The organism is Nostoc edaphicum CCNP1411, from assembly GCF_014023275.1.
GTDB classification, from domain to species: Bacteria; Cyanobacteriota; Cyanobacteriia; order Cyanobacteriales; family Nostocaceae; genus Nostoc; species Nostoc edaphicum_A.
This window is the reverse complement of record NZ_CP054698.1, coordinates 807,399-922,741: the sequence shown is the minus strand read 5'-3', so window position 1 is coordinate 922,741 and position 115,343 is coordinate 807,399. Positions and strand designations below refer to the sequence as shown.

The following is a 115,343-nucleotide window of genomic DNA, read 5'->3' as shown; positions in this document are numbered from 1 at the left end:
TTGATATGCTTCTCTAAATTCTTCATTCCATTTATCTGTTTTAAACAAATAACCATCATGACAGGTAAAACAATACTTCTGTTTAAGGTTCCGATTAAATTCACTCACAAAACTGTAGGCGTGTAAATGCACAAAATCATAATTATTATTATTAATGTATTCTATGACTTCGTTAACATCTTTCTCGTTTATGATATCGGCTTGATGTCCAATTTTTTCTAAAAAGTTTTTGTATTCATTTATCACAGTTAAAACAGAATGTGATAGGGGAGGTTTAGGAATATAACCCCAAGCGACAAGAGCAATTTTCATAAATAAATAATTTAATTTCTCCTCACACTTTTAAATTTACTTTTCAGCCAAAATACAAGTTGCGACAGGATAATCTGGATGATAAGCGTCTAGTTCTTCAGATGTTAGTTCTTCTACGGCTATTCCGTGATAACTAGCTATGACAGTGGTAGGATTGCCATAGACATACAACTTCTGTTGTGAAAAGTTTCTAAACATCCAGGCGAAAGCATCAGGTAAAGGACGCCAATAATCAACAGGAGTAGCATGAACTCTAATCGCACTTGGAACCATCGCAAAACATTTACCACCGGGTTTTAGCCAAGTGTAAATGTTTTCCACTACCACCCAGGGAGCATAACAGTGTTCTAAGACGTTAAAAATTATCACTGAATCAAGAGATTCTGGTTTGATAACGGATACATCGTGAGCATCCCCAACTATATCTATTCCTGGGCCTGCTTCTAAGTTGAGAATTTGATATGATGCGCCTTGATTAATTTTATAAAAATCTTTATCTTTTGGTGTTCCTCCTATTTCTAAGATATTACCCCCGATTTGGGTTTGAATTTCTTCAAGAAATTTGCTCAGATAGTATCTATCAACGGGTTTACCTCTTGTCAATCCAAATGCTTGACAAATGGGAACTGCTTTTTTCAAGTCACCCCAATCTATTGAACCTGTCGCAGGAGATAGGAAACCAAGATTTTCTAGGTGTTCTACTAATTTACGAAAGTCTTCTATATTTTCAATAGATTCTAGGTCATCTTCTAATTTATATTGAGAAAATAATTGTGGCAGGACTTGGTAAGTTTCTCTACTTAATGAACCAAGTTCAAATTGCATTTCCTTTTCGATAAAACTCCGAAAGCCTTTACCAAAAATCGTCAGGCTGCCATCTGCTAAAAAAACTATAGCATCTTGAAGAAGTTGTTCGTATTCATCTAATTCCTGAATTACCTTCTCTGGTATGGAAGCGTATTTAACTTTTTGAAATATTTGGTAAGCATTCTCTAGTGAATGTTCGTGAACGAATATTTCTAGTATTGTCAGCCACGATTTTGATATAACAATTTCTGCTGTTCGCTGACTCCAAGCAAAAATTGCATATAACTGTGAATCTTCAATTTTTAAGAATACGTTAGGTACATATTGTTTGGGCATACAAGTAAATCACTCAAAAAATTTTAATAAGGAGGATGACTTAGGCATTATAAGCTATTTTGGAATCTATCTATACTGACAGTTCATAGATTATGCAAAGAAGATTTACTCTTTCTCTACACTAAATCTAGTACAGGTTGGTGGGGTAGATTCACATTTAGTAAAAGCCCTGCGTTGCTTGCCGCCATAGGCATCGCCTTATTTTCTCCCGCGCCTAGATGTCTCTAGTTACCGCAGGGCAGTATTAGGGACGATTACCTTTTGCTGGCATTGGACTTGATCTCAGTATTAACTATTGAACCATAGTGTGTTACTGTTAATCCTGCAATTACGTAATTTAATTGGTAAAGCTAACAAAACTAGTACATAATGAATCTTTGGAGAAAAAGAAATAATGACAAAAACTAATGAAGTTGTTCCAAATATCTCATTGTCTAGTTGGGACTATATTTCACCCGATCTTGAGGTAGTTCATCCTGATTCATCTTTCCCCAATATGATTATTGGAGACATAAATAATTGCTATTGGTCTTATTTACGTCGAGAGATTCCCCATAACTGGTATGTGGACAAAGATGAGCCATTTATAGGGTTCCTGAATCGAGATGAGACGCATATTTTATATAACACAGCACTCAAATTTGCTGGGAAAAAAGCTTTAGAAATTGGTTGTTTGCGGGGTTGGTCTGCGTGTCATCTGGCATTAGGTGGAGTGGAATTAGATGTAATTGATCCGGCTTTAGCCAGAGAAGATGTTTATGAAAATGTAAGTACTTCCCTACGACTTGCTGGTGTTATCGACTCAGTTAATTTAGTAGCTGGTTATAGTCCACAAAAGGTAGAGGAGTTAGCTAAACAATTACAACGCAAGTGGTCATTGATTTTCATTGATGGCGATCATGAAGCACAGGCTCCACTCAATGATACGATTGTTTGTGAACCATTGGCAGAGGACGATGCTTTAATTTTGTTCCATGATTTAACTTCCCCTGATGTAGCACAAGGCTTAGACTACTTAAAGGAAAAAGGTTGGAACACAATCATTTACCAAACTATGCAAATTATGGGCGCTGCTTGGCGTGGGAATGTTGAGCCAGTAAAACATCAACCAGATCCGAAGGTTAATTGGAATTTACCAAAGCATTTAGAAGATTATTCTGTGAGTGGATTATGACTGTTTAACTAGTAGTCTGTCAAATTCATTTTTACGGTTAGAGAGACGCGATAAACGGTTAGAGAGACGCGATAAATCGCCGTCTCTACAAGGAATTTATCCATCAATTATTTAATAATGTGGATGCGCGATCGCTAATATTCCCGCATCCCCATCTAAAGTTACCTCTACACCCACTGGTAATGCTGCGTTCGGACTATCGTGGCCAAAAGGCAAATCAGAGACAATCGGAATACCCAAATCACCCAAGCGATCGCGCAATACCTCTTCTACACTAAAACTAGGCACTGTTGGCGGCGCTTCACAGCGAGTAAAACCCCCCAAAGCAATACCGCAGACTTTAGACAAAGCACCACTCAAGCGCCACTGCGTCAGCATCCTGTCAATGCGATAAGGTGCTTCTGTAACATCCTCCAATGCCAGAATTACACCATCCAGATGTGGCAAGATTGGTGTACCTAAAAGGTGAGTAGCCACAGTGAGATTACCTGGTAATAAAGTACCATTAACCACACCACCACCCCAACCGCAACCTTTCAGAGGGGTGAAAGAACTACCTTCTACCCAATCTAATAATCGCTGAATTGACCAATCTGGCTCATCTACCAAGGTCGTCAGCACGGGACCGTGAACGCCTGAAATTCCTGCTGTATAAAGGCTCCATAATAAAGCTGTGATATCAGAAAAGCCTATAAGCCACTTGGGAAGTCCTGAGTTTGGCCAATTCCAATCTTCTAAGATACGGGTGCTGCCAAAACCGCCTCTGGCACAAAGGATACCACGACAATCAGGATCTTGCCATGCTGCCGCTAATTGCTGACGACGGTTTTCGTCTGTTCCAGCTAGATAACCCCACTTGTCATCTATTTTGGGGATGATTTCTAGTTTATAACCGCGCGATCGCCAAATTTCTATACTCCGTTCAAATGCCTCAAATTCTCGCAAAGCACCACTAGGGGCAATTACTCGCAGTAAGTCTCCAGGTTTCAAGGGCGGTGGTAAGATTTTAGCTGGCATGAAAAAAGTTAGGAGTGGTAAAGCATAATATTAACAACGTTGCAACTGCGTTAACAACACAACAACTTCATCAATTGCCTGTCGCACAACACTTGCAGGTTGCTCTGATTGATTCACAATAATACTAAAAACTAACGGTTCATACTTCGGCGCATTCATATATCCAGATAGAGAAATTGCACCCGTTAACGTACCTGTTTTTGCTTGCACAATGCCCTCAGCAGATGTACCTTGAAAGCGGCCCTTCAGAGTTCCACTTTTACCCGCCACTGGTAAAGAGGCGCGATATAAATATGCTGTTGGTGTTCTTGCTATTGCCCGTAAAGTTTGTACAAAAGCTTCTGGTGTCACTAAGTTACGACGTGATAAACCTGAACCATCCACTAAAATGTAATTTGCTGGATCAACTCCCAATTGAGTTAAACTCGCTTTGACAACTTCTAAACCTACATCAGCACTAGTTTGATTTTTCACTCTGAGTTTTTTCACAGCTAATGCTCTCAGCAGTGCTTCAGCATAAAGATTATTACTATTTAGATTCGTCTCTGCTAATAACTCAGCTAAAGGTGGCGACTCTACAAATGCTATCTCCTCTTGATCAACACCACCATTTAGTACTAATGTTTGTCCCAAGGTAATTTTTTCTGTTGCCAAAGCAGTGCGGAAGCGCCGTAAGAAGTAATAATTAGGATCAACTACAGGCAAATCTATTAAAGACGGTTCTGAATTCGTTGTTAGTTGTCCTTGAATTCGCAATATTGTTCCTGATAATTCGCGGGTAACATTGATGTAACTTGGTTGATTTTGGGCAACGGTTACTGACTGATTAATTATCCGCCACTGTCTCGCTTCGCCAGCATCAGTCCATACCACTTGTAAAGATTTACCTACAGCCTGGGGTATAAGTTTTAAGCTAAAAATATTTTGATTCAGAATAAAGCTGTTAACTGGTGCACCATAATCTGACTGCACATCTTCCCATTGCCAGGTTGGGTTAACAATATCACCTTGAATATAACTATCATCAGCTATCAATTGCTGAATTTGAGTAATACCTTTTTGTTTTAGCTGCTGTGCCAATTTTTGTAGTTGAGTATCACTTAAACTAGGATCTCCCCTACCGACAACACGTAAAACACCATTGCCATTCTGATAAATAGAGGTGCGAATCCGAAAATTAGCACCCAATTGCTGCAATGCTGCTGCTGTTGTCAGCAATTTGAGGTTAGACGCGGGAGTAAAATATTTCTGAGCATCTCGACTGTAAAGAGTTTGCCCGGTTGAGAGGGGTTGTACCAAAATTCCCCAGCGCACCCGACTGAATAAGGGGCGATTGATTACAGCATCTATAGCTGTTCCCAGTTGGGTAGAGCAAATTGATTTTGTGGTAATTGTTGGTGCAACTGGGGTTTGTGCTTTCGCAATAGAACTAAATCCTATCTGGCTAGTCAAAAATATTAATAAAACACCCAGTGGTTGATTTAAAGTCTTAAGTCTCACCAATTTTCCTTATCCCAAAGATAGATATTTTGACTTTGCCAAAGACTTCTTTCCGGAGAGAGAAGAATTTGCTCAGTAAAGTTACTTAACTAGTATAGGGAAGATGTTCACATGTTTCATACGTGGGCGATTGCACAAACATAATTTATGGGACTACAAAATAGAAACCTAAATCAACCTGCATATACAGAAATACGAAATCGAGGCAACGGTGTGAGTACATTTTTATCTGGTGTAGCTGTATTACTCTCTACTTTGGCTTTGGGATGTAGCGGCTATGTAGCTTATGAAGTTTTTACGTTGCGGCAGACACTAAATGCTACTAATACAGTCAGTAGTACCATTCCCACTCAAGTGCCAAGTCCTACAGCTACAACTTCTCCACAAGCAACAGTCTCACCATCCCCAGCTAGTGCTACAACTTCAGCAATTAGCCCTGGTCAATTTGTGCAGCCTGCTTTTGGCAAAAAGGCAGAAGTTGAATTACTTTCAGCAAAACGAATTAAAGATCCAGAAACTGGAAACCGTGATGTGGTAAATCTGCAAATGCGAATTCGTCGCCTTGCCACAGACGGAGTTGTTGCTAGCGATGTTATATCGGTTGCTACTACAACAGCCCGCAATCCTGAGACTAGCGTAACCTACAAAGGAGTTGCTCTTAATCGCTCAACAGGTAGCGTTTCTTTGTTCCAAGTACGTCCACAAGCCTCCGCAGATGCTTATATCTGGCTAAGAGTTCCCGATGGTGTTAATAACTTGGACATTTTTGTGCCAGATACAGCTGCATTTAAAAATGTACCAATTTTAAATTAGTCCTCTATCGGACAATCTGACTTTTCACGGCATCTGGAAAACCTCTCTCTAAATCTCTCTCCTAAAAGGAGAGAGACTTTGAATTTTCCCCCTTCCCTCTCTTCTCTACGAGAGGCTTCGCCAACGAGATGCTACGCGAACGTAGGGAAGGGGGCTAGGGGGTTAGGTTTTTCGTGGCTTTTCCACATAACGTGAAAAGTCAGATCGGACAATACGGTTTACAAAACGCGATAAATCGAGACGCGATAAATTCAGACGCGATAAATCGCGTCTCTACAATAAGGGTTTTGTTGCTCATTCTGAACTGTATTGCTCTATCGGATTAATTTTGATAATGTGCAAGATTCCCAACTTCTTCATGAAGTCGGGAATCTGAACAACTTAACTCAAACAAAATTATTTCATCCTCTAAATTAGCAACCCCAACTTAATGATGGTAGATGACTGAGGTTGCAATTCAATAAAGATTACTCCTCTTCCTCTTCTTCCTCTTCTTCGTCTTCTCCGAACACTGCGTCTATAAGTTCTTGTGCGCGTTCGTCTGAAATTTTTAAGGCTTCCTGAAGCTCAGAGATATAATCTTGTTCAGCTTCGGGTACTTCTTCGTCAATTCCCACAACTAAGATAGCTGTGATGTATGCAGCTTCACGATAACCTCTATTGGGTAAAGATTCGATGGATTGGGCGATTAAATCTTCTGGTTCTTCTTCTTCAATCAAGCTGACAACTTTTTCGGTCAATTCCTCAAAGTCTTCTTCAGAATAATCTTCAAATAATTCAACCCGACCGAGAAATTCACTCAAAGCATATTCTTCGGTTGAAGAAATACCTTCACCATCAGCCGCAGCGGAAAAAAGTCCAAGAATTGCGATCGCAACTTCTGGTTCTAGAGCAACTGAACTAACACTACGGCCTTTGGGCAACTTGCGTTTAGACATAATTATCCTCTAAAAGTTACGTGATATTTCAGGAAGTCATATTTTGCAGTCTATAATGCTTCCTTGATTTATGATTCCCAAAAGAATGCGAAAATATACATTGGAATGAATCTTTTTTTCATAAAAAATACGCAGAGAATATATTCACCTACGTATAAAAACGGTTAAGTTGTTTTAAGAGATCGAGGTTTTTAGTACTTGTGTACACTACGTAGCTTAAAGGGATACGGTGTACACATATCTTGGTAATGAAGCCAAAGCCTGGATTTACCCCCCTTAATCCCAAAACTGTTTCATTCCATTTCAACCAGGATTTGTCAAACCAATTCGCAATTGTGAATTCGCTTTTTCGCCTATTAAATCAGTGGGAGCTTTTGCCATTGGTGTCAAGTTAAAGCCTCAGCCCAGATGTCAAGGGACACCCATCCCACAAGAAAATTTGGGATGCTTTTTTATTTGGAAGTCCCTTAACTAAATTTTCTCAAGGGATAAATTTTTAGTAAAATCTATGTTTCTGTAGAGGTTTTATGAGTCTGATTCTTCCCAAACATACCCTATCCCGTCGTCGCTTATTGCAAGTATCAGGACTTTCAGGGGTAGGCTTTCTTCTAGGTGGCTGTGGAACAAATTTGTTTTCAGATAATCTGCGGCAAATATCTGAGCCACTAAACCAAAGTCTTGAAGCACTCCTGCTAACTCAAAAACCTACACCTGAATTTCCTGTCAGCGCCATAGAAGCAGATAAATTGCTGGTTAATACCTTTGACTTCACTCCGCAAATTGATCCGGCGCAGTTCCGCCTGACAATTGATGGTGAGGTTAATAATGCGATGCAGTTGAGTATGACAGATATTCAAAAACTTCCCTTGACTTCAATGGTGATTCGCCATGTCTGTGTTGAAGGCTGGGCTGCGATCGTTCAATGGGGAGGTGTGCGATTACGAGATTTAGTAGCGCTGGTACAGCCTAAGTCAAATGTCCGCTATGTCTATTTCAAATCTGCTGATGGCTATTATGAAAGCTGGGATATTGCTTCTGTTATACATCCCCAAACTCTCATGGCTTATCAAAAGAATGGACAACCCTTATCAGTTGATAATGGTGCGCCTATGCGCCTAGCATCTCCAATTAAACTAGGTTACAAGCAAAGCAAGTGGGTAACTCAAATTACATTCGTCAGTAATTTGTTACCTACTAAAGGCTATTGGGAAGATCAGGGCTATGAGTGGTTTGCAGGGCTATAGGGTAGACAAAAAGCTAATCTATATCGGGTTCAACGCCTAGCGATCGCAATTGTGCAATCAATCGTTCAGCCCGTTGTCTTTCTTGTTCAGCCCGTTGACTTTCCTGTTCTGTAGAAGTCAATACCCAGCAGCCTGTCCAATCATACCACCGCAACCAGGGCTGTTCTACATCTTGATAGCGTCCCTGCCATACACCCAAGCCTAATTCTAGTTCTGGTATCCAGAAGCGTGACTCTGACAGTGCTATCTCAGCATAACGACCGCCATCTAATTTAAACACCCTTAATTTATATTTGTACCGATCAAATACTACATAATAAGGCACACGCAGAATCCGCTCATACACTTCCCATTTTCCTGGTGGTTGCTTGATATCTCGCAATGTCTGCCCTAAGTCTTCCTTTTCAGTACCTGGAGACAGCAATTCAACCACAATAAAAGGATGAACGCCCTCTTGCCAAACGACATAACTTAAGCGTAAATCTCGTTGTTCATAAAGACGGGAAACACCTAAAACGGCAAACCAATCTGGTCTCTTATACCAAAGTGGATAGCGCGGGTCATAATAAAGATTCAGATCGCTAGCAACGAATATCTCGTCGCTTGGATAATTTGGTGGACGAAAGGTTTCGTCTAACAGACGAGGTTGCAATAAATGAAACTGATCGGGCAAACCAGGCTCCTCAGAATCTTCACTGGGAAGATCATACATGGTTGGTAATACATCTTTTGGCGATCGCGGCGGGTCAGTTTGATACATCTTTTGGCAATCCTGATGATGAAACTTTCAGTTCTATTATGATTCACTTATTTTAAGTAACTCAACACCTTGCAGAACGCGGCAGCATAAATTTCTCGCCCTCTGCTGCAAATTTACCGCGAACCATCAGCACTGTTTCATCAAATGTATGGACGAATGCTTGCACATCTTTGACATCGAGAAGTTCTGGACTAAAGTAAATCACTACTTCTTCAATGGGTTGAGGTATTTTACTAAGAATATTCTTCAAAGAGCATATCTGCGTTGTCACTAGATCAAAAAGATGAAGTCGGTTATCTTCTATCTCCATGCACGCGATTAAATCTAAATCTTCGGCATGGTATAAAGTACGACTTCCTTCATTGAAGCAGAACACAGGTTTTTCGTTGACTACGCCAACTATATTAGAGACAGGAGCGCGTGTTTCCAAAAGTCTGTGTAACAATGTGTAATCTTTGATATCTGTAAAATTCAGTGTTCTGAAGCTATCAGTGCTACCTGTGGAGTTACATTTAACTTTGAAGATGTGTTCTTCGATTACACGAAAGCCAAAAGGTAAGTAAAGCTCTGGTTGTGGTGTCGTCAGTACCAGGGTTTCGTAAATGCGATCGCGATCGCAATATCCTAGCACTTCCTCCATCACTTCGCGGTAATACCCTCTCCTGCGAAATTCTGCACGAGTAGCTACTCCATGAATTCCTCCCACAGTGAGCCTTTGTCCCATAATTTGCATGGGAATTTCTAACACTCCGACATGGGTAATAGCTATATCATCATGAAAGCGGATAAAGGGAGTTGAAGCTGTTTCCCAGGATGCACCTAGTTTTCTTGCACATTCTGCTAAACTGCTGAGTCCGGGAAATGTGACTTCCATCAAGTCAAAAAGCTTATGGCTTAAGCTGGGATCGTCAGAGAATGACTGTTTGAAGCGATACTGGATCATGGTTCAAGTATTACGAGCAATTTCAGTAAAGACTACAAAATCAATTCCAGCGAATCCAGAAAAAGGGAAATTATAAATGGATAGCAAGAGCGCCTCCAAGGTTTGACACAATATTTCTCAAGCCTGAGTCTCTTCAAATAATACTAAGCCATACTTCTCGCCAGTAGGCAAAAAGCCAATTCCTCGATAAACAGCTTGGGCTGCTTGGTTATTATGACCTGTAAATAGGATGGCACGTTTTACTCCCTGCGATCGCGCATCTAACAACGAGCCTGCTACCACACTTTTGGCGTAGCCTTTACCGCGCAGGGCTGGCGGTGTCCAGACTCCACCAATTTGCACAATATCAGGTAGACTGGCATTGAAAGCAGAGTAGGAAACTGGGGTATCTCCTGCTACCAAAACCCAATGCATAGCCGTAGTTTGATATGCTTCAATTGCGAGACGGCAAACAGGTTTTAAACTGGGAGTATCTCTTTGTCCTAAAGTTTCCATACTATAGGCAACACGCCATTCTGTGAGTAATTCCAACTCCTCTGGATGTGGTAAACGACACTCTACCTTTGCTGATGCTAAAGCTTGAGGTATTTGCAAGTCTCGCAGTATTAGAGAAAACAATATCTCAAACTCATCAAGCTGAGTTGTTCGGTTGCTAAGTCCCAAAATGCTTTTTGTCGCTTCGACTTGTGCTGCTGGGCCACTAATTCCAGAGATGGCACGTCCAGATTGTGCCACAACTGCTTGTACCACCTCTTGCAGATATACAGGGGCTTGAACTACAATCATCCCATTCCAAAAATGGGCTGCAACTGCCACTATACTTTCATCTATGTAGGCTGCTACATAAGTTCCTTGAAATCTGGCACCTTGGTCAAGCAGTCCCGCCGCTCGCCAATTAGAGCGCAAAAACATAGAAGTATCAGTGTGTTGCAAGAGAAATGCTTCCAGCGATACTTCATCTCCAGGTTGCAGAGTTCTCAAAATAGGCACAAAAACCTCCTAATAATTGAAAGGGACACAGCCTAACTGTGTCCTAAAAGCTACTTCAAGATGCTAGGACTGGCGATAGCAGGCAAACTCCATTGTAAAAGTAGCCATCCCAGAAGTAAGCGATCGCAACTCTGTAGAATACCCAAACATTCTCGCCAGTGAGACTTCTGCGCGAATCACCGTGTATCCCTGCATTGTCTCGGAACCCAACAACAAACCCCGACGAGAGGATAAGTCACCCTGAACCCTTCCCATAAACTCGTTGGGTGTTTCCACTTCTACAAGCATTATGGGTTCGAGGATGTAGGGTTTTGCTTTGGCGATCGCACCCTCAATTGCTTGATGAGATGCTGACCGGAAAGCCAACTCTGAAGAGTCAATTGGGTGATATGAACCACCATCCAAAACGACTTTCACCCCAGTTACCGGATAGCCTTGCAGCTTTCCTGATTGCATCGCCTCACGGAAACCCTTCTCGCACGCCGGGATATATTCTTTGGGAATCGCACCCCCAACCACCCGATTCTCAAAGACAAACGGTTCGTCTGTGGGTTCAATCCACCCAGTAATATGGGCGTACTGACCGGGGCCGCCTGACTGTTTCTTGAATCGGTAGTCAAAGGTAGCTTGTTGTCCAATGGTTTCCCGGTACGCCACGGCGGGAGTACCGACGTAGACCTCGGCATTATATTCTCGTTGGATGCGCTCCAGGTAAATTTCCAAGTGGAGTTCGCCCATCCCAGAAATTAGAGTTGCTCCTGATTCGGGATCGATGCTCAACCGGAAGGTAGGGTCTTCCCTTTGAAAGCGATTGAGTGCTTTGGAAAGGCGATCGCTATCTTCCTGTTTTTTGGGCGTAATCGCCAGCGTAATCACTGGTTCCGGCACAAACATCTTCTCTAGAGATACCAGTGGTTCCCCAGAACAGAATGTATCACCAGAAGCACAATCGACACCCAACATAGCGACAATATCCCCAGCAACGGCAACTTTTACCTCTTCTCGCTTATTGGCGTGCATTCTCACCAAGCGACCGATTTGCACCCGCTGTTCAGTCCGTGAGTTGTAGACGGTATCACCGGGTTTGAGCATCCCAGAGTAAATCCGGGTATAGGTCAACTGCCCAAAGGATTCAACGGTGAGTTTAAATGCCAATGCCACTAAGGAAGCATCGGGGTCAGGGGAGAGGTTACAGGTGATAGATGACAGGGAATTATCTGTACCCTGTAACCTGTAACCTATTCCCTTAACTTCCCTATCCACGGGAGATGGTAGATAAAGCGTAACTGCATCCAATAAGTTTTGCACTCCTTTATTTTTGAATGCCGAACCCAGCAGTACAGGCGTGAATTCTAGACTCAAAGTTGCTTGTCGGATGGTTTCCCAAATTAATTCTTTAGGAATCTCCTCACCCGCCAATAGCATCTCGGTCATCGATTCTGAGAACAGCGACAAAGTATCTAGCAGCTTGTCGCGTGCCTGTTGCGCCTCATCCCTAAGAGGTTCGGGAATTGACTTTTTCTCCCAGTTTTCCCCGTTTTCACCTTCAAAGTAGTCAGCAGTCATTTCTACCAGGTCAATCACTCCCTGGAATTGGTCTTCACTGCCGATAGGATACTGGAGCAATACTGCATTTAGTTGCAAGCGATCGCGTATCCCCTGTACTACACGAAATGGATCTGCCCCCGTCCGATCCATCTTGTTGATGAACGCCAAACGCGGCACACGGTAGCGCTTCATTTGCCGATCCACCGTAATGGATTGGGACTGCACACCTGCCACAGCACACAGCACCATTACTGCCCCATCCAATACCCGCAGGGCACGTTCCACTTCAATTGTGAAATCTACGTGTCCAGGTGTATCAATCAGGTTGATTTCGGTATCGTGCCACTGGCAGGTGGTAGCAGCGGAAGTGATGGTTATGCCATGTAGTTTTTCTTCTGGCATAAAATCCATCGTTGCACCCTTACCGCCTCCCCGCACTTCCTCAATAGCGTGGATTCTGCCCGTGTAGAAGAGAATTCGCTCTGACAGCGTAGTTTTACCAGAGTCGATGTGGGCAGAGATACCAATATTTCGGATGCGTGTTCGGGGAATCATAAAATTTCCTTTTGTTCAAGCGACAAACAGTCATCAACAGAGTGGTGATATATTTTGTATTATATATGTAGTATAGATAAAAGACAAGGCTGATAATACAGAAAAACCGTTGATTGTTGCCCTAGTTGACGTTTAAATATAGGTATTCAAGCGGAGGAAATGAAAGCTTGAAATTGATATTGGTAGCTCCCAGTTATTTGTTGTGTGCAGCCTTTCAACAGCATTTTAAAGACCTACACTGTATTGCATTCTGCCTTCTGCATAGCTGCTTTCTTCACGTAACCTGAGTTCGGGATAAGCTGAAACCCTTATTGTATTGTTGATTTATTCTGGTATCTGCCAACCTAATTGCGTTATTTTCGCTAGTTAACGTTGAATTAACCTCCTTAACCCGAATTCACGTTAAATTTAGGCAAATAAATCTTAATACTCAGGTGAAAGATAGAATGGTAGGTTTTTTACAGCTTATCTATCCATAGGTACTGGATAAAAATTTTCAAGTAGCTTTACTTCCTCCTTCCAAAGACGAGGAAGAGTTTCCCGCCGTAGTACTTCTTACGGTAAAAAACCTTCTATTCTTTTTCCTGTCATTCTTTCCTCATTTATCCGCTCCCTTGCGTCCATCGTCTTTCCCTCCTTTGAGTAATGATAAAGACTCTACGCTCCCTTCTTTCCTACGCAGCTTTAACTACTATTGTTTTCGTAGCTGTAGTCACAACCCAGTTAGTAACTACGCACAAAACTTCTGCGATCGATAACATTACACCTACCGTTACTCACTCGTTTAATAGCAGTAACAAGTCCGATGGTTCGACTTCAGAGGCAATATCTGTACAAAGCAGCGATAGTAACCTTTACGGTACGAGTTATGGGGGAGGCGCAAATGATAAAGACCTGATTTTTAAGATTCCTCCTAATAGTAGTAATTTCAACCTTTTCTATTTGTTTAAGGAGAAGGATGGTGAAAGGACTAATCTTAAAGTCGCGGCTAACCAACCTACCACGAGCTTATACGTCTACGTGTCTCCCACAGGAAGCGACACTAAAGGCGATGGATCGCTAGGCAAGCCATTGAGGACGTTGGCGTATGCAGCAAAACGAGTTCAACCGAATAAAAACTACACGATTTATTTGAACCCAGGTGTCTATAGGGAGACGGAAGCGACGGTACTTCCGCCGGGAGTGAATATCGAGGGAGCAGGTGAATCAAGGGTGACTATCACTAGCAACGGTGCAATTCCTGCTCCGGGAGTAAACACAGGTAGTAGCAATTGGAGTCTTTTGCATCATGGAAGTATTATTCAGCTTGTCTCGCCTAGCTACTCCGGCTCAAGCCCTCGGTATGGCCCTCCTTCCGAGATGATTGGGGCGACAGATGGTAATCAGACGTTAGGCGGCTTCACCATAGACGGGAACGGCAAAACCATCAAAGCCGGCATCTGGGTAGAAAATCGTAACAATGTGACTGTGCATAATGTCACATTCAAAGATTTCCAGCACAGTGGTGCAGTTTTTACTCGTGGCGATATGTGGTGGTTCGTGCCGCTTCCAGAGGGAAAGTGGATGAAAAACACAACGATACATGATTGCACATTTATCAACTCCGCAGCGGATTGGGTATCGGGAGGATCTACCGGGAACCTCAGACTTGGAGGGCTAGATGGTGCCAACATCTACAACATTACTATCCGAGAAAATAAAGGATACGGCATAAAGTTCATGCATGTAGGTCATCTACGTAATGTGAAGATTCACGATTGCGACATCCAGGTTCCAGAAGTTGATTCCCAGTGGAGCGAAGATGCTTCCATTGAACTTTGGAATTTGAGTTATGGAAACGAAATCTACAATGTTGCCTGTAATACGTGGTTATCGATGGTCAATCATTCAGTAATGAATGAATACCAACCGACAGCTAAAAACCCAAGTAATCTCAAGATGCGAAATGTACGAATAAAAGATATTGACGGACAGAGTGTTAAGGAGTCAATCGAAGTTGCTTTGAGCGGAGTTGAGATATCCAACTCCTACTTTCAGGATAAGGGCTTCGGTATTGCGATCTGGGGAGGGAAAGCATGGGGTGGAAGTATAGAAAATCAGAACATCAACATCCACAATAATATTTTCGCAAATGTTGCTCGTAAAGTTCAATTTAGTTTCGGGAAAAGTGCTGCCATCTTCATTCCCGATTCAGCTTCCAACATCAATATTCACAACAATGTATTCGATAACTTAGGGAATAGCCTACAACTCGACTCCGCAGACAGGATATCGATCAAAAATAATGTGTTCTTGAACTCTCAAGGAGACGATGTACAAGGAGGTAAGAACATTGCTTTCACTAATAATCTCCGCAGAAATACGAACTCAGCAAAGCCAACTTGGCAGATCCAATTCGCGGTTAATGCGACAAACATCCAGGGTGATCCAAGATTTACAAGCACGGGCGACCGTTGGAACTCTTACTATAAGCCGGCTTCGTCACGCAGTCTTGTGGTGGATAGAGGAACTTATGTAGGACTTTCTTACTCCGGTTCGGCACCTGACATCGGTCGATGGGAGTGGTAAGAAATGATAATAACGTGTGAGTAGTATTGAATGCCAAATAAACGCTTTTATCACATTGGCTTTGGGCAAGATGATTTAGGTTCATCACCTCCCAGCATTGCTCTATTATCTGGCGATCCAGAGCGATCGCGTCTAATTGCCCAAACTTATTTACAAGATGTACGCGCGTTGTCAGAAAATCGCGGACTCAATAGTTATGTGGGATACTTACCGAATGGTCGCAGTATCTTATCAGCTACAAGTGGTATGGGTGCGCCTTCATTAAGTATTGTGGTCAATGAGTTGGTACAAGTAGGAATCCGGCAAATTATTCGCATTGGCACTTGCGGTTCCATTCAACCTTATATACCAGTTGGTAGCGTTGTTATTAGCAGTGCAGCACTATGTCGCCAAGGTGCAGCTTATGACATTGCACCTGTGGAATATCCAGCCGCAGCCGATCCTTTTCTGACAGTCGCTTTAGTTAAAGCCGCACGAGAATTAGAGGTTGAACATTACATCGGAATTACGGCATCAGTTGATACTTTTTACGAAGGACAAGAACGCACTGATTCCGCAAATCCAAATTTAATGCGATCGCTGCATGGCATTACAGAAGAATATCGGCGCTTGAATATCTTGAATTACGAGATGGAATCCGGCACACTATTCAAAATGGCAGGAGTATATAATTTTGCAGCAGCAGCTATTTGCGGTGTAGTTGCTTCGCGTACAGATGGTGAAAATATCATTTTGGAACAAATAGATATTGCTGTGAAAAATGCGATCGCAACTGCTGTGAATGCCGCAGCAAACCTTGAGTAAGTTAACAAATTTCTCTGATATGACTTTTTATAAGAAGAATTCAGAACTCAGGAGTCAGAATTCAGAATTGAATTGGAGTCCAACTGGGTAATGAATATTGGTTTAAAACCTTGCCCGCAAGTGGCGCGAAAAAATTAAAATATTCTTACCTTAAAACCTGGAGTTTATGGGTAGAGTATTCTGAATTCTGTTAGCGCAGCGGGGCGTAGCCCATTCTGAATTCTGACTCCTGCTTTATTATGCCAGATTTAATATGCTCTAAGTAGTTTGATCATGTCTTTACCCAATCTTTAATTTATAATCAGTAATTCTAGCTAGAATGTATTGAGTAGAGATGCAATTTTATCTGATGAAACACATATATAAAAATATTTTTTATGGCAGTTATCAGTTTGTATGCAATGCATTTTGACCTCTCTCCAAACCTCTCTCCTAAAAGGAGAGAGGCTTTGAATTGTAGGTTGGGTTAAGCAAAGTACAGAAGTAGCGTGAATATCATAGAAAACTATAGTAATCAAAAACAATAAAAGTTAAAATTATTATTTAGTGTAAATTAATAAAAGTTGCTTTTATAGATTAAGTAGTTGAGATTTTAACACCATATTTTGCAGCAACTAAGTAAGTGGGCAAGAATAAATAAAACTATATTAAGTAATTTAAAATTCAATTGAATTAGCTCGTAGTAAAGGCTTTTGCCCTTAAGAGAGGACTAAAGTCCCCACTACAAACCTTTAATTATTTACGCCCACTTACTTACGATGAGTTTAGCTATTAAAAAAGATCACAAAAATTGTAGGTTAATATAATATGAATAATGCTTGGAAGCGTTGGAATACGACCGTTAATCTGGCTGCGATCGCACTCATGCCGACGCTGATATTTTTAGCATTCTCTCATCGGGCAACGGCTGACGATCCAGGAGCATGTTACATGATAAACTCCTCTGGCAAAACCGTTGGATTGGGAAGGCTTTGTGGCAATAGTAGTAATATAGCCGCACCTTCAGATAACAGAGTTTTTCGAGTCTCAATCAAACGCCGCTTTGGTGGAACTCCTGTAATTGATGTCACCTTCAACGACAAAAAAACCTTTGAAATGATTGTAGATACAGGTGCTAGTGGAACCATTATCACTCAAGGTATGGCGAATACACTTGAACTACAGGCTACAGGCTCAATGCAAGCTCAAATTGCTGATGGTAGCGAAGTAGAATTTCCAACCAGTAAGGTAAAATCTATAGCAGTCGGTGGAGTGACAGCCAATAATCTTCAAGTTGCGATCGCACCAAAAGGAAGCATCGGCTTACTAGGCCACGATTTCTTTGGGAAATATGACATCAAGATTCTGGAGAAAGAGGTCGAATTTCATTACCGCTAACGTTTGCAGGTAGCAACTTATTGAGGTTTTTATCGAACAGAATTCAGGAGTCAGAATTCAGAATTCAGAAGGAATTTTGTACAACTGACGAATAGCGCAGCGTAAACCCTTCTCTTTCAGAGACGCTAACGCGAATGGCATGGCAACTCTTGGAGACGCTACCGCGTAGCTCGCTTCTCCGTAGGAGTAGCTGAGAGCGAGTATTCGATAGCGAAGCGGTAGCGAGTATTCGAGCGTCGTGTCTTGATTCTGACTGCTGAATTCTGACTTCTGAGTTCTTCTTCAATCAGCATTCAGCATTCCTGAAGCAGGTTAAGAGCGTTATAGAATAAAAGAAATAAACCTTAAATACATTACGCTGATTCAGCAGAATTGCCCATGACCACTTCTAAACGCCAATACCACATTACTACTTTCGGTTGTCAGATGAATAAAGCTGACTCAGAGCGCATGGCTGGCGTTTTGGAAGACATGGGCTTTGAGTGGTGCCAAGATCCGAATAATGCAGATGTGATTCTCTACAATACCTGTACAATTCGGGATAATGCTGAACAAAAAGTATATTCCTACCTCGGCAGACAAGCGAAGCGCAAACATGACCAGCCTGATTTAACCCTGATTGTTGCTGGTTGTGTTGCCCAGCAAGAAGGAGAAGCACTGTTACGGCGAGTGCCAGAATTAGATTTGGTAATGGGGCCACAACACGCCAACCGCCTGAAAGATTTGTTGGAGTCGGTATTTGAGGGCAACCAAGTTGTAGCAACCGAAGCAGTTCACATTATTGAAGATATTACCCAGCCGCGACGGGATAGTACAGTGACAGCTTGGGTGAATGTGATTTACGGTTGTAACGAACGCTGCACCTATTGCGTAGTTCCCAATGTGCGCGGTGTCGAACAATCTCGCACGCCGTCAGCTATCCGGGCTGAAATGGAAGAATTAGGACGGCAAGGTTACAAAGAAATTACTCTACTCGGTCAAAATATTGATGCTTACGGCAGAGATTTACCTGGAGTCACACCAGAAGGTCGGCATTTGAACAATTTTACAGATTTGCTGTATTATGTCCATGATGTGCCGGGGATCGAAAGGCTAAGATTTGCTACTAGTCACCCCCGTTATTTTACTGAGAGATTAATTCAAGCTTGTGCCGAGTTGCCCAAAGTGTGCGAACACTTTCATATTCCCTTTCAATCTGGGGATAATGAACTTTTAAAGGCAATGTCGCGGGGTTATACCCATGAGAAATATCGTCGGATTATCGATACCATTCGCCGATATATGCCAGATGCCTCCATTAGTGCCGATGTAATAGTCGGTTTTCCTGGGGAAACAGAAGCACAGTTTGAAAATACCCTGAAACTGGTAGAAGATATTGGCTTTGATATGTTGAATACAGCAGCATATTCGCCGCGTCCAGGGACACCAGCCGCGTTGTGGGATAATCAACTGAGTGAAGAAATTAAAAGCGATCGCCTGCAACGGCTCAATCATCTGGGAAACTTGAAAGTAGCAGAGCGATCGCAACGTTACTTTGGACGCATTGAAGAAGTTTTAGTAGAAGACCAAAATCCTAAAGATCAAACTCAGGTGATGGGACGCACTGGCGGTAATCGTTTGACCTTTTTTAATGGCAATATCCAAGAACTCAAAGGGCAGTTGGTAAAGGTAAAAATTACCGAAGTTCGCCCTTTTAGCTTGACGGGTGAACCGGTTGAAGTGAGGCAAACGGTTTTGCAGTAAGAACTAGTTGAGGATTACTCCTGACTTATGATGAAGTTACCGCAAACGATTTCAGTTCTGCTTTTTGGGGCTAGCTTGGCTGTACTTTCCCCTGAACTTTGTACTGCTTTCACTGTTCAAGAAGTAGCTAACCTTGCCCAAGCATCAAGCGATTTGCCAGTAGTCAAATCAGCAGGACTGTCCCCTGATATGAATGTGCCTTGGTCGAAACCCGTGAGAATCGTTGACCCTTTTGAAGGAGAGTTTCTTGGGGTTTTCGACCGCAACTCATTAGGTGGCTATTTATACCGTGAAGGTTCAAAGCAAGTTATTAGTTTGTGGACTCCTTCGAGCATTCGAGTACTGATAACAGTAAATTCGGGTCAAGCCAGTTCTTATTTTTACACCGCAGGTCATGTTTATCCCAGAACTGACTATCTTAGGTTTGCCACTACTAAAAAAGTTGATAAACTTTTGCTCAAGGTCAGGGAAAAAGTTTTTCAATTAGACGGGTCAACCGGCACGTTTGCTGTCAGTCAAGAATTAGCCACTGCTTTAAAAAATGCTCCAGATGAGAACTTAGACATCAGACTAGTCTTGGAAGGAGGCCAAACTGTTGACAGCGAAATTGGCAAAGAAACGGTGAAAGCTTGGCGCGAGAAGGCAAATTACACGACAAACGCTTTCATGACGAAGATGACATTGCAGGCAGTGTACCTGATGAAATTCCAATTGAGGTAGACTCTGGTTTTCAGGGCATACAAAAGCAGTATGACAATCTCCGCCTCCCACACAAAAAGCCCAAAGGGGGCGAGTTAAGTGATCTTCAAAAAGCAGAGAATCGCCAATTGAGTCAATCTCGTGTAGTTTGCGAAAATGCCTTTGCTGGTGTGAAGCGCTACAATGCCGTCAGCGTGATTTATCGCAATCGAATTGAAAACTTTGATGACCGCTTGATGCTGACCGCAGCAGGATTATGGAACTTCTACTTGACTGCTGCTTAAGAAAAGCCAAATTGCAGACAGACCAGCATTGTCTCACTCATCTTTTATTTCCCGACAACTCTATTATCTTTTATTGATCAAAGAAAGATTTTTCCCCTCTCATCAGGAATCTATCTGGTCAAACTTGTTTATATATTTAGACTTCTTTACAGTCCATACTGTAGGACTTACGCAAAATTATACGCGCTCTGGGTTAATACCCTGCTTTTCGGCTATTGTTTGCGTTCTCTACTCACGTGTTCTCACTGACAGCCTGACTGTCTAAGCAGTATATTTGTGTTTATCCCTTAACGATTATGGTAAGTTTTAAGCTTTCAACTTCGTTATTGTATACCAGTAAGACAGCTAGGGGCTGACAGTGCGATCGCATTTGGGTTAATACAGTGTAGTGAAATCATTTATACCTCTCAAGGAAATCAACCCTATGAAATTTGGTATTGACATCGGACATAATTGCCCTCCTCACGATACAGGAGCAACAGGCATCAAACAAGAAGATGCTTTAACTAAAGCAGTTGGGACACTACTGATCCAAAAACTCAAAGCAGCAGGTCATACCGTTATTGATTGCACTCCTACAAGCGCTAGTAGTGTAAATGATTCTCTTAGGCAGCGAGTCAATAAAGCGAATAATAATAACGTTAACGTCTTTGTATCGATTCACTTTAATAAATTCAACACTAAAGTCAATGGTACAGAAATTTTCGCCACTAGTAATACATCAAAAGGTATTGCTCAATCAGTTTTAAAAGAGATTCTTAAACTTGGATTTAATGATAGAAAAGTTAAAAATGCAGGTTTTTTTGTTCTGAAGAATACACAAATGCCAGCTATTTTGATTGAATGTTGTTTTTGTGATGCCAAAGTAGATATGGATCGCTTTGATGCTGAAAAAATGGCAGAGGCAATTAAAGATGGATTAATTGGTGACTCAGATGATGATGAACTCAAATCTGATAAAAAATACGTTCTGGAAATCACAACAAAAACTGTTTTAAAACCTTCCACAGAACAGGCATCAGAACTGCCAAAAGATTCTGTATTTGATATTGAACCAGGAAGTTACCCAATTTTAGATGTCCGTTTTGAGGAAAACCATTATTGGGTTAAATTGCCTGATAAAAGTAAAGGAAACAGAGATGAACATTTTGTTTTTGCCGGATATAGTAAAGTTATAGAAAAAGATTAACTAATTATATCTAGATCATTCGTTAACACCTAGAACAGTTCCCTGACTTCTTAGCTCGACTTTATCCATTTTTTTGCAACGCTCAATCTTACACTAAAAGCTTTGTGGGACAGTAATTTTACTTTTTCGATTTCACCGATAATCAGTGACATGGAAAAAGTTTTTGCCAAAAAGCTAGAGTTTTGCCGTATCAAGAGAACCAAGTTTTTAATTTTGGATAAAGTCGAGCTTAGAGGATGTTTGAAAAGTGTTGCGCTGTGAATTTAGGCACTTTTAGATCCCCCCTAACCCCCCTTAGAAAGGCTACCGTGTATACACAAGTCGAATTACCCCCCTTAATCCCCCCTTGGCAAGGGGGGAAATAGAAAATCTAGTTCCCTCCCCTTTGCAAGGGGAGGGTTAGGGTGGGGTAAAACCTTGGTTAATCAGCTATTTCAGACTTGTGTATACACAGTAGCTTAGAAAGGGGGGAACCGGAATTAAAGTCCCCCAATTTATCGGGGGATTTAGGGGGATCTAAAGGTTTTGATATTGACAAGAGGACTTTTAAAACATCTTCTTAGAGAAGTTGAGGATTTACAAATACTTTTTAAGGAGACAAATCTATGTCATTACTAGATGATTTAATCAAAACCTATTTTAATCAAGATTTAGCAACAGTATTTACACAAGTTGGCATTGAAAATGCAAAAGTTACCGATATAAATCGACAAATTCTTAAAGAAGTTACCCTAGCTCAATGGTTACTAGAATCTTCTAGAGGTCAAAGTGATCTTGCTGTCAATGCTAACAATTTTGCCGGATTAAAATGGCGAGATCCTGACATGAAAGGTTTTGCTGAACCGTTAAAAATCAAAGTTCCTTCTGAGCTAGAAGAAGTAGAATTTTGTAAGTTCCAAGATATTGATGCATTTATTGTTGGTTATTGGAAGTTTTTAACCCGCACTCCCTATAAAGGCTTAGAAGATTACACCAATACACCAGAAAACTTCCTTGGTTTTCTCAAGGGTAAAGGCTATTCAGCTGATCCTAACTATGTTAATAAAGTTGTAAATCTGCTTCCAGAGGCGCAGAATTTATTGGCTAATGCAGGTGTAGTTGTTATTTCCCCAGTAGAAAAACTACAGCTAATTCGTGCCCCTCAAGAAGTGGAAGTAGGACAAAGTTTCCGGGTTGAAGGTATAGCGCGTTTAGCTGACAGGGGCAAAATTTTATCGGTGATGATCGATAACAGATTTCCAGCCCCAAGTGTAGCAATTAGTCAGGATGGTAAATGGCAATTCGATTTAGTCTTTAAACAAGAAGGCGATCGCACTATGATAATTGCTGTTGAGGATCAAACTCTAGAGATTAAAATTAAAGCTATCGTTCCTTTCGATCACAAGGACGATGAGAACACTCAACAACCTACAGCATCTAGTTTACCAGGAGCGAAGGTAATTAAACTCAGTGGTAGTGTAGGAATTGGCGGAGTCAATAAAGATGATGATGTTAAGGCTATTAAGGCGCGATTGTATGAGCTAGGCTACGAATGGGTCGGTGATCCTAACAGTGCAGACAGAGACAGAGGACTATTTGACGCAATCAAATTATTTCAATCAATTATTGCTGGTCGCAGTACTCTTAAAGGTGATGGTCGAGTTGATGTTGGTGGCATAACTCATCGATGGTTGCAAGCAGCTAACGCGCCACGGTGGGAGTTGATGCCAAAAAGCGACACTAATAATGGTTTTGTAAACGGTGAACTGGAAGACACCCAAGATAACCACGATTTTGGAACACACTGGTTAGCTGATGTGGTCAAAGAAATTGCCCAAGACTATCAAAATAGTTATCGCAATACTCATCCCAAAGCTGCTTTCTTTGCAATTAACGATGTTAGTCTGCCTCATGGAGGTGATACTCCCGACCATCAAGGGCATGAAACTGGCATGATGTGCGATGTTTACTTACCCAAAAATAATGGGGCTTTTGGCGGCATTTTTTGGTCGAGTTCTGAATATGATCAAGATGCTACGCGAGCTATTCTCAAGTCTATTCGTAAGCAAAAGTTGGTAAAGGCGGGGGCAGTTTTCTTCAACGATAAAAAGCTAATTCAAGAGGGGCTTTGTACCCAGATGATTGGTCACGATCATCATATTCACTTTGAAATTAACCCACCAGTCAGAAGCTAATAGAGAGTCCGGTGTTTGGTGCGTGGAAGAGTTGCTGACAGAATAACTTTTACAATTTCTGACCTGCATAAATTGATCGCACCTCGCCATTACGCCGGATAACAGCTTCGCCATTACTAACATCTACTAATGTCCAACCGCTTGAGCCGATACTTTCACCCATATTGATGCGGCGAGTCACGCCATCGATTTTAAACAAAGCGGCGGATTTATTGCCCAACTCTAGCAATCCTTCTAAAGTATTGGTGGGAGCCTGTGCGATCGCAGTTGCCGGATATACTTGTTCCTGGGTAATAGTTGGTTCTGAATCTGGGGCGAGGGCTGCACGCAATGGAACTACTGGTAATGCAGGTAGAGGCTTGGGTGTTTGCCGCACGGTAATGGGTGCAGTTTTCCCAGCCACAGGTTTAAGTTCGGCTCGTACAGCAGCAGCTAACATATTAACGCTTACAGGCTTGCTAGCTTGTCGCACTGTATTCAAAGCATTTTTCACCACATTAGGTTGAGAAGCCTGTAACGCACTGGCAACTTTTGGTAAAAGTGTAGGAGTCCCAGGAATCGCTGGGAGGGCATAGCGCATTGGCGACGGCGCTTGATAAACGGGAACGTAGATGCGCTCAACAACGTTTCCAGAACGGTTAGGGGCTGGTGGTGTATTGTTAGCTAGAAGTGGAAGTGGTGGTAGATTACCAGATGCTTGCCCGTTACCAAGGGCTATTTGGTTAGTATTTGCCTGAGTGGAGAATCCCGTACTGACAGATTTTTGATTGCTTTTGGCTTCTTGCTTATCTATAACTGCCAGCGCTCCCAGCATGTAGTCAACTAACTCTGCCTCAATTTCTGTTTTGACGGGCAACTGCGATTGTGGTTGCTGCACTAAAAGCGCTGACTCAGGCAATTTGCTATTTAAAAGATATACGACTCCAGACTGCACCAGGTAGATCATACTAGCGATCGCCACGCCTAAAGTTGTTCCGACAATCAGCAGTTTGCCCAAAGCAGGACTAGTTTTCTGACGCTTTCTACTAACTGATTTAACAGTGGCGCTGTCAAACACAACAGTACTCAAGTGCTTGTGCTTATCTTGAGCAGCTGACTGCACTGTTTGGTTCAGTGTGTTGGGTAAAATAATCTGCGGTATGGTAACTGTTTGCAGAGGCACGTATTCTGTAGGCGATTGGGAAGAAACCTTAGCAAAAGACTGGCTCGATTTATTCTGCCTAACAGTTTGAGAAGGCAGATTATCACTAACATCCAGAATGTAGTCGATATCGGCAAAGAGTTCATCCATTAAGCCATCAGCATAGTTTTCTATCGACCAAGGCTCGTTGGCGATTAAGTCTTCTGATGGTTCTGGTACTATGAGACGGGTGCTGGCTTCTTTTAACATAGACGTTCTGGGTTGTTGCTAGGACGGGGAAACGCCGCCCCTACTGCCTGGAAATTATGATTATTAATGAAACATCCAATCTCGTCCTATTGAGACGAGTTGATCGAGTGTTGGTATTAAAGTCAACTTTCATCTGGGGATTGTTGATGATGGCACTACTAATAGTTATGTCATCTATCATACCAATCCCCTCGCTTACTACTATACTCAGTCTTTATGAGCTTGGTGTTAAGCTAAGGCTGGAAACTCTGACTGGCTCTTGCTTCTACGCAATTCTAGATATAATAATAAGGCATTAATATCCGCTGGGTTTACACCACCTATACGTGCAGCTTGACCAAGAGTGAGTGGTTTCACGTGAGTCAGTTTTTCCCGTGCCTCTTTAGAAAGAGTATCAATTGTTGTGTAATCTAAATCCGCAGGTAACTGGCGGTGCGCTTGGCGGGCAATTTGGTCAATTTGATTTTGTTGCCTAGCGAGATAGCCAGAATACTTGATGTCAATTTCTGCACCTTCTTTTTCGGCGCGGTTGAGGTTGGGGTTTCCTAATCCGAACCTGTCGAGGTCAACGTAATGGAATCCCGGACGGCGCAGCAAGTCATTAAGGGTAATGGAACCTTTAATTAATTGTTGGGTATTAGATGCGATCGCTATTCCAATTTCATCATGTTCTTTAACTCGTGTAGTTTGCAATCTTTGTTTTTCTGTGGTGATATTACCCTGTTTTTCGGTAAATATATCCCAACGGCGATCGTCAATTAAACCAATTTCTCTTCCCAAGGGTGTTAAACGTTGGTCGGCATTGTCAGAGCGCAATATTAACCGGTACTCAGACCTACTGGTAAGCATCCGGTAAGGTTCCCGCAGGTCTTTGGTACACAGGTCATCAAGTAGTGTCCCAATGTAACTTTGCTCGCGGGCAAACACAATCATTTCTTGAGAGCGAACAAACCGAGCTGCGTTAATTCCTGCTACCAGCCCTTGGGCTGCGGCTTCTTCATAACCTGTGGTGCCGTTAATCTGCCCAGCACAAAACAGTCCAGCAATCTTCTTAGTCATCAGTGTGGGGTAACACTGAGTTGCTGGTAAATAGTCATATTCCACAGCATACGCCGGACGCAGCATTACACATTTTTCCAAACCGGGGAGAGTCCGCAACATTTGTAGTTGCAAATTTTCTGGTAATCCTGTGGAAAACCCTTGGATATAAAGTTCGGGTATATCCCTTCCTTCTGGTTCAATAAAGATTTGATGGCTTTCCTTATCAGCAAAGCGCACAATTTTATCTTCAATACTGGGACAATAGCGTGGCCCTTTAGCTTCCACCCAACCGCCATAAACTGGCGACAGGTGTAAATTATCCTGAATTAAGCGATGGGTTTCGGCGGTTGTGCGGGTAATGTAGCAAGGCATCTGTTCCCGTTCTACCCACGCTTCTGGGTCAAAACTGAACCAGCGCACATCTTCATCTCCTGGCTGGATGAGCATTTTACTATAATCCACCGATCGCTTGTCTACCCGTGCTGGAGTTCCAGTTTTGAGTCTGCCGGTTTCAAATCCTAGGCGATTTAGGGTTTGTGTCAAGCCTTCAGCCGCAAATTCTCCAGCCCGCCCAGCTGGCATTGATTTGTTACCAACCCAAATTTTGCCTCCCAGGAAGGTGCCAGTTGTCAAGATAACTGCTTTACATTGGAACCCTACACCAAAATAAGTTTCAACGCCGATGACTTCACCATTAGCGCCCAGCACCAAGTCAGTTGCCATACTTTCGCGGATTGTCAAGTTTTCTTGGTTCTCAACAATATTTTTCATCACCGCTGCATATTCGCGCTTGTCCGTCTGGGCGCGTAATGCCCAAACAGCAGGCCCTCGTGAAGAGTTGAGGATACGTTTTTGCAGGTAGGTGCGGTCTGCTACTTTACCAATTTCTCCGCCAAGTGCATCTACCTCATGAGTCAATTGGGATTTAGCCGGGCCACCCACCGCTGGGTTACAAGGTTGCCAAGCGATTTTATCCAAGTTGAGCGTCAATAGCAGGGTACGACAACCGAGGCGTGCAGAGGCGAGAGCCGCTTCGCAACCGGAGTGACCTGCACCGACGACTATGACATCAAAAGCGTCTTGAAATTCAACGGAATTGTGCATCGTCATACTTACAGGATCGGCAAGCTTAGAGTTCTTTTCAATTTTAACTGTTCCAGTGATTTCATGGATGTATCTTTCTAATAAAAAAGTTATCAAATTTACTAGTACTCAATCAAAGACAAGTTTCTATTTTTAAACTTGAGTATTAAGTAAAAAAGATTATATTTTTTAAATTTTATGGCAATGTTCCGGGTTGCTGCTCAAAGCTATTGTTCACATGGTTAGCAATCAAAACAAAATAATTGATTCCTAGTATGTATGAGATTTTTTGTATAAGTTGTACACAAGCATAACTAAATATCAGTGATTTATCTCTATCTCTATTCTTTATTTTTTCACTCAGCAATAACAGATATTTCCCAGAAGTTAATTAATTTTATTTAATCAACTAAGTAATTATTTAAAGATGAAACTCACCTTCAAAAAGAAAAAATCACTTAATAGAATTATTAGAAAGATAAGTTTCATTAGTATAGTTATCTTGATAATTTTTATATTAGTAGCTAGCAATGAGATTACCCACCACAAAGTTGCTATAACTGCCCAACCATTAAACGGATGCTTGAGTAATGATTCATTAATTTGTACAGATACCTCTAAAGAGACAATATCAGAACCATTTATTCCCAACCCAAAATTAAATCATCAACAGCGTTTTTTATCTGCGATCGCTAGAAATTTAACCACAATTCCCCAGCCTGGTACTTATGAATATATTTTGCTACGAGCTTATGGTGCAGTCTTTGTAAATCAAGATATCGGGATGAAACTACCACCAAAACATATCTTTGCCAATGAACAAGAAACCCAAGATTTTCAAGCTACTTTAACAATGGGTCATGTTGATGGCAGTAAGGACTGTTACTTACAAAAGTCTGCGGCTGAGGCTTTAAATAAAGCGCGATCGCTACAAAGAATTCCGCTAAAATCTGGTTATGGTTCTGGTGATTGTACTCGCACTTTCAACACGAATTTAAGATTTTGGTACAAATATGCTAATAATCAAGTTTTGGCAAAAGTTAAAGCGGGAAAAGAAACAAAAATTCTCGGTTTAGTTGCACCTCCTGGAACTTCACAACATCTCTGGGGATTAGCCATTGATTTACGTGTAGGTAGTCAAGAACAAAGAAAAGCTCTTAATCAAAATGGTTGGTTTCAAACTGTAGAAAACGATATTCCACATTGGACTTATGTAGGTTTGTCTGAAGAAAATTTACCTCTGTTTGGTTTTAACAAACAAGTTGTCCGGGGGATTACTTATTGGATTACGCCATTATGATTTTTAGATAATATGAAAACTTGGGAATACTAATCTAGAATATATGAAAAAAAGTGTAGAGACGTAGTATTGCTACTTCTTTACAAGGCTTCTGGATAATGCATATTTAATTTCTGGAGATGTCTACATCCAAAACCACACCCTTGATTTTCTATACTCCCCTCTCCATTTTGGAGAGGGGTTTGGGGTGAGATTACGCCGGATAAATCCGCAATCTTCTGTTTGGTTCTTCGCCAAAACTATGCGACTTGAGGCGATAATGTTCTACCAACTCATGTTGCATTTTACGGACTTGGGGAGAACGCGGTAATAACTCGACTGGCTGTCCTTTCGGAATCACAATTTGCTCAACGGCAAGTCTAGCTTCTTCCAAGGCATCCATCTCATCATCGCTACCGTTGTGTAAAAACAGTTGCAGTTCTCTATCATCGGCCATTTCTGGGTCGTCGATGTTCAATAAGCGCCGCAAACCACGGGTAATTTGGGGAATGGTGCTGGACTTAATCATGTGGATGGGTACATGACGCGCTTTAGCCATTTGGCGTAATTTGGCGTGGTTTTTGACGTGCGATCGCAGTGCTAAAATTGCATCTGCACTATCTATGTCTTTTGTCAATACCACCGGCAAAGTTAGCACACTAATTACCTGTTCTAGTTGATGGCGGCTAACGCCATAAGGGTAAACGTGCAATGGCAAATCTTCACCATTGGGCCCTGGCTGTCTGGTAGCAGCATCTAAATCAATGCTTTCAGAATAATTGAAGGATTCATCCAGCAAACGATCAAACTCACTGCGTCCAGTCACCCGCTCTACAGGCAATTGTGGCAGTGCGACCATTTGTCCAGATGAACGCCAGCCATTAGACGGCCGCGCCGGCGGAAAAGAATCCTCCACTATCCCTAGCTGTCCACCGCGACCGTTAACAACAGCTAACTGCCTTGTAACAGCAACTTTGCCGTGGTCATCAACAGTTCTCGTTTGTGGGGTAGCCTGACGCCCCCGCAGCAGATTATCTACGGTGTCAGCAACACTTTCGTGTACTACCCAACGTTGACGTTCCAACATTTCCACAGCAATTTCAAAGGTAGGAGGGGCTTTACGCTCCAAAACAGTCTTCTGACTGCCCCGGCGTCTAGCTTCGTCGTCTCCCAGTGTCACAGCTTGGATACCCCCAACTAAATCAGCCAAGGTGGGGTTTTTAATCAGATTTTCGATCTGATTTCCGTGGGCAGTACCTACCAACTGTACACCCCGTTCCGCAATGGTACGAGCCGCTAAAGCTTCCAGTTCTGTGCCAATTTCATCAATGACAATGACTTCTGGCATGTGGTTTTCCACTGCCTCAATCATCACCTGATGCTGTTGATCTGGATGAGCCACTTGCATCCGCCGAGCGCGACCAATGGCGGGGTGGGCAACATCACCATCCCCAGCAATTTCGTTGGAGGTGTCAATAATTACGACTCGCTTATGCAGATCATCCGCCAAAACACGGGCAATCTCCCGTAAAGCAGTAGTTTTGCCCACGCCTGGACGCCCCAGCATGAGAATCGATTTACCAGTTTCTACCAAATCGCGGATCATGCCAATGGTTCCGAATACCGCTCGACCAACGCGACAGGTCAAGCCAATAATCTTACCCGTGCGATTGCGGATGGCGCTGATCCGATGCAAAGTTTGCTCAATTCCTGCCCGATTATCTCCGCCAAAGGTTCCGACTCGTTGAATGCAATCATCTATCTGTTCTTGAGTAACGGGTACTTCGCTCAAATACTCAGCTTGATTAGGAAAGCGAGCCTCTGGGCGACGACCCAAATCCAAGACCACTTCTACTAAAATATCTCGTTTGGGATGACTCTCTAGTACTTGTCGCAGGTCTTGGGGCAAAATGTCTAATAACTTTTGGAGATCGTCTGTAATCGTCATGCTTTCTATGGGAGAGATAGCGAGGACATTTGCGTGCAGGAGAACCCGCTCTGGGTATTTTCCGAACGAGCGATTAACGCTCCTGCTGTGACTTGATCTGGGAAACGAGAGAATGGGCAAGTTCTACAGCTTGCCAAAGTAATTTATCATCTTCTTCTAGGCGAACAGTCGCCTTCACATTAGTGTTACTTACCTCCTTATTCTCTAACTGTTCGAGAATTGGTGACAGCAGTACGCGGGCGTAGCTACCGTAGGCAATTCCGGCGATGTAGTGCTGAGTGCTGGGTGCTGAGTGCTGAGTAATATAATCTTTCTCGGCACTCATAACTGGTAACTCAGCACTGTTTAACAGTCCCATTGCCTTTAACTTAGCAACCGTATAGCTATTAGTGCCGCCTGCTAACTGCACATATCCCGGTAACTTTGCTGCCAAAACTTTTTGCCCTAATTTCACCGCGGCTATTGTGGTGCCATCGCCAATATCACCACTCATCGGACGACCGTCGGTCTGCCAAATTAAAGCACCCTTGAGTGGGGTAATCAGGTCATACAGCGCTTTCAGATAGTCAGTCATCCCCTCGCCATCGGGACAGCTGATGGCTAGTAACTTTAGTTGATCGGCCCACGGTGAAATTGCTTGCCATAATTGCTCAAATTCTGCCAACCGCCCAACTTTTGTATGGATTTCTACGGCATCTACTCCCGTTGATATTACCAACGGCGCGATCGCTGCCGGCGTTGACACATACGATGATGTATAGATCATATCGTATGGACAAATTGGTATGCAACGACCGCAGCCATAGCACTTTTCGGATACTACTCCCGAAAAGTCTTCTTTTCTATTGTTAAACACAATTGCTTGTGCGGGACAAATCCGTTCACACGGTCTAGGGCAGTCTGTAGGACACTCACTAGGATTAAATTCTGCTTTCCGAAAATGGGGGTCTTCTCCATCGTTCAGGCTAACCATCAAAAAGGGTGAGTTACCTGTGTAGCCAAAGCCTCGCTTTTGGGCATCCGTAGCCAGAGTTTTAGCTACTTGTAGCCCTGCTTGCGCCGCCGCAATCACCGCTGGATCAGCTGCAACATCTATGCAGTCAGCGCCCGCCAAAGTATAGGCTAACGTTAAACTTCTGACTGCCGGCAAATGCTGGAAGCTGGCTCCGCAGATCAGCTTGAACCAGTCACCTTGTTTGAGAGATTGTAAAGGGGCGAACAGATCAGTCACTATTCTATTATGCGTTTATGCGACTAAAAATAGTAGTCTGTGATCAAGAAAAAGTCCGGATTTCCTGATTCAGGCATTGGGGACTGGGGATTGGGGAATTCGGGGCCACCTCTGGGGATTAGGGGGAATGGGGATTGGGGTTTCTATCCTTGCCTAACCTATGACCCAAGCTATTAAGGGTGGGATGCAATGAGTGTAGGAATCATAACTAATTATCCGAACTTGATATAACTTTTAATTTACTCAATACTGAGTCTGGTCAAAGGTTGGTTAATAGTAGGTTAAAAGCTATCAATTACAGCTAATGCAGCAACTAAAACAGCTACAAGAACAACAAAAGTTAATTGGAGCGATCGCTCTTGATATTCGCAAATCATTGAAGCTTCAAGATATTCTCGCCACTAGAGTTCAAGAAGTCCGCCAGTTACTCAAGTCTGATCGCGTGTTGGTGTATCAATTTACGCCTGAGATGCAGGGTAGTGTCGTAGCGGAGTCGGTATTACCTCAATGGACACCAATCTTGGGATTGGAGATTGAAGATACCTGTTTTCAGGAAAATCAAGGGAGAGAATATCGTCGGGGAAAAATTTGGGCAGCGGCGAATATTTACGAAGCGGGTTTAAGTGATTGCCATATTAATCTTTTGGAACAGTTTCAGGTAAAAGCAAATTTAGTTGTCCCCATTTTATTAGAAAACAAGGGGACTCCAGCACTTGAACTCTGGGGATTATTAATTGTGCATCAATGTTCTGCCCCCCGACAATGGCAGACATTTGAGGTGGAATGCCTCAAGCAACTGACGGTGCAACTAGCGATCGCTATTCAACAAGCCCAACTCTACCACAACCTCCAAACTCTCAACACCGAGTTAAAAGCCAAAGTACAGGAACGCACTACCAAATTGCAGGAAAGCGATCGCCGTTTTTACGCTATCTTTAATAACACCTTCCAATTTACAGGACTGCTAACGCCAGATGGCATTTTACTGGAGGCTAACCAGACTGCGCTCAGTTTTGGCGGAATTAAGCTTGAAGATGTGATCAATCGTCCTTTTTGGGAAGCACATTGGTGGACAATTTCACCCCAAACTCAAGAAGAATTAAAACAAGCGATCGCCCGTGCATCTCAAGGGGAGTTTGTCCGCTATGAAGTTGATGTTCTTGGCGCAAATAACCGAGTCGCAACAATCGATTTTTCATTACGTCCGCTACAAAACGAGACGGGTAAAGTTATTTTGTTGATTCCAGAAGGGCGAGATATCACAGAACGTAAAGCAACCGAATTAGCCTTGCATGAGCGTGAAGTGATGTTGTACTTGATTGGAGATAATCTGCCCAATGGAGCAGTTTATCGGGTGATCCGCGAATTGGATGGTAGCGATCGCTTTTCCTACTTGAGTGGGGGAATTGAAAGACTAACAGAAGTTAAGACTGAAGATGTACTCAGAGATTCATCTCTGCTTTATCGCCAGTTTATCTCAGAGGACATTCCCCGCCTACAGACAGCCCTTGAAGAATCCCACCTGAATCTATCTGTGTTAGATATTCAGCTGCGAATCCGAACGCCTAGCGGTCAACTCAAATGGTTGCATTTCCGTTCTACGCCACGTCAGATGAAGGATGGGCGTGTAGCTTGGGATGGACTGGTGGTAGATGTCACCGATCTCAAGCGCACTGAAGAAACACTACGCAAAAGTCAAGCTTTGCTAGAAGAATCCCAGCGAGTTGCTTGCCTTGGCAATTGGGAATTTGAACTTGGTAGTGGCAAAATTACCTGGTCGAAGGGGCTTTTCGACCTCTTCAATCGAGAACCCGCACTTCTGGAGCCGAACTATGAAGAAAATCTGCAATTGTATCACTCTGAAGATCGGGAGAAATTGCACCAAGCTGTTGAGCGAGCGATCGCCACTGGTGAGTCCTACAAAGAAATTCTCCGTGTACCCCACTCAGATGGTTCTAATCGCTATTTCGAGGCTATTGGACATACAGAATTCAACGCCGATGGACAGGTGATTCGCCTTTATGGTACTGCCCAAGATGTTACCGAACGGGAAGTTGCACTAAGCGATCGCCAAAAAGCTGAAGCAGCCTTAGCCAAAAATGAAGAACAATTGAGGCTAACCTTGGAATTTAACCACATCGGTCTTTGGGATTGGAATGTTCAAACAAGAGAAGTCCTCTGGAACGACAACCATTTTCGCTTGCTAGGGTTGGAGCCAGAAACATTAACTGCGAAGTACCAGCTATGGCGTAATTCCATTCATCCAGAGGATGTTGACCGAGTTGAGCGGACTTTACTCAACGCCCTAGCACAACATACTAATTATGAAGCTGAATATCGAGTAATTTACCCCGATAGCAGTGTTCACTGGCTCACTGGGAAAGGGCGCGGCGTCTACAACGAAGCAGGCGAAGCTGTAAGGATGCTGGGTGTGATCATTGATATTACTGATCGCAAACAAGCCGAAGCAGCGTTAAGAGAAAGTGAAGCCAGATTCCAGGCATTTATGAACAACAGCCCGGTACTAGCTTGGATAACTGATACAGATGGGCGTGTACTTTACTTAAATCAAACATACCTGCGGACATTTAAATTACTACCCGAACAGGTGATTGGGCAATCCATTTTTGACCTCTACCCAGATGAAATTGCTCGGCAGCATTTCGATCACATTCAGACAGTCACACAGACAAATCGGGTACTTGAGGCGATCGAAGTTGCTCCTCGACCAGACGGCAGCCTTGGTGAATTTTTGGTATACAAGTTCCCGATTCTGGGATTTTCCGCACAAAAGTTAGTCGGTAGGGTGGCGATCGACATCACAGAACGTAAGATCTTAGAACGAGAACTGGCTCACAAGCAAAAATTATTGGATGCCTTCATCAATAGCGCACCCGTTGGTATAACCATTCTTGATCGAGAACTGCGTTTCTCATTTATTAATGAAGCATTAGCAGAAATTAACGGCATTCCCGCAGCCGCGCATATTGGCAAAACACTACGGGATATTGTCCCCGATTTAACACCAAAGCTGGAGCAGGTATTGCAACATGTTTTGACAACGGGTGAACCGATTTTGGATGTGGAGATCACTGGAGAAACCCCAAAACTCCCCGGTGTGATTCGGACTTGGCTAGCTTCCTACTTTCCAATTCAGTCTGAAGTCGATGAACCCATTAGTATAGGCATTGTTGTAGTTGAAACCAGCGATGTCTACGACGAACTTCGCTTACGCAAACGTGCTGAACAGATGTTAGAACTGCAAGCAGTAATCACCCGCAACATGGCGGAGGGAATTTGCCTAGTTCGTGCTACAGATGGCGTGTTTGTCTACACTAATCCTAAATTTGAGCAGATGTTTGGCTATGAACCTGGTGAATTAATTGGTCAGCATGTGTCAATTGTCAACTACGGTGATGAACGTACTACGCCTAAAGAAGTTAATCAAGCGATTAAAACTGCTGTTATTCAACACGGTGAAGCAACCTATGAAGTTCAGAATGTTAAAAAAGATGGCACTCCATTCTGGAGTAGTGCGACCACTTCCGTTTTTGGGCATCCTGAGTATGGAAGCGTTCTTGTCGCTGTCCAACAAGATATCACCGAGCAAAAACAAGCCGAGGAAAAAATCAAAGCTTCTCTCAAAGAAAAAGAGGTATTACTTAAGGAAATTCACCATCGAGTGAAGAACAATTTAGGAATTGTCAGCAGTTTGCTGCAAATGCAGTGCAGACGGACAGAAGATCCTGTGGTGAGAGCAATTTTGCGCGATAGCCAAAACCGCATTGCTTCCATTGCCCTAGTTCATGAAAAACTGTACCGCTCTGAAGACCTCGCTGATATTGATTTTGCTCAATACATTCCAGATTTAACAACTCATTTATTTGATTCCTATAATGTTAATTCCAGCCAGATTAAACTAAAAATTCAAGTTGATAATGCTAGCCTCGACATCGAAACCGCTATTTCTTGTGGCTTGATTATCAATGAACTGGTTTCCAATGCTTTGAAATACGCTTTTCCTGGTAATAGTGGAGGGGAAATTGAGGTTAAGTTTTATCAAGAACCTGAGAGTATTTTGATACTCATTATTCGAGATAATGGTATTGGTTTACCTGAAAATTTTGATAGGAAGAAAGCTAAAACGCTGGGTATAACTCTTGTCCAGGGTTTAGTCAAGCAACTGAGGGGAAAGCTTGAAATTGACTCTCAACAGGGAACACAGTTCAAAATTACTTTTGCAAATAGCCGCGGATAAACATGATTAGCACCCCAGAAAATACACAGAGAAAGGAGATAGTTAGAATCCTTATTGTTGAAGATGAATATATTCTTGCTATCAACTTACAAGAAAGCTTGGAGTCTCTGGGGTATTTTGTTCTAGATATTACCGATTCCGCAGAAGGGGCAATTGCAAGAGCAAGTAAATTACGCCCAAACTTGATTTTAATGGATATCAGGTTACGGGGTGAGATGGACGGCATCCAGGCAGCAGAGCAAATTTGGCATCATCTGCAAATTCCTATTATCTACGTCACAGGTCATTCTGATAAAAACACTGTGGAGCGGGCAACGCTGACATCTCCCTTTGGATATATTATCAAGCCCATTAAAGAGCAAGAACTTTACGTTGCCATTCAAACAGCACTCAATCGCTACAATCGCGAGCAATTTTTGAGTTCTGTGCTTCGAGGAATGGGTGATGGGGTAATTGTAGTAGATACTAAATTACATATTAATTACATCAATCAGGTAGCTGAAGCCCTGACAGGGTGGCGATGGAATGAAGCTAAGGACAAAATATTAACTGAAGTTATCAAACTCATTGATGAACAAACTCAGTTTCCGGTAGAAAATCCCATTATCGCAGCCCTTAAACAAGAAACTTTTATATATCTAGGTAGTGGCGTCCTACTAGTTGCTAAAGATGGGACAACTATACCAATAGCTGATAGTGCTACTCCCCTGAGAAATAATAGCGGTGTAATTACAGGAGCCGTATTAGTTTTTCGGGATGACACGCAACGACGGTTAGCCGAAGAACGCAATCTTGCAGCGGAACGTGCCCAACAACTAGAAATTCAAGTGGCAGAACTCCAACGGCTAAACCAGTTGAAAGAGGATTTTCTGGCAACCACTTCTCATGAAATGCGAACGCCCTTGTCAAACATCAAAATGGCCATCTCCGTACTAGAAAATATTCTTGATCGGCAGGGCGTTTTAAATTTAAAAGCACTTTCTCCGTCTGAATCTGTAGCCCGCTACTTAACTATTCTGCGCGATCAGTGCGAACAAGAACTAGATTTAGTAGATAATTTGCTGCATATGCGAATGATTGATGCAGATGTCTACCCGTTGGAATTAACTTCAATTCAACTTCAAAACTGGCTGCCTCATGTTGCCGAATATTTTCAGGAACGCGCTCAAGCTAGGCAACAGTCGTTTAAAGTTAGTGTTTCTCCAAATTTACCACCTCTAGTTTCAGACTTGGCTAGCCTGACCGAAATTATCTCAGAGTTACTCAACAATGCTTGTAAATATACTCCGCCTGATGGAGAGATTGCAGTCGATGTTCAGGTGATTTACACCACAAAAAGTCTCAGAAATGAGGATGCTGAATCTGGTGTATTACATAATCTTCAAGTTCCCTACTTTCAAATTACAATTAGCAATTCTGGGGTGATAATCCCAAAACAAGAACAATCTCGAATTTTTGAGCCGTTTTACCGAGTCCCTCAAAGCGATGCCTACGGCAACCCGAAACGGGAACGCTGGCAACAAAGCGGCACAGGATTAGGTTTAACATTGGCTAAGAAGTTAGTGAAATATCTTCAAGGCACAATTGAAGTTACCAGTTCTCAGGGCTGGACAACATTTACAGTTAAACTGCCGTTAGTTATTGGTGATTAGTCATTTGTCATTTGTCATTTGTCATTTGTCATTTGTCATTTGTCATTTGTCATTAGTTTTCTTCCCCTGCTCCCCTGCTTCTTAGTTACTCCGCCAAAGAGTTCAAACTACGTCAAAATTTAAATAAACGCGATCGCATCTTACCAACAATGCAGATTAACCAAAGTCTCCATACAGCGATTCTTGTGACTGACTTAGAACGCTCCGAAAACTTTTATGGCAAAGTATTGGGATTATCCAAAATAGATCGTTCCCTAAAATACGCTGGTGCATGGTATCAAGTCGGCGACTACCAACTTCACCTGATAGTTGCACCTAATGTCCCCACAGAAAATCCAAACGAAAAATGGGGGCGCAATCCCCACATTGCTTTCTCCGTTGCTGACTTAGACACCGCCAAACAAGAATTGCTCAATCATAATTATCCCATTCAAGCCAGCGCCTCCGGTCGCGCTGCTCTTTTCACTCAAGACCCTGATGGCAATATCATCGAGTTGAGTCAGCAGTGAGGGGGAGCAAGAGGGAGCAGGGAGCAGGGGGCAGGGAGCAGGGGAAGCAGGGGAAGAAAACTAATGACCAATGACAAATGAAAAATGACAAATGAAAAATGACAAATGACCAATGACAAATGACAAATGACCAATGACAAATGACAAATGACCAATGACAAATGACAAATGACCAATGACAAATGAAAATCATTGCCTACTCTTACACAGATCCGTTACTAGAATCTTCTCCCGATCAAGCTGATTGGGGATGGGAGGTGGATCGGGTTTATGAAGATTTGGGCAAGCAAAAGTCTTCTGGACGATCGCAATTACAACAATTATTTACCGATTGCCAAACTGAACCAGCAGATTATCTCCTGATTCGTCGGTTGGAAGAATTGGGGGATACTGTAGAGGAAATTAGCGATCGCTTGAATGAACTCGAAGTAATGGGAATAGCAGTAATTGCTACTGAACAGCCCTACACTTCCGAAAATTACCCTCTAGGCGCTGACTTGCTGAATTTGCTACACGCAATCCAACGTCAACAACGTAGTCGTCGCATCCGTCAAGGACATGCCCGTAATCGTCTTGAGGTTGCACCGCCACCAGGCAAAGTTCCCTACGGCTACCGCAGAGGTAAAGGAAAATATACCATTGACCGCAGTACTTCACCAGTGGTCAAAGATTTTTTTGAACACTTTTTACTCTATGGTTCCCTGCGGGGTTCAGTTCGTTACTTGGCGAAAAAATACAGCAAAAAAATCTCTGTCACCACAGGAAGACGCTGGCTGACTAACCCAGTCTATCGCGGTAATACAGCTTACCAAAATGGCGAAATTATTTCCAATACCCATATTCCAATAATTTCTAAGGAAGAAGCTGCCCAAGTTGACCGACTTTTACGCCGTAACAGCCGTTTACCATCCCGAACTGCCAGTGCGCCGCGTTCTTTAGCTGGGTTGGTTATCTGTGGTGAGTGTCAGTCGCACATGACAGTTACTCGTGTCACCCAACGCAACCAAGATAAGGAGTATCTTTATTTACGTTCTACTAGCTGTCCCCAACGCCCCAAGTGTAAGGCTATTCCCTACCAAGAGGTTTTAGAACATACAATTGAAACGGTTTGCCGTGATTTACCTCTGGCGGTAGCAGGGGTGAATTTTCCTCAGTTGGATGCAGTGAAGAATAGTTTAGGGCAAGCGATCGCTCGTCAGCAAGAAATACTTGCTCAGTTACCCACTTTAATTGAAACTGGAATTTTAGATGCCGAAACAGCAAAGTTAAGAGCTTACAAACTCCGCACGGAAATTTCTGAACTCGAAGCAAAGTTGGCAACTCTCCCCCCAGTTAACTTGCGTTCTGTTGCTCAAGCTGTTTCGATACCACAATTTTGGTTAGATTTGTCGGAAACAGAGCGACGATTTTACTTTCGAGAATTTATCAGGCAAATTGAGATTGTTTTTCAGAATAAAGAATTAAAACTACAAGTTATTTTTATTTTTTAAAAAAGAATTCAGATATCCGCTAGTCACACAAAATTTAATTATTAATTCTGGTTACTGACTATTGAACTCTGTTTTCTAATTGAATAGAAACACTATTTCTGAGAGGGTTGATCCTTAGTATAGGCAGTAGGTTTTGGCCCAGCATTCCGCACATTGATAACTTTATTAAGGATATCAAACCAAAAAGGCGCACCCATCGCAATAGCTAAACCACTCATTAACCAACCGCCAATTAATCTAAAAACCTGCCCAATTCTGATTAATAAAATGATACCATCATTCAATCCTCTAGTATCTAATTCAAACTGTTGATTGATATTTTGCAATCCAATAGGTAGAGAATTATTTGCTAATAGGTTATCGATTTTTCTTCTGGCTTCTGGGTCATTGATATAATCTGTTCGTTGACTTGCACTTTGAGTAATGGTAGAGCGGATAGCCGAATCCTGTGACAGTCTGTTAACGATGTGAAATGTATCAGTATTGGTTAAAATAGCAACTGATATTCCAATTAAAATAGCAACTCCTTTGGCGTTACGTTTATAAACACCACTGGCTCGATCCATAGAGCGATCAAACCATGTTTCAATCTCATTTTTAAACTGATTCATTTCTTCTGTGAGGTCGCCAATCTTTATCCGACTACGTTGAGCAATCACAGCAAGGCTCTTGATTAAGTTATCAGTTACATCATCAGGTAATGTATTAACAACATTTCTAAATTCTGGGTCTTCAATATCTCTATAAATTTTTTTGATTGTTAGGTGACTTGGACTATTCTCATTATTAATACCTTCTTTAAGTTGTTTATAAGATTCTAGTATTATATGCAAGTCAATTTTAGAATCTTCACTAGGATGTTTCACATGATTAATTAACTGGGGGATTCTTAATGTATCTAACAAGGTAATTGCAAATGTTTCAGAAGGAAGATAGGAAGGCCCGCTTTGTTTTTCTACTAATGCTTGTTTAGTTTCTTTGCCAACCTCTTTAGCTTTTTTTCGTAACTGTTCTACTTTTCTCTTAGCCTGTTGATTCAAAGTATTAATCAAAGGATCGTTATAAAGTTTTTGCACCAAATTTCTTGCCTTAGTAATATCTGCTCCTTCAGTTTCGCTACCACCGGCTATAAGCAATTCAATTGAATGTTTTAAATGTTTCGCTCTCCATTGTAAAAATGTGGCAATCAGTTCCTGAATTTCAGAAGCTAGTAAACTCAAAATTAAGTAAATAAAAACTAAGCCCAGAGTAATATCCACGACTACAGGTAAATTCATTTATAGGCTCCTATAAATTTTAGCTTTTTTTATTATAAAAAATGCTTTTAAAGAATTTTATAACACAGATATTTAAATCAAAAGTTCCCTTAATTAAACTTAAAATATTCAAAGTTTTATTTACTCCTTTTGATGATAAGTCTCAATTTGTTTTATGTTTTTTAAATATCTTTTAAGTGTTCAGCGCTTCATTGAATCCCTGTAGCAATTAGTTCATCCTCTTCTAAAGTTAGCTAAGTTACAATTAAGTGGATAAAAATTAAACTAAGCGTCACATACAAAATAAAACACAAGTCAATTTACGGAATAAAGAATAGGTAATAAATAATTTTTTGCCTGTATTATTTTTATCTTTTTCGGAATATATGCTTTTTAAATAACTCAGATAAATTTTAAAAAAAATAGCGCTAATTATAAAAAGTTGAGTTAATCTTGGAAACTAGCAATTGTTAAGAACATACGTTGCTACTGGGTGGCAACATTGGAGATTCGCTCTGGTCTCTATGTAATCAAACCAGCAAGTAAAATGATTAACATAGAATATGCAAGAAGGAAGCTTTATTTGGAGTCATCTAGAAAAACAGCATCGCACGGTTGGCAAATGGATTGATTGGGTATGGCTAATAGTGTTGCTGTTGGCAGCAGTATTACTGTTTAGCATCAATCTGGGAGGATTGCCACTGCGAGATTGGGATGAAGGTACTGTGGCACAGGTTGCTCGTGAAATTTGGCACGCACCAGCAGGTTCAATGCGTTGGCTTTACCCAACACTAGGAGGCGAACCATATCATAACAAGCCGCCTTTGATGCATTTGCTAATTGCTTGGGCTTATTCTCTGGGAGGTGAAAATGAGTGGACAACGCGTCTACCTGGAGCAATTTTAACCGCGACATCTGTACCTTTTCTGTATTGCATTGCTCGAGAGATATTTCGCCAGCGTTGGGCAGCGATTTATAGCGCTTTGATTTACCTAACAATGCTACCCGTGGTGCGTCATGGGCGGTTAGCAATGTTGGATGGGGTGATGGTAAGTTTTTTGATGGTGATGATGTTGTGCGTGTTGCGATCGCGCCGAGATTTACGTTATTGCCTTGGTGTTGGCATTAGTTTTGGCTTGATTTGCCTAACTCAAGGACTTCTAGGCGCATTACTAGGCGCGATCGCTCTTGTATTTCTGTTTTGGGATACGCCACGACTACTCACCTGTTACTATCTGTGGATCGCAATCTTAATTGGCATTCTGCCTGTAGTTGGTTGGTATGGTGCCCAACTATTCCATTATGGTTACACTTTTGCTCAAGTTGGTCTTGCAAACCCATCAGTAGGCCGAATTGCTTCAGGTGTAGAGGGGAATTCTGAACCACCTTGGTACTATGTGATTGAACTTCTCAAGTACACATGGCCGTGGTTGTTATTCTTACCACAAACTGTCCGCTTAACCTGGGAAAATCGCAATCTTAGCTGGGCAAAACTAGTAATGGCCTGGAGTGGTGTTTACCTGCTGCTAATTTCTTTCATGATTACCAAAGTTCCCTGGTATCTATTCCCGATTTACCCTAGTTTAGCTTTAGCTTTTGGTATCCAATTATCAGAAACAGAAAATTCGCCTTTACTCTCATCCTATCCCCGTGCTTGGGTTGCTGGTTTGGCGATACTTGCTGTGGCTGCTTCTGCTGGTAGCATTTATTTCAGTTGGGGTACAACACCCAAAGCAGACTTACAACTGATTTTTGCAGCAGTAGCTTTAACTATGACCTTAGCAGCTATTTTAGCAGAGCGGGGCGACGGGCAATTTCTGAAGATTTTGTTTTGGGGAAGTTATATTTCGCTGCTGCTGTTAATGAAATCTAACTACTGGGTTTGGGAATTATCTGAAGCTTATCCAGTTAAACCAGTGGCTGCGATGATCGTGCGGGCAAATCCAGCTACGAAGAAGATTTACACATCTTTCCCTTACCATCGTCCCTCGTTGGATTATTATAGCGATCGCATCATCATTCCCGCTTCTGTTGGTGAACTCCAATATTATTGGCACTACAACAGCCAACCCTACTTTCTACTTCATACATCTGCTTTCACCAATCTTCAATTAGATTCGATGAAGCTAATTGATCAAGCTGAAGGTTGGAAGTTAGTTACTAAAGATACTAATCGATTGTAAATGTTGGGTATGGGGCATTGGGTATTGGGTATTCTTCTTTTCTCCCTTGTCCCTCTTGTCTAGATAGGCATTAATAAATCCAATTCGCAATTCGCAATAAACAAAAGTTTGTAGTAAGCACTTTAGTGCTGAAAATCCTTATCTTGAGTACTAAAGTACTCACTACGAACCTGATTTCATATTTTACGTTTAATTTAGATTGACCTACTCACGGGGAACCAAAAGATCACAAATAATCAGCGCTCGCTCTTTAAACAGACATGATATAAAACCGTGTCCTATTTGGGGCAATAAGACACGGTTTCACAGAAGTCTTTAGTTATAATATTACAAAAATCAAAGTAAGATTTGATTTATACCAAATTAATCCATTTACTGAGATTTGTTTCCTGGTTCATTAACTTTCTCTGTTGTGGGAGATATTTGGCGATCGTAGTTTGTCTTTTCTTGGGTCAAGGCGATCGCACTAAAGAAAATGGCACTTCCTACAGCCAAGGCTACCATAGGACGCTTGAGCAAGACAAAATCTCTGATAATCCTCGCTAAAGGTCGGCTTTGCCGACGTAGCGCCGAAGACATCATCAACTGTCTCCAAGTAAAAGGATCGCGGACATAATGACCACTCTGGCAAACTACTAGCCTTTCCTGGCAATAGGGACAGCAAAACAAGCCCATGCGCGTTTTAACTGGTTTGGGCGTAGTATTTCTTTGGCAAATTGGGCAAGTAACATAATGATTATCAAAGGTGTGTATATTCATTTACCTCGTCCGCCTAGTCCATTTACTCGCTCTATAACAATAGCTATATTGAATTGGGATCAATGTATGGTCTGAAATCAGGCATAAAATAAACTATACATACATTGTATTACTACCAAGGATGGCCCAATGGTCGCAACACGAGTATAGCTAGATTTAGGCAAGGATGACTCCTAGTTAATGTTTACGGGTGCGTCCACCAGCCGACAAAAACTCTTTTGTCTCTATAAAGGATAGTGTTGGCGATCGTTCGCACCCACTAATCACAGCTACGCCCAAGCTAGGTATCGCTGATCCTTAAATAATAATTGTCTCCCATTTAACCATTCTCCCCACAAAAATTTTGCACAATGACATTTTTTGCTAAAGCTTTGTAAATCAAGCAAATAAAGTCTACTTGTCTGGTTGCTAAATAATGGCTCACAATGAGAAGTAACAGATAAAAATTTAAATTTTTTCTTACATTTACCCCGCCTCTCAATGACTCTCTTGCCTCCCACTCAACTGAGGAAGGTAACGGAACAACCTGCCTTTCCTACACCTTCCGCTCGTTTAGGTCACCTAATTAATCGTTTTCAACCATCCCCAGAAACCGTAGTGCTATTTTTAGCCATGCTTATTGGCGGTGGTACTGGTATGGGTGTAGTCACCTTTCACTATTTAATCCAGTTGATTCACCAGCTGATGCTGGAAAATTTAATGGGTCAAATTGGCGTCTGGGGTGCTTGGACTCTAGCCTGCGTTCCCACCCTTGGCGGGTTAATCGTTGGCTTGATGCGCTGGCGCACTCAAGACTTTGGCCCTGGACTTTCATCTCTCATCGCCGCTTCTCAAGGAAAAGAGATTAAGCGACCACTAAGACCAGTTACGAAGATGCTGGCCGCATCTGTTTCTTTGGGGAGCGGTGCTTCTTTGGGGCCAGAGGGGCCGAGCGTCGAAATTGGCGCAAATTTTGGGATGTTGTTCTCTGTGATTCTCAATGTATCTCAAGAACGACAGCGGTTGCTGTTGGGTGCTGGGGCGGCGGCTGGACTTGCTGCGGGATTTAATGCTCCCATTGCTGGAGTATTTTTTGCCTTAGAGGTGGTGATGGGAGCTACATCTTTCGCTACTTCTGCGGTCAGTGTGGTGCTGCTAGCGGCGGTGGTAGCAGCATTAATTGCCCAAATTGGTTTGGGGGCACAACCTGCTTTTGATTTACCTGTTTACCAAGTCCGCAGTCCTTGGGAATTACCTCTTTACCTGGGATTGGGTTTAGGGGCCAGCCTAGTTTCTCTGGCTTATACTCAATCAATTCGTTTAGCAAAGGCTTGCTTTGCTGGGAATGTTCCAGGTTTTGCCTTCTTGGGACGAATTCCTCAGCCGATTCATCCAATCATTGGCGGTGTGATAATTGGCGCTGTTGCTTTGCGCTTTCCGCAAATTCTGGGTGTCGGTTATGAAACTGTAGAAGCAATGCTTCAAGATGTTGAGTTTCCACTCTATCTATTAGTTGTGCTGTTGGTAGTAAAGCTACTGATGACTGCAATTAGTGCGGGTAGTGGTTTCATTGGTGGGTTGTTTGCGCCAGCAATGTTTTTAGGTGCTTCTTTTGGTTCAGCTTACGCCAAAGTTTTGGCTGTAGCATTCCCAGCAATTTGCGATCAAATGGCCGCTCCCCCAGCTTACGCAATGGTAGGAATGGCAGCAGTACTGGCTGCTAGTGTCAGAGCGCCGTTAACGGCTATTTTAATGCTGTTTGAATTAACCCGCGACTATCGTATTGTTTTACCGTTGATGGCAGCTGTGGGTTTGAGTGTTTGGCTAGTGGAAAGGATTAAACCAACTTTTAACTCTAACTCTAATCTCCAACAAATTGGTCTTTCGGCATTGAAAGATGAACAAGCAGAAATTGTGCAGCAAATTTTGGTAGAAGATGCTATGTATCCCTGTCCAAAAAAGTTACCTGCAACTCTTGGGGTGTTAGATGCAGCTGTAGAAATGACCCGCGATCGCGTCCGCAGTGCTTTAGTAATTGATGAAGCAGAGCAATTAGTTGGTATACTTTCTCTGGAAGATATTAACCGTGCCCTTGATCTTTGGCAAACATACCCAAATTCCCTAACTGAAATTCCAGATAATTTATCCAGTCAAACTCTCATAGACATTTGTACTACTGAAATCCTTTATGCATGGCAGGATGAACTATTATCTGAAGCTTTAGACCGGATGAGTCTTCGGGGTTTGCATCAATTACCAGTAGTAGCACGAGAAAAACCCGATCGCATTTTGGGTTTATTAGAAAGAGAGCAAATTGCATTAACTTGCAATTTAGCAGTGACGCGCAAGGCACTTCGCCACTATTTACCAGTCTTACCCACCACAGATATAGTCATTAGTCATTAGTCATTGGTCATTGGTTTTCACAAAGGACAAAGGACAAATGACAATTGACTAATGACTATTTATTAAGCCGTGGCTTCTATGGCTTCATCTTCTTCCCGATCTTCTGGATCTACCTGTCTCAGACGAATGTGCTTTTTGCCTAAAGTGATCAGAAACTCATCTCCTGGTTTCAGATTCATCTGTTTTGTATAAGCTGAACCTATAAGTAAGTTACCATTCGATTGCACACTAATTCTATAGCTAGCACTACGTCCACCACGCCCATTAGCACTGGGTGTACTGTCCAACTGAATGCCTTCGGCATCAATTAGGGCATTTAAGAACTTCATCATATTGACGCGCTCTATGCCGTTTTTGGTAACGGTATAGTAGCCGCATTTTTTGGCTTTGTCTTCCTTGCTCTCGTTCTCTAGCTCTTTGACTTTTCTGAGCAGTTCTTCACCGAGTAGGGGTTCAATTTTTTTCTGTTTAGGCATCAACTTAGGTCGAAAATGAATGTTTGAAGTGTTTGAATCGATTTTATTTTAGCTGACGTTGAGCTAATAGGAACATAATCCTTTAGTTTTATCTCAACCTAGCCAAGTATATTACACTCATAGGCACAATTGTTATGCCATTACCAATATTGCCAAGACAATCTATTTTAGAGAATGCTGGCAATGCTGATAACTATATATATAGTTTGTGAATTACTGCTAAACTATACAAGTTTGAAGTTTTCTAAACTAACGCTCAAAAAGTTGTCTAGTTGTTGAGGATGATAACTGAGTCACAGAATGATAAGCAAAACTGATCCTTAGTTATTGGTCATTGGTCATTGGTTATTTACAAATGACAAATGATAAAGGACAAACAACAAAGCTTGCAAAAATGAAACTAACTACCAGAGGACACTATAGTGTGAAGGCGTTGCTAGATTTGAGTTTACAACCAAAATATGGCCCTGTATCTGTGAGAGCGATCGCAAAACGCCAAGATATTCCAGCTCCTTACCTTGAAAAATTACTAATAGAAATGCGTCGTGCTGGGTTAGTGAAATCAATTCGTGGTAGCATCGGCGGATATCAATTGGCAAGAGAGCCTGTACAAATATCTATAGGGCAAATTTTAGAAGCAGTTGGCGAGACTAGCCATTTACCCCATCACACCCCAGCACCTGCACAAGCAGAAGATTGGGTAACATTTAGCCTCTGGCAGAGACTCAACCAAAAGCTTAAAGAAGCTTTGTACAGTATTACTCTGGCAGACCTTTATTATGATGCTCGTAGCTGGCAAGCTTCCCTTGGAGAAGAAGCTAGTTTTGTGGTTTAGTCAAGAGTTAATAGTCAATAGTCAATAGTCAAAATATTGACCCTTGAATGCCAGTTTACTTGACGGAGGTAACTCCCGTATATAACTGGCTCCTCTTGACCACGAATTTTAAATTTTAGATTTTTTCGTTCATACCCCGCCCCGGACTTGTTACCACGCAATACTTCTCGGTTAATCACTTTTAACTCGGAATCGGGTTTGGGGAAAAGGTTAAAGGTTTTTTCTTTTCCCTTTCCCATTCCCCTTTTACCCTTAACCGAGAAGTATTGTCGTACCATGACGCTAATGTGGTCGGGGTCAATCCAAAATCCAAAATCTAAAATCCAAAATTGGTTGACCCTTGACTCGTGACTTATGACCAATAATATCTATATCTTAATAATTGCTGCACTTTTAGATTATTTAATTGGCGATCCTTGGGATTGGCCTCATCCAGTGCAAGTTATGGGGTGGGTAATTTCTCGCCTGAGCAAATTTTTTCTCCAATTGTGTCACAATTCTCTAACACAACGCCTAGCTGGAATTGTACTAGGTATTATCCTAATACTTGGTAGCGGCCTTGTTGGCTTTTTGATTATTCAAAGTGCCAAATGGGTTCATCCATTGTTGGGAATTGCAATAAATAGCATTCTTTTGGCTAGTTGTTTTGCTGGTAGAAGTTTGCGAGCAGCAGCGGAGGCTGTTTTACAACCTTTAACAGCAGGAGATTTGGAGAAGGCTCGCAAGATTTTAAGTAATTATGTTGGTCGAGATACCCAAAACCTCTCACAAGCAGAAATTTCACGAGCCGTTTTAGAAACCGTTGCAGAAAATACCACTGATGGGGTAATGGCTCCGCTTTTTTATGCAATTATTGGTGTCTTTATACCAGTTATAGGGCCAACGCCCTTGGTTTTAGCATATAAAGCTAGCAGTACCCTTGATTCAATGGTGGGTTACCGAGAAGCACCCTATACTTATTTAGGATGGTTCTGTGCGCGATTAGAAGATTATTTGACTTGGCTACCTTGTCGGTTAACAGTCATGACTCTGGCGCTGTTATCGGGTAAACCGATGCATGTTTGGCGAATTTGTCGTCGGGATGCAATTAATGATCCTAGTCCCAATTCTGGCTGGAGTGAGTGCGCCTATGCTGCTTTTTTGGGAGTGCAGATGGGCGGTACAAATTGGTATCGTGGGGTAGCTAAGTACAAACCACTGCTAGGAGATGCTATTTATCCCATAACTGCAACTTCTATTCAGAATGCTTTGCAGCTGACTCGATATTGTTTTTTGCTATGGTTAGGGATAGCGATCGCTATATTCTTAATACTCCCAAATAAGTAATGATAAATATAAAGTTAGGAGTTAAGAATAAAAACTTCTAACCCTTGACTCATCACTCCTAACTTATCACTTGCTATGTCTGCCAAAGTAGTTGAAATTCTCTCATCCGAAGAAATCCGTCGTACCTTGACTCGTCTGGCCTCTCAAATTGTGGAAAGGACGCGTGATTTGTCTCAACTGGTACTTCTTGGTATTTATACCAGGGGTGCGTTATTAGCCGAATTGTTGGCGCGTCAAATTGAGACACTGGAAGGTGTAGCCGTTTCAGTCGGTGCTTTAGACATTACATTTTATCGAGATGACCTCGACAAAATTGGATTGCGGACTCCAACGAAAAGCGAAATTCCTTTTGACCTTACGGGAAAAACGGTTGTACTAGTGGATGATGTGATTTTCAAAGGACGGACAATTCGCGCTGCTTTGAACGCAGTCAACGATTACGGTAGACCAGAAGTGATTCGTTTAGCTGTATTGGTAGACAGGGGCCATCGAGAATTACCAATTCACCCAGATTTTATTGGCAAAAAGTTGCCTACCGCTAAAGAAGAAATTGTCAAAGTTTACTTACAAAATTGTGATGGACGAGATGCAGTTGAATTGATTAGTCATTAGTCATTAGTCATTGGGTATTGGGCATTAGGTATTGGGTATTACAAAACTCTTCTCTAGTCCCCATTCCCCATTCCCCATTCCCCATTCCCCATTCCCCATTCCCCCATTCCCCCATTCCCCATTCCCCATTCCCCATTCCCCATTCCCCATTCCCCAGTTTCCCAGACCTCATCGCAAAATTGGACTGCCATGATGATGAATTAAATACCACTTACCACCAAGAAACTGAAATATATTTGTAGCTGTTGATTGTGCTTCGAGTCTTCTACCACCTACTACTTGGAACACATTTTCTCTCAGCACGACATAAGCGATATTATCAGTTATCTCTGTAGCAATTATATCTGTGTTTATTTCGATATAAGCGGTGTTTTTAAATATCTGCTCCCAAGAGGTGCGAATCTCCTTCCAACCTCGCAGTATATTACTTCCAGGATGAATACAAAAACTACCAGTTCCTTGTGACCATACTGCACTCATTATCTCAATATCTTTTCTTTCAAAAGCTCGATAAAAAGCTGCATTAGCCGCTAAGACTTCATCCTTCATCATGGGGGATTAAATAGTGAAGAGTCAGGAGTTAGGAGTTACTAAATTATAACTCTCAAGTTTGACAAATAAATTAGTAATGCCCAATGCCCAATCTTTAACTCTTCTTGACTGTGCTAATAGTTTGCAATAATTGGCTAGCTGTATAGGGTTTGCATAAAAATGCTTTGATACCCATGTCATAAGCTGTATTCACTTTATCAGATGAACTCAGTCCACTGACAGCAATAATTTTGACATCTGGATTAATTTTTCGCAGGGTGCGGATAGTAGTTATTCCATCCATAGATGGCATGACCATATCAGTCAATACAAGAGATATTTCATCTTGATGTTCTGCATATAAGGCTATCGCTTCAATGCCATCACTAGCTGTAATTGCTTTGTAGTTATGGCTTTCTAAAGATGTTTTTGTCACATCCCGAATGGCAGCTTCGTCATCTACAACTAAAATTAATTCTCCTTGGCCTGAAGGTAATCCCTGTTCTTGTTCTTCTATAGTTTCTCTCGCATCTTGTGCTGGCAAATACACCTTAAATTGACTGCCTTTTCCTTGTTCGCTGTATACATCAATAAACCCGCCGTGGCTTTTAATAATGCCAAGTACTGTAGAAAGACCAAGACCAGTACCTTTACCGAGTTCTTTGGTAGTAAAAAATGGCTCAAATATCCGATCTAATATTTCTCTTTGAATCCCAATTCCCCCATCACTAATAGTAATTACAATGTGATGACCAACTTTTGCATCTATATGCATCTTGGCGTAATTTTCATCAATTAAGAGATTTTCCGCCAATATTTTCAAATTACCACCATTGGGCATAGCATCACGAGCATTGACACACAAATTCATTAGTACTTGGTGCAGTTGGGTGGCATCGCCGGATACAGTCCAAAGATTTTGCGGAATATGAGTGGAAACCTCAATGGATTTGGGAAAAGTTTCTTTGATAATTTGCTGAATTTCTATTATTAAATGCTTTAATTGTAAGATTGTGCGATCGCCTTCCAGCCCACGTGTAAAAGATAATACTTGTTTGACTAAATTTGCCCCACGTTTAGCGTTTGTGATCAATATTGGCAGCAGTCGCCGAGAACGCTCATCATGAAGTTGTGCCTCCAATAGTTGGGCTGTCATCAAAATGGGGGCAAGAACATTATTCAGGTCGTGGGCGATACCACTGGCTAAAGTACCAATGCTTTCCAATCGCTGGGCGCGAAGGAATTGCGCTTCGAGTTGTTTTTTTTGTGTGATGTCTGTGTTGACAACGAGGAAAGATTGTGATTTATTGCCGAATTCATGCACTAATGTCCAACGGCTTTCAACAATAATTTCTTTACCTAATTTTGTTTTTTGCTGTAACTCACCCTCCCAAGAGCCATTTTTCATCAGAATACTGAGTGCTTCTTGAACTTGAGACGGTTTTTTTTCATGCCAGAGAACTCGTGTCTTGTTATTGATAGCTTCTTCTTTTTTCCAACCGTACAGACTCTCAGCAGCTTTGTTCCAAAATAAAATTTTATCGTCTAAATCACACACAAAAATTGCATCGGTGGCAACATCTAGTAAAGCAGCTTGTTCGCGGATTTTCTGCTCTGTTTGTTTGCGCTCAATGGCGTAGCGGATAGAACGCTCTAACAACGGTGCTGTCAACTGGCTTTTTTCAAGATAATCTGCGGCTCCGGCTTTCATCGCTTCGATATCTATTTCCCAGTCGCCTTGACCAGTCAGCAAAATTATTGGAGAACAACAGCCGTTGGCAATTGCTTCGCGCAAAAGTTCAAGTCCATTGTGGGGGCCCAAACGGTAGTCTACAAGATAAATGTCATGTTGGTAGCGAGCGATCGCATTTCTTGCTGCTTCATAATTATTAACCCATTCCAGCTCGCAGTTTGCTACCTGAAATTCATTGAACCAATAACGAGTCAAAATATAGTCGTCTTCGTCATCATCAATGAACAGAACTTTGATAGGGCTGTTGTCCATGTTTGTCTCCCACTGCTTCTAGTGGCAGTTTCACAATTTCAAACCAGTATTTGACTAGAGTCTTCATGACCTCAACTAATGAGGCAAAAGCCACTGGCTTAATAATGAAAGAATTAGCACCCAAATCGTAAGTATTATATATATCTTCTTCTCTTTGTGATGTTGACAGGATTACAACTGGAATTCGCCGCAGTTGTGGGTCAGTTTTTATCTCTTTGAGTGCCTCAATACCGTCAATTCTCGGCATATTCAAATCTAATAAAATCAAAACCGGATACGGATAACTTTTATGGTCAGCATATTGACCACGGTGGTACAGATAATCCATCAACTCTTCACCATTACTCACGATGTACAGTTCAATTGGCAATTGACTTTCTGCCAAGGCCTCACGAACTAAGATGCCGTCATCTTTATCATCATCAGCCATTAAAATTGTGAGGTTTGTTTCTCGACCGTTCACTATGCATTAGTTTGATTAGTATGAATCAAGTTATTAACTTGGCACAGATGGCAACTCTTACGTTGACAAAAGCAATCAAATATGCAATTTATATGTTTAGATATAAAAGGTTTATTCTGTTGCTATTTTTTTGCTATTAGCAAGCGATATCTAATCACAAACTGCCGTCGTAGTCACCAATAGCCTGAAATTATCGAATTGTATTAATAATTAACATGATGGTTGATTTGTACAATGCATGAGTCCTACAAATTACAGGGTGCAATTGTACAATTAAGCTAATTTTGGGATCTAGTATTAATCCCTCTCCAGGAATAAAAATCAAGAATGAGAATTAATTGACAATGTGACTATAAACTTTGCTCCTTGCCCAGGTATGCTTTGAGCTGTGATATTTCCATGATGACGCTCGGCAATTTTCCGGCATATCGCTAGACCTATGCCAGTACCTTCGTATTCAATGCTACTATGCAAACGTTGAAAAACATTGAAAATCCGATCAAGATATTTTTCTTCAAAACCAATACCATTATCTTCTACGATGATTTGACAGAGTTCAGAATTAGCGGATATGTTATCTGCTTGATCGTTTAAAATATTACCATAAATTTTGATTAGAGGTGGTGTCTGGAGGCGGTGGAATTTGAGGGCGTTACCAAGCAGATTTTGCAACAATTGGCGCATCTGTAAAGGATCGGCTTGAATGGTGGGTAACTCTGCTATTTCTACACTTGCGCCAGTTTGCTGGATATACACTTCTAAATCACACAATACCTCTTGGGCAATCTTTGCCAGATTTACTGATACAAAAGGCTGCGCCCTGGTAGTAACTCGTGAAAGTGTTAATAAGTCTTCAATCAATGTCTGCATTCTGTTGGCAGCATTCTGCATCCGTTCTAAGTAATCACGTCCTTGTTCGGTTAATGTGTCGCCACAGGTGGTTTTAAGCCGATCGCCAAAGGTTGTAATCTTACGTAGTGGCTCTTGCAAATCGTGGGAGGCAACAAATGCAAATTGTTGCAGTTCTTTATTGGAACGAGCGAGTTCTTGCCGCTGCCGAGTTTCTTGTTCTAGGATTAGGCTCTGAGTTGAGGCAATGCCTATTTGATCTGCCAGCTGTTGTAAAAGTTCAATTTCCCAGCCAGTCCACTGGCGGGGATGGGCGCACTGATGGGCAATTAACAGCCCCCACAGTTGATTTTTGAGGAAAATTGGGACTACAAGGTTGGCTTGAACGGCAAATTGTTTTAGAAATTCGGCGTGGCAAGGTAGGATATTAGCTTCCTTGATGTCGTTCATAGAACTAATTAGCCCTTGACGGTACTGCTCAATGTAATCGTCGCGAAAGCAAGGGTCGATAATTTGTTGCCCCAGAATAACAGGTAAGCCTGGAACTACTGACTCTTGCACCGCCATAAAAGAACCGTCTGGCTGTAGGCGCAGGATTAAAACACGGTCGGCAAGCAGTAACTTTTGCACCTCTATGACGCTGGTTTGAAGAATTTCATCGATTTGTAAAGACTGCCGAATTTTTAGGGTGATATTAGCGAACAATTGCGATCGCATATTTTGGCGTTCTAATTCTGCTTGTGCTCGATTGCGATCGCGTTGTGCAGCTTGCCGTTCGCTAATATCCATCATCGCACCAATCATTCGCACTGGTTTGCCGGTCTTATCGTGAATCACATAGCCGCGATCAAAAACATAGGCATAAGAACCATTGCCGCGACGAAAGCGGTATTCATTTAACCATAATGTTCTACCGCTATCTATCAGTGCCATCGTTTCTGAGGCGATTCTCTGCCTGTCGTCTGGATGTATGTGTTCATACCACCAATAAACATTCAATGTTATTTGCTCTATCGAGTAACCAAAAAGTGTTTGTAAAGCTTGATTCCACCACACCTCATCAGTCAGCAAATCCCAGTCCCATAAAAGATCATTGCTAGCACGAGCAACTATTTGGAAACGTTCTTCGCTCTGACGCAATTGTTCTTCTGCTTGTTTGCGTTCAGTGATATCTGTATGGCAACTTGTCATTCGCACTACATTACCATCTTCATCCCATACTGCCTGACCGCGATCCAAAATCCATTTGTAGGTGTCATCTTTACACCGGACTCGATGTTCGCTGATAAAAAATGGGGTAATTTTGGCAAAGTGATCAGCGATCGCTTGTCTGACAAATCCAATATCATCGGGATGCACTCGTGTTGCCCATTCATCGAAATGATTGGAAATCTCATGTTCTTGGTAACCAAGCATTTCTTTCCAGCGAGTTGAGAAAAATACTTGATTATTTTTAACGTTCCAGTCCCAAATGCCATCATTATTGCCCTGCACAGCTAACTGACAGCGTTCTTCGCTTTCTCTAAGTGCGTCTTCCACCCGTTGGCGCTCAATGGCTGTCGCCAGAATGTTGGCAACCGCTTGGAGACAAGAAACATCATCTTTGGTAAAAGTGTGGTGTCTGGTTGTGTGTGCCCCGAAGACACCAAAAGGACGCTCTTTGCCATGAATCACTACGCTAATGCCGCTCACTACTTGATGGTCATGTAGCAGTGGTGGCCCATTAAATCGTGTTTCGGCGCTCAGGTCATCAACAATTACTGGTTCGTGGGAAAGTAGGGTATAGCCAGCTTGAGAATTGCTCCCGGCGCTAACGGTAGCCTTTCCCACCAGTCCAGGTTGCCAACCAACTCCAGCCCGTAGCAGTAATCTACCATCGTCTGGCAGCATCTCCAAAATTTTGCAAGACTGAACTTTGAGACATTGGGCGACCATTGTCACACATGAGTTCATTAGTGTAGTCAAGTCTGTACTAGCTAGGGCGATTTGACTTATTTCTGCCACCATTGCTTGCTGTTTAGCATGAACTTCTAGCGCATCCTCAGCTTGCTTGCGCTTGGTGATCTCCATGTATACCCCAGACATTTGCACAGCCACCCCAGACGCATCCCCAAAGACAACTCCTTTGCTTGCTAAAAAACGAATTCTCCCATCGGCTAAAACAACTCGAAATTCGATGTTATATTTGACTTGATTCTGAATAGCTTGTTGATGCGATCGCCTCACAAAATCGCGATCGCGCGGATGAATGCAACTGATGAAAGCTTCATAGGTGTAGTTGAAAGTCCCTTTCTCTAAGCCAAAAAGGGCTTCGAGATTATCTGACCAAGTAATTTTGTTCGTCAGCAGATCCCAGTTCCAGATGCCCATACGAGCCGCATCTAATGCCATCCTGAATTGTGCTTCCCGCAATTGCGCCTGTGCAGTTTGCTGTCGTAATTCCTCCACAGCCCGACTAGCTTCTTGAAGACGGCGCAATCTTTGACGTAATATTGGCCATTGAATCGGCTTGGTAATAAAATCAGTTGCACCTACAGCAAAAGCTTTCTCTACAGATACCTGATCAGAAAAAGCGCTAATCATTAACACTGGTGTGTCTTTACCATCAGGGAGTGCTTGCAGTTGAGCGCAGCAACTAAACCCATCCATCACCGGCATGAGGGCATCCAACAGTACTATATCTGGGTGGAGGCGAGTATAGGTAGCGATCGCCTCTAAACCGTTACTCGCTTCTACCACGTGATACCCGGCTTCTGTTAATAGCTCATTCAGATGCATCCGCATGAAATCGTCGTCGTCTACAACCAGAATCAGGTTATTCATTTGAGTCTATGCTGGGAGCGATCGCCCTTCTTTAATTTGGTCAAACTTTAGTGCTTTTAACTCAGCACTCCTTATTTTCCTAATTATCTTAACTCCTCAGTCCCCCATGCTTCATGCCCAATCTATTTGAGTGCTGAGTTCTGAATTCTGAATTCTGAGTGCTGAATTCTGAGTTTGGTAAATTACGGTTTTTGGCTAACCCACAATAAATGTCATGAAAATATGACATTTATATCATTGCTCAACATCATAACTGGCGATAAATGTCATGAAAACATAACAATCCGATCCCGGAAGGGCTTATAAATCCGTTAAACAGGCGAAAAACCTACTTGTTCCCCCTTGATCCCTAGATATGCTTAGTGGTTAATATTGACTTAACAAAAAGAACTCCTCCGATCCCAAAGAAATGCTAATTTTGGCATAACTGAGGAATTGAAAGGGAACGACCTCAATTTAAAAACAGATTAAAAAACTTAAAAACTGGGCAAAACCAGGAGTCAGGATAAAAAATTCATCTGGAGTGGATGAGATTTTATATAGCATTCTTTAACCAGGGGAAATCATTTACCGCTTAAACTACTGGAGGCCAAATTAATGGCAAAAGAACGCCCGCCACTAGAGGAGATGACCTTACGCCAACTACGCAAAGTTGCTAGCGAATATAGTATCTCTCGCTATAGCCGAATGCGTAAATCACAACTGCTGTCATCAATACAAGAAGTACAGCGCAACAGAAATTTGCTTAGTCCATCTCGTTCATTGGAGGCACAAGAAACCGTGGAAGCTGCAAAGTTTGAATTAGGTCAGGAAGATCGTACTGGTGGATCTCTAGCTGATGTTGATGAAGGACTCGCAGATTTGCCTTCTGGCTATGGTGACAGCCGGATTGTACTCTTACCGCGCGATCCTCAGTGGGCTTACACTTACTGGGATGTTCCCAATGAACACAAAGAGGAACTGCGCCGACAAGGAGGACAACAACTCGCACTACGGATTTATGATGTCACCGACATCGATATCGAATATCAAAGCCCCCACAGCATTCAAGAATATCCTGCTGATGAACTAGCTAGAGAATGGTATATACCAGTTCCAGTTAGCGATCGCGATTATGTGATCGATATCGGCTATCGTGCTGCTGATGGTCGCTGGTTAGTGCTAGCTCGTTCTACGAGAGTACACATTCCTCCCGTTTATCCTTCTGACTGGATAGAAGATGTCTTCATCACCGTCAACTTTGAAGAAGATTTACGTGGTAAGACTCAATACGAACTAGTTCCCCCTGCCAAGAAGATTGCAGCTACCGCCAATGGTAACGCTGTTGTGAATGGCAACGGCAACCCCATCTACGACCAAATCTTTGGTTTAGCGGAATCTGCCGAAGCGCTACGGGTGGCTGGTTCTATCTTCGGCTCCCAGCATCAAGTACCAGGTGGAGTGCAATCCCTTAGCTCCTACGTTTTCCCATCTGGTGTAGGTCTGTGGGCAGCTCCCACCGTGTCTGGTTTAACCGCTTCCGGTGCAGGAATGTCAGGTGTTGGCTTCTCGGCTTCCGCCGTACCAGTGCGTCCGCGCCAGTTCTGGTTAATTGCCGATGCTGAATTGATTGTCTACGGTGCAACCGAACCCGATGCTACCGTAACCATTGGCGGCCGTCCAATTAAGCTAAATCCAGATGGAACATTCCGCTTCCAAATGTCCTTCCAGGATGGTTTAATTGACTATCCGATTTTGGCTGTAGCTGCTGATGGTGAGCAAACCCGGTCAATTCAGATGAAATTTAATCGTGAGACACCATCTCGGAATACTAACACCAAAGAAGAAGCTGTTTTAGAATGGTTCCCTTAAGTTTTGGTTGTTAGATTAACTCCAGGCTGAAATTGTCAAGCAAGAATTCAGAATCCAGAATCCAGAAATCAGAATTAAGAAGACTTTGAGACTCAAGCTTAATAATTTGAATAAAATTAAGAAGCTATAGCACTATTGATTTTCTAATCATTCTGGATTCTGACTCCTGACTTCTGAATTCTTACATTTTAGATTATTCCCCGCTATAGTAATTCTGTAGCGGTTTTTTGCATTATTATGTATACAAAAAAATTATTTTTGGTATTTAGCTTGATCATTGCAGCGAGCTTACTATCAGGTTGTCAAGAGCTTGAAGCAAATTCAGCCCCAAAAGTATCTAAAACTTGCCCTGGCAAAGATGCTAAGTTCAGTATTGATTTTTTTAAAACCAATAATCAAGGTAAAAAAAATCAAAGAGGTATTAACAATGTAATTATATTTAATCCCAAATCAGCAGAATTAGATTTCAAAGTTAATGTTGGTCTATCTCATAAACTCTACGCCAAAGATGCGAAAGGAAAACTGCGTAAAGAATATGTACCAAAACAGTTTCGTGAACTCATTGGTGATGAAAATGCAAAATTAAACGGACAACTACCCATTGCCGCAATTAATGCCGATTATATAGATACTGATGATAAACCACAAGGCTTAAACATTTCTCGTGGCGTAGAGTATTCAGGAGCATTTAAAAATAAACGTTCTTCCTTTGGAATATCAGGAGGTAGACCCCAACAGCGACAGGCTACTATTCAAGCTGGCAGAAGAAAAAGCGATATTCTCAATTACAATTTAGTGGGTGGAAATGGTAGGTTCTATCGTCAGGGTAAATTTAAAGATATTTGTCAAGATTTGGGAGAATTTGCCTGTAAAAATGCAACTAATCGCTCTCTAGCAGCTATTACTAATCAAGGCTATGTAATCTTATTAGTTAATGACTTAAAAGGTAATTCAGAGATTGAATTATCTCAAGTTAATCAAGAGTTATTCCCAGATATGTTTGATAATGTCCTAGAAGGTATTGCTAGCGATAACTGTTTAGGTAAGATTCAAGAAGGGATTTTATTTGATGGGGGTATGTCTCCAGGATTGTATTATAACCAGAAAGTTTATGTAGAAAACTTTGGGCCGATTGGTTCAGTTTTTTTGATTTACAAAAAATAAAATAGTTATGATTTGCACCGTGATTGGAGTTTATTTGCAAGCTCTGACTCCGGTGTATACATAATTTTAGAGTACTGACTTTTTAACCTTTTGTGAATTCTCAAGTTTGTTTGGATTCACCCAACGATTGACAAATTCGTTGTTGTGTTTGTAGACCTTAATTTGCACTTGCTTGGAACTTAACTTAACTACTTCGGCAGGAATTCTTTGGACATCGCTAGAATCCGTGCGAGGCTTGTAAAGCCAAATAACTTTTTGCCCTACTTCAAAGTAGTTAGGATTGCTAGTCAAAGAATGCGTACTTTCTGCCCAAGAGGGGAAAGCAATTGCTAAGTTGATTAAAAGTACTAAGACCACTAGAGTGATTTGGAAAATTTTCATGATCATTGCACTTGTCTTTGGCCTGGTGGGGCAATCAATCTGCTGCTCTAACATTTAACTATTGTCCTCCTTTGTTTTTTCAAAGTTGAAAGGTAGATACACTAAAACTTCTTTGGGCAATTTGGTAGAATTCATGTTGCACCTCTTTTTTACCTAAGTTTGATCGTACTAGAGATTTGGGGGGTCAAGTACTTAGCCTTTAGTTGTATTAATCGCCAGCCAAGTTTGTATTTGTTCAAAGTTTAAACGTTTACTGATTTCAGGATAAGATGACTTTGAAAATAAAATCAAATAGTCTTCTTTGTTAAAATGATAAATTAAACTTATGATTATTATGATGCTCTGACTTGAGATGGAAATTTCTATCTCAGGAGCAATAGACGCAAAAGAACACTCTGTCGTAAAAGTTGGGAATGTATAGTGCTTTATAAATTTTGATCTATATGCCTCAAAGTAGAAGCCTACTTGCAGCGAAGCAACCTAATATTGGCAAACTAGTTCGTGCCCTGCGACAAGAGTTAAATCTGTCTCAAGAAAAATTTGCTGCCGAATTTGGTGTAACTTTCCCAACAATTAACCGTTGGGAAAATGGACATGTAACACCTTCTCCTTTAGCAATACAGCGAATTACTAGCCTAATCAATGAGTTAGGTGAACGTGGTCAAATTCTTAAGAAAACATACTTCCGAGAAGAGGAGTAGGCTTTGTGAGTTCTGCATGGAAATTAGTAGCTTGGAATATCGATGATATAAAGGGGGAGGGGGTGCTGGGGATTGGGTACTGGGGACTGGGTACTGGGCAAGAAAATATGAGTAACATTTTGGTTGGGATCTGAATCCCCATCTAAATCTTCCTAGTCCCTAGTACAGCACGGCGTAAATAAACCACCCATTCCCAATCAACAAAACCCTTACGCTGTCTTCATTTTTAATTTTTAATTTTTAATTTTTAATTCCGCCTTGCGGTACTAGTCCCCAATCCCTACTGTAAGCAACGCATGACCAATCGAGAGGAATCAATGAAAAACGAATCAACGTCAGCAAGCAACGCTGACGTAAATTTCCTTCTCGGCGGGGGTGAAATGGGTGCGCGGATGCGAGAACGAGATTGGTCAAAAACTTCCCTTGGCCCAACACAGCAGTGGCCACAGAGTTTGAAGACAGCCGCGCGGATTATGCTGACTTCCCGTCAGGCGATGTTTGTCTGGTGGGGCGAGGAACTGATTAACCTTTACAATGACGCTTATAAGGCTATTATTGGCGGCAAACATCCAGAAGCACTTGGGCAGCCAGCTTCCTACGTGTGGCGGGAAATTTGGGATCAGGTTAGGCCTCGAGCCGAATCAGCGATGCTGAAGAATGAGGGCACTTACGACGAAGCGCTGCTGCTAATTATGGAGCGCAACGGCTACCCGGAAGAAACTTATTACACTTTTTCATATAGCCCAGTTCCTAATGATCAGGGCGACACAGGTGGGATTATCTGCGCCAACACAGACGACACGCAGCGGATTATCGGTGAGCGTCAGTTGGCACTTTTGCGCGAACTAGCGGCGAGGACGGCAGACGCGCGGACATTCGATGAAGCCTGTATGTTGAGTGCAAGTTGTCTAGAAAGCAACCCTTACGACCTCCCTTTTGCAATGATTTATCTGGTTGACCCAGATAAGCAGGAAGTTTTTCTGGCTGGAACGTGTGGTATAAATCGGAATCACGTAGCAGTTCCGGAAACAGTGGCTCTCGATTCTGATTGTGTTTGGCCCTTTGGGGAAGTGATCACAACCCATCAGGCAAAACTGATTTCTGATTTGGAAGTGTCTTTTAGTGGTTTACCTTGTGGTGTTTGGCAGCGATCGCCCCATCAAGCGATCGCAGTACCAATTGCCCCATCGGGTCAAACGGGAAAAGCTGGTATATTGATTGCTGGTTTGAACCCCTTCAGGCTATTCGACGACAATTATCAAGGATTCATCGATTTAGTTGCGGCTCAAATTGCAGCCAGCATCGCTAACGCCCAAGCTTACGAGGAAGAACGCAAACGCGCTGAAGCCTTGGCAGAAATTGATCGCGCTAAAACCGTCTTTTTCAGCAACGTCAGCCACGAGTTTCGTACCCCACTTACTTTAATGTTGGGGCCACTAGAGGAAACCTTAGTCAATTGTGCCACTCTGCTTCCAGCCAAAGAACGAGAGCAGTTAGAAATGGTGCAACGTAATGGAATCCGCCTGCTAAAACTGGTCAACAGCCTACTAGATTTCTCGCGCATCGAAGCCGGAAGAGTTCAAGCCTCTTATGAACCCACCGATCTTGCCACTTTCACCGCAGAACTAGCTAGTGTATTTCGTTCAGCAGTCGAACGCGCAGGGATGCAATTATCAGTCAACTGTCCTTCCCTGCCAGCAACAGTATATGTAGATCGGGAGATGTGGGAAAAGATTGTTCTTAACCTGCTCTCAAATGCATTCAAATTCACGATGGCTGGAAAAATCGCGGTCAGCTTAGAGTGGGCAAATGACCATATTGAGTTCGCCGTCCAAGATACAGGCATCGGTATCCCAGCAGAAGAAATTCCCCACCTTTTTAAACGATTTCACCGCGTCAAAGGGGCGCAAGGACGCACTTTTGAAGGATCAGGAATTGGATTGTCACTGGTACAGGAATTGGTGCAAATGCATGGTGGAAAAGTTCATATTACCAGTGTTCTAGGAGCAGGCAGTTGCTTTACTGTGTCAATTCCAACGGGGTATGCTCATTTGCCTCCAGACCGAATTAGCGCCCCTCGAACTTTAGCTTCAACCGCATTAGGTGCAACACCCTATTTAGAAGAAGCCCTGCGTTGGCGACCGGAAGAGGCAGGGGAGCAGGGAGTAGGGAGTAGGGGGGCAGGGAGTAGGGAGTAGGGGGGCAGGGAGCAGGGGGGCAGGGAGCAGGGGGGGCAGGGAGTAGGGAACAGGGAACAGGGGGGCAGGGAACAGGGGGCAGGGGGCAGAGAAGAATCTTACCTATCACCTATCACCTATCACCTGTCACCCTCTCGCGCCAGAATTCTTCTGGCTGATGACAATTTAGATATGCGTGATTATGTCAAGCGGCTATTAAGTCAGCACTATGAGGTGGAATCAGTGCCAGATGGTTTAACTGCTTTGAATTCTGCTCGTGGGCGTGTCCCAGACTTAGTACTGACAGATGTGATGATGCCTGGATTAGATGGCTTTGGACTGCTGCAAGAATTACGATCTGATCCGCAGACGCAAAAAATTCCAATCATCCTGTTGTCGGCACGGGCGGGGGAAGAGGCGCGGGTGGAAGGCTTAGAAGCGGGAGCCGATGATTATTTGATTAAACCGTTTTCTGCCCGTGAATTGTTGGCGCGGGTAGAGGCAGCCCTAAAAATGGCTCGTCTCCGCCAGGAGGCAATGGAACGTGAGCAAGAATTGCGAATTGAAGCTGAGGTGGCAAAAGCACACCTAGAGACTGTCCTAGCTGGCATCCAAGACCAATTTTTTGTATTAGATCGAGAGTGGCGTTATACCTTTGTTAATGACCGAGTAGCAGAAGTTGTTGGCTTTTCAAAGAAAGAGTTACTAGGTAGAAGCATTTGGGAAGTTTTTCCAGATGTGGTCGAAAGCGAGTTTTATACTCAGGTTCAGTGGGCGATCGCACAACACACCGTTATTCAGTTTGAATACTTTTATCCTGCTTGGCAGCGCTGGTTTGAGAATCGCGTCTACCCCTTTGCAGAAGGAGTAAGCATTTTTGTTACAGATATTAGCGATCGCAAACAGGCAGAAAAAGCCCTTCGGGAAAGCGAAGAAAAATTCCGCAACATGGCTGACAATGCCCCCTTCATGGTTTGGGTAACAGATACCGATAGCTACTGCACCTACCTCAGTCAAAGCTGGTATGACTTTACAGGTCAAAACGAGGAAACGGGTCTGGGATTTGGCTGGTTAAATGCTGTACATCCAGACGATAGCAATGACGTTAGGAATGTTTTTCTGGAAGCTAGTAGCAGTTATTCGGCTTTCCGTTTGGAGTACCGCTTGCGGCGCCAAGACGGCGAATATCGCTCTTGCATTGATGCGGCTAATCCCTGGTTTGGGATGGACGGTCAGTTTAAAGGTTACATTGGCTCAGTGATTGATATTACAGAACGCAAAGTCGCAGAAGCCGAACGCGATCGCCTCCTGGAACTTGAGCAAGCTGCCAGAACTGAAGCCGAAAGAGCTAACCGGATTAAAGATGAGTTTTTGGCGGTGCTTTCCCATGAATTGCGATCGCCTCTAAATCCCATTCTTGGCTGGGCGAGACTCTTACAGACTCGTGAGTTTGACGCCGCAGGGTTGAAGAAAGCGATCGCAACCATCGAGCGGAATGCTAAATTACAAGCTCAACTAATCGAAGATTTACTCGATGTCTCTCGGATTTTACAAGGCAAGCTCAACCTCAATATGTTTCCCGTTAACTTAGTGCTTGTAATTGAGGGAGGATTGGAGACAGTGCGTTTAGCAGCAGAAGCGAAAAATATTCAAATTCAGACGATGCTGGATGCTTCTTTGGGGCAAGTTTTGGGTGATTCTAGTCGTTTACAACAAGTTGTCTGGAATCTGTTATCAAATGCTGTTAAATTCACTCCTGAAGGAGGGAAAATTGATATTCAACTGGAGCGCGTTGACACTCAAGCTCAGATTACTGTCAGCGACACAGGTAAGGGAATCAGCCCTGACTTTCTCCCTTATGTGTTTGAATATTTTCGTCAGGCTGATGGCACGACAACCCGAAAATTTGGTGGCTTGGGGTTAGGGTTAGCAATTGTCCGTCATTTGATAGAACTACATGGCGGCACGATTTGGGCAGAAAGTTTAGGTGAAGGGCAAGGATCTATTTTCAGAGCCAGACTACCGCTAATTAAAAAGGATTTAACCCCAAAACAACATATAAAGATTGCTGCATTAAATCCTGCTCCGGTGATTGAAATCCTTGCAGGCATCCAAATCTTAGTTGTGGATGACGACGATGATACCCGCGACTTCCATACATTTCTGCTAGAGCAGGCTGGAGCAAGGGTGACTGCTGTGGCATCAGCAAAAGAAGCACTGCAAGTATTGGCAGAGTCAGAACCAGATTTTCTGCTCAGTGATATTGGGATGCCAGAGACAGATGGCTATATGCTGATGCGCCAAGTTAAGGCATTGCAGTCCAAACAAGCCAAACAGATTCCGGCGATCGCTTTAACTGCTTATGCAGGAGAAATCAACCAGCAACAAGCACTCGAATCAGGCTTTAAAAAGCATCTATCGAAACCTGTCGAACCAGAAGAGTTAGTCAAGGCAATTGCAACTCTGATTGGCAGGAGTGGAAATGGCTGAGGTTCGGCTGCTTTGCATAAACCCCGTAAATGCAGATGTGTACAGGAGGAATTTTATGAATTTATTCGTGGAAGAAATACCAGCATCAGATATCTCCCCAAAAACCATTCAAGAAACACCCTCACCAAGTACAGATCCACTAATTGCCCGCAGTTTACAAAAAGAGCAGTATTTTGGCATTATCGGGCTAGCGATCGCCTTGATTGCCGCTGTGGGATTTTTTAGTCGCAGAGTTGAATATGCTATTGGGTTTGCTATTGTTCTCAGCGCGATTTTAATTGCTTTCTTTTTGTTCGTATAAGAAGGGATTAGGGATTTAAAAACTGTGAGCTAGATTTCAATACTGTTCGGTTAAGGCAAGAGACGCGATGAATCGCCGTCTCTACAATAATCAGTCTGGCGATTTATCGCGGATTTGTGATCTAAAACTTTTATCCAAAAAACCTTAACCGAACCGTATTGAGATGGATTCCTTCTTCATAAATATATATTTACCCTGAATAAATTCAACTAAAAGTTCTTGCTTATTTGACTGATTTATGCTTTTATTTTTTGATTTAAATTGTTCATCTAACTCTTTATTAGTTTGCTTCATCACACAAAATATATCAGCAATTACTTGAATATTTAGTATAGATTTGGAAAGGTATTAGTGAATCACCTAATCAGCTAAATTATTTAGTTTAATTAAATCATCAAATCTTCATGAATTTGAAGTGTAGTTTATCTTTTACAGTAAAAATAGTGGGAATAATAGAATAAATCGGATTAAGTAAATTAGTTATATGAGCCAAATATGTCCTATCTCCAAAACCTGTGCTTGTCGTAATGTTGCACGCTGCCGGACTAAGGAGGCAGGTAGGCTCTTTCTCTGGTTTCCCGTTCCACATACCCTGAACAAAGTCACCTCCTATTTACAACAGTTTGCCCTTGAGTATGAACTGATGCACGAGCGACCAGGTTTGAGTTTGAACTGTAGATCCGGACAGTCTCTAGAAATTGCCCGTAACCTGGCCAAACTACTTGCACCGAGAGAATTAAAAGAGACGCAAGTCCTTTTTATTCAAGGCACTATTCAACCTCAACTCCACGATTTTAGTGACATAGCCTCATTACAACGCTTCATTAAGTTCAACCAATCAGACTGGCTGGTTGAAATGCTAGCAACCGAACGATTCACCAGTTACTTTCAACCAATTGTTTCAATTAACGATACATCGCAGATTTTTGGATATGAATCGCTCTTGCGGGGACTGGATGAAGAAGGCAATTTAGTGCTCCCGGCACCGATTCTGGAGTTAGCCACCGAAGCCGGACTCTTACCACAACTCGACCAAGTTGCTCGTCTGAGCACAATCACTCAATTCAGCCGCTATCAAGTGAGTGGGCACATTTTCATCAATTTTGCACCAACGTCACTTTATGACCCAGTTTTCTGCCTACGTAGTACAGTAGAGGCAATTGATACTGCTGGCATTTCCCACGAGCGGGTTGTTTTTGAAGTCGTGGAGTCAGACAATTCTCAAGATTTAGACCATCTCAAGGCACTGCTCCAATACTACCGGGATGCTGGGTTTTTAGTCGCCCTTGATGACCTCGGTTCTGGCTATTCCAGCCTAAACTTGCTGCATCAGTTACGTCCAGACTTTATCAAGCTGGACATCGAGTTAATTCGAGATGTGCATCAAGACCTTTATAAAGCCTCGATTACTGAGAAGCTTCTAGAGATTACTCAAAAGTTAAATATCCAAACTGTTGCTGAAGGAATTGAATGCATTGAGGAACTGAACTGGCTGCGAGAACGAGGTGCAACTCTTGCTCAAGGCTATTTGATTGCTCAACCCAGTGCAGTGCCCGTCACTACAACCCCTCGCTTTGATCCGATTGCCTTAACAGTAGCATCCGCACATTCTCAGCAGATTGAGCAGCGTGTCCAACACCAAAGCGAGTCTGAGCGAATTGTCGCGGCTGTGACGCAGCGGATTCGACAATCATTAGAGTTAAACGAGATTTTGCAAACCACAGCAGCCGAAGTGCGACAACTATTTAAGGTAGATAGAGTATTGATCTATCAGTTTCAGGAAGACTGGAGTGGTTTGGTCGCGGTAGAATCCTTCGCAGAAGAGTGTATGTCCATTTTGGGATTTCACGTCATGGACACGTGCTTTAAATCTACCCGTGCAGCTTACTATCAACAAGGTAACACCAGAGCGATCGCAGATATTGAAACTGCGGGACTATCGCCGTGTCATATTGACCTCCTGCGAAGTCTGCAAATCCGGGCTAACCTGGTCGTGCCTATTTTACAGCAAGAGCGTTTGTGGGGATTATTGATTGCTCACCAATGCCGTAGCAGCAGACAATGGCAGCAATCGGAGATTAACTTGTTTAACCAGTTAGCGGGTCAAGCTGCGATCGCTATTCAGCAATCAGAACTCTACCACCAATTACAACAAGCAAACCAGGAATTACAGCGCCTTGCCTGTTCGGATGGTCTAACCCAAGTGGGAAATCGACGCTGTTTTGATGACACGTTCAATGCACACTGGCAATGGTTGGCACGAGAGCAAGGCTCATTATCTTTGATTTTATGTGATGTCGATTACTTTAAACTTTACAATGATACGCATGGACATCTGGCAGGAGATGATGCGCTCAGACAGGTTGCTAAGGCAATCTCTCAGACAGTTAAACACCCTGCTGATTTAGTTGCTCGTTATGGTGGAGAAGAGTTTGCAGTCATTTTGCCGAATACTGATATCGAAGGGGCTATTGCAGTTGCAAGAGATATTCAGACTAATATTAGTGCATTACAAATGCCTCATCCCCATTCATTGGTCAGTAAATTTATTACCCTAAGTCTTGGTGTAGCAACCATCACTCCTCATAGCCAATTATCTCCTGCAACCTTAATTGCTGCTGCTGACCAGGGACTCTACCAGGCAAAAGCACAAGGAAGAAATTGTGTGGTGCAGATGGATTGTGAGAATCTGCCCGAATAAGGGACTTCCAACTAAAAAAATATCCCATCGCTTTGGCAAGCAGGGGAAGTAGGGGGCGCAGGGGAAGCAGGGGAGGAAGAATCTAATGATCATCTTCGCTCCAAAATTGAATAATTTAATTTCTGGAAGTCCCTAAGCAAGAGTTCTTTACTAATTGATAATTAGAGAGACTGTACAGAGAGAGCATGACATAAGATTAATCGCACTCTCTCTGCCTGATAAAATGCCAATCAATATTTGTTGACAACAGTATAAATATCATAATAAAAAGTAATACAAGTTAAAAATACGTATTTGCCTCTCAATATGATTGATTTAGGCAGCTAAATTGATGACCAAAAGAAATCCATTGCATCTTATACTACTCATGCGTTAATTTTATTTAGGGATATTACGTAAATGAGGTGGTTATTGCTGGGGTTGAGGGTAGGGGTAATTGCAGGAGTATGTAGAGATGAAAACAAGTAACATGGAAAATAGCAGTTCTGTGATGATTGCGATCGCTTGGTGTTTAGCTTGGGGTAATGAGCGAAAACCTAAGTTTGATTTGGCAATATTACAGAAAATGCGACAGGCTTTGAAGGATGGGGAAGATGTACCACAAGAAGTGCGACTCATTGTCGAACAAGTGCAGCAATTGCAAGGCATTGATAAATATTATTTTCCAAAAACTCTAGATGAATTAAAGACTAATTATCCTGCTTTATGGAATCAGACTAACCGCATTGGCTTAGTTTATGGTGGTGCAACTAAGATTAAACAATATGTATTTGAATCGTCAAAAATTCAAGACATTCGTGGTGCATCTGCCTTGTTAGATAGGATAAATCTGATTGATTTACGTGCGTTTTTTAACTATAATTACGAAGCTTCACATAATCCTAATCTTTATAATGCTCAGTGTAGCGAAGTTAGAGCATGGCTAAATGAAAATTTTTACGAAGATATCAATTTATCTGAAGTTCTGATTCCTGAACTTATTATTTATTCAACAGGCGGCAAGATTCTGGCATTTTGTCCGCCTGCATTTGTTGATGATTTAGCTAATGCTATTGAAAAACGCTATACTTCAGAAACTTTAACAGCTAATTCTTGTGCAGTAGGAGATACATTTAGACTTCTAGAAATTCGCTTTGGCTTACTCCGAGAGCCGATTGAAAATACACTTTGGCTAGATTGGTATCATCAGAAATATAAAGAACCACTAGTTCAAGCTTACTTTGGCAATATAGAGAATAATATAGAAAATGCTAAACAAGAAAGATGTACTAATTTAGCTATATCTATTGAGGATGCTTTCGCAGACCGCAAGAGTTTTAATGAAATAACAACAAAATTGACAATTCTATTTAATCAACGTCGCAGTGGTTATGGTCAAGACTTTTCTAGTAGCCTTAATCAACGTTGCAGTAGTCACTCTCGCCCCAGTCGTCGCTATCCTCCCATGTTTGAAACTCATCCATACTTGATGCGTGATGGAAGCGATCGCAGGTCGTTAGTGATGATTGTACAGCCACCAAAACTGCCTCGAGAATCTCATTTTTCTGAGGCTTTGGCTCGTAAACATCTGGTTGGAAACAGAGCAAAAAAAGGTTCACCTGAAATTCCTGAATGGTATAGAGAATCTCAACTAAAATGGGAACGAGGCATAATTGAAAGCTGGGCAAATAGATACAATCGCTTTCTCGAAAAGAATCCCAGTTTACAACAAAAATATTATGCCGCTTTAAAAGCTGATGACATTGAAATCGCTCAAAACCTTAGTCATATTGCTAATGCTAGTAAAGGTTTTGTTGCTTATATTTATGCCGATGGCAACAATATGGGCGGTTATATACAAAAAATTCGGACTCCACAAAAGTATCAGGAGTTTAGTAGAGATGTAGGATTAGCGACGGAGTATGCAGTTTATCAAGCATTAGCAGAGAATCTGCATCCTCATAAATTGCAAAATTTTAATGATGAGGAATCAACACTAGGAAACGGCGCTTTAGTGCATCCTTTTGAAATAATTACCATTGGTGGTGATGATATTATCTTGATTGTACCAGCTAATAAGGCATTGGCGATCGCTAAAAATATTGGAGAGAAATTTGAAGAAATTCTCCTCAAAAAAGTGCCATTGGGAGAAAGCGCAGAAAGTGAAAAAATAATTGGTGATTATAAAATCAAGCAAGACAATAAACCAGTTGACTTGAAAAGGTGTCATCGTTACAAACCTACGGAAGCTTCACCTTCTCAATGTCAACTAAGCACCTCAATTGGTATGTTAATTACAGCATACAATACCCCCATATACTACGCCAAAGACTTGACAGAACAGTTACTTAAATCAGCTAAAGACCGTGCCAAAAAGTTAAAAAAAGCTGGATATTGTAGTGGGACAGTAGATTTTTTAACTATGAAATCTGTCACCATGATTTCATCTGACATTAAGGAATTTCGTAGACAGGCATTGATAAAAAACTTAAGACCTAAGTTAAAGCTTTATGCGGCTCCCTACACCTTACATGAATTAGGAGGCTTAATCAGCGTAATAGAAGCTTTGAAAAACGCCAAATTTCCCAAGTCGCAACTTTACCAAATTCGGAGTTTATTAGAACGAGGTAAACAAACTGCTATTCTCAACTATCGTTATTTTCGAGTCCGACTCAAGCAAGACAAACAAAATTTGGATTTACAAGAGCAGTTTGAAGAAGCTTGGTGTCAGCCGAAAGATTCAAAGAATAAAGGTAATTTAGCGCCGTGGATATATGACGATGGGGCGCTTGAGTATGACAAATCAGACTATCCACTTTTTGAGACTATTTGGCGAGATGTTGTAGATCTATATGATTTCATCGCTTCACCAGATGATGATCGTGATGCAATTGAGGCGCAAACGGCAACTACCGAGACTGAATTATGATCTATCTTCAACAATTATCAAACCCCATCACCTCATATCAAATTACAGCTGTAATTGACACTGCTTTGTGCGTTGGTGCAGGTGGTTCTTCTGGTTCACTTGCAGATAAACCTATTGTCCGTAACTCCGAAGGAAACTTGCTCATTCCTGCTTCTCAACTTAAAGGTCGCCTGCGCCACGAATGCGAAAAAATTGCTAGAGGGTTGCATTGGGCGGTCTGTAGTTCTCCCAACCCGCAAACTATGTGTCCCCAAAGGGCAGGTTTAACAGAAAATTTTCAGAGGACACAATATCAAGTATCGGGTTATGAAAGTCAGCATCATTGCCTGATTTGTCAAGTATTCGGTAATCCAGTGTTAGCATCCCGTGTAATATTTGATGACCTAATCTGCACAGAAAACCCAGATAATTTACCAGAAGTACTACGTCCGGGTGTGACAATTAATCGCCGCCGCCACATCGCTGAAGAACAAAAACTCTACTTTCTAGAAACCTCACCAGCAAATGCCCAAATCAAATTTACAGGACATATTCACCTATCTGGTGCGCCCATCTATGCAGGGGCATTAATTTTAGCTGGACTGCGACATATTCATGCTTTGGGTGGTAGTAAATCAGCCGGTTTGGGCTGGCTGCATTGGGAATTCCCTGAATTACCGTTAGAACAAGGGGCGTGGGATTTTTTGGCAAAAGGGGGTGAGTAATGAAACGGATTAATTTGGAAATTAAAGCGTTGTCTCCTTTAGCAATTGGGCGACAGAAACCGGGTGGTTCTGTGAGTGAAGCCGAAAGCTATATTCCCGGTTCTGTAATTCGAGGTGCGATCGCAGCTGTAATCTTAAAATGGGCTAATACATCTATTAGTGATGGTGACAATTTTCACGAGCTATTTTTAGGTGAAAATCCGGCAATCTTTCAAAACGCTTATTGTGCAAATATTAAAGTTGAGTCAGAAGTCAGAGTTTTACCCGCTACAGCCTTAAGTTCCAAAAACAAGCCAGGTTTTAAGTCTAGACCCGATGACCCTAAGCACAACGGTGTTTTTGATACCTTAATTGACCATTTCTGTGCTGAAGGCTTTGGACATCTTTACGATCCCAATTGCCCTGCTGACGGAGGTAGAGTGGATGTTTTCACTGGCTTTTACCAAATTCAGGACAAATATTACAGCAATTCTGCAAGTACCCGCTTGTTAACGCGAGTTGGTATCAATCGACGCAGAGCAACTTCAGAAGAACGGGTTCTTTACAGCCTTGAAGTCTTAAATGAATCCCAAGATCACAAAGAAAAACCCGTCATATATACAGGGGGAATATTTGCACCAGATGATTTGGCAGAATCTCTACAAGTTTTTATTGATAATCATCAAGAAGACTTACGTTTAGGTGGTGCAACTTCACGCGGATTAGGAAGAGTCAAGATCACAGCAAAGCTACCTGTAGAAATTAAACCAAGAGTCAGCAATCAAATAAAACAGTTCAATGATAAATTACATCAACGCTGGCATGAATGGAAGAATATCTTTGGTAATCCCATAAAAGATTTGCCAAAAAATCGGGTATATTTCACCATTGATTTACAAGCCGATACTATTCTTTCTGAAAACTGGCGACGCACTACTGTAATTTCACCACAAATGCTTCAAGAATTAACAGGCGTTACTGATTCTTCCCTAGAGCTTCATGCTGCTTATAACAGCTATGATTATCGTTCTGGCTGGAATTCTGCTTGGGGACTGATGAAAGATGTGGAGTTAGTTACCAATAAAGGGTCTGTATATTTATTCAGCACCTCTGGCGAAGACTTATGGATAAAAGCTTTGGAAGATTTAGAAGTAAAAGGAATAGGCGATCGCACTTGTGAAGGCTTTGGACAAGTAGAGGTTTGTAATGAGTTTCATAGTGTATTTAGGGAGAATGCTAAATGACTGAACAATTAGATCCACAAAAACAACTCCAGGTTAAAAAGGGTATTGATCAGGCTGAAGATGATCTAGTTACCTGGATTCAGAATGCTTTAGATCAAACAAAATATGGGGATTTAGAAGAATCTCAATTTCGTAACTTAGTGCGTGTATCTGATACTACTGAAAGTGCAGAAGTGATTAAAAACTTTATCCGCTATCAAGTCGGACGAGATAAAAAATGGGGAAGAGGTAAAGAATCTCTAGCTGAAAAAATAATTGAAGATATTGATGGCAGTATCAAGAAAAATGCTCAAATCATTGCTGAGTGTTGTCAAACAGACTTTAAACCGATTTGGTTAGAAATGATTCGTCGTTATTTAGGTTATGGCGCACGTCATTTGAAGTATAAGCGCGATGGTGCAGCATAATTGCAATACCTTGCTTATATGCCAGAAAAATTATTTTTTTTAACTTTCAGGTATAAAACTATGAAAACACGCTTATTTGTACAGTCAGTACTAGTCTATTTAATAATCTGAAGTATGCAGAAGATTCAATTAAGTAATTATTTGAGTATAAGAACTGAATCAGGGCGAAATAAAGCAGAAACAAATACTATAGCCTTGCATCTATACAAAGAATTTGCAGAAAATAATTAATTAAATTATGTCTGACATTTTTAAAAATCGCCTAGAAATCACAGGTAAACTCACCACAATTACAGCATTACGCATCAGTTCAGGACGCTCTAGTGAACCGATAGGATCTGATTTACCTGTTATTAAAGATGCCTTGGGTAATCCCTTAATACCGGGTTCGAGCTTTAAAGGAGCATTGCGATCGCGCCTCGAAAGTTTTCTTCGTAGTATCGTTGGAAATAATCGTAAATTAGTCGCAAACCCTGCAATTGAGGAAGAATGGTCACTTACATCTAATGAGCTTAAAAAAATCAAAGGACTTAATTTACAAGAGTTAATAATTCTGCATCAACTTCAGACAACAGAGGATTTTATTGATTTATCTTTGGATAAATTAATTGAATATATTCAAGATAAAAGTTTGCTCCCTGGAGATGAAATAAAGAAGCAGATTGTAGAAATAAAAGAACTGAATCTAGAACAATTAATAACCTTGCATCAAGTGTGGAAAACAGAATATTTCATAAGTTTATATTTTGAGGATGTAATGCAGCATATACAAGCCGGATATTTACTACCAGAAGATAAACTAAATAAATTGAAGGAAAAATACAATAATGACTTTGCTTTAACATCTGTAATTCAGCAAAATACTGACTTAGTTTCTTCTCTCTTTGGTTCACCCTGGATTGCTAGCAAATTCCAAGTACGAGATTTAACAGTGATATCTGATACTTGGTTTGGACAATACCAAGAAAGAGACGGTGTAGCCATCGATCGAGATACCGAAACAGCCGCAGATGGTAAACTTTACGATTTCCAAGTAGTTCCTGCTAGTACAGAGTTTGAATTTCGGGCTGTGGTAGAAAATGCCGAAGAATGGGAATTGGGACTGTTGATGATTGGATTACACCAGTTTGAAACCGAACAAATACCTCTGGGTGGGGGGCGATCGCGTGGCTTGGGTGTCGTTAAACTAGAAATTGACAAAATGCGCTGGTTTGATGTCAATAACGATCCAGAAAAATTACTGACATATCTACAAGAATTAGTCAGCAGTAATACAATTGATGACATATCGAGTTATGAAGATGGTAAGCAATCAAAAGAGACTTGGACTCATGCTCTCATCAATCATTTAAGAGACAATGTGAATAAGAGTTATACGGTTAAAGCAACACAAAATTCTTGAAGAGGTCAACATGGCTTTTAGTAGTTTCAAAACCATTGGTGAAGTTATCAAAGCATTTCAAGTAACCTACACAGAATCAAATTTCATCAGTGAAGTTCAATTCAATATTCCTGATTACTTCCGCGAAGATTTAGAACTGATGATGCGGGATGCTGTCGTTGACAACTCGGAGTTTGCTATTTGTGAAAATCTGATTTATCCCGTACTCAAAGAAGTCTGGAAAACCTACCGCCATCATTTTCTTTTATGGAGTCATCAATCCTTAAATTATGATGAAAATTTATCTGGTTTTCCTGAATATATTTTAGCTAAACGCTCACCATTGGGTAAAGTTGTCTTTGACAAGCCATACTTTATCTTAATTGAAGCAAAACAAGACAACTTTGAAGCAGGTTGGGCGCAATGTTTAGCAGAAATGATTGCTGCTCAAAGACTTAATGGAGAATATCAAATAGTCATTTTTGGTATTGTTTCCAATGGTGCGACATGGCAATTCGGCAAATTAGAAGGAGAAATATTTACTAGAAATGTCACTCCTTGCACCATTTACGAACTAGATAAGCTATTTGCTGCTGTTAATTTTGTCTTCCAACAGTGTGAAGCACAGCTAAATACTTTAGTAGCAGCTTAATCTGTATATTTGCCCAACTAAATCTAGTCATGCACAAAAAATTTGTTAATCATTGCACCATTGATTTAACCATTATTCCCGACGGGCCAATTCTAATTAAATCAGGTAAAGAAGGAGCCGATCCGACTAAGCCTGATATGGAATTTGTAGAAACCTATCATGCTGGCGGACGTTCTATATATTTACCTGGAAGCAGTTTAAAAGGTGCAATTCGCGCCCATGCAGAACGGATTGTGAGAACGGTGGGTAAAGACAGACGCGATCCAAATAATTCGGATATACTTTGGGCTAATGATCCGTTGAGTGATAAGTACGATTATCTCCAGAAAAAATCAGCACCAGATATTTACAAACTCTCTAGTTTTACAGACCAAATGTTTGGCAATACTTCCATTGCTAGCAGAGTCAGAATTGAAGATGCTTATCCTGATAAATCTCAGCCTCTCAAAATTGAAGAACGTAATGGTGTAGCAATTGATAGAGTGTTTGGTTCTGTAGCAGTTGGGCCTTTCAATTATCAAGTTTGTACTGCTGGTGAATTCCACACAAAAATTCATTTGAAAAACTTCACTTTAGCCCAATTAGGTTTAATTGGTTTAGTGTTGCGAGACTTGGATGATGGCTGGTTTGGTTTAGGTTTTGCCAAATCTCGTGGATTAGGTACTGTGCAGGTGAAATTAAATCAAGCCGTGGTGCAATATCCAGGTTGTGAATTGAAAGATAAACAAATTCACGCCTTTGGTAGTCAAAAACAATGGCCTCATACTTTCCTTTTAGGTGCTGGAGAATTTTTAGAATCTGAAGAAGCAAAATTATATAGTTTCCCTAAACCAGATAGCCAAGATACACCTGTTGCTGCACAAGAAATGGATTTAGGTTTTGGCGTGCAACTCACTTGGCGAGAAGGTACTGTTAATGATTTATTTGAGCGAGGCGTTAGGTCTTGGAGTAGTCTACTTGTGGGGTCAAGATGAATCCTTTTGTTGGTGTTAGCAAAGAATCTTTATCAGTACCTAAATTGCTAAAGTTAATCGCAAAATTGGCAACTCAACCTAGCTATTACTTCTTACGCTGGACTTATAAACTTAGTAAAGATTGGGAAATAGCACCCATAGAAACTGACTTTCCCATGATTGAAGGTCAGATGTTTAATCAAAATTTTGAACTCAGGTGGAAGCTAAAACGCAAGGATAGTTATGAAGTTCTACTTTTGAGTATAGCTGGTGAATATCCTGATTTTACAATAGTAGGTGAAGATTGGCAGACTCAAGACCAAGATGCTCATTTATATTCTTCTACTGAAACTCGTTTTCCTAAAGGTTTTCCATCTAAAAAATTGGATATCGCCCAGCGCTATTTTATCGATAAAAAAACGGCAACGGTACACTTTGTTGCTCTCACAGTTAAAAAATAAATATGACTAGTAACCGTCCTCAAAGACCTCAGCCACCAAGTAGGCCTAATCGTTCTAGTGGTGGAGGTTCATCGCCTGAACTTGCACCGAAACCTTATGAATTCGTCTCTTTTCCCAAAGAACGCCCTAACTTACAGCGTCCTATTGGACATCACAAATATTTTAGCGATCGCTTGCATGGCACTTTATATCTTACTCTAAAAGTGCAGACATCCCTCCACGTCTCCACAGGGGTAGTTTTCATGGGTAGCGACATTGGCAACAATCGCATTCCCTTAATCAAAACAATGGTACAGGGTATTGACCAAAAGCTCTCAATACAAGGTAGTTCCCTTAAAGGCTGCATTAGGTCTGTGTATGAGGCAATTACTAACAGTACTTTAGCAGTAATTACTAATAAATATAGAAGTCAAATCCCTACCGAACGTTTACCTTGTCGCAACAAAGAACAACTTTGCCCAGCTAGTCGAGTATTTGGTGCATTAGATTGGCAAGGTTTGCTTGATTTCAGCGATGCTAAATGTGAAAATATGGGCTTTTCTACAGGATTTATGCCTTCCTTGTATCGTCCCCGCCCAGATGAAAGTAATGCATACCTTATTCAAGGTAGAGTTGCAGGACGAAAATTTTACTACAACACAATTAGAGCAATTGATAAAGGGCAAAATTCTGGTATTCCTGTACAGCAAGCGGGAAGAGAATATATTTTCAAAACTAAATTAAATTTCAAGAATTTGCTACCAGAAGAGTTAGGAACTTTGTTGATTGTCTTAGGACAAGACTCTAAGTGTCCTATCGCTTTAAAAGTAGGTGGCGGTAAGCCGATTGGGATGGGAACTATGACAGTAAATATAGACAAAATTGCCCGATCGCAAAGTCTGCAAAAGCGATATTCTGCCTATCAACTGAATGAGTTTGATGAGTTAATGGGGGATGCTTTGCAACAGTTTATGCAAACACAAATCAAAGCAGCTTACTCGCGCCTGATTCAGCAACCCCAACTAGACGAACTTAAAGCTGTGCTGCGCTATCCAAGCGATCGCGAACCCCCATCTGGAATGTATTAATTATGACTATGGTTGAAATTTCTTCGGAATCTTTGACAGATGCACAGTGGGAAATTGCCCATGCGATCGCTCAAACGCTGGTAAAAGAAAATACAGATGTTAACGAATTGGGAAAAGCAGTTGCTTATCTCCGCGCATCCATCCACCAACCAGATCCTACCTCCAGGTTTTTCAAATATTTGAAAACCCTAGTGAGTAGTGGTAGACAAATTGGCCATAGTGGTAAAACCACAGATTATTACCGCAGTATCGATAAAGCTTGTAGTGATTATCTCAAAAATGTTCAAGATGCCTACACAATACTACAAATTTTAGGCTGGGTATCTCGCTTGATGCGTTACTACAAAGATGCAGGGCCAATTGGAGAAATTTCAACTCCCAGCACAGCTACTTTTGAGTCACCCCGCCAAGTGGAAATTAGCAAAGTTGCTAAATCCCAAAATTTTAAAGTTGACCAGATATTAGAGGCAACAGTGACTAAAATCAATGGGAACAAGGTCACTTATGAAATTTTGGGGACAATTAAGCTAACTGAAAAGGAAGCGAAGAAAGCTAGTTTGCTTCAAGAAGGGCAGACAGTTCAGGTGAAAATCGTATCTCTCAGGGACGATGGGAGTATTAAAAGCGTCAAATGTGTTGATTGATGAAGGGTTTTTTGCAACTGACTTTACCTCAAGTCATACAACATAATTTTGACTTTTTGCATAGCTCATCCCCAGAAGGGGATGAAAATAATTAGATTAACGCATCTTCTTCCCCTAAAGGGGATGGAAGTTGATACAATATTTGACATCATTTGCATAGCAATCAGCGATGCCAAAAGCAGCTATATCCACTAGGCGCAAAACCAAGACACAGCCAGAGTCTCTTCCCACATGGGCAGATGACACTGAACTGGTGGGATTGGTGTTTGAACTTGAGCCAACCACTTCCACTTCCCTCTACTCCCAGTACACAATTGGACTCCATGCCTGGTTTCTTGACCAAGTAAGGCAATTCAACCCAGAACTTTCTGCATATCTCCATGACGGAGAGTCAGAAAAGCCCTTCAATATTTCGGCGCTAGAAGGTCAACTCCTCGCCAGTGGAAGACAACTGCAATTGGAAGCCAAGCAAATTTACCGCTGGCACGTTAATGCTTTGTCTCCAAGAGTGGTGCAGTTTCTCAAACAATGGTTAACCCAACTGCCCCAAATTCTGGACTTAAGAGGTGCTCCCCTGCAAATAAAACAGGTGAGTATCGCCCATCCACCCACTACCTACGCGCAATTATTGCAGTCACAGCCAGAGAAACCCTCTAACGTCAACTTCAGCTTTGTCTCGCCTACCAGCTTTCGCCGCAAGGGTCATCATTTCCCCCTGCCGGTGCCAGTAAATCTCTTTCACAGCTATCTGCGTCGCTGGAATGACTTTTCAGGAATCCCAATCGCACAAGAAGCTTTTCTCGATTGGATAGATGAAGGGGTAATTATCCATCAGCATCGCTTGGAGTCGGTGAAGGTAGCGGCTGGCAAGCGAGGTTCAGTGACTGGGTTCACAGGGGCAATGTCTTGTAGTTTGAGTAAGGCGGCTTTGGCGAACTCTGAGTTTACCGAGTTGTTTTATGCTTTGGCTCGACTGGCTCCCTATTGCGGTACCGGACACAAAACTACTTTTGGACTGGGACAAACTCGCTTAGATTGGGTGGAACCAGTGGTAAACTTACCGACTCAGGTGCTAACAAATCTACTGGGAGAACGCATTGATGAGTTGACAGCGGTATTCACCGCACAACGAAAACGCACAGGAGGCGATCGCACTGATAAAATTGCTTCTACTTGGGCAACTATCCTAGCACGCAGAGAGATGGGAGAATCATTGCAGGTTATATCCCAAGATTTAGAGATGCCCTATGCTACTGTGAAAACTTACGTAAAGTTAGCCCGGCGGGCGCTCAAGGATAATGTCAATCAATGAAGAGGATTAGTTGTGATTGAGAAGAATATAAATTTCCGTTGAATAAGCCAAGCAAAAATGTGCCCATTTATACAATAAAGCAGTAATGATTGTTATAGGCTTGAAAAGCCCTTTACTTTTATACTTTTGGCGAAACTTCACCGCCAAAAAAGCACCAGAGCGATAGGAAATTACCTATGACCAAATGCGATTGATACTTATCAAACGTTAATCTGGTTAAGTTGAACATATTCCTGTCAACAGCATAGGTGACTTCCTACGCCCTGGTTATCTCTTTTAATTATTTTAGGTCAAGGGAACTAACGTAATAGCCAATACCATCCAGAACCTTTACGGGTTAGCCAAGAGTCGTCAAAGTCAGCATGATTATCATCTAAGTAGGGATGATAGGCGGGGACATCAGAAAAATCTGAGTCGTTTTGAGAGCGAATCCTGAAATTGCGACAACTTCCCTCTACTTCAATGATAACAGTGTGATTGCGATCGCTAGGAGTAGGTTGCAGGATGCTATCTCTAATACTTTGTCGTTTTCTATCTATGGCAAGACAACGCACTCTTACCAATGAGTTTTCATTGGGATTATCTAGCAAATAGGGAAGGATTTGAGACTCACGAATTGTGCGATAAGGATTGGCAGTTTGTGCGCTTGCAAAAGATGTTATGGACAAAAACATGGTTGTAGTCAGGATAATAATTTTCCCTCTTAGCCTGTTTTTCATAGTTTCTCCTAACGGCTAAAGAAAGCAATTGTTTGTTGTCCTTTGACTCTTATTTATTTTCCAACAATTGATTGACTTGCTGTCCGCGACGACCAGTTTTTATTTCATAGCGCTGGGTGAGGTTATCTTCGTAATTCATATCTCTAGCAGCGGCGGAGTTAACAAAAGCATCGCAATTCCTACCTTGAACAACTGTTGAAGAACTACTACTATTTTCCTCTGTGCGGTTGCTGCTTTGATCGCGGGAATTACTATTATTTTTACTACCTTGGCTAGAACCACTACCGCTAGCACCAATACCCAAAAAGCTAAAACCTCCACCACCACCGTCATTGTGGCTTTCGGCAGAACTGGAACGAGTATTGCTAGAGTTTACCAAGGCAAGTTTGCTAGAACTGCTGCGGGTGCTATTACCCAAGCCAACATCACTGCACAAAGCGCGGGGGTCATTTGCTAGTGTTTTCGGGTCAACCCAAGATTGATGGTCGCCTAATCCTTGAATTTCAGTATTACCAACTGGATTGCTAGGTGAGCCAGGAGTTGGAGTCCTAGGAATTACATTCCCTACAGCGGCTCCGGGCGTAATAGTAGCCGGTTTGAAGATACCAGTTGACTTAACATCAAAAGGGCCGGCGAAAGCTGGTAGTGTAATAGTTAGAAGTGCGGTAGCTGTTAGCAAAGAACTAGTTAAGTGACGGAATTTCATGGTCATTTTCCTAATGTTTAAGTGTTAGTGTGTTTTGGGTTTTAACCTCTTCACTTACCTAATAGGTTGACCTTTATTTGTTTATGCATCCTTGACCAAAATTTTTTAACTGCTGCTAGCAGTCACCAGGATCAATGTCAATATGCTTGGGTTAAGGGCTAATTGTACAAAATTGTGGGTTTTCGAGACGCGATAAATTGCCGTCTCTACAAGACGCGATAAATCGCCGTCTCTACAAGTGTTTTGGTCTTATCTGAACTGTATTGGGATTAATGTTACTTTTTGCCTAGAATTGGGATTAATAGGATGATAATTTTCATGTTTTAACCAAAATTATGCAGTATCCTCTGGAGCTAACCTTTAAATTCTGGGCTTTAGCACCACAAATATCTGTTGTTGATGCTCAAGGGAATTTGGCTTTCTATGTCAAACAGAAACTCTTCAAGCTCAAGGAAGCAATTACAATTTTTGCTGATGCTGAACAAAGTCTTCCTATATACTACATCAAAGCAGATCGCATTATTGACTTCTCGGCACGCTATAACTTTACCGATAGCAACGGTACTTACATTGGTTCAGTAAAACGACGCGGATTAAAATCTCTTTGGCGTGCGCGTTATGACATTTTTGATGGTGACACGACTGTTTTGAACATCCAGGAGAAAAATCCGTGGGTGAAAATTGCTGATGCTCTCTTTGCAGAAATCCCCATTGTGGGTATGTTCACTGGTTATGTTTTTAACCCAGTCTACCTGGTTAGCCGAGCTGATGGCACGATTGTGATGCGTTTGGAAAAAATCCCCACTTTCCTCTCCAGAAAATTTATCATCAAAGCTGTGGATCAACTCAGCGATCGCCAGGAGCAGCAAATTTTGTTAAGCTTGCTGATGATGCTACTGCTAGAACGAAACCGTGGCTAATCCGACTAAAAGCTGAAGCATGAAGGCACACCACTGAACCTCTACTCAGGTCAGTGGTGGTAGTTTACGCTTTACATTTCAAACAGCTTTAGTCTAACCAATTAATTTCTGCCAGCTAGCAGGCCCGATAATACCATCGGCATCTAAACCATTTTGCTTCTGAAAGTTCTTAACTGCAACCTCTGTTTGCGGCCCATAGACGCCATCATTATCAACTCCTAAACGGTATTGCAAGTATCTGACAACTGCACCACCGGCATGGTTTGGTCGAATAATTCGCTTTGCCAAAATTAGATTGATAGCATTCCATGTAACTGTATCAGCAACTCCAGTTGGCTGAACTCCAACAATAGTCTGAAATTTTTCTGTGGCGGATTTTGTGTTAGCCCCAATGAAGCCATCTTCTACTAAAACCTTACCATTTCTATCACTTATTTTGAATCTATTTAAGGCTTTTTGCAGTCTGAGAATAGTTTCATCTACATTATCTTCTTCATCTTGCACAGGGGGAACAGGAGCACTTGGCAGTTTACCAGTTAAGCCTTTAACAATTGCATTGGCCATTGTTTCTGGATTAAAAAGATTCATATCTTTTTGCGAATCAATGAAGCAACATTCTACAAGAATCGCAGGCATATTTGTATTTTTCAGGACATACAAGTGGGAACCACTCTTAACACCGCGATTAAAAAATCCCAACTTGACGATTTCATCTAATACAGGTTTAGCGATTTTTCTCCCATTTTCGCTAGTTGCAAATACTTCTGTGCCATTGGCTTGTCTGTTAAAAGCATTAAAATGAATCGAGACGTAAATATCTACTCTACTGGCATTAGCTGTAGAACATCTTTTTGATAGTGATTCGGTTACTGTTCTAGCACTACTTGGTTTACATACTACGACTTCATGTCCTAAAGCTCTTAACTTAGCTATAACTCTATTACCTACATCTAGAGTTAAATTATCCTCAACTTTGATTCCTCTAGCTCCTGTGTCTGGTGGACAATTGTGCCCACTATCAATTCCAAATTTCATGATTTCATCCTCAACTTACTTATTTTTACGCTAGGTCAAAACTTTTACAATTATAGAGACAAAGTTTTGTTAATAAATTTATTGAAGTACTTGTTAGCAACGCTTGCATTATTTTCAGCATTACTACGCTAGTAAACAAAATAAGTTTTTGTGCGAACTTGAACAGCAAATTTTATGTGGTAATATTCACTAATTCAAAGTGTATTGCCACATAAAACACAACCATTGTAATTTATCAATATCGGGAATAACCAGTTAATTTTTGCAATAAATTGAAATGCTGCAATTGCCTCCATTATTCAGATAATAACTCTTTATAAAAGTAGAAAGCTATGACAAATGTACCTAGTTGGATGCCCAAATCCCTAAACCGAACATGTTTTCTGATATGAATCTGGGCTTATAGAGTCGTAAACCCTTTACAGAATTTATCCTTGGCTTCCTGTTAACCCTGAGCAGCTTAACACATAATACTTTACACACTCAGTGCTGAGTGCTGAGTGCTGAGTGCTGAGTAAATTTAAGAAGTACTTAGTACTTTCGCACAGGGCGTAAAAGCCCCGCAAGAGTGTGGGTGGAATCTTCTTATAGAGAGAAGGTTGATACTCGCTTTTGGTGGGCGGTCTTTCAACTCAGCACTGGCTCAACGCCCCGCTATCCATGTACAGCACTTGGAACTCAGCACTCTTCATAGTATTAACGAATACGCGATCGCTTCTATACACTTGCGGGAGATCAATTAAATAGACTGCTTAATAAATGAGGCTAAATATGGGATCTTTAAATTTTGTGAAGTTACTGGATAATTTCATTAATAAATCAGATTTAGCTTAAACACATCACAACTTTTATCAAAATATCCCAAAGGCTTTGGTGATAGTGAAGCCCTAACTCCTTCAAGGAACTAATGACCGGAATCTGTGGGTAGATATTTAACAATCAGCCTGAAAGCACGTTTAAAATTTAAGTAAAGAAATATTTCGTAGTTTACAGGCATGAAACGCATCGTCTTGGTTGCTGGGTTTGAATCGTTCAACGCTGACTTGTATAGAAAAGCAGCCTTTTTGGCTAACTCTCGCTGTCTGGAGTTGGATATTCGGGTATTTAGCGATCGCGATCTTACCAACAAACGCACCGAGGTAGAAGCAGCACTTGATGGCGCTGATGTGTTTTTCGGCAGCCTCCTATTTGATTATGACCAGGTTGTGTGGCTGCGCGATCGCATTTCCAAAATTCCCATCCGCCTAGTCTTTGAGTCAGCCTTGGAATTGATGAGTTTAACCAAGCTGGGTGACTTTGCCATTGGCGACAAACCCAAAGGAATGCCCAAACCAGTTAAATTCATCCTCGACAAATTTAGCAACGGACGAGAAGAAGACAAACTCGCTGGTTACATCAGCTTCTTAAAAATTGGCCCCAAACTACTGAAATATGTCCCAGTGCAAAAAGTCCAAGACTTACGCAACTGGTTAATTATCTATGGTTACTGGAATGCTGGCGGCCCAGAAAACGTCGCTTCATTATTCTGGACACTGGCAGAAAAATACTTAGATTTAAAAGTCGGCGACATTCCCCCGCTAATTGAAACCCCCAACATCGGATTACTCCACCCCGACTATCCAGGTTTTTTTGAATCCCCCCGCGACTATTTGGAATGGTATCAGAAGAAGGGAATGGGGAATAGGGAGTGGGGAATAGAGAACATGACTAATTCCCATTCCCCACTCCCCACTCCCCACTCCCCAGTTATCGGAATTCTCCTCTACCGAAAACACGTCATCACCAAACAACCCTACATTCCGCAACTAATTCGCAGTTTTGAAAAAGCCGGCTTAACTCCTTTACCCATCTTCATCAACGGCGTAGAAGGACACGTGGCGGTACGAGATTTGATGACAACCGACTATGAAATTCAGCAACGACAACTAGGTAATATCGAGACAGCCTCACTTTCTAGTGAAGCAGTAAAAGTAGATGCGATCGTTTCCACAATTGGCTTTCCTTTAGTGGGTGGCCCGGCTGGTTCAATGGAAGCAGGGCGTCAGGTAGAAGTAGCAAAGCGCATCCTCACAGCCAAGAATGTACCTTATATTGTTGCAGCACCTCTATTAATTCAAGATATTTCCTCGTGGACACGCCAAGGTGTTGGCGGATTGCAAAGTGTGGTGTTGTACGCGTTACCAGAATTGGATGGGGCGATTGATACCGTTCCCCTCGGTGGTTTGGTGGGCGAAAATATTTATCTGGTTCCCGAACGAGTGCAGCGATTAATTGGTAGGGTGAAAACTTGGGTGTCTTTGCGGCAAAAACCTGCATCAGAACGCAAGATTGCCATAATTTTATATGGGTTTCCTCCAGGTTATGGCGCTGTGGGCACAGCTGCATTATTAAATGTACCGCGTAGTCTGCTGAAGTTTCTCCACGCACTCAAAGAACAAGGTTATACCGTGGGGGATTTACCGGAAGATGGAGAAGAATTGATTCGCTGGGTGAAAGAAGCGGATGAAGCTAATCCTCTTGTGGGGCAGTCGTCTCGCCTGCCCCTAGATAATGGCGGGCAAGATGCCCACCCCACAAATAGTGTAAATGTTCGCACATTAGAAAAATGGCTGGGATATCTGCAAACATCTCGCATCGAAAAACAATGGAAATCTCTCACGGGAACCGGAATTAAAACTTATGGCGATGAATTTCAGATTGGCGGTGTGCAATTAGGAAATGTGTGGATAGGAGTACAACCACCTTTGGGGATACAAGGCGACCCCATGCGCTTAATGTTTGAACGAGATTTAACGCCCCATCCGCAATATGTTGCTTATTATAAATGGCTGCAAAATGAGTTTCAAGCTGATGCTCTAGTTCACTTTGGGATGCATGGAACAGTGGAATGGTTGCCTGGTTCTCCTTTGGGTAATACTGGTTATTCTTGGTCGGATATTCTGTTAGGAAATTTGCCTAATCTATATATATATGCAGCAAATAATCCCTCTGAGTCCATGTTGGCAAAACGTCGTGGTTATGGTGTGTTGATTTCTCATAATGTACCGCCTTATGGTCGTGCAGGTTTATATAAAGAATTGGTGTCATTGCGGGATTTAATCTCGGAGTATCGCGAAGATCCGCAAAAGAATTATGTGCTTAAGGAAGGGATTTGTAAAAAAATTGTGGACTCTGGTTTAGATGCAGATTGTCCGTTTGAAGATGCGAAAAAATTAGGTATAGCCTTTACTCCCGAAAATGTTCGGATGTTTAGTAGTCATGCTTTTGATGATTATTTAGTGGAGTTGTATGAGTATTTACAAGTTTTAGAAAATCGGTTGTTTTCTTCTGGGTTGCATATTTTGGGAGAAGCACCAAATGAGGAGGAATTGGCGTCGTATTTGGAGGCTTATTTTGGGGATGAGAAAGGAATACCTGAAGAAAGAGAACAAGAGGAAAGACTAATAAAAGATTTGTTAATGCAATCTACGGATGAATTAACGAATTTATTAAGGGGTTTGAATGGGGAATATATTCCACCTGCGCCTGGTGGGGATTTGTTGCGGGATGGGGCTGGTGTGTTACCTACGGGGAGAAATATTCATGCTTTAGATCCTTATCGGATGCCTTCACCTGCTGCATACCAACGCGGACGAGAAATTGCTCAAAAAATTATCGCCCAGCATTTGGATGAACATGATAAATATCCAGAAACGGTGGCGGTGATGTTATGGGGATTAGATGCAATTAAAACTAAGGGTGAATCTCTGGGTATTCTGCTGGAATTGGTGGGGGCTGAACCTATTAAGGAAGGAACTGGCAGAATTGTTCGTTATGAATTGAAACCGTTGATAGAAGTTGGACATCCCCGTATTGATGTGTTGGGTAATTTATCTGGGATTTTCCGGGATAGTTTTGTAAATATCATCGAATTGTTGGATGATTTATTTCAACGGGCGACTGATGTTGATGAATCGGAAGATCAGAATTTTATTAGGAAACACGCTTTGGCTTTAAAAGCCCAAGGTGTGGAAAATGCATCAGCGAGATTGTTTTCTAACCCGGCGGGTGATTTTGGTTCTTTGGTAAATGATCGGGTTGTGGATGGTAACTGGGAATCTGGTGAGGAGTTGGGGAATACTTGGCAAAGTCGCAATGTATTCAGCTATGGGAGAGAAGATAAAGGTCAAGCTAGACCGGAAGTTTTGAATACGTTGTTAAAAACTAGCGATCGCATTGTTCAAGAAATCGATTCGGTAGAATATGGTTTAACGGATATTCAAGAATATTACGCCAACACCGGCGGTTTGAAAAAGGCGGCAGAAAAACAAAGCGGTAAGAAGGTTACAACCAGTTTTGTGGAAAGTTTCTCGAAAGATACTACACCCCGCAATTTAGATGATTTGCTACGAATGGAGTATCGCACCAAATTGGTAAATCCCAAATGGGCGCAAGCGATGGCCAATCAAGGTTCTGGTGGTGCATTTGAAATTTCCCAACGGATGACAGCGTTAATTGGTTGGGGTGGTACTGCCGATTTTACCGATGATTGGGTTTATGACCAAGCGGCTGATACTTATGCGTTAGATGCAGAAATGGCGGATAAATTACGCAAGGCAAATCCGGAAGCTTTTCGCAATATTTTAGGGAGAATGTTGGAGGCGCATGGGCGGGGTTTCTGGGAAGCTGATACTGATAAGTTAGATAAGTTGCGCCAATTATATGAGTTAACAGATGAGGAGTTGGAAGGTGTGACGGTTTAGTGAGTTGGGTATGTTAGTGTACGTCAGCATTTGATGTCTATCGGCTACGTCCAAGAGTTACCCAGTGCAAATGTCCAAGAAAGAACTCTGGAAGAAGCTAGAGAAAGTCTACGGGAAGCGATAGAGTTGATTTTAATATCAAACCGGGAACTCGCAGAGTCCTAGTTGCAAAAAAATTGTAGGTTGGGTGGAGGCTTTGCGTAACCCAACCTACGTCTACGTCTTAGAGGTTATTTGAAAAGTGTTTCGCTGTGAGTTTAGGCACTTTTAGATCCCCCTAAATCCCGCTTAAAAAGGGGAACTTTGAGAATTTTTTGCCCCCCTTAAAAAGGGGGGTTGGGGGGATCTAAAGGCTGTGAAGCTAATTTTCAATACTTGTGTGTACACCGTAGCCTTTTTAAGGGGGGAACCAGAATCAAAGTCTCCTTTTTATCCGATAATTTAGGGGGGTCTAAAATTTTTGATACCGACAAGAAGACATTTCAAACATCCTCTTATCAATTTAAAATATACCAAATACCATCATTACTTTTGGATAAAATATGATATCTTTTCTCAATTAATTCTAGAATCTTAGGAAACCCTTTTTTAATGCGACTCTCATCGTTATCACTAATAAATATATAAGGAGGCTTGGATAAATCTAACTCCTGTAGAAGTTGTGGCCATTGCTCAGATAGAAATAATTCAAGTGACCATCCATTTAATGATGTTGCTTGAGTACGACCAGATAAGTAGTAAATAGACGGGTCACCAGCAACAAAAATCTCACCAGGTAAATTTCCTGGTTGAGAGAGAAAGCTAATCTCGGAACGAAGCAATGTATAGTCTTCTCTAAATACAGTCTGATATTTAAATCGTGTCTCTTCAGTTAAAGCAAAATTATTCTTAACTAGAGCCACACTCTTGAATTGGAAATTTAATAATAAAGGTAATAAAAATAAAAATGACACCAGAACCTTAATTCGTCGTGAACTCAATTCTTTGAAAGGCTGCCATAATATATCTAAACCTTTAGTTGCTAAAATACCTGTAGGTACAAATAACAGTAAATAATGGTAACTCCATAGTGATCTGGCTTGTAGAACAATCATACCCAACCCTAAAACAAACCAAACAACAAGTAGCAAAGTCAATAAATTCTTACCCTGACGCAAGGATACATTTACTGCAACAATAGCAATTAAAACTAGAGTGACAAAATTTTTTAAGAACCATGCTGTTCCAAAAACTAACTTAGATATATTAAAAGTGCCATCAGCAACCACTTGCCTGGGATATACAAAAAATGTTTTATATACAATTGATAAACTATTAACTCCAGCAAAGTAGCTGACAACAACTAGAATAGGAAAAATAAGTCCTAGAAAAATTGGTACGCAAATTTCAATAAAGATTTTTTGAAATTTTTGATGTTTGATTAATACCGAATGGAGTAAGATAGTTAGCCAGAAAGCAAGCAAAATAGGCAGAAATATTAATTTAAATATCAGGACAATCCCACCCATAAAGCCTGATATTAAAAGTTGAATAAATCTCGGCTTGCCTTCATGATTAAAAGATTGATAAGTCAGCCAAAGGCATATAAATAAAGGAAAACCAACTAGTCCTTCTACTTGAGTAAATTGCCGATGATATGAAGAAATATAGTAAGCACTAACCGTTAATAAAGGTACTAAGCTTGCGATTATCCGATGCTGAAAATAAGTTTTTAAAGTTAGTTGCAATATTATGGAGAAAAACACCATATAAATAAGTTCAAATATATGGACGCCAATCTCATTGAAACCAAACAAATTTCCTGCTAAAAAATAAAAGTAATAAATTCCAGGTTGCTTTAAATCCCAAAAATCCCGATAGAGTACCTTTCCTTGTTGCATCTCCAAAGCACCTATTGTAAATAGTGCTTGATCTCCTGAAAATGGAAAAGGTAAATGTATCAAACCAATTATGACAACAGAAATTAAAACCAGAAAGTCAATTTTACTTAATTTAGAAAGATTAATCATGAAAATTTACTCCTATTGAATAAATATAATATTGTCAAGCCAATTAATTACTCTAAATCGTTTTATTAAAACAAGCTAAACTTGATTTGTTATTTTTTACATTTAAAATCTAGCTTTAATAAGGCTATGTCAGAAAAAATGTTACTAGGAGTTGGCAGCCGTTACGGTAAAACCAGCCCAGAATACGAGATGGCGGGTGGTGCGCGACGGGGTAATACCAAGAAGAAGCGAAGCGTACTAGGCAGTTCCAAACTCAGCGATTCTTTAGCAGCTGATTCTGTGAAGCTTTCTTCTGCAAATGGATCTATGAATGGGGTGTCGGGTGCGATCGCGAATTGAGTAAAATCCAATTGGGGTTTATTGTCAACTTAAGCTCAAACACTCAATTTATCGTGGTTTGAGATCCCCCAACCTCTTAAAAAGGGGGCACTAGTTCCTCTTTTTTAAGGCTACGGTGTATAAGGCAAATTACCCCCCTTTATCCCCCCTTGCAAAGGGGGGAAATAGAAATCTAGTTCCCTCCCCTTTGCAAGGGGAGGGTTAGGGTGGGGTAAAACTAACGCAAAAAACCAGGGAAGTAAACTATTTCAGACTTGTTTATTTCTTCAACTGCTGCACAAATGCATTATGTTCCGGTGACTTCAACCCCGCTTGCACCACCTCTAACACTCGCACCATCTGATTGTTTAACAGCGCCTCCACCGCTAACCACAAACCCGGAAACACCTGAGAGCGAATAATTCCATCTGCACCGGGAGATAGCAATTGATAGTCGCCATCAATTAGGCAAAACCATTCAATTTTATTCTCGTAAGATTGCCAGATTACGTACTCCAACACCCCATTACGGCGATAAACCTGCTTTTTGCTGCCTGTATCGATCGCCACGCTACTCGCAGCAATTTCAACAATCAATTCGGGAGATCCTTCAATGTAACCGTCGCGGCTCAAACGGGTTTGTCCGCCTGAATCTGGTTCAATAAACAGCACTACATCTGGCTGGGGTTCATTGTCTAAATCTAGTCTGACGGTTGGTTCAACGCTTAAGTCAACGCCAGGAGTCAGTGATTGGTAGACTCCTAACCAAGTTATCACCCGACTGTGGGGTTTGCCATGTTGCTCATGTCTAAAGGGAGATGCCACATAAACGATTCCTTCAATCAGTTCTGCTTTCTTGATCTGGGGTGCAGCCGCATAACGCCGTTCAAATTCAGGGCGAGTTAGGCGATCGCCACTTTCAAGCGGAGGCAGATGTCTCTGGGCTGAGTACTCTCTAACCATTTGCCAATCCTTTGAGTTGCCGGATATTTCTGACTTTAGCAAACCTCAGTTATCAGTTAGAATTTGTTGATTTGCTGCTTTCCTCAAATTCCAAAAATCAAAAAACGTAATGTTAATTGTCATCTTGTGTTTTACTGTGCGATGCTGTATTCGCCGACAATTGATGCTGCATAACATAGGCCAACTAGCTATCATTAGCTAAGTGGTATGTCAGATACGACGGCAATACCATTTAGTTTGCAGTCTTTATCAACTGCTTACACTCGCATCCATAAAAATTAGTTTAATTCACTTTCTATTCCCTACTCTCTATTTTCATCCGCATTACCTAAAAGTTATCTCACTAGGTACGGGATACAAAAAATACAAAAAATTTCTCAAGATTCAAGATTAAGGATAAGGCTATGGCAACCGAACAGTTAACTAAAGACAGCGACAATCTAGATTTAAATCAGCTATTAAGAACGCTGAATGCTGTTAAACAGGGTGACTTCTCGGCTCGGATGCCCATAGATCATACTGGTGTGGCGGGAAAAATCGCTGATACGCTCAATGATATTATTGATCAAAATGAGCGAATGGCGGCCGAACTACAACGGATTGGTAATGTTGTCGGCAAAGAAGGCAAAATTGCCGATCGCGCCTCTCTCGGAGATGTTCGTGGTTCTTGGTCAGATTGTGTTGCTTCTGTCAATACTCTGATTACAGATTTAGTTCAACCAACTGCTGAAACTACTCGTGTAATTCGGTCAGTCGCCAATGGTGACTTATCCCAAACGATCGCAACAGAAATTGACGGTAGACCCCTCCAAGGTGAATTTCTCCAAACTGCTAAGATTGTCAACACGATGGTAGATCGCCTCGGTTCCTTTGCATCGGAAGTTACCAGGGTTGCCCGTGAGGTGGGAACTGAAGGGAAGTTAGGTGTCCAAGCTGAAGTGCAAGGTGTGGCGGGTACTTGGAAAGATTTAACTGATAACGTAAACTTGATGGCGGGTAATCTCACTGGTCAAGTTCGTAACATCGCCGAAGTTGCTACCGCGATCGCAAATGGCGATCTATCAAAAAAAATCACTGTCGATGTGAAAGGCGAAATTCTGGAACTCAAGAACACTGTCAACACGATGGTGGATCAACTGAATTCTTTTGCATCAGAAGTGACAAGAGTTGCCCGTGAGGTGGGAACTGAAGGGAAGTTGGGCGTCCAAGCAGAAGTGCGGGGAGTGGCGGGTACTTGGAAAGATTTAACAGACAATGTGAACTTAATGGCGGGTAATCTCACCGGACAAGTTCGCAACATCGCCGAAGTTGCCACTGCGATCGCCAATGGTGATCTATCGAAAAAAATCACTGTCGATGTCAGAGGTGAAATTCTCGAACTCAAGAACACCATCAATATTATGGTGGATCAACTCAGTTCTTTTGCTAGTGAAGTAACGCGGGTTGCCCGTGAAGTGGGAAGTGAAGGTAAACTGGGCGTTCAAGCAGAAGTCAAAGGTGTAGCCGGCACTTGGAAAGACTTGACCGACAGCGTAAACTTTATGGCGGGAAGTTTAACGGCACAGGTGCGGAATATTGCCGAAGTGACTACTGCTGTGGCAAATGGCGATTTATCCAAGAAAATTACCGTTGATGTCAAAGGCGAAATTTTGGAGTTGAAAAACACCATCAACACAATGGTGGATCAACTTAGTTCCTTTGCTAGTGAAGTAACGCGGGTGGCGCGGGAAGTAGGAACTGAAGGCAAACTGGGTGTGCAAGCAGAAGTGCGTGGAGTGGCTGGCACTTGGAAAGACTTGACCGACAATGTAAACTCAATGGCCGGGAACCTCACCGATCAAGTACGAAACATTGCCGAAGTTGCAACTGCGATCGCCAATGGTGACTTATCCAAGAAAATTACTGTTGCTGTCAAAGGCGAAATTCTCGAACTCAAAAATACCATCAATATTATGGTGGATCAACTCAACTCCTTTGCAAGTGAAGTCACAAGGGTGGCGCGGGAGGTGGGAAGTGAGGGTAAATTGGGTGTTCAAGCAGATGTGCGCGGCGTGGCTGGTACTTGGAAAGATTTGACTGATAGCGTGAATTTTATGGCGGGAAGCTTGACGGCACAGGTGCGAAACATTGCCGCCGTTACCACCGCCGTAGCTAATGGCGACTTATCTAAAAAAATCTCCGTTGATGTCAAAGGTGAAATTTTAGAGTTGAAAAACACCGTCAACACGATGGTAGATCAACTCAATTCCTTTGCAAGTGAAGTGACGCGAGTTGCTCGTGAGGTGGGAACTGAAGGTAAACTGGGCGTACAAGCAGAAGTTAAAGGTGTAGCCGGCACTTGGAAAGATTTAACCGACAGTGTAAACTTCATGGCGGGAAGCTTGACAGCGCAAGTGCGGAACATTGCCGAAGTTACCACAGCCGTAGCAAACGGCGACTTATCTAAAAAAATCACCGTCGATGTCAAAGGTGAAATTCAGGAACTCAAAAACACCATTAATACAATGGTGGATCAGCTAAATTCCTTTGCATCGGAAGTTACCAGAGTTGCCCGTGAGGTGGGAACGGAAGGTAAATTGGGCGTGCAAGCTTACGTCAGAGGAGTTGCTGGAACCTGGAAAGATTTAACAGATAACGTGAACTCAATGGCGGGGAACCTCACCGGACAAGTTCGCAACATCGCCGAAGTTACGAAAGCAGTAGCAAATGGTGACCTTTCCAAGAAAATTACCGTCGATGCCAAAGGCGAAATTTTGGATTTGAAGAACACCACCAACACGATGGTAGATCAACTCAGTTCCTTTGCCAGTGAAGTGACGCGGGTGGCGCGGGAAGTAGGAACTGAAGGGAAATTGGGCGGACAAGCGCAAGTCCAAGGTGTTGCGGGGACTTGGAAAGATTTAACAGATAACGTTAACTCGATGGCGGGGAACTTAACAGCCCAAGTACGCGGTATTGCCAGAGTGGTGACAGCCGTTGCTAACGGTGACTTGAAACGGAAACTGATGCTAGATGCCAAGGGAGAAATTGAAACCTTAGCAGAGACAATCAACGAGATGATTGATACCCTAGCAACCTTTGCCAATCAAGTAACCACAGTGGCGCGGGAAGTGGGAATTGAAGGGAAGTTGGGTGGACAAGCTAGAGTACCGGGGGCAGCTGGAACTTGGAAAGATTTGACAGATAATGTAAATGAACTTGCTGCGACACTGACAACTCAGTTAAGAGCGATCGCAGAAGTTGCTACAGCTGTAACTAAAGGTGATTTAACTCGTTCAATTGCCGTCGAAGCATTAGGGGAAGTAGCAATACTTAAAGACAACATCAACCAAATGATTGCCAACCTGCGGGAGACAACGCAGAAAAACACCGAACAAGACTGGTTGAAAACTAACTTAGCCAAGTTTACCCGAATGCTCCAAGGTCAGCGAGACTTGGAAACTGTATCTAAATTAATTCTCTCAGAACTAGCACCTTTGGTAGGAGCGCAACACGGCGTATTTTTCCTTATGGAGTCTGGGGAAAATATCGCGTATTTGAAACTAATTAGTAGCTACGCTTACCGCGAACGCAGACATCTAGCTAACCGCTTCCAATTGGGTGAAGGTTTGGTGGGACAATGCGCTTTAGAAAAAGAGCGAATTCTGCTAACGGAAGTACCGAACGATTATGTCAAAATTGGCTCTGGTTTAGGAGAAGCTACGCCTCTCAATGCCGTGGTGTTACCTGTACTGTTTGAAGGACAGGTGACAGCAGTGATTGAATTAGCCTCCTTTCGCCGCTTTAGCGAAATACATCTGACATTCTTCGACCAACTTACCGAAAGTATAGCGATCGTCCTCAACACGATCGCAGCATCGATGCGAACGGAAGAATTACTCAAGCAATCGCAATCTTTAGCCGAAGAACTACAAACCCAACAAAGCGAACTCCGAGAAACCAACCAGCGTTTAGAACAACAAGCCCAATCACTCAAAGCCTCCGAAGATTTACTCAAAGGACAGCAAGAGGAACTGCAACAAACCAACGCCGAATTAGAAGAAAAGGCAGAATTGTTAGCTCAACAAAAGAAAGAAGTCGAGCGCAAAAATCGTGAAATTGAACAATCAAGACTGTCTTTAGAAGATAAGGCGGAACAACTCGCCCTTTCTTCAAAATACAAGTCAGAATTTCTCGCCAATATGTCCCATGAATTACGGACACCGCTCAACAGCTTGTTGATTTTGGCCAAGCTGTTAACAGATAACATCGATCGCAACCTCACCGCCAAGCAAGTCGAATACAGCCAAACAATTTACTCAGCCGGTACTGACTTGTTGACGTTAATTAATGACATTTTGGATCTCGCCAAAATCGAATCTGGAACGATGTCCATTGACATGACTCAAATGCCATTGGCAGAGTTGGGTGAGCAGATTGAGCGTACCTTCCGAGAAATAGCTCAGAGTAAAGGACTTGCTTTCGCAATTGAATTTACTCCCGAATTGCCAAACAGCATTTATACAGATGTCAAACGTATACAACAGGTGTTGAAAAATCTCCTCTCCAACGCTTTTAAATTTACAGAGCAAGGAGAAGTACGCTTACGGATTGCGGTGGCCAAGCTAGGCTGGAGCAACGACCATCAAACCTTAAATCGCGCCCAGATGGTGATTGCCTTCTCAGTCAGCGATACAGGTATTGGCATTGCCCCCGACAAACAAAAAGTGATTTTTGAGGCATTCCAGCAAGCCGATGGCTCTACCAGTCGCAGATATGGCGGCACCGGATTAGGCTTATCAATTAGCCGCGAAATCGCCCGTCTCTTCGGCGGTGAAATTAAACTAATCAGTCAACCAGGTGAAGGTAGCACCTTTACATTCTATTTACCACAATCGATTGCTGAGTCTAGATCGGCACTCCTCACTCCCTACTCCCTACTCCCCGCTCCCCACCCCCCACTCCCCACTCCCCACTCAGCACTAAGCACTCAGCACTCAGCACTAATTAGTGACGATCGCACTACTATAGAAAGAGGCGATCGCGTCTTACTAATTGTCGAAGATGACGTGAATTTTGCGCGTATCCTTCTAGAGATGGCGCAACAGCATGGATTTAAGGTGATAACAGCCCAAACCGGCAGTACAGGTTTGATGTTAGCGCAGCAATTCCAGCCTTCAGCCGTTTTGCTAGATATCCGGTTGCCAGAAATGGATGGTTGGACGGTATTGGATCGTCTAAAACATGACCCAAATACCCGCCACATTCCCGTACATATCATGACCGTAGAGGAAGGCAGACAACGCGGTTTACAACTAGGTGCGATCGCATATCTGCAAAAGCCCTTAACCAGCGAGACAATATCCGAGGCGTTGAGCAAAATTAAAGGTTTCGTTGAGCGCCAGGTGAAAAATTTATTGGTAGTGGAAGACGACGACACTCAACGGCTGAGTATTGTTGAGTTAATTGGCAACAGCGATGTTTCGACCATTGCAGTTGCCACTGGTGCAGCAGCATTAGAAGCCATCCGCTCACAGCATTTTGATTGCCTTGTCCTCGACTTAGGGCTACCAGACATGACCGGGTTTGAACTGATCGAGCAGATAAAACTTCTACCTAACGGCAAAACTTTGCCAATTATTGTCTACACAGGTAGAGAAATTAGCAAAACTCAAGAAACGGAACTCAGACGGATTGCAGAGACAATCATTATTAAAGATGTGCGATCGCCCGAACGTCTCCTTGATGAAACAGCATTATTTTTACATCGAGTCCAAGCAAATTTACCAGCACCCAAGCGACAAATACTCGAACAACTGCATTCACAAGACTACTTACTCACAGGCAAAAAAGCGCTAATTGTAGACGACGATATGCGTAATATTTTCGCCCTTACTAGTATGCTAGAGCGTTATCAAATACAGGTTTTATATGCTGAAAATGGCAGAGAGGGAATCACTCTGTTACAAAATACACCAGATATTGATGTCATTTTGATGGACGTAATGATGCCAGAAATGGATGGTTACGAAACAACACGCTTAATCCGCCAAAACGATCAATTTAAATCTTTGCCGATTATTGCACTGACCGCTAAAGCCATGCAAGGCGATCGCGAGAAGTGTATAGAAGCAGGTGCATCAGATTACATCACCAAACCCGTAGATACCGAGCAATTGCTGTCTCTATTGCGTGTTTGGCTATACCGTTAATTTGATCTAGAAAACCTTACTTTCATTTCCAATACGGTTCAGGTTTTGGATTTTAAACTGGAATTTGGTTTGGAAAAAAGGTTAAAGGGGAAGGGTTAAACCAATTCTTTATGAAGACGCATAGAAAGAACCCCACCGCCTGACATGTACAAACAAGTCTAATTACCCCCCTTAATCCCCCCTTGCAAAGGGGGGAAATAGAAAATCTAGTTCCCTCCCCTTTGCAAGGGGAGGGTTAGGGTGGGGTAAAACCTTGATTAATCAGCGATTTCAGACTTGTGTGTACACCGTAGCCTTGGTAGACGTGAGTTCGACAAGAGTCTTATTTTACCTCTCCCCCAGCCCCTCTCCGACGCGGAGAGGGGAGCAAAAAGCGGAATTTTTCTTGCTCCTCCCTTTCCGTTTCGGAGAGGGAGGCTGGGAGGGAGAGGTTCATCGAACTCACGTTGGTAGGGGTGAGGTTGGGAGGGGTCAAAATAATATGCAGCTTCACAGAGAATTGGTATTAAAGGTTTTTCCTTCCCCTTTTCCCCAAAACCCGACAAGTATTGAATCCTGTGTTACTCAGTAATGAAATGACTAGCGTTTAAAGTTGATGCCATAATTCCAGTTAACAAAGCAAAATTAGTGCTACCAGCAGTAACCTTAATCAAGGTATCATTGCCACTTTGAGTAATAGACAAACCTGAGTAGGTTAAACCACCTGATAAAGAAATCAAATCTTCATTAATGTTGAAATCTTTGATAGTATCTCTACCTTCACCTTTGACAATCACAAAGATATCATTACCTGCACCACCTGTAAGATTATCAGTACCAAAACCACCATAAATGCGATCGTTTCCTAGCCCGCCGACAATCACATCATTACCAGCAAAACCAAAAATCAGGTCGTCTGAGCTAGTTCCCTGTATAGGGTTATCAGGCTTAGATGTACCAGTGATAATGCTATTAATTTGATTACCATTTTTAATGTTAACGACATCAATATCATCAGGATTGATAATGTTGTTATATTTGGTATCACTACTAACTGCTTTGGCAGTAATAATTTGGTAAGTAATATTGTCATCTGCAATGCCATCATCAACACCTGTAACCGTGATGATTTGGGGCGTATTCCAGTTAGCTGCGGTAAATATCACGCTAGAAACTGAAACAGTACCTTCACTCACCTTGGAACTACTCAAATTGAAGGTGACATCAGCAGTGGGTTGGCTATCGAGTTGAATACTGAAGTTAGCTGTGCCACCAGCTTCGGTAGTTACTAGCCCAGTTGTAGGAGAGATAGTAACACCTGCTATATCGTTGTCAGAAATAGTACCAATAGCTTGGCTATCACTAATGGTGGCATTGGTGGGGTTTGTGAGATTGACAAAAAAGCGCTCACTGGATTCGGCAACTAAATCATCGAGAATCGGTATCGTGATTGTTTGAGTAGTAACTCCAGGGTTAAAAGTGAGGGTTCCTGTGAGTGGGGTGTAATCAACGCCAGCGATCGCAGTATCATTACTAGTGTTGTAATCGACTGTGATTACATCAGTACTTGCGTTGGAGAGTTGGACAGTAAAAGAGAAGTTACCAATGCTTTCGCTACCACTTTTATTTGCGATGGAGATAGTGGGCGGATTGTCATCGTTAACTATAGTAACTGAAGCTGGATTGGTAATAGGATCTTGCTGGTTGGGGTGACTCAACGTCAGATTAATGGTTTCATCAACTTCAGTCACCTTTTCACCCAGAACGTTTAATGTAATACTCTTTGTTGTTTCTCCAGCAGCAAAAATTACAACTCCAGATATAGTACTTGTTACACCTGCAACCTTAATGGCGTTGTAATCACTGCCAAAAGTTGCCGTGCCATCGAAAGCATAATTTATGGTACTGGCAACGGCAGTATCGCCACTACGAGTCACTGTGAAAGTAATAGTTTGGCTACCACTATTACCCTCAGTCACAGTTTGGCTAGCAGTTGAAATGTCGTAATTGATATTAGTAGAAGGAGCAAAGTTAGTATCCCCTATGTGATTTAATGGCTGACTAGCAAAGTTTCCAGGTAAAGTGTTAGCAGCATTACCTAATGAAAAATTTGGTGCTGTGCCAGTGATTAGACTTGCTACCCAATCCGAAGCTGTTGAACCAGTAGTGTCACCTGAACGTCCTACATATCCAGTAATAAATGAGGTGTCAATAACTGCGGCATTCGTTGGAACTGAACCGACAGAACCTTTTCTAAATACAATCGAGCCGTATGCTATGTCTGTAGCATCCCCATCTAAAACCGAAACTGAATCCAGCACAGTCCAATTTGAGTAAATAGCACCATCCGCAATACCATTGTTATCCGAGTCAATATCATTGGTTAGGTTTGGTGCAGTAGTAGTTTGAATCAGAAAGAAATTAACAGACCCATTTTCGATGTCAGTTGCATTCGCTTGACCAATGTGACCGAGTGAACTTGAGGTTCCACTTCCCCATCCGGCTCCAGTTCCAGTATTAGTTACTACATTTGTATTGGGGTTAACTGCATAACTATTGCCTTTTTGCAACAGAACTAGCAATCCATTGCTACCAAACTGCTTACCAGACAAATCAAAAATATCTTGAACATTGCCGGGGTTAGTAGTGGAATCACCCTCAATCCCAACTAAATAAGTTCCAGGTGCTAGAATCGCACCGGGAGTACCACGCAGTTCGATATATTCTTTCGAGGTATCTGCACTTGGAGGATCAAACAGAATTTCGTTGATAAGTATCGGTTGAGGGGGAACAGGTTCATAAGTTTCATCATCAGCGTTTACCAGCGAAACGTTTTTAGATTCGCTGTTTGCCACTACCAAGTCAGATTTACCATCCTTGTTGAAATCGCTTACGGTGAGAGAATAGGGTTTTGTCCCCACGGCAAAGTTCGTGGCAATTCCAAAGCCACCATTGCCATCTCCCAGCAGCACTGAAACCGTGTCTGAGCCTGCATTTGCCACTGCTAGGTCAGAGTTACCATCATTATCGAAGTCAATCACTGTAACGGATGCAGGATTTAACCCTACATCAAAGTTAGTGGCAATTCCAAAGCTGCCAGCCCCATTACCCAACAGAATAGAGATATTGTTAGAGTCATAATTTGCCACTGCCAAATCCAATTTGTTGTCTTTATTGAAATCGCCTACAACGACGGAATTGGGATTTGCTCCGACATCAAATTGGGTAGCTGAGTTAAAAGTGCCATCACCGTTACCCAACAGCACTGAGACGTTGTTGAAGTAAGAACTCGTCACCGCTAGATCAGATTTTCCATCCTTGTTGAAATCGCCTACTGTGACGGAAGTGGGACGACTGGGAACTTTAAAGTTTTTGGCAGTTGCAAAACCACCAGTACCATTTCCCAACAGCAGTGAAATATTTTGGGAAGCGTTGTTTACCGTTACTATGTCAGATTTTCCATCGTCGTTGAAGTCCCCCACTACAATAGATATCGGTGCTGAGGCTGAATCCAAAGCAAAATTTACAGCAGCTTGAAAGCTGCCATCGCCCTTGCCAAGCAGTACTGAAATGTTATTCGACAGATTATTTGCCGTTACCAGATCCAATTTCCCATCTTTGTTGAAGTCAGCTACAGCGACAGAAGAAGGACTTAAGCCATTGAACCCCACCGTACTAAAGTTGCTAGCAGACTTAAAAGTGCCATTACCATTTCCCAAAAGTACCGAAACGGTGCTGGAGGACTTGTTTGCCGTTACCAAATCGGTATTACCATCTTTGTCAAAGTCGCCAACAACAATAGAGTAGGGTCTTAATCCCACATTAAAAGTGTTATGTATAATCGAAATGCTAGCAATCTCCGTATCACTACTGTAAGCTGTTGTACCTCCACCAGCGCCAGTGACTATGTTAGTAGCACCATTAATGTTGCCGTCTGAGGTATCCCAAGCGCGAAAAGCGAATTCCGCTGTGCCCTTGTAGCCAGAGTTGGGGACAAAACGAATTTTTTCTGTATCTCTGAGCAATGTAGCAGAAGTATCGGATACAACCAAATTAATCCAGTTGCCACCGTCATTTATGGAGTATTGCCAAGTACCGTTGGTATTATCTACACCAATGACGGCAATTCCTTCTACTGCACCTGTGTCAGCATCGGTAATGGGGTCGCCACCTGCACCTCTAGAAAGGATGGCGGAAATTAAAGTGCCTGAGTTATTGATATCAGTTACGTCTTGAGCAATGGCAGCCAGTCTGGGATTACCGGTGTTGTTTAGTATTGGTGCTGTGTTGGAGGCTAAAATTGAGTCGTAAGCCATCACGACCTTTGATGCCAAGGCTAAATCTGACTCAATTTCTCCAATCTTCACTTCTAAATCCCAGTCGCCTCCCAACTCGGCATTACCTGTAATATCATCCGAAGCTGCCACATCTGCGCCTGTGATTTGGCTCAAAAGCTGCAAAAAAGTTTGATCGAAAGATGCCACATTGCAACCATAAAGCAGAATGTCGGAATCCTCAGTTAAATAATTTTTCCACTGCTGCAATTGATTGGTGTAGGAGTTCAAATTGTTGACATTGAGTAAGGTTGCCCCTAATTGCAAACTTCCGCTATTGCCGTGGGAGATAATTTGAACTGATTGGTATTTGCCACCTTGCAAAGCTTGAGTGATTTGTTCTACCCCATCCCTAGCGGAGTCAAGGATTACTACACTAGTGCCTGGTTGGATGCCAGCAATCAAGCTTTCGTAGTCGATAACTGCTTGATCAATAAAAATAATATTTTGATTTGACATTTGTAATTCCTCAGTAAAATTAATTTGCGTTTTAGAAGTTTTGTTTTCTGGCAGTTGCACTCTGATTAATTAGATCCACCTTGAAAATACGGAGTAGGGAGTAGGGAGCCGAGATTAGTCACACAGCCGCTAAATACCCGCTTCCGTACCTAAATTGAATCGGTAGTTATAATGTTTGTTTTGAGGTCAAAAAGCAAGATGATAAGTAAGTACAAAATTACGCTAAAAATACTATATTTTCTACTGTATTATTACTGCGATCGCTCAAATATCCTAAAAATTAAATTTTAGAGTTTAGTTAGAAATTTAAATACTTTTAATTTCCATATCTAAATTAATCAACGTCTTGTAGGATAAACTTTTTAGCAGTCAAATCCCTAAAATTAAAATTTTTAAAAGCTGTTTATGTAATTTTATTAATATAAAAAATTGATAAAGCCAATTGATTTAGCTCAATCGGCTAAAGTTGTTTTATTAGCGTCTTACTGTACCAATACTTGTCGGTTAAGGGGGAAAGGGAAAGGTGGGGCCCCCTCTGGGGATAAGGGGCGGGGGGAAAGGGAAATTAAAACCTTTAACCCAAACCCAGTAACCCTTTCCCAAAACCAAACTTTGGGTTCAAAATGCTTAATCGAGTAGTATTGCTTACTGTACTAGTAAGTAATGAAATTGCTAGCGTTTAAAGTTGATGCCGTAATTCCAGTTAACAGAGCAAGACTTTCGTTATTGGCAGTAACCTTAATTAAGGTATCATTGCCGCTCTGAGTAATAGACAAACCGGAGTAGAGCAAACCACCTGATAAAGCAATCAAATCTTCACTAATGTTGAAGTCTTTGATAGTATCTCTACCTTCACCCTTGGCAAGTACAAAGATATCATTCCCTGCACCACCTGTGAGATTATCAGTACCAATACTACCACCATAAATGCGATCGTTTCCTAGCCCGCCAACAATTACATCATTACCAGCAAAGCCAAAAATCAGATCGTCTGAGCTAGTTCCCTGTAATGGGTTATCAGCTTTGGACGTACCAGTGATAATGCTATTAATTTGGTTGCCACTTTTAATGTTAACGACATCAATATCGCTGGGGTTGAGATTGTTATAATTGGCATCACTACTAACTGCTTTGGCAGTAATAATTTGGTAAGTAAAGTTGTCATCTGCAACACCATCATCAACACCTGTAACCGTGATGATTTGGGGCGTATTCCAGTTAGCTGCGGTAAAGGTAACGCTAGAAACTGAAACAGTACCTTCATTGATATTGGAACTGCTTAAATTTAAGCTGACATCAGCAGTGGGTTGGCTAGTGAGTTGAATATTGAAGCTATCAGTGCCACCAGCTTCAGTAGTTATGAGTCCATTGGTGGCAGAGATGCTGAAACCCGCTGTATCGTCGTTAGTAATCTTACCACTAGCTTGATTATCGCTAATACTGGCATTGGTGGGGTTGGTGAGATTGACAAAAAACTGCTCAGTTGATTCGTCAATGAAATCGTCGAGAATCGGTACGGTGATTGTTTGAGAGATAACTCCAGGGTTGAAAGTCAGAGTTCCTGTGAGTGGGGTGTAATCAACGCCAGCGATCGCAGTATCATTACTAGTGTTGTAATCAACTGTGATTACGTCATTGCTGGCATTAGACAGTTTAACGGTAAAAACAAGATTGCCACTATCTTCCTTGCCGCTTTTATCTGCGATAGAAATAGTAGGTGCGTTGTCATCATTAACTATAGTGATTGTAGCTGGTGCGATCGCAACTGTTTGGTTAGGGTAACTCAGGTTAAGATTAATGGTTTCGTCAGCCTCAGTGACCTTATCGCCTACAACGTTTAATGTGATAGCCTTTGTTGTTTCCCCGGCGGCGAATTTTATAATCCCAGATGAACTACCTGTGACACCTGCAACTTTAATACTGTTGTAATCACTGCTAAAAGTTGCCGTGCCATTCAGAACATAATTTACGCTAGTAGCAACGCCAGTATCACCACTGCGAGTAACAGTGAAAGTCACCGTTTTGCTACCACTATTACCTTCAGTCACAGTTTGACTAGCAGGTGAAATGGCGTAATCTACATTAGCAGCAGGAGCAAAATTAGTATCCCCAATGTGATTTAACGCTTGACTGGCAAAGCTTCCAGGTGATGTGTTAGCAACAGTACCTAATGTCAAATTCGGCGCTGTGCCAGTAACCACACTTGCTACCCAATCCGAGTCTGTTGAACCGATTGTGTCACCTGAACGCCCTACATATCCTGCTGTAAATGAGGTGTTAACAACTGTGGCATTCGTTGGAACTGAACCACCAGAACCTTTTTGAAATACAATCGAGCCGTAGGCTTTGTCTGTGGTTCCCCCATCTAAAACCGAAACGGAATCCAGCACAGTCCAATTTGAGTACACAGTACCATCAGCAATACCATCGTTATTTGAGTCAATATCATTGCTTAGGGTGGGTGCAGTATTAGTTTGAATCAGAAAAAAGCTAACAGACCCACTTTCTATATCGGTTGTTGAACCGGTGTGACCGATTGAACTTGAGGCTCCGTTCCCCCATCCGGCTCCACTTCCGGTATTATTTATTACATTTGCGCCAGGCTTGGCTACATAAGTACTGCCTTTTTGCAGAAGAACCAGCAACCCATTAGTACCAAACTGCTTACCAGACAAATCAAAAATATCTTGAACATTACCAGGATTATTACCAGAATCACCCTCAATGCCAACTAAATAAGTTCCAGCTTCTAGAGTCGCAGCGAAAGTGCCACGCAGTTCGATATATTCTTTCGGGCTATCTGTACTTGGGGGGTCAAACAGAATTTCGTTGATGAGTGTCGGTTTAGAGAAATCATCATTAATGATGTCTACTTGAGCCGAACTGGTGGTAACTGTGGAACTTGTCGGCGCAGTTGTGAGATTAGGATTACTTAGAGTAACAATAATGTTTTCATCAAGTTCAACTGTATAGTCACCCAAAACATCGAGTGTAATTGTCTTTGTTGTTTCTCCAACTCCAAAGTTTAAAGTCCCCGATGAAGCAGTTCCTCCATTTGTAACTTGAATATTGTTATAGTCAATCTCTAAAATTGCTGTACCACTCAAGGCATAATCTACCGTACTCGCCACGCCAATACCACCACTGCGGGTGATGGTAAAGGTAGCAGATTGAGTACCGCTATTACCTTCAGTTAAAGGTGGGGTGGTGGTGGAAATTGCGTATTCAATGGAATCGTTAGCAGCAATATTCAGAGTAGTTTCAGTGATTGTTCCTGGAATAGCCCCCGTTAGTGTGCCGAAATTGAGTACAACCGTTTCGGCATTTTCAGGTAAATCGTCTGGTTGAATGGTAAAAGTTACTAGTTGAGTTAAATTTGAACCTGCTGCCCCAGCACTAAAAGTAAGACTAGCGGGTGAAAATGTGTAATCGTTGCCACTAGTAGCGGTGCTACTGTTGTTGATGACAATGGGAACTGTGACATCAATGTTGGGAGTAGCGTCTAAAGTAACGGCAATAGTTACCTCAGTAGCAGTACTACCTTCTGTAGTGTTGTAGGTAGCAGCACCAAAGTCAACTTTTGGGGGTACAGTAGTATTGTCCAGCACTGAAACGTTATTGGAGCTTGAGTTAGCCACTACTAAGTCCAAGTCGTTGTCTTTGTCAAAGTCCCCCACTGCTACGGAATTGGGAGTGCTTCCCACGCCAAAATTGCTGGCAGTTCCAAAACTACCAGCCCCATTGCCCAACAGAATTGAAATGTTATTGGATAAATAGTTAGTCACAGCTAAATCAGATTTGCTGTCTTTGTCGAAGTCACCCACTATCAGGGAAATGGGATTGTTTCCCACGCTAAAATTGGTGGCAGTCCCAAAGCTACCACTACCATTGCCTAATAGAACAGAAACGCTATTGGAGCCATAATTAGCTGTGGCTAAGTCAGAGTTGCCGTCTTTGTTGAAGTCACCCACTACCAAGGAATTGGGATTGTTTCCCACGCCAAAATTGGTGGCAGCCCCAAAGCTACCATTGCCATTGCCCAACAGAACTGAAACGTTGTTGGAGCCATAATTAGCTGTGGCTAAGTCAAGGTTACCATCTTTGTTGAAGTCCTCCACTGCAACGGAAATGGGACTGCTTGACGCGTTGAATGTGATAGCAATATCAAAACCACCACTACCATTGCCCAATAACACTGAAACTTTGTTAGAGCCAAAGTTAGCTACCACTAAGTCAGAGTTGCCGTCTTTGTTGAAGTCTTCTACTGCCAAGTAACGGGGAGAACTTTCCACGTTAAAGTTGCTGGCAACCCCAAAACTACCACTGCCATTGCCTAAAAGCAGTGAAACGCTGTTAGAGCTAGAGTTAGCTGTGGCTAAATCAAGGTTACCATCTTTGTTAAAATCTCCCACTGTCACGGAATTAGGACTGTTTCCGACGCCAAAGTTGGCAGCAGCCCCAAAACCACCACTGCCATTGCCTAACAGCACTGAAACGTCGTTGGAGTCAAAGTTAGCCACAGCTAAGTCAAGGTTACCATCTTTGTCGAAGTCACCCACTGTCACAGAAGAGGGATTGCTTCCAACGCTAAAGTTGCTGGCAGTTGCAAACGATAAGGGTAAAATTGAGTGATAAGCCTTCATTGTCTCTGGCGTCAAGGCTAAATCTGACTCAATGGAGCCAACCTTCACTTCTAAATCCCAGTCACCCCCCAACTCAGAATTCCCTGTGATGTCATCAGAAGCAGCCACATCTGCGCCTGTGATTTCACTCAAATGTTGCACAAAAGTTTGATCAAAAGATGCCACATTGCAACCATAAAGCAGAATGTCGGCATCCTCAGTTAAATAATTTCTCCATTGTTGCAACTGATTGGTGTAGTAATCCAAATTGTTGGTATTGAGTTGGTTTGAACCTAGTTGCAAACTTCCGCTACTGCCGTGGGAAATAATTTGAACTGATTGATATTTACCACCCTGCAAAGCTTGAGTGATTTGTTCTACTCCATCTTGATTTGAGTCAAGGATTACTACACTAGTGTCTGGTTGGATGCCAGCAATCAAGCTTTGATAGTCGATAACTGCTTGATCAATAAAGACAATATTTTGATTTGGCATTTGTAATTCCTCAATAAAATTATTTTGGTATTTAGAAGTTGTTTTTTCTTGTATTTACACGATGATTTTTATTAGTAATTAAAATTTAGCAACTCAAAGATTATGAATAAATGAAAACAGCACTAAACAGGAAGCGAATGCTTAAAAATACGCTTATATACCTCAATTGAATCGGTAATTGGAACCTGTTTTTATTGAGTTAAAATATAAAATTTAATTGAGAACTCAGTAATCAATAAGTACGCAAGCCAGTACAAAGTTATGCTAAAAATATAATCGCTGCTATAGTATTATTACTTAATTAACTAAGAGGATGTTTGAAAAGCCCTCTTGTCGAGAGTAATATGTTTTAGATCCGCCTAAATCTACCGAAAAAAGCTACGGTGTACACAAAATCCTAAAAAAGCTCGATTTTCCTCCGTTTATCTCGTTTCTATGCAGAGCATGGGAATGAGTTATGAGGGGCTGCTGCATCTAGTCAGACATTGAGTCAGAGACTCAATGAATGCATTCCCAGTCGGAGACTGGGAACGAGGAAAGTCTTATATTGAGATTTAGAGTTATTAGCGATCGCAGCATTTGTCGCATCATAGAGATTAACAAAAAATGTCTTGTCGGCTTCAAGTAGTTTTCTATCACCTCTGATGCCAAAGCTAATAGTTTTCAAGATTTCACTAGGATTGAAAATGATTGTTCTCATCCTAAAATTGTTATCAGAGTCAGAAACTTTCGCAGTGCGATCGCTCGTATTATAATTGACAATCACTGGCTGATAGCTGGGATTGGCAAGGGCAAGATTGACGATCCCCAGTCCACACTCTCTCTTTCATGTTTTCTGGTGTATGCAGTTCATGACGATTGTTTTAGCGCTTACAATCGAAACGATCGCTATTTATGCTGATCGTTCATAATTTGATGATGTCTGTAACCAAATGATGAAAAGGTTTATAAAGTGGTGTGTTGAGTTTCCTTCTTGGTGGAATATTCGCCAAAGCAGAAAGTCGGGGTTATTTGCCGTTATGCTTACCTTGAGCGTGGTAGCTACGGTGATGCTATCGTTCCCCTTGAACGCTCAAATTAATCTGCCACAAACGCCCACATCTGAGTTAAGGGGGGTGTGGTTAACAAATATTGATAGTGATGTGTTATTTGAGCGCGATCGCCTCAAGGGATCTTTACAACGCCTTGATGAACTCAATTTTAACACCATATATTCAGCAGTTTGGAATTGGGGATATACATTGTATCCTAGCAAAGTTGCCCAAAAAGTCATCGGGCGATCGCTCGATCCCACACCCGGACTCCAAGGGCGAGATATCCTCAAAGAAATTGTCGATGTAGGACATCAAAAAGGGTTAACAGTGATTCCCTGGTTTGAATTTGGCTTCATGGCACCAGCGGATTCTCTATTAGCTAAAAATCGTCCCCAATGGCTCACCAGTAAGAGTGATGGGACGCGGATTATCAAAGAAGGCACACATAATCGTGTTTGGTTAAATCCCTTTCGCCCAGAGGTACAACAATTTATTCAAGATTTAATCGTTGAAATTGTCAGAAACTACAATATTGACGGTATTCAATTTGATGACCATTTTGGCTTACCATCAGAATTAGGATACGATGCTTATACGGTGGCGCTTTACAAAAAAGAACACCGTGGTAAAGCTCCCTCCAAAAACTCTAAAGATCCAGAATGGGTGCGCTGGAGAGCGAACAAAATCACCGACTTTATGAAACGGGTATTTACAGCTATTAAAGCTACCAAAAAAAATTGCCTGGTTTCCGTTGCTCCTAATCCTCAACGTTTTTCCTACGAATACTTTTTAGCAGACTGGCAAAAGTGGGAACGGATGGGAATTGTTGAAGATTTGGTTTTGCAAATCTATCGTGATGATTTAAATGTTTTTGTTAAGGAATTAGAATACCCAGAAGTAAAAGCCGCACAGCGTCATATTCCGGTCAGTATCGGCATTTTAGCTGGGTTGAAAAATCGGTCTGTACCGATGCAGCAGATTCAGACACAAGTGCAAAAAGCACGCGATCGCAATTTTGCCGGAGTCTCTTTCTTTTTCTATGAAACCCTCTGGAACATGAGCAAAGAAAAGCCTCAAGAGCGTCAACTCGCCTTCCAGAAAATTTTCCCCACACCAACGACTTACCCGAATCTGCTTGCAGGTTGGAAACCGTAGAAAGGTAGGAGTTGTAGAGACGCGATTACTCGCGTCTCTACAACTCCTAACTCCTAACTCCTAACTCCTAACTTAGCACTCAGCACTCAGCACTCAGCACTCAGCACTCAGCACTATCTATCCTATTCCCAAACGTCCAGCCAAGCCGGGAGTTAAGGGTAGAAGTGTGGTAATCATCAAGAATAGAGCCAAAAGACCCAAAGCAGCTCTAGCATCATCGGGTTCAGTAATTTCATTCAAGCTGGGGCGTTCTTGATCTCGTTGCAAAAAGAAAATGACGATCGCCCAGTACATGGCAATCATATTACCAAGGGACACTAGCGCCAGTAAAATTAAAGTTGCGATCGTTGCCCGTCCTGCGGTTTTGCGTCCGTAAATCGCCTGAACAATCCGGCCACCATCTAGTTGTCCTGCGGGCATTAAGTTCAAAGCCGTGATAATTAACCCCAGCCAACCAATTATCACTAAAGGATGAACACTTACCAGGGATGACTGTAAAGCCGAACCAAGGACTACTCGTGCCAAACTTCCCACCAAAATTGACCCTTGGAAAAACTGATTGGGCAATTGAAATAAGCTACCTGGGTGGGAAAGCAGCAAGCCTGTCACTAGCATTAACAAAGAAACAATTCCACCTGCGGCTGGCCCTGCTAAGGCGATATCAAATAATACCTTGCGGTTGGGCAACAAAGATTCAAAGCGGGTAATTGCACCAAAAGAGCCAATTTGCACTGCGGGTAGAAAGAAAGGCCAGCTAAGGCGGATTTGGTGACGCCGCGCAAGTAACCAATGACCAATTTCGTGAGCGACTAAAATCGAAAATATTCCAGCGCCTATGGGCAAAGCTTCTTGAAACCGCGCTGGATTGCCAAAGAAATCAAAATTCAGCAGTAATCCCGCAGCTTCTAAACTTGTGGCAATGGTCGCTACCAACAGAATACCTGCAAAGACTTTTTGCGATAACTGAAGCGGACGGGGATCATTGCGGCTCGGCAGGACAATCACTACTGGTCTGCCATCTGTATTTTCCACTAAAAACAGGCGATATTGATCACCAAGGCGTTGCCGTAAACTTGCCGTTAGACGGTTGTGAGTCTCTTCTGGTTCTCCTCGCAAATTGCCTTTGAAAATGGCTCCATCTTGGTAGGCGATGGTTTCTGTGGCAAAAAACGTATCGATACCGAAAATACCTTTAATTGCATTCAAGTCATCTTCCGGTATTGGCGGAATCTCCGCTTTTTGTTCTGCTGCTGTTGGTTGTGGGGAATTTGCTTCAATTAAGGAAGCAGCAGCAAGCCTTTCTGTTGCGCGTTGCTTAAGGATGTCATCTTGCCCAGCTGCGCGTAACTGTCTGCCCAAGTAGATGTACAATCCAGCGGAAGTCACTATTAAGAACAATATACCCGCTATGTTGACGTAAATCCCTGCGGCAAACAATCCAAAAAATAGAAGCCAGGGAGTCATCAACACCACCGACTGTAACCAGGCTAAGATTCCCAGCTTACCAAAAGGTCTGGCGCGATAAAAGCCCCAGCCCAAAATGCCTAAAGCTAACAGTAGGATTGCTGCCAGGATAGAAGTTTCTGATAAAGTAAACATCTCCAAACCTTTGCTATTGAGACTAAGCCAGAACAAGTCCGGTATTGCAGATACACTTATTAATGTATAACGCCGCCTGTAATCTGCCCAAATTATCCGGCTTTTAGTGGGCGTAGCCAAACCCAGGCGAAGGGTAAAAAAGTTCGTAGTCAGGACTTTAGTCCTGGATTTTTAAGCACTGAAGTGCTTACTACGAACTCATCAAAACTTTTGGGACAGACCACTAGGTTTTAAGGGTAAGACACCATTTATATTTATAAAGTAAATCTTAAGTAGGGTTTCGGTAAAGCCTTAACCCACCAGCTTTTGAGCAACCTGAAAAGAGAGCGATCATTGCGATCGCTCTCTTGCCCAATAATTAATTTGCTCAAACTGTATTTGAGCGAAGTGGTCTACTAAGTCCAATAAAGAATTTCAGCATTTGGAAAGCGCCTACTAATCTCACTCTCAAAAAAGCAACGCAACGCCTTCATTATGTCCTTATCGTAAACGTACTTCGTCCCACCAAACTTATTACGCTTGACGCTGCGTTTTGCCTCATCCATCTCTAATTTTGATTGCGGATACCAAGTTTGTAAAACTTCTTTTGACCCAGGTGTGAATCGATGCGAGATTAACTCAAAAGTAAGGTTACAGTCAAAATCCAGTGCCTCGTTTATCTGGTCAAATAAATAACTATAGTGCATTTGCCAATCGTCTATCGGCATAATTGGTGCGATCACCAAACCTACTGGATAACCGCCACCGCCATGCTCTTGTGGTAACGCCAACCGTCGCAATGCATTAAGTCTGGATGCTACGGATGCTGTGCCACCTTCAAATTTGCCAGAAATCGGTGCAGCATTAACGCTCATTCGACAGCGAGTATGCCCATTGTGTGGTAGGTCGAGTAATCCATCCACAGCATCAAACTTCGATACCCAACGTAGATGTGCATTGGGACGAGTGCCAAAGTAACGGATACATTCAGCAAGACTTCCAGTTAAATGCTCAATACCCAATGGGTCTGTGTAACAGCTAACTTCATAACTCGTGGTTTCTCCCTGTTGCTCATAGTTAGCTAAGTTCTCTAATATCTGCGGTAAGTTAGCAAAAACGCGGATAACAGGTGGCCCCGACAAGCTACCAGCTAGGTAGCAATATTGACAATGAGCCGGACAACCTTCGGCAAGGTGAAACTGCCAATCCGCAGAAGGTGGAATAGGACTCAGTTTCAAAGAACTGGGTGGTGCAGTAACCACCGCTAAGGTACGCTTGGCGATATTGTAAGTATCCCGCTCAGACTCACCGCGCAGTCCCTTCAGGCGATTCTGTGATAATTCTTCTATTGGTAAGTTGAGTGACTGCACACGTGCAAGAATCTGCTGCCCCCAATCCTCATCTAGGGCAGCAGGTGTAAACAGTACCCGTTCAGGTATCCACAACCTTGGTGATCTTGTTTGTGTATCTGATCCTGAAACCTGGTCTGTAATTGTATTCAGCAATATCGTTCTCCGTTATGAAAGTTTGCTGACTTCTGCAATTAATTTTCAAGGACTTGCTTAAGTCGTCGCTCTAACAAATCAAGATCCAAAGTGCCTTCATCACGGCTAATTCGTCGCACAGTCGAATTAACATTACCTAGATTTACCAATAAATCTTGAAGAATTTCTTGCTGCTGACGGGCTTGAGTAACCTCGCGTGGTTCCTGTACTAAATCACGGACGATGGTATCTTCAGCGCGAGAGGCGATAATTGGATCGCTTTGCCCTTGAATGTGAACAAAGGTTCGTCGCCCTGGGCCTCGCTCCTCTTCTATTGGTATAACTGCTGTTACTTGGTCAGAACGCACATATTTGCCAAATCCCAAATGGACTAGCTCTGATGAGAGTATTTTCATATAATTGAAGCGTTATTTTTAAGTCTTACTTATATTGTAAAATCTATAGAAGTGACTTAAAGCCATAGACCATACGGGTTATACCCAATTGAAAGTAGTAGTTTCCTTTCCCAGCTATTGGGCTTGTTCTGGGGTGAGATTTGCTCTTATGCTCTAGCATTTTCATTTGCACTGCAAAACTACGCTGTACAGCTATTTGACTCAAAAAGAATTGGCTTTCTACGTATTGTCTACATAAGCTAAAGTTTGGGAACAGGCAATCGCACCTCATAAAGCGATCGCAATTTCAGGATATCTTGCCATTCGAGATCAGTGAATGGTTGGGTAACTAGTTCTATACCAAAGTACTGTTTTGCCGTCTCTGTCAGTGTATCCACAATTTTTGCAATCCAATCATCCTGTTCCTGTGTGTTGCAAAGTGAGGTATTCCACGGTGCTGGTTGTTCAAAGATTTCCTGAAATAAACCTTTGTCTGTAGACAAAATCATCGAGCCATGTTGAAGAATGGTATTTCTTCCTTTGCGTTGGGCACTACCAATGAATTTACTACCATCGGCAGTTACCAAGTCTGCGGCTGTTGCTGTATTGAAGCAACTGGGATTGTGAATGTAACCCCGTCCAGCAGAACCATAATTTAACTCAATACCCAAGGTTTGCCAGCCTTGGATCAAAAAGTTACAGATTTTTTCATAAGTACCCCAGCTTTTTCCAGTACTAGCTGAGGTAATCAGGGCGTAGCTTAAATCTCCTTGATGGAGAACAGCTCTACCTCCCGTTGGCCGACGAACTAGATCGAGTCCCTTTCCCTGGTAAATCAGATTATGCCACTCGGCAGGCCATTGTTTTTGCAGATGTCCCAAGGAGAGCGCATAAGGATACCAGGTATAAAAACGCAGGATAGGTTGGTGCTGTCCCTTTTCAAATTGCTTGAACAACCAAGCATCGATAGCCATTTGCACTGCTCCTGATGTCTGAAGCATCGGGATGAAACGCCAAGTGGATGGTGACTCGGTTGCTAGTTGTCTCATCTGTTTGAGACTATGGAAAGAAAATCAAATAATTGATGCGCCATTTCTAATTTAGAACAAGGTGCAATTTCTACCTGATTTCCTTGGCTATCTAAAAATATCGCTTGATTATTATCGCTACCAAAACCACTATCAGGTTGATCGATGGGGTTAGCAACGATCGCATCTAATTTTTTATTCTGTAATTTTTCTAATGCGGGCTTGACAATATCGCCAGTTTGTGCTGCAAAACCAATTAACATCTGATGCGGCTGCTTAAGTTGTGCTAATTGGGCGACTATATCGGGTACGGGTTCCAAAGGTAAAGCTTGGGGGAGCGATCGCTTGGGCAATTTTTCTGTACTATAATCTTTTGGCTTCACATCTGCGACGGCTGCTGACATCACAATGATATCAGCGTTGGGTAAACATTCCACCATGATGTGCTGCATTTGCTCTGCACTAATGACGGGAATCCCTTGTACTCCTAATGGTACATCCCAATTAGCTGGGCCATGTACCAAAGTAACGTTTGCGCCTCGGTGAAGTGCTGCTTGCGCTAAAGCTAATCCCATTTTACCTGTGGAAGGATTACCAATAAACCGCACTGGGTCAAGATACTCTCGCGTTCCCCCGGCGCTAATTAACACTCGTTTACCGACTAAATCTCGTTTACCTTGAGTGTGTAACAACGATTGGATGTGAGCGAATATTTCTGGAGGTTCTGCTAATCTACCAGCACCGATGCGATCGCACGCTAATAATCCTGATGCTGTATTCATCCCATGATATCGACTATCGATCAATAGCTGTCGCCAATTTCGCTGCACTGATAGCTGTTCCCACATATCGGTATTCATTGCGGGTGCTACCAGCACGGGACAAGTAGAAGCCAGCACGGTATTTGTGAGTAAATTATCCGCCATCCCGTAGGCTAACTTTGCTAATGTATTAGCCGTCAAAGGAGCAATTACCATGACATCTGCCCATTCACCCAATTCAATATGCAACGGACGAGAGTGAATTGGTTTCCAGAAATCATCATCGGTGTAGGCGGGATGACGGGATAGAGTGGCTATTGTCAGAGGCGTGATAAATTCTTGCGCCGAACGGGTGAGGATGACTCGAACCTCCACCCCAGTTTTAAACAGCGTCGAAACCAATTCACAAATTTTGTAGGCGGCGATACCGCCACCTACACCTATTAGAACCCTGTTAAATTTTGGATTAGTCATGGTAAAAAGTTAGGACTAAGTAGTTACGAATATTAATTTATAACTCCTAACTCCTGTACAGACGCGATTAATCGCGTCTCTCCTAACTCTCAACTACGCTTCATCGTAGGCTTCCAAGTCTAAGAGGTAGATATAGGGTTCAACTAACTCTGGACGCTGAAATGCGATCGCTCGCAATAGATGCCAATCATTTAAACCCTCAAAAGCATTACTATAATTGTCTAGCTCCAAACGTGTAGCCAGTTCTTCTACCTCTGCCGCAGTTATGGCAGCAATTTCTTTCCTGGAAATGCTTAGAGTTGTCA

The 115,343-nt window shown here is 42.1% G+C and carries 79 protein-coding genes and 1 pseudogene (2 of these 80 cut by a window edge); 44 read left to right on the top strand and 36 right to left on the bottom strand.

Annotated elements, in window-relative coordinates; translation table 11 throughout:
• Nucleotides 1-312, bottom strand: the 5' end (the start) of a protein-coding gene (locus HUN01_RS06550) for a glycosyltransferase (protein WP_181930592.1). 657 nt of this gene lie to the left of the window's left edge; 312 of the gene's 969 nt are visible here — the first part of the coding sequence; it begins with the start codon at nt 310-312; its stop codon lies beyond the left edge, outside the window.
• A gap of 36 nt (nt 313-348) precedes the next feature.
• Nucleotides 349-1,455, bottom strand: coding sequence for a class I SAM-dependent methyltransferase (locus HUN01_RS06545; protein WP_181930591.1), 1,107 nt, complete (start codon nt 1,453-1,455; stop codon nt 349-351).
• Nucleotides 1,456-1,849: 394 nt separating this feature from the next.
• Between HUN01_RS06545 and HUN01_RS06540 the strand changes: the two genes are divergently transcribed.
• Complete coding sequence (locus tag HUN01_RS06540) at nt 1,850-2,629, top strand: class I SAM-dependent methyltransferase (protein WP_181930590.1); 780 nt, start codon at nt 1,850-1,852, stop codon at nt 2,627-2,629.
• Nucleotides 2,630-2,740: 111 nt separating this feature from the next.
• Here the strand turns inward: HUN01_RS06540 and HUN01_RS06535 are convergent, their stop codons facing one another.
• Both HUN01_RS06535 and dacB read right to left on the bottom strand, forming a co-directional pair.
• On the bottom strand, nt 2,741-3,646 hold the full coding sequence (locus HUN01_RS06535) for a S66 peptidase family protein (RefSeq protein WP_181930589.1): 906 nt from the start codon (nt 3,644-3,646) through the stop codon (nt 2,741-2,743).
• Nucleotides 3,647-3,676: 30 nt separating this feature from the next.
• Complete coding sequence (gene dacB / locus HUN01_RS06530; RefSeq protein ID WP_238846037.1) at nt 3,677-5,146, bottom strand: D-alanyl-D-alanine carboxypeptidase/D-alanyl-D-alanine endopeptidase; 1,470 nt, start codon at nt 5,144-5,146, stop codon at nt 3,677-3,679.
• Nucleotides 5,147-5,359: 213 nt separating this feature from the next.
• Here dacB and HUN01_RS06525 point away from each other — a divergent pair, with 213 nt between their 5' ends.
• Entirely contained in the window at nt 5,360-5,959 is a 600-nt protein-coding gene (locus tag HUN01_RS06525; protein WP_181932589.1) for a hypothetical protein, read from the top strand.
• A 467-nt stretch (nt 5,960-6,426) separates the two neighbouring features.
• Here HUN01_RS06525 and HUN01_RS06520 read toward each other — a convergent pair whose 3' ends face one another.
• The gene (locus HUN01_RS06520; protein WP_181930588.1) at nt 6,427-6,897 is read right to left on the bottom strand and encodes a tellurite resistance TerB family protein; all 471 of its coding nucleotides are present in this window, start codon (nt 6,895-6,897) and stop codon (nt 6,427-6,429) included.
• Between the two features lie 527 nt (nt 6,898-7,424).
• On the opposite strand from HUN01_RS06520, the gene HUN01_RS06515 reads away from it, so the two are divergent.
• Nucleotides 7,425-8,141, top strand: a complete 717-nt coding sequence (locus tag HUN01_RS06515) for a molybdopterin-dependent oxidoreductase (protein WP_181930587.1) — start codon at nt 7,425-7,427, stop codon at nt 8,139-8,141.
• Nucleotides 8,142-8,154: 13 nt separating this feature from the next.
• On the opposite strand, the gene HUN01_RS06510 is transcribed toward HUN01_RS06515, so the two are convergent.
• From HUN01_RS06510 to fusA, 4 genes are all read right to left on the bottom strand, one after another.
• Nucleotides 8,155-8,901 carry a Uma2 family endonuclease gene (locus HUN01_RS06510; RefSeq protein WP_181930586.1) on the bottom strand — a complete coding sequence of 249 codons (747 nt, stop codon included), beginning with the start codon at nt 8,899-8,901 and terminating at the stop codon, nt 8,155-8,157.
• A gap of 61 nt (nt 8,902-8,962) precedes the next feature.
• Nucleotides 8,963-9,844, bottom strand: a complete 882-nt coding sequence (locus HUN01_RS06505; RefSeq protein WP_181930585.1) for a GNAT family N-acetyltransferase — start codon at nt 9,842-9,844, stop codon at nt 8,963-8,965.
• A 117-nt stretch (nt 9,845-9,961) separates the two neighbouring features.
• Nucleotides 9,962-10,834, bottom strand: a complete 873-nt coding sequence (locus HUN01_RS06500) for a GNAT family N-acetyltransferase (RefSeq protein ID WP_181930584.1) — start codon at nt 10,832-10,834, stop codon at nt 9,962-9,964.
• Nucleotides 10,835-10,897: 63 nt separating this feature from the next.
• Nucleotides 10,898-12,937, bottom strand: a complete 2,040-nt coding sequence (gene fusA, locus HUN01_RS06495; RefSeq protein WP_181930583.1) for an elongation factor G — start codon at nt 12,935-12,937, stop codon at nt 10,898-10,900.
• 645 nt (nt 12,938-13,582) lie between these two features.
• On the opposite strand from fusA, the gene HUN01_RS06490 reads away from it, so the two are divergent.
• From HUN01_RS06490 to HUN01_RS06480, 3 genes are all read left to right on the top strand, one after another.
• On the top strand, nt 13,583-15,505 hold the full coding sequence (locus HUN01_RS06490; RefSeq protein WP_181930582.1) for a right-handed parallel beta-helix repeat-containing protein: 1,923 nt from the start codon (nt 13,583-13,585) through the stop codon (nt 15,503-15,505).
• A gap of 30 nt (nt 15,506-15,535) precedes the next feature.
• Nucleotides 15,536-16,309 (top strand): nucleoside phosphorylase, encoded by a 774-nt coding sequence (locus tag HUN01_RS06485; RefSeq protein ID WP_181930581.1) that lies wholly within the window; start codon nt 15,536-15,538, stop codon nt 16,307-16,309.
• 807 nt (nt 16,310-17,116) lie between these two features.
• Entirely contained in the window at nt 17,117-17,686 is a 570-nt protein-coding gene (locus HUN01_RS06480) for a retropepsin-like aspartic protease family protein (protein ID WP_181930580.1), read from the top strand.
• A gap of 158 nt (nt 17,687-17,844) precedes the next feature.
• On the opposite strand, the gene HUN01_RS35985 is transcribed toward HUN01_RS06480, so the two are convergent.
• A complete protein-coding gene (locus HUN01_RS35985) occupies nt 17,845-17,979 on the bottom strand; it encodes a hypothetical protein (protein WP_257798108.1) in 135 nt (44 codons plus the stop codon).
• Nucleotides 17,980-18,064: 85 nt separating this feature from the next.
• Between HUN01_RS35985 and miaB the strand changes: the two genes are divergently transcribed.
• The 5 genes from miaB to HUN01_RS06455 all read left to right on the top strand — a co-directional run bounded on the left by miaB (nt 18,065) and on the right by HUN01_RS06455 (nt 23,775).
• Nucleotides 18,065-19,429 carry a tRNA (N6-isopentenyl adenosine(37)-C2)-methylthiotransferase MiaB gene (miaB, locus tag HUN01_RS06475; RefSeq protein ID WP_181930579.1) on the top strand — a complete coding sequence of 455 codons (1,365 nt, stop codon included), beginning with the start codon at nt 18,065-18,067 and terminating at the stop codon, nt 19,427-19,429.
• A 27-nt stretch (nt 19,430-19,456) separates the two neighbouring features.
• On the top strand, nt 19,457-20,149 hold the full coding sequence (locus HUN01_RS06470) for a hypothetical protein (protein ID WP_238846025.1): 693 nt from the start codon (nt 19,457-19,459) through the stop codon (nt 20,147-20,149).
• On the top strand, nt 20,059-20,412 hold the full coding sequence (locus tag HUN01_RS06465) for a transposase family protein (RefSeq protein WP_181930578.1): 354 nt from the start codon (nt 20,059-20,061) through the stop codon (nt 20,410-20,412). The genes HUN01_RS06470 and HUN01_RS06465 overlap by 91 nt, the downstream gene beginning before the upstream one ends.
• A gap of 424 nt (nt 20,413-20,836) precedes the next feature.
• The gene (locus tag HUN01_RS06460) at nt 20,837-21,601 is read left to right on the top strand and encodes an N-acetylmuramoyl-L-alanine amidase (protein ID WP_181930577.1); all 765 of its coding nucleotides are present in this window, start codon (nt 20,837-20,839) and stop codon (nt 21,599-21,601) included.
• A gap of 605 nt (nt 21,602-22,206) precedes the next feature.
• Nucleotides 22,207-23,775, top strand: a complete 1,569-nt coding sequence (locus tag HUN01_RS06455) for a glucosaminidase domain-containing protein (RefSeq protein WP_181930576.1) — start codon at nt 22,207-22,209, stop codon at nt 23,773-23,775.
• Nucleotides 23,776-23,824: 49 nt separating this feature from the next.
• On the opposite strand, the gene HUN01_RS06450 is transcribed toward HUN01_RS06455, so the two are convergent.
• Nucleotides 23,825-25,165, bottom strand: a complete 1,341-nt coding sequence (locus HUN01_RS06450; RefSeq protein ID WP_181930575.1) for a hypothetical protein — start codon at nt 25,163-25,165, stop codon at nt 23,825-23,827.
• A gap of 228 nt (nt 25,166-25,393) precedes the next feature.
• Nucleotides 25,394-27,316: a tRNA uridine-5-carboxymethylaminomethyl(34) synthesis enzyme MnmG gene (gene mnmG / locus HUN01_RS06445; protein ID WP_069071627.1), complete on the bottom strand. Its 1,923-nt coding sequence runs from the start codon at nt 27,314-27,316 to the stop codon at nt 25,394-25,396.
• 400 nt (nt 27,317-27,716) lie between these two features.
• Between mnmG and HUN01_RS06440 the strand changes: the two genes are divergently transcribed.
• Entirely contained in the window at nt 27,717-28,589 is an 873-nt protein-coding gene (locus tag HUN01_RS06440; RefSeq protein ID WP_181930574.1) for a D-alanyl-D-alanine carboxypeptidase family protein, read from the top strand.
• A gap of 193 nt (nt 28,590-28,782) precedes the next feature.
• On the opposite strand, the gene HUN01_RS06435 is transcribed toward HUN01_RS06440, so the two are convergent.
• Together HUN01_RS06435 and ldpA are read right to left on the bottom strand one after the other, a co-directional pair.
• The gene (locus tag HUN01_RS06435; protein WP_181930573.1) at nt 28,783-30,516 is read right to left on the bottom strand and encodes a R3H domain-containing nucleic acid-binding protein; all 1,734 of its coding nucleotides are present in this window, start codon (nt 30,514-30,516) and stop codon (nt 28,783-28,785) included.
• 73 nt (nt 30,517-30,589) lie between these two features.
• On the bottom strand, nt 30,590-31,747 hold the full coding sequence (gene ldpA / locus HUN01_RS06430) for a circadian clock protein LdpA (RefSeq protein WP_181930572.1): 1,158 nt from the start codon (nt 31,745-31,747) through the stop codon (nt 30,590-30,592).
• A gap of 304 nt (nt 31,748-32,051) precedes the next feature.
• Between ldpA and HUN01_RS06425 the strand changes: the two genes are divergently transcribed.
• From HUN01_RS06425 to HUN01_RS06410, 4 genes are all read left to right on the top strand, one after another.
• Complete coding sequence (locus HUN01_RS06425) at nt 32,052-36,005, top strand: PAS domain S-box protein (protein WP_181930571.1); 3,954 nt, start codon at nt 32,052-32,054, stop codon at nt 36,003-36,005.
• Between the two features lie 2 nt (nt 36,006-36,007).
• Nucleotides 36,008-37,657 carry a hybrid sensor histidine kinase/response regulator gene (locus HUN01_RS06420; protein WP_181930570.1) on the top strand — a complete coding sequence of 550 codons (1,650 nt, stop codon included), beginning with the start codon at nt 36,008-36,010 and terminating at the stop codon, nt 37,655-37,657.
• A gap of 149 nt (nt 37,658-37,806) precedes the next feature.
• Nucleotides 37,807-38,166: a VOC family protein gene (locus tag HUN01_RS06415; protein WP_181930569.1), complete on the top strand. Its 360-nt coding sequence runs from the start codon at nt 37,807-37,809 to the stop codon at nt 38,164-38,166.
• Nucleotides 38,167-38,348: 182 nt separating this feature from the next.
• A complete protein-coding gene (locus tag HUN01_RS06410) occupies nt 38,349-39,656 on the top strand; it encodes a recombinase family protein (protein ID WP_181930568.1) in 1,308 nt (435 codons plus the stop codon).
• 92 nt (nt 39,657-39,748) lie between these two features.
• Here the strand turns inward: HUN01_RS06410 and HUN01_RS06405 are convergent, their stop codons facing one another.
• Nucleotides 39,749-40,933 carry a hypothetical protein gene (locus tag HUN01_RS06405; RefSeq protein WP_181930567.1) on the bottom strand — a complete coding sequence of 395 codons (1,185 nt, stop codon included), beginning with the start codon at nt 40,931-40,933 and terminating at the stop codon, nt 39,749-39,751.
• A gap of 542 nt (nt 40,934-41,475) precedes the next feature.
• Here HUN01_RS06405 and HUN01_RS06400 point away from each other — a divergent pair.
• Nucleotides 41,476-43,095 (top strand): ArnT family glycosyltransferase, encoded by a 1,620-nt coding sequence (locus HUN01_RS06400; RefSeq protein WP_181930566.1) that lies wholly within the window; start codon nt 41,476-41,478, stop codon nt 43,093-43,095.
• A 372-nt stretch (nt 43,096-43,467) separates the two neighbouring features.
• Here HUN01_RS06400 and HUN01_RS06395 read toward each other — a convergent pair whose 3' ends face one another.
• Nucleotides 43,468-43,854: a hypothetical protein gene (locus tag HUN01_RS06395; RefSeq protein WP_181930565.1), complete on the bottom strand. Its 387-nt coding sequence runs from the start codon at nt 43,852-43,854 to the stop codon at nt 43,468-43,470.
• A 480-nt stretch (nt 43,855-44,334) separates the two neighbouring features.
• Between HUN01_RS06395 and HUN01_RS06390 the strand changes: the two genes are divergently transcribed.
• Nucleotides 44,335-46,239, top strand: coding sequence for a chloride channel protein (locus tag HUN01_RS06390; RefSeq protein WP_181930564.1), 1,905 nt, complete (start codon nt 44,335-44,337; stop codon nt 46,237-46,239).
• Between the two features lie 62 nt (nt 46,240-46,301).
• Here HUN01_RS06390 and HUN01_RS06385 read toward each other — a convergent pair whose 3' ends face one another.
• Entirely contained in the window at nt 46,302-46,715 is a 414-nt protein-coding gene (locus HUN01_RS06385; protein ID WP_069071631.1) for an AbrB family transcriptional regulator, read from the bottom strand.
• 394 nt (nt 46,716-47,109) lie between these two features.
• On the opposite strand from HUN01_RS06385, the gene HUN01_RS06380 reads away from it, so the two are divergent.
• The 3 genes from HUN01_RS06380 to pyrR all read left to right on the top strand — a co-directional run bounded on the left by HUN01_RS06380 (nt 47,110) and on the right by pyrR (nt 49,488).
• Nucleotides 47,110-47,550 carry an Rrf2 family transcriptional regulator gene (locus tag HUN01_RS06380; protein WP_181932588.1) on the top strand — a complete coding sequence of 147 codons (441 nt, stop codon included), beginning with the start codon at nt 47,110-47,112 and terminating at the stop codon, nt 47,548-47,550.
• 354 nt (nt 47,551-47,904) lie between these two features.
• Complete coding sequence (gene cbiB / locus HUN01_RS06375) at nt 47,905-48,876, top strand: adenosylcobinamide-phosphate synthase CbiB (protein WP_181930563.1); 972 nt, start codon at nt 47,905-47,907, stop codon at nt 48,874-48,876.
• 75 nt (nt 48,877-48,951) lie between these two features.
• Nucleotides 48,952-49,488: a bifunctional pyr operon transcriptional regulator/uracil phosphoribosyltransferase PyrR gene (gene pyrR / locus HUN01_RS06370; RefSeq protein ID WP_069071632.1), complete on the top strand. Its 537-nt coding sequence runs from the start codon at nt 48,952-48,954 to the stop codon at nt 49,486-49,488.
• A 168-nt stretch (nt 49,489-49,656) separates the two neighbouring features.
• On the opposite strand, the gene HUN01_RS06365 is transcribed toward pyrR, so the two are convergent.
• The 4 genes from HUN01_RS06365 to HUN01_RS06350 all read right to left on the bottom strand — a co-directional run bounded on the left by HUN01_RS06365 (nt 49,657) and on the right by HUN01_RS06350 (nt 56,159).
• Nucleotides 49,657-50,040, bottom strand: a complete 384-nt coding sequence (locus HUN01_RS06365) for a nuclear transport factor 2 family protein (RefSeq protein WP_181930562.1) — start codon at nt 50,038-50,040, stop codon at nt 49,657-49,659.
• Nucleotides 50,041-50,134: 94 nt separating this feature from the next.
• Nucleotides 50,135-52,024 carry a hybrid sensor histidine kinase/response regulator gene (locus tag HUN01_RS06360; protein WP_181930561.1) on the bottom strand — a complete coding sequence of 630 codons (1,890 nt, stop codon included), beginning with the start codon at nt 52,022-52,024 and terminating at the stop codon, nt 50,135-50,137.
• Nucleotides 51,990-52,487 carry a response regulator gene (locus HUN01_RS06355; RefSeq protein ID WP_181930560.1) on the bottom strand — a complete coding sequence of 166 codons (498 nt, stop codon included), beginning with the start codon at nt 52,485-52,487 and terminating at the stop codon, nt 51,990-51,992. The genes HUN01_RS06360 and HUN01_RS06355 overlap by 35 nt, the downstream gene beginning before the upstream one ends.
• A gap of 321 nt (nt 52,488-52,808) precedes the next feature.
• A complete protein-coding gene (locus HUN01_RS06350) occupies nt 52,809-56,159 on the bottom strand; it encodes a PAS domain-containing protein (RefSeq protein WP_181930559.1) in 3,351 nt (1,116 codons plus the stop codon).
• Nucleotides 56,160-56,756: 597 nt separating this feature from the next.
• Here HUN01_RS06350 and HUN01_RS06345 point away from each other — a divergent pair.
• Nucleotides 56,757-58,010, top strand: a complete 1,254-nt coding sequence (locus HUN01_RS06345) for a DUF4912 domain-containing protein (protein ID WP_181930558.1) — start codon at nt 56,757-56,759, stop codon at nt 58,008-58,010.
• Nucleotides 58,011-58,247: 237 nt separating this feature from the next.
• Complete coding sequence (locus HUN01_RS06340; RefSeq protein WP_181930557.1) at nt 58,248-59,174, top strand: phosphodiester glycosidase family protein; 927 nt, start codon at nt 58,248-58,250, stop codon at nt 59,172-59,174.
• A gap of 66 nt (nt 59,175-59,240) precedes the next feature.
• Here HUN01_RS06340 and HUN01_RS06335 read toward each other — a convergent pair whose 3' ends face one another.
• The gene (locus HUN01_RS06335) at nt 59,241-59,555 is read right to left on the bottom strand and encodes a hypothetical protein (RefSeq protein ID WP_181930556.1); all 315 of its coding nucleotides are present in this window, start codon (nt 59,553-59,555) and stop codon (nt 59,241-59,243) included.
• Between the two features lie 443 nt (nt 59,556-59,998).
• Between HUN01_RS06335 and HUN01_RS06330 the strand changes: the two genes are divergently transcribed.
• From HUN01_RS06330 to cas6, 15 genes and pseudogenes are all read left to right on the top strand, one after another.
• Complete coding sequence (locus HUN01_RS06330) at nt 59,999-60,256, top strand: helix-turn-helix domain-containing protein (protein WP_181930555.1); 258 nt, start codon at nt 59,999-60,001, stop codon at nt 60,254-60,256.
• Between the two features lie 317 nt (nt 60,257-60,573).
• Nucleotides 60,574-64,923 (top strand): annotated as a pseudogene (locus HUN01_RS06325) (ATP-binding protein).
• A 55-nt stretch (nt 64,924-64,978) separates the two neighbouring features.
• Nucleotides 64,979-65,224 (top strand): hypothetical protein, encoded by a 246-nt coding sequence (locus tag HUN01_RS06320; protein WP_181930554.1) that lies wholly within the window; start codon nt 64,979-64,981, stop codon nt 65,222-65,224.
• A gap of 484 nt (nt 65,225-65,708) precedes the next feature.
• Nucleotides 65,709-67,925 (top strand): EAL domain-containing protein, encoded by a 2,217-nt coding sequence (locus HUN01_RS06315; RefSeq protein WP_181930553.1) that lies wholly within the window; start codon nt 65,709-65,711, stop codon nt 67,923-67,925.
• Nucleotides 67,926-68,379: 454 nt separating this feature from the next.
• Nucleotides 68,380-70,833 (top strand): type III-B CRISPR-associated protein Cas10/Cmr2, encoded by a 2,454-nt coding sequence (gene cas10, locus HUN01_RS06310; RefSeq protein ID WP_238846023.1) that lies wholly within the window; start codon nt 68,380-68,382, stop codon nt 70,831-70,833.
• On the top strand, nt 70,830-71,537 hold the full coding sequence (locus HUN01_RS06305) for an RAMP superfamily CRISPR-associated protein (protein ID WP_181930552.1): 708 nt from the start codon (nt 70,830-70,832) through the stop codon (nt 71,535-71,537). Before cas10 ends, HUN01_RS06305 begins: the two co-directional genes overlap by 4 nt.
• Nucleotides 71,537-72,760, top strand: coding sequence for a type III-D CRISPR-associated RAMP protein Csx10 (csx10, locus tag HUN01_RS06300; protein WP_181930551.1), 1,224 nt, complete (start codon nt 71,537-71,539; stop codon nt 72,758-72,760). The genes HUN01_RS06305 and csx10 overlap by 1 nt, the downstream gene beginning before the upstream one ends.
• Nucleotides 72,757-73,167, top strand: coding sequence for a hypothetical protein (locus HUN01_RS06295; protein WP_069071644.1), 411 nt, complete (start codon nt 72,757-72,759; stop codon nt 73,165-73,167). The genes csx10 and HUN01_RS06295 overlap by 4 nt, the downstream gene beginning before the upstream one ends.
• A 238-nt stretch (nt 73,168-73,405) precedes the next feature.
• Nucleotides 73,406-74,569 (top strand): type III CRISPR-associated RAMP protein Csx7, encoded by a 1,164-nt coding sequence (csx7, locus tag HUN01_RS06290; RefSeq protein ID WP_181930550.1) that lies wholly within the window; start codon nt 73,406-73,408, stop codon nt 74,567-74,569.
• Between the two features lie 10 nt (nt 74,570-74,579).
• Nucleotides 74,580-75,200 (top strand): hypothetical protein, encoded by a 621-nt coding sequence (locus HUN01_RS06285; RefSeq protein WP_181930549.1) that lies wholly within the window; start codon nt 74,580-74,582, stop codon nt 75,198-75,200.
• Between the two features lie 29 nt (nt 75,201-75,229).
• A complete protein-coding gene (locus HUN01_RS06280) occupies nt 75,230-76,174 on the top strand; it encodes an RAMP superfamily CRISPR-associated protein (RefSeq protein ID WP_181930548.1) in 945 nt (314 codons plus the stop codon).
• The gene (locus HUN01_RS06275; protein ID WP_181930547.1) at nt 76,171-76,614 is read left to right on the top strand and encodes a hypothetical protein; all 444 of its coding nucleotides are present in this window, start codon (nt 76,171-76,173) and stop codon (nt 76,612-76,614) included. The genes HUN01_RS06280 and HUN01_RS06275 overlap by 4 nt, the downstream gene beginning before the upstream one ends.
• A gap of 2 nt (nt 76,615-76,616) precedes the next feature.
• Nucleotides 76,617-77,681: an RAMP superfamily CRISPR-associated protein gene (locus tag HUN01_RS06270; RefSeq protein ID WP_181930546.1), complete on the top strand. Its 1,065-nt coding sequence runs from the start codon at nt 76,617-76,619 to the stop codon at nt 77,679-77,681.
• 2 nt (nt 77,682-77,683) lie between these two features.
• The gene (locus tag HUN01_RS06265; protein WP_181930545.1) at nt 77,684-78,325 is read left to right on the top strand and encodes a hypothetical protein; all 642 of its coding nucleotides are present in this window, start codon (nt 77,684-77,686) and stop codon (nt 78,323-78,325) included.
• 169 nt (nt 78,326-78,494) lie between these two features.
• Nucleotides 78,495-79,637 (top strand): CRISPR-associated endoribonuclease Cas6, encoded by a 1,143-nt coding sequence (cas6, locus tag HUN01_RS06260; protein ID WP_181930544.1) that lies wholly within the window; start codon nt 78,495-78,497, stop codon nt 79,635-79,637.
• Nucleotides 79,638-79,936: 299 nt separating this feature from the next.
• On the opposite strand, the gene HUN01_RS06255 is transcribed toward cas6, so the two are convergent.
• Entirely contained in the window at nt 79,937-80,356 is a 420-nt protein-coding gene (locus HUN01_RS06255) for a hypothetical protein (protein WP_181930543.1), read from the bottom strand.
• 49 nt (nt 80,357-80,405) lie between these two features.
• Complete coding sequence (locus tag HUN01_RS06250) at nt 80,406-81,062, bottom strand: hypothetical protein (RefSeq protein ID WP_181930542.1); 657 nt, start codon at nt 81,060-81,062, stop codon at nt 80,406-80,408.
• 335 nt (nt 81,063-81,397) lie between these two features.
• Here HUN01_RS06250 and HUN01_RS06245 point away from each other — a divergent pair, with 335 nt between their 5' ends.
• On the top strand, nt 81,398-81,982 hold the full coding sequence (locus tag HUN01_RS06245; protein ID WP_181930541.1) for an LURP-one-related family protein: 585 nt from the start codon (nt 81,398-81,400) through the stop codon (nt 81,980-81,982).
• A gap of 93 nt (nt 81,983-82,075) precedes the next feature.
• On the opposite strand, the gene HUN01_RS06240 is transcribed toward HUN01_RS06245, so the two are convergent.
• The gene (locus HUN01_RS06240; RefSeq protein ID WP_181930540.1) at nt 82,076-83,017 is read right to left on the bottom strand and encodes an N-acetylmuramoyl-L-alanine amidase; all 942 of its coding nucleotides are present in this window, start codon (nt 83,015-83,017) and stop codon (nt 82,076-82,078) included.
• A 995-nt stretch (nt 83,018-84,012) separates the two neighbouring features.
• Between HUN01_RS06240 and bchH the strand changes: the two genes are divergently transcribed.
• Together bchH and HUN01_RS35980 are read left to right on the top strand one after the other, a co-directional pair.
• Nucleotides 84,013-87,759 carry a magnesium chelatase subunit H gene (bchH, locus tag HUN01_RS06235; RefSeq protein ID WP_181930539.1) on the top strand — a complete coding sequence of 1,249 codons (3,747 nt, stop codon included), beginning with the start codon at nt 84,013-84,015 and terminating at the stop codon, nt 87,757-87,759.
• A gap of 33 nt (nt 87,760-87,792) precedes the next feature.
• Nucleotides 87,793-87,924 (top strand): type II toxin-antitoxin system HicB family antitoxin, encoded by a 132-nt coding sequence (locus HUN01_RS35980; RefSeq protein WP_181930538.1) that lies wholly within the window; start codon nt 87,793-87,795, stop codon nt 87,922-87,924.
• A gap of 332 nt (nt 87,925-88,256) precedes the next feature.
• Here the strand turns inward: HUN01_RS35980 and HUN01_RS06225 are convergent, their stop codons facing one another.
• Complete coding sequence (locus tag HUN01_RS06225; protein WP_181930537.1) at nt 88,257-89,768, bottom strand: glycosyltransferase family 39 protein; 1,512 nt, start codon at nt 89,766-89,768, stop codon at nt 88,257-88,259.
• Between the two features lie 126 nt (nt 89,769-89,894).
• On the opposite strand from HUN01_RS06225, the gene HUN01_RS06220 reads away from it, so the two are divergent.
• Nucleotides 89,895-90,107 (top strand): hypothetical protein, encoded by a 213-nt coding sequence (locus HUN01_RS06220; protein ID WP_238846021.1) that lies wholly within the window; start codon nt 89,895-89,897, stop codon nt 90,105-90,107.
• A 258-nt stretch (nt 90,108-90,365) separates the two neighbouring features.
• Here HUN01_RS06220 and HUN01_RS06215 read toward each other — a convergent pair whose 3' ends face one another.
• Nucleotides 90,366-91,049 (bottom strand): Uma2 family endonuclease, encoded by a 684-nt coding sequence (locus HUN01_RS06215; RefSeq protein ID WP_181930536.1) that lies wholly within the window; start codon nt 91,047-91,049, stop codon nt 90,366-90,368.
• 404 nt (nt 91,050-91,453) lie between these two features.
• Between HUN01_RS06215 and HUN01_RS06210 the strand changes: the two genes are divergently transcribed.
• Nucleotides 91,454-97,240: a HAMP domain-containing protein gene (locus tag HUN01_RS06210; RefSeq protein ID WP_181930535.1), complete on the top strand. Its 5,787-nt coding sequence runs from the start codon at nt 91,454-91,456 to the stop codon at nt 97,238-97,240.
• A gap of 560 nt (nt 97,241-97,800) precedes the next feature.
• Here HUN01_RS06210 and HUN01_RS06205 read toward each other — a convergent pair.
• The 3 genes from HUN01_RS06205 to HUN01_RS06195 all read right to left on the bottom strand — a co-directional run bounded on the left by HUN01_RS06205 (nt 97,801) and on the right by HUN01_RS06195 (nt 107,895).
• Complete coding sequence (locus tag HUN01_RS06205; protein ID WP_181930534.1) at nt 97,801-102,012, bottom strand: FG-GAP-like repeat-containing protein; 4,212 nt, start codon at nt 102,010-102,012, stop codon at nt 97,801-97,803.
• A 653-nt stretch (nt 102,013-102,665) separates the two neighbouring features.
• Nucleotides 102,666-107,129, bottom strand: coding sequence for a DUF4347 domain-containing protein (locus HUN01_RS06200; protein WP_181930533.1), 4,464 nt, complete (start codon nt 107,127-107,129; stop codon nt 102,666-102,668).
• A 490-nt stretch (nt 107,130-107,619) separates the two neighbouring features.
• Nucleotides 107,620-107,895 carry a Calx-beta domain-containing protein gene (locus HUN01_RS06195; RefSeq protein ID WP_181930532.1) on the bottom strand — a complete coding sequence of 92 codons (276 nt, stop codon included), beginning with the start codon at nt 107,893-107,895 and terminating at the stop codon, nt 107,620-107,622.
• 169 nt (nt 107,896-108,064) lie between these two features.
• Here HUN01_RS06195 and HUN01_RS06190 point away from each other — a divergent pair, with 169 nt between their 5' ends.
• On the top strand, nt 108,065-109,318 hold the full coding sequence (locus tag HUN01_RS06190) for a glycoside hydrolase family 10-like protein (protein ID WP_181932586.1): 1,254 nt from the start codon (nt 108,065-108,067) through the stop codon (nt 109,316-109,318).
• A 117-nt stretch (nt 109,319-109,435) separates the two neighbouring features.
• Here HUN01_RS06190 and HUN01_RS06185 read toward each other — a convergent pair whose 3' ends face one another.
• The 6 genes from HUN01_RS06185 to isiD form a co-directional block, all read right to left on the bottom strand.
• Entirely contained in the window at nt 109,436-110,917 is a 1,482-nt protein-coding gene (locus HUN01_RS06185) for a site-2 protease family protein (RefSeq protein ID WP_181930531.1), read from the bottom strand.
• Between the two features lie 395 nt (nt 110,918-111,312).
• Nucleotides 111,313-112,335 carry a spore photoproduct lyase family protein gene (locus HUN01_RS06180; protein WP_203219547.1) on the bottom strand — a complete coding sequence of 341 codons (1,023 nt, stop codon included), beginning with the start codon at nt 112,333-112,335 and terminating at the stop codon, nt 111,313-111,315.
• A gap of 104 nt (nt 112,336-112,439) precedes the next feature.
• The gene (locus tag HUN01_RS06175) at nt 112,440-112,796 is read right to left on the bottom strand and encodes a hypothetical protein (protein ID WP_181930530.1); all 357 of its coding nucleotides are present in this window, start codon (nt 112,794-112,796) and stop codon (nt 112,440-112,442) included.
• 239 nt (nt 112,797-113,035) lie between these two features.
• Nucleotides 113,036-113,824, bottom strand: a complete 789-nt coding sequence (locus HUN01_RS06170; protein WP_203219523.1) for a lipoate--protein ligase family protein — start codon at nt 113,822-113,824, stop codon at nt 113,036-113,038.
• The gene (gene coaBC, locus HUN01_RS06165) at nt 113,821-115,038 is read right to left on the bottom strand and encodes a bifunctional phosphopantothenoylcysteine decarboxylase/phosphopantothenate--cysteine ligase CoaBC (RefSeq protein WP_181930529.1); all 1,218 of its coding nucleotides are present in this window, start codon (nt 115,036-115,038) and stop codon (nt 113,821-113,823) included. The genes HUN01_RS06170 and coaBC overlap by 4 nt, the downstream gene beginning before the upstream one ends.
• Before the next feature lie 93 nt (nt 115,039-115,131).
• On the bottom strand, nt 115,132-115,343 hold the 3' portion of the coding sequence (isiD, locus tag HUN01_RS06160; protein WP_181930528.1) for a protein IsiD. The gene runs 1 nt beyond the window's last position; 212 of the gene's 213 nt are visible here — the last part of the coding sequence; the start codon is cut by the window's right edge — 2 of its three bases fall inside, at nt 115,342-115,343; the stop codon is at nt 115,132-115,134.

Coding starts and splice junctions, on each gene's coding strand:
- HUN01_RS06545 (WP_181930591.1), bottom strand. CDS start 1,455: ATGCCCAAACAATATGTACCTAACGTATTCTTAAAAATTGAAGATTCA.
- HUN01_RS06540 (WP_181930590.1), top strand. CDS start 1,850: ATGACAAAAACTAATGAAGTTGTTCCAAATATCTCATTGTCTAGTTGG.
- HUN01_RS06535 (WP_181930589.1), bottom strand. CDS start 3,646: ATGCCAGCTAAAATCTTACCACCGCCCTTGAAACCTGGAGACTTACTG.
- HUN01_RS06520 (WP_181930588.1), bottom strand. CDS start 6,897: ATGTCTAAACGCAAGTTGCCCAAAGGCCGTAGTGTTAGTTCAGTTGCT.
- HUN01_RS06515 (WP_181930587.1), top strand. CDS start 7,425: ATGAGTCTGATTCTTCCCAAACATACCCTATCCCGTCGTCGCTTATTG.
- HUN01_RS06510 (WP_181930586.1), bottom strand. CDS start 8,901: ATGTATCAAACTGACCCGCCGCGATCGCCAAAAGATGTATTACCAACC.
- HUN01_RS06505 (WP_181930585.1), bottom strand. CDS start 9,844: ATGATCCAGTATCGCTTCAAACAGTCATTCTCTGACGATCCCAGCTTA.
- fusA (WP_181930583.1), bottom strand. CDS start 12,937: ATGATTCCCCGAACACGCATCCGAAATATTGGTATCTCTGCCCACATC.
- HUN01_RS06490 (WP_181930582.1), top strand. CDS start 13,583: ATGATAAAGACTCTACGCTCCCTTCTTTCCTACGCAGCTTTAACTACT.
- HUN01_RS06485 (WP_181930581.1), top strand. CDS start 15,536: ATGCCAAATAAACGCTTTTATCACATTGGCTTTGGGCAAGATGATTTA.
- HUN01_RS06480 (WP_181930580.1), top strand. CDS start 17,117: ATGAATAATGCTTGGAAGCGTTGGAATACGACCGTTAATCTGGCTGCG.
- HUN01_RS35985 (WP_257798108.1), bottom strand. CDS start 17,979: ATGCTGATTGAAGAAGAACTCAGAAGTCAGAATTCAGCAGTCAGAATC.
- miaB (WP_181930579.1), top strand. CDS start 18,065: ATGACCACTTCTAAACGCCAATACCACATTACTACTTTCGGTTGTCAG.
- HUN01_RS06470 (WP_238846025.1), top strand. CDS start 19,457: ATGATGAAGTTACCGCAAACGATTTCAGTTCTGCTTTTTGGGGCTAGC.
- HUN01_RS06460 (WP_181930577.1), top strand. CDS start 20,837: ATGAAATTTGGTATTGACATCGGACATAATTGCCCTCCTCACGATACA.
- HUN01_RS06455 (WP_181930576.1), top strand. CDS start 22,207: ATGTCATTACTAGATGATTTAATCAAAACCTATTTTAATCAAGATTTA.
- HUN01_RS06450 (WP_181930575.1), bottom strand. CDS start 25,165: ATGTTAAAAGAAGCCAGCACCCGTCTCATAGTACCAGAACCATCAGAA.
- mnmG (WP_069071627.1), bottom strand. CDS start 27,316: ATGACGATGCACAATTCCGTTGAATTTCAAGACGCTTTTGATGTCATA.
- HUN01_RS06440 (WP_181930574.1), top strand. CDS start 27,717: ATGAAACTCACCTTCAAAAAGAAAAAATCACTTAATAGAATTATTAGA.
- HUN01_RS06435 (WP_181930573.1), bottom strand. CDS start 30,516: ATGACGATTACAGACGATCTCCAAAAGTTATTAGACATTTTGCCCCAA.
- HUN01_RS06425 (WP_181930571.1), top strand. CDS start 32,052: ATGCAGCAACTAAAACAGCTACAAGAACAACAAAAGTTAATTGGAGCG.
- HUN01_RS06420 (WP_181930570.1), top strand. CDS start 36,008: ATGATTAGCACCCCAGAAAATACACAGAGAAAGGAGATAGTTAGAATC.
- HUN01_RS06415 (WP_181930569.1), top strand. CDS start 37,807: ATGCAGATTAACCAAAGTCTCCATACAGCGATTCTTGTGACTGACTTA.
- HUN01_RS06410 (WP_181930568.1), top strand. CDS start 38,349: ATGAAAATCATTGCCTACTCTTACACAGATCCGTTACTAGAATCTTCT.
- HUN01_RS06405 (WP_181930567.1), bottom strand. CDS start 40,933: ATGAATTTACCTGTAGTCGTGGATATTACTCTGGGCTTAGTTTTTATT.
- HUN01_RS06400 (WP_181930566.1), top strand. CDS start 41,476: ATGCAAGAAGGAAGCTTTATTTGGAGTCATCTAGAAAAACAGCATCGC.
- HUN01_RS06395 (WP_181930565.1), bottom strand. CDS start 43,854: ATGAATATACACACCTTTGATAATCATTATGTTACTTGCCCAATTTGC.
- HUN01_RS06390 (WP_181930564.1), top strand. CDS start 44,335: ATGACTCTCTTGCCTCCCACTCAACTGAGGAAGGTAACGGAACAACCT.
- HUN01_RS06385 (WP_069071631.1), bottom strand. CDS start 46,715: ATGCCTAAACAGAAAAAAATTGAACCCCTACTCGGTGAAGAACTGCTC.
- HUN01_RS06380 (WP_181932588.1), top strand. CDS start 47,110: ATGAAACTAACTACCAGAGGACACTATAGTGTGAAGGCGTTGCTAGAT.
- cbiB (WP_181930563.1), top strand. CDS start 47,905: ATGACCAATAATATCTATATCTTAATAATTGCTGCACTTTTAGATTAT.
- pyrR (WP_069071632.1), top strand. CDS start 48,952: ATGTCTGCCAAAGTAGTTGAAATTCTCTCATCCGAAGAAATCCGTCGT.
- HUN01_RS06365 (WP_181930562.1), bottom strand. CDS start 50,040: ATGATGAAGGATGAAGTCTTAGCGGCTAATGCAGCTTTTTATCGAGCT.
- HUN01_RS06360 (WP_181930561.1), bottom strand. CDS start 52,024: ATGGACAACAGCCCTATCAAAGTTCTGTTCATTGATGATGACGAAGAC.
- HUN01_RS06350 (WP_181930559.1), bottom strand. CDS start 56,159: ATGAATAACCTGATTCTGGTTGTAGACGACGACGATTTCATGCGGATG.
- HUN01_RS06345 (WP_181930558.1), top strand. CDS start 56,757: ATGGCAAAAGAACGCCCGCCACTAGAGGAGATGACCTTACGCCAACTA.
- HUN01_RS06340 (WP_181930557.1), top strand. CDS start 58,248: ATGTATACAAAAAAATTATTTTTGGTATTTAGCTTGATCATTGCAGCG.
- HUN01_RS06335 (WP_181930556.1), bottom strand. CDS start 59,555: ATGAAAATTTTCCAAATCACTCTAGTGGTCTTAGTACTTTTAATCAAC.
- HUN01_RS06330 (WP_181930555.1), top strand. CDS start 59,999: ATGCCTCAAAGTAGAAGCCTACTTGCAGCGAAGCAACCTAATATTGGC.
- HUN01_RS06320 (WP_181930554.1), top strand. CDS start 64,979: ATGAATTTATTCGTGGAAGAAATACCAGCATCAGATATCTCCCCAAAA.
- HUN01_RS06315 (WP_181930553.1), top strand. CDS start 65,709: ATGAGCCAAATATGTCCTATCTCCAAAACCTGTGCTTGTCGTAATGTT.
- cas10 (WP_238846023.1), top strand. CDS start 68,380: ATGAAAACAAGTAACATGGAAAATAGCAGTTCTGTGATGATTGCGATC.
- HUN01_RS06305 (WP_181930552.1), top strand. CDS start 70,830: ATGATCTATCTTCAACAATTATCAAACCCCATCACCTCATATCAAATT.
- csx10 (WP_181930551.1), top strand. CDS start 71,537: ATGAAACGGATTAATTTGGAAATTAAAGCGTTGTCTCCTTTAGCAATT.
- HUN01_RS06295 (WP_069071644.1), top strand. CDS start 72,757: ATGACTGAACAATTAGATCCACAAAAACAACTCCAGGTTAAAAAGGGT.
- csx7 (WP_181930550.1), top strand. CDS start 73,406: ATGTCTGACATTTTTAAAAATCGCCTAGAAATCACAGGTAAACTCACC.
- HUN01_RS06285 (WP_181930549.1), top strand. CDS start 74,580: ATGGCTTTTAGTAGTTTCAAAACCATTGGTGAAGTTATCAAAGCATTT.
- HUN01_RS06280 (WP_181930548.1), top strand. CDS start 75,230: ATGCACAAAAAATTTGTTAATCATTGCACCATTGATTTAACCATTATT.
- HUN01_RS06275 (WP_181930547.1), top strand. CDS start 76,171: ATGAATCCTTTTGTTGGTGTTAGCAAAGAATCTTTATCAGTACCTAAA.
- HUN01_RS06270 (WP_181930546.1), top strand. CDS start 76,617: ATGACTAGTAACCGTCCTCAAAGACCTCAGCCACCAAGTAGGCCTAAT.
- HUN01_RS06265 (WP_181930545.1), top strand. CDS start 77,684: ATGACTATGGTTGAAATTTCTTCGGAATCTTTGACAGATGCACAGTGG.
- cas6 (WP_181930544.1), top strand. CDS start 78,495: ATGCCAAAAGCAGCTATATCCACTAGGCGCAAAACCAAGACACAGCCA.
- HUN01_RS06255 (WP_181930543.1), bottom strand. CDS start 80,356: ATGAAAAACAGGCTAAGAGGGAAAATTATTATCCTGACTACAACCATG.
- HUN01_RS06250 (WP_181930542.1), bottom strand. CDS start 81,062: ATGAAATTCCGTCACTTAACTAGTTCTTTGCTAACAGCTACCGCACTT.
- HUN01_RS06245 (WP_181930541.1), top strand. CDS start 81,398: ATGCAGTATCCTCTGGAGCTAACCTTTAAATTCTGGGCTTTAGCACCA.
- HUN01_RS06240 (WP_181930540.1), bottom strand. CDS start 83,017: ATGAAATTTGGAATTGATAGTGGGCACAATTGTCCACCAGACACAGGA.
- bchH (WP_181930539.1), top strand. CDS start 84,013: ATGAAACGCATCGTCTTGGTTGCTGGGTTTGAATCGTTCAACGCTGAC.
- HUN01_RS35980 (WP_181930538.1), top strand. CDS start 87,793: ATGTCTATCGGCTACGTCCAAGAGTTACCCAGTGCAAATGTCCAAGAA.
- HUN01_RS06225 (WP_181930537.1), bottom strand. CDS start 89,768: ATGATTAATCTTTCTAAATTAAGTAAAATTGACTTTCTGGTTTTAATT.
- HUN01_RS06220 (WP_238846021.1), top strand. CDS start 89,895: ATGTCAGAAAAAATGTTACTAGGAGTTGGCAGCCGTTACGGTAAAACC.
- HUN01_RS06215 (WP_181930536.1), bottom strand. CDS start 91,049: ATGGTTAGAGAGTACTCAGCCCAGAGACATCTGCCTCCGCTTGAAAGT.
- HUN01_RS06210 (WP_181930535.1), top strand. CDS start 91,454: ATGGCAACCGAACAGTTAACTAAAGACAGCGACAATCTAGATTTAAAT.
- HUN01_RS06205 (WP_181930534.1), bottom strand. CDS start 102,012: ATGTCAAATCAAAATATTATTTTTATTGATCAAGCAGTTATCGACTAC.
- HUN01_RS06200 (WP_181930533.1), bottom strand. CDS start 107,129: ATGCCAAATCAAAATATTGTCTTTATTGATCAAGCAGTTATCGACTAT.
- HUN01_RS06190 (WP_181932586.1), top strand. CDS start 108,065: ATGAAAAGGTTTATAAAGTGGTGTGTTGAGTTTCCTTCTTGGTGGAAT.
- HUN01_RS06185 (WP_181930531.1), bottom strand. CDS start 110,917: ATGTTTACTTTATCAGAAACTTCTATCCTGGCAGCAATCCTACTGTTA.
- HUN01_RS06175 (WP_181930530.1), bottom strand. CDS start 112,796: ATGAAAATACTCTCATCAGAGCTAGTCCATTTGGGATTTGGCAAATAT.
- HUN01_RS06170 (WP_203219523.1), bottom strand. CDS start 113,824: ATGAGACAACTAGCAACCGAGTCACCATCCACTTGGCGTTTCATCCCG.
- coaBC (WP_181930529.1), bottom strand. CDS start 115,038: ATGACTAATCCAAAATTTAACAGGGTTCTAATAGGTGTAGGTGGCGGT.